Origin of the sequence: Rothia mucilaginosa (assembly GCF_019334805.1) — a bacterium.
In the GTDB taxonomy this organism is placed as follows: domain Bacteria; phylum Actinomycetota; class Actinomycetes; order Actinomycetales; family Micrococcaceae; genus Rothia; species Rothia mucilaginosa_C.
Genome location: NZ_CP079822.1, coordinates 346,028 through 461,370, shown reverse-complemented (window position 1 = coordinate 461,370; position 115,343 = coordinate 346,028). Strand labels below are relative to the sequence as shown.

Sequence of the window (115,343 nt, the reverse complement as noted above, 5' to 3'; positions counted from 1 at the left end):
GACCTCGCTCATGCCGCCGCGGCCAATGAGCGAACCCACCTGGTAGTGACCCTCAATAATGGCGCCACTGAGCCACTGCGAAGAACCGATAGCGGTATCAGAGGCAGCGGGACGAGTGGCGGGAGGAACAGAAGTATTAGAAGAAGAACGAGGGTTCACGGGAGAAATCCGGCGTGGGCTGGGAGTATTCATACGTCTCAACATTTTAGCCCGCCCACCTGGGGAGAAACGATGCCAAAGGGGGCCGAACAGGTGAACACTCAGCGAATTCTTAAGAAGCGCCGAACGCTCCGAACCCAATTCACGAACCGCGGGCAACGCTCAAAAACAAAAGGTGCGTAGGAGAGCCCCCATGCCAGATGCGGGTCAAAAGTGGTAAATACGTGCCAGCTCTGGCACTCTTAAAAGGTGACTAACGAAAATATTGCTCAGACCTTCGCCCTCGTCGGCGATTGGGTAACTATCCCCGAAATTGCGCAGGCCCTCGACCTGAAGGTGACCCGCGTACACAACCTGATTTCTGATGGTACGCTCATCGCACTGCGCGACCCGGAAACCAACGTGCGCAAGGTACCCGCACTGTTCCTGAACGGTTCGCGAGTTCTCGAATCCCTCAAGGGCACCCTCGTTGTCCTGAAGGACTCCGGCTTTAGCGATGAAGAAGCCATCGTGTGGCTGTACACCAACGACGACTCCCTGCCCGGCCGTCCCATCGACGCACTGATCGACGGTCGTAAGACTGAGATTCGTCGCCGTGCGCAGGCACTGGCTTGGTAACACCGCTTGGTAGCACCTGCTAGGTGGCACCGGTTCGGCACGATAGCTCAATACGTTGAGGCGGCATACTCCGGTATGCCGCCTCAACGTGTTTAACGTTCTAACTGTGCTGAACCTCTATGCCTTGCGGCACAGCGCATCTATACCTTGCAGCGCAGTGCATCTATGCCTTGCGGCGTAGTGCACGGCCCACAATATCGGTCAGCGCCGCGTGCACCAGCTCGTCCAGGTTCATCGCCTCCAGCGCCTCAAACACAGCCTGAGACTTCTGCTCAATCAGTTGCTCATGCTTGGCGAAAGCGCCCGAAGAAACCATCAGCTCACGGATGCGCTCCACCTGCTCATCGCTCAGCTCGGGGTTGCCCAAGCTATTGTGCAGAAGCGCCGCGTCGCCCTCAGAAATAGCGGCGGAGGTGAGCGCTACCAGCACGGTACGCTTACCCTCACGCAGGTCATCGCCAGCGGGCTTGCCGGTCACCTCGGGCTGGCCGAAGACACCCAGCTCGTCATCACGCAGCTGGAAACCCTCACCCAGCGGCAGGCCGAACGCACGGTAACCGGCAAGTACCGGGTGCTGCTCGCTCACGGCACCGGCGCCGTTCTCCAGCGCGGTAGCCTGCAGAGCCAGAGCGCCACCAATCGTGAAGGGGTGCTCGCACGAGTACTTGGCGGACTTGAAACGAATCACGTTCAGGGCACGCTGCAGAGCCGCCTGAGCATCCTCGGTTTCGAGAACCTCGGAGTAGACGTCCAGGTACTGACCCGCCAGAACCTCGGTGCGCATCCGGTCAAAAATAGTGCGTGCGGGGGCACCGTAGATTGCCCCCTCACCCAGGGACGCGAAAACCTCGGCAGACCACGCCAGGGTCAGATCACCGGCAAGAATACCGCCGGTCAGACCGTAGTTGAAGGCATCACCGCGCCAGCTATTCTGCTCGTGTGCCGTCTCGAAGCGCTTGTGCACGGAGGGTGCGCCGCGGCGGGTATCGGAGCGGTCGATAATGTCGTCGTGAATCAGCGCGGAGGTCTGGAATAGCTCCACCGCCATGCCCGCCTTCACAATGGACCAGGACGCGCGGTTCTCGGTGACGGGTGCGCCGCCGGCACCTCGCCAACCCCAGTAGCTCAGCAGGGCGCGCAGGCGCTTGCCGCCGGTGGAGAGGGACTCAATGGCCTCCAGCAGGGGTAGAGTTTCGGCAGAAATGCCCTCGAGTAGCTCGCGCTGGCGGGTAAAAAACTCAGCCATGAGAGTGTCAAAAGCGTGCAGGTAGGCTCGTTGCTCTTCAGCAATACGCTCAGCAAGGTGCGCAGAAGCCGCCGGGATATTCGGTGCCGCTACGGTGAGGCTCTCGGTCGCCTGGGGAGTGGGTGCTCCGGAAGGAGAAGGGGGAGTCATACTATCCTCGCTGAAGGTCGCTGTGTACGGTCCTGATGGGGTGCGGTGTGCACTTCTTCTAGCTTAGTGGAGAAAAGCCCAAGAGAACGCATTTACGAACATGTTTACGATATATTGTCTCTATTTTTCGTAGAAATGTGCTATATTTTCGGTAGGTGGGCGTAGAAGCTATGAGAGGAGGCGACATGGGGCAGGCACGAACCGGCAAGAGCAGCGGTGCAAAGAACGGCGGCGCAAGGAACGGCCGCGTCATTATGCACCTGGACATGGACGCCTTCTTCGTCAACGTCGAACTCCTCGAAAACCCCGCTCTGCGTGGCGAGCCCATTATCGTGGCGCCCCTGGGTCCCCGCTCGGTCGTATGCTCCGCCTCCTACGAGGCGCGCGCTCACGGAGTGCGCTCCGGCATGCCGCTCAGCCGCGCCCGGAACCTCAGTCCCAATGCCACCGTCCTGCCGCTGCGCGGCGACTACCGGCACTACTCCCGTGCCGTCATGGCAATCCTGAACGATCTGAGCCCCTACGTTGAGCAGGTCAGCGTGGATGAAGCCTTTGTGGACCTAACCGGTGCCTACTTGCACGGCCAAGACCCCGTCGCCCTGGCGCAGTGCGCTCGTGACCGCATCGCGCAGGAACTCTCCCTGCCCTCCTCCGCGGGGGTTGCGCCCAATAAACTACTTGCCAAAATGGCGTCCACCGGTAGTAAACCGAACGGGCTGTGGGTCATCCCGCCCGAGCGCGTTCAAGAATTCCTTGACCCGAGAAAAGTCTCCGACCTGTGGGGAGTGGGCGCGAAAAGTACCGAGCAGCTCTCCCGATACGGTATTCACACCATCGCCCAGATGAGGTCCATGAGCCTGGACTGGCTCAAAGAACGCTTCGGCACCGCCCAGGGCGAGCACCTCTGGGCCATGGCGCGCGGCATTGACGAGCGCCCCGTGATCACCGAACGCGAAGAGAAAAGCATGGGTGGCGAGCACACCTTCGAGACGGATACGACCGATGCTCGGGAGGTTAGCGCTGCTATTCGGGAGCTGAGCCTCAAGCTGGGAAAACGCCTGCGCACCGCCGGTAAACTCGCCGGAGGGCTCAGTCTCAAAATCCGCTACAGCACCTTCGAAACGCACACCCGCGCTATTGCCCTGAACGTGCCCGTAGACTCCGGCATGCAGATTGCTTCCTTAGCGTTGGAAGCCCTGCGCGCAGACGGAATCTTGGTAGGGCAGGATGCACCCCGCGCCCTGCGACTCATCGGAGTGCGCGCCGAAAAGCTCGCCCGCGCAGAAGACGGGGTGCAACAAACCCTCTTCGACTCCATCGAGAGCGGGGCAAACTCACGCTCCACACAAACCAGCTCCGCAAAAATCACCTCCGCACAAACCGTCTCCGCACAACGACGCGGCGGGGGAGCGGGTAATAGTCCGCAGAACGGTACTCGCACAGGGTTTGGTATTCGCCCGGGCTCTGGTACTCAATTAGGGTCTGGCGCTCGCCTCGTGAAAAGCGGCAGATGGTCCGAGGTGGAGCACGTCATGGACGCCATTCACCGCAAGTACTCGCAGGAAAGCCTCAAACCAGCCTCCGGAGTTACCGCGCCCGAGAAGAATATCGAAGAAAAGAGCCACAATAAGGAATAGCTGAGGGGCAACAACTGGGGAGTCGATACAGCCTGGGCCATAGCATGGTCAGCGGCTATATCGCAGCCGGTTACTCGTAAAGTGCGGGCGAAGAACACCTCCGCAGAAGGCGGGAGAAAGACATAAAGAGCTTCTGACCGAAAAAGAATGCGCCAACCCCACCCGGCGCGGTACGATGGGAAATATACGGCCGGTAAGAAGCGCTCACCGCACCAGCTGATACAGTAGCTAACCCGGTCCTAACCCGGTTGATACCGACGTCATCTTGAGCAAAGACACCTCAAAGGAGAAAACGATGGCACTGTCCGAGCGTGAACAGAAGGTTCTGGACCAGCTCGAAGAACTCATGAGCAATGAGGATCCGCACTTTGCATCCTCCATGTCTTCAACCGGCAATACTGCGCCAGTCTTTAGCGCTCGCCACTTGGCTCTCGGTATTCTCTTCGTTCTTATTGGCCTGGGCATCATTATTGGTGCGGTCGCATCTAACATGATTTGGCTGGGTGTATTCGGCTTCCTCTTTGCGGCCGGTGGCGTGTACTTCGCAACCACCAGCAAGAAGACCCCGGTAGATTCCTTCCTCGGCGGTAAGGCAGAAGGCGCAGCCCGTGTGCGTCAGCGCGAGCAGAAGGAACGCTCTTCCTTCATGAACCGCCTGGAGGACCGCTGGGACGAGCGTAATAACGGTCAGCTCTAAAGCTCAGGTCTAAAGCGTTCAGTTCTAAAGTATTCAGGGTGCAGAAGCTTCGCGGCTCAGCTCATAGGGCTGACCCCCGATGCGAGAATCTCAAAACTCAAGACTGATCAAGCGGAGGTAAGAATTCTCTTACCTCCGCTTTTTCTATGCCCAAAGAACTAGTGACTATGCCCGAACTGGTGAGAGATGGAAGTATGAGGGGCAGGCGGGCGGAGCACGCCAAACCCCGAAACTAACCCCCCTGAAACTAGCCCCGTCATTGAGTCGGGGCATGGCAAGCCTGATGAGGGTGGAGCGCTGAGTACGCACGCCCGAAGCTGTGTAGAAGCTGTGCGTCAGCGTTAAAAATGCAGGAGAGAGCATAAAAACACTAAAAGATGCTCTGCCGGGTGGGGTGGGTGGTGGAAAGTGGGGTAAAGTGGAGGGGAAAGCTGAAAGTCAGTCCTATCGTCGTGCCCTCAAACACGCGGCGGAGGCACCGGTCCGGCACACCCCGCCACCGGCACCTACAGGATTCGTGGAGCAACCACGCTCCCGCAGGCTTCAGCACATCGGCACACATCAGGGGCACACATCGGGGAGGTGAAGTGAATGTTCTTAGGTACCTACTCACCACGAATGGACGCCAAAGGACGCATCATCCTTCCCGCCAAATTCCGTGAGGAACTCTCTGCAGGCCTCGTTCTGACCCGCGGTCAAGAACGATGCCTGTACGTTTTCCCCGCCGCAGAATTTGAACGCATCCACGAACGGATGCGCACCGCGCCCCTGCCCGGACGAGCCGCCCGAGACTTCCTGCGAGTTTTCCTCTCCGGAGCCTCAGACGAACTGCCCGACAAGCAGGGACGCATCACCATCCCGCCGATACTGCGCCAATACGCAGGACTGACCGACAACCTCGTCGTCATCGGATCCGGTACCCGCGCAGAAATCTGGGATGCCGCCGCCTGGGAGGAATACCTCGCCCGCACCGAAGCTGAATTCGCCTCCCTCGACGAGGACCCGTTCAGCCCGCTGCTCTAGTCGGCATCCCGCCGACGCGACGGCTACCGCCCCGGCATCTCTAGCACCCGCACCACTCTTCCGTAAGCCTTCCCGCAGGACGAACTCTCACAGGAGCACCCATGAGCGTAGAACACGCCCCCGAAACCGGTACGACCGACTCCGGTACTGCCGCCAAGGCCCCCGGCGCATCCATTGAGAACCTCTCCCAGCGTGAAGCCAGCGAACGCCACGTGCCCGTCATGCTGGACCGCTGCATTAACCTGCTGGCACCCGGCATTGAACGCGCCGTCGAGGAGCGCGGCACCGCCTACGTTATTGACGGCACCCTCGGTATGGGTGGCCACTCCGAGGCGCTGCTTGAACGCTTCGAAAACCTTGTGCTGATCGGCATTGACCGCGACCTGCAGGCACACGCCATCGCCGGTGAGCGTCTGGCACGCTTCGGTGACCGCTTCGTACCCGTCCACGCCGTCTACGATGAGATTGACCGCGCCATGGAAGCTGCCGGCGTGCAGGGCATCGACGGCATCCTGATGGACCTGGGTGTCTCCTCCATGCAGCTGGACGAACGCACCCGCGGCTTCGCCTACTCCTACGACGCTCCCCTGGACATGCGCATGAACTCCGAAGACGAGCTCACCGCCCGCATCGTCGTCAACGAATACAGCGAAGACCAGCTGCGCCGCATTATCCGCAACTGGGGCGAAGAGAAGTTCGCATCGCGTATCGCCCGCGCCATCTGCACCGCCCGCGCCAACGCGCCCCTGGAAACCACCGGTGAGCTCGTGCGCATTATCCAGAAGGCGGTGCCCGTCGCCGCGCAGCGCACCGGCGGTCACCCCGCCAAGCGCACCTTCCAGGCGTTGCGTATCGAAGTGAACCACGAACTGGAAGCCCTCGAACGCGCCGTACCGGCAGCCCTGGAGGCGCTCAACCTCGGCGGCCGATTTGTCGCCATGAGCTACCACAGTCTCGAAGACAAAATCGTCAAGAGGGCACTGACCGCAGAGGCAACCTCCAAGGCGCCCAAGGGCTTCCCGGTAGAGCTTGAAGAGCACAAGCCCACCATCAAAATCATTACCCGCGGCGCCGAACCGCCTACCGACGAGGAAATCGAACAGAACTCCCGCGCCGCCAGCGCCAAGCTGCGCGCCGCCGAGAAGATCCGCATCCCCGCCAAGTAGAAGACAGAAAGCGAAGAAGAGTGAGCACCCAGCACGCATCCCAGCGCCCCACCCGCACCCAGGGCGCCCCGCGGAGTCGACGCGCCGGTTCCTCGCGCCCTGCCGCCGGCACCCCCGGCGCCGTTGGCTCTACCCGCGCATCCTCTACTGGCGGCTCTACCGGGGCGAGCCGCGCCTCCACCCGAGCTCACTCCGGTCGTACCCGCACCGCGCGTCTGGAGCCGGTCACCGCATCCCAGCCGGCGGTCCGCCCCGTCAGCACCGCAGCATCGCACGGCGGTAAGCGCACCTCGACGAATGCGAGCCGTGTTCCCTCGAGCGTTCGTGCGGCAGCCCGCACCGAAGAGACCCGAGAAGAGAAGCCTAAGCAGCGTAACCCGCTCTCGACGGTGCGCCGCCGAGCCCGTAAGCTCAGCCCGCCCACCATGCTCGCTGTTTTTGCGGCGATCCCGCTGACCCTGATTTTTATTCTGCTGCTCAACGTACTGATCGTGACCCGCCAGTACGACATGGTGGATTTGCGTGCGCAGGAGCAGCGCCTCGTGCAAGAAAATCAGGCTCTGCAACAGGAGATTGGCTTCAAAGAAGCCCCGCAGGATTTGGCGATTCGAGCAAGCACCCTGGGCATGTTTGTGAGTTCTTCTCAGGCGACCCTGAACCTGCAGTCCTCCACGATTGAGGGCACCCCCACCCCGGCTGCAAGCCCCACCGGTGTTGAAGGATCCAAGCAGGAGAACCTGATTGCGCCTCCGGCGGCCGGTTCGAACGAAAGCTACGCCAAGGGCATTGTGGAGGCTGACAAGTCTGTTCAGCAACGACACAGCCAGGCGAGCGCTTCGGCTAAGGCATCTGCAAGCGCCTCGGCAAGCCCCGCTCAGCAGGCTAACCCCGCTCAGCAGGCTAACCCTGCACCGAGCGCACCTGCTAGCCCCGCCGCGTCTGCCGCACCGAGCGCCGCTCAGCAACCCAGCCCTGCCGCCAGCCCCGCGGCAAGCCAGGCTGCACGATAAACACCATTGACCACAGGATGCACAGCATCACCGATAGACTAGACCAGCGAAAGGACCACCGCATGAGCTCCGACGCGCGTAAGAACGCGAACGAACCGGCATCCGGTCAGCCGGATCTGACCCGCCGTGGCTTTGTCGCAGGCGCCGCTGCCACCTGCGCTCTGGGCGTTATCGGTGCGAACCTGTTTATCCGTCAGGGCTTTGATCCCGGTGCGGTGGCGAATGCGTCCCGTCAGAAGCGTCTGCGTTCGCAGGTGCTTCCGGCTGTGCGCGGTCAGATTCTCGATATCAACGGCAACGTTATGGCGCGTACCGTGCAGCGTTATAACCTGACCGCTGACCAGAGCGCAGTGGCGACCTTCAAGCGTTACAACGAGGACCGCACCCAGAAGATTGAGGTCACCCCCAACCAGCTGGTGTACGAGATGGTCGATATTCTCAAGACTGTTGACCCGGGCATTACCGACGAGTTCATCAAGTCCAAGCTGGACGGCACCTCCAAGTATTCGGTGATTAAGGCAAATATCACCCCGGAAATTTTCAATAAGATTGATGCACTGGGTGCGCCCTTCATCTACGGTGAGGCGTTCTCCCAGCGCCTGTACCCCAACGGTAGTGTGGGTGGCTCCGTGGTCGGCAAGTACAACATTGTTGAAGAGGCTGACGGCAACGGTAAGGGCGGCACGGTGTCCCGTAACTTCTCGGTGGGCATTGAGCGTGTCTTTGAGAAGGAGCTTGCCGGTACCCCCGGTGAGCGCACCTACGAGATTAGTGCTGATGGTGTGCGTATCCCCGTGGCGAAGGAAGAGCAGCGCCTGGCGGTGGACGGTAAGAATATTCGTCTGACCATTAACCGTGATGTGCAGTATTTTGCGCAGCAGGTGGTGCGTGCCCGCGCCGAGGAGCTGAAAGCTGAATGGTGTACCGCCATTGTTATGGATGTGCGTGACGGCTCCATTTTGGCTCTTGCTGATTCCTCCACGATGGACCCGGGCGCGGCAACCATTGAGGACGCGGCGGACATGACCCCGCGCGCTATTTCGCAGAGCGTGGAGCCCGGTTCGACCGAGAAGATGCTGACTTCTTCTGCGTTGATTGAGCAGGGCCTGACGACTCCGACTAGTGTGTATGATGTGCCCGCGACCCTCACGATTGACGGCCAGACTTTCAAGGATGCGTTTGAGCACGGGGCGCAGCGGCGTACTTTCTCGGGCATTATTCATGACTCGATGAACACCGGTACGGTGCTGGTCGGTCAGAAGCTCAGCAAGGAAGAGCGCTACAACTGGTTGAAGAAGTACGGCGTCGGCGAGTTTACCGGCATTGAGCTGACCGGTGAGGAGCAGGGTATAATCGCTGATTGGCGTGATTGGGATGGCCGTCAGCAGTACACTGTGCTGTTCGGTCAGGGTGTTGCGCAGACTCCGCTGCAGACCGCCATGATTTTCCAGGCGCTGGGCAATAAGGGCGTTCGTCTGAAGCCGCGCATTGTGGACGCGATCATTGACGCCGACGGTACCGAACATAAGCGTGCCGTAGAGCCTGGCGAACGCATGGTCAGCGAGGAGACTGCCGCTTCCTGCCTGACTCTCATGGAGAATGTGGTGGAGCAAGGCCACGCCCGTCCGGCGAAGGTGACCGGCTACCGCGTGGGCGGTAAGACCGGTACTGCGGAAACTCCGAGTGAGAAGGGCGGCTACGACGGCAACACGACGTCCTTTATTGGTGTGGCGCCGATTGAGAACCCGCAGTTCTTGGTGGCGGTGACCATGCAGCGTCCTGAGGGTAGCGTGGGTGCGAACGGTACGACGGCTGAGTTCTCCAAGATTATGGAGAAGACCCTGCACACCTATAATGTGCCGCGTTCTACCGGTGAACCGGAGTTGATTCCGCTTTTTGCTGAGGATAGCCCCAATAAGACGAGCTAAAGGCGAGCGGGGGAGAGGTTCCCGGTAGCTGATTCGTGATGAAGAAGCCCCGGGACTGAACACCTGTCGAAGCCTAAAGCCCGTAGAATATTGAATGACCCTGTGTGCCTTGAGCGCATTGACCATACAGAGCTCACCGCTTCGGACAGCGGAGAGGAAAGAAGGACGATGGATACCGCATCTCACGCACCCGGCCAGAACCTGCTGGGCGGCGACGCTCAGACTCTGCGCCCGAATTCTGTGCGCCCGGTGAGTTTGGCGCACCTTCGCGAATATCTGCAGGGATTGGGTGCTCAGGTGAGTTCCCAGCTGGCTAGTGGCGTTCAGGGTTCTGAATCCGGTGATTCCGTTGAGGTTACCGGTATTAGCATGGACTCCCGAGGTGTTCGCCCGCAGGACCTGTACGTGGCTCTGCCCGGTGCGAAGGTGCACGGTGCGCAGTTTGCTGAGGCCGCGTTGAATCTGGGTGCTTCCGCTATTTTGACGGATGCTGCCGGTGCGCAGCTGCTGGGTGAGGCGCCGGTGCCTGTCCTGGTGACTGAGAACCTGCGCGAGTACGTTGGTCCGTTGGCTGCGCTGATTTATGGTTCGGCTTCGTTCCCCGCTACTCACCGTTACGCGGTGACCGGTACGAACGGTAAGACCACCTCCACCTACATGTTGGAGTCGGTGTTCCGCACCGGCCTGGGTGTGAAGACGGGTCTGATTGGCACTATTCAGATTCTGATTGATGGTGTGTCGGTTCCTTCGAAGATGACCACCCCGGAGTCTCCTCACGTGCATTCTCTGCTGACGATTATGGGTCAGCATCAGGTGCGTTGCGCGGCGATGGAGGTGTCCTCGCACGCGATTGATTACCACCGTGTGGACGGCGTGAAGTATGCGGTTGCTGGCTTTACGAACCTGACTCAGGATCACCTGGATCTGCACGGCACCATGGAGCATTATTTCGACTCGAAGGCTCAGCTGTTCACTCCCGAGCGCGCCGAGCTGGCGGTGATTACTGCTGATGACGAGTGGGGCGAGAAGATGTTCTCCACCGCTTGCGAGCAGATGGGTGCGCAGCAGGTTCACCGTCTGGTAACTGCTCGAGGTACCGGCCTGGCTGAGGTGCCTGCAGAGTTTGGTGCCCGCGATTGGGCTGTGGTGAAGGTTCAGCGTGAGGGCCTGGGCCACCGCTTCCACGTGGCTAATGGTGCCGGTGAGAGCATTGAATGTTACACCGGTCTGCCCGCTGATTTTAACGTTTCGAATGCCGCGCTGGCGGCGCTCATGGCGTACCTGGACACTGACTCTGCTGAGCGTGAGCGCCTGCTGCCCGAGCTGGCGTCCGGTTCGGCTCTGACTCCGGTGGTGCCGGGCCGTATGCAGCTGATTTCTTTGGCTCCGCACGCGATTGTGGACTTTGCCCACAACCCTGACGGCCTGACCCGTGCCCTGGAGGCGATGGACCGCCCCGGCGACGGCAAGGTCATGATTGTTTTCGGCGCGACCGGTGAGCGTGACCAGCTCAAGCGCCCGATTATGGGTGCGATTGCGGCACAGTACGCAGATATTGTGGTTGTGACTGATGACGATCCGCACGGTGAGGCGCCCGAGCCGATTCGTGCCGCCGTTGAGGAGGGCGCGCAGAAGGCTGAGAACCGCCGAGCCACCCAGATCCTGAATATTTCTCCGCGTGCCGCCGCTATTGATGCGGCAATTGCCCTGGCGGGCGAGCATGACGCCATCCTGATTGCTGGCCGCGGCCACGAAACCGAACAGGATGTTGACGGCGTGGATATCGCCCTGGATGACCGCGTTGAAACCGCCCGTGCCCTGCGTGCGCACGGTTTCGAGATTCTGCCTGATTACCAGCGCATGCTCGACGAAAGTGACTCTAAGACCGCTGAAGGTATGGTGAAGAATGATTAAGCTCAGCGCCGCTCAGATTATTGAGGCAACCGGCGGCACCGCTATCGGCTTGGACGGTCGTGAGGAGCAGGTGTTCGCAGACTTCGCCACCACCGACTCCCGCGAGGTGCAGACCGGTACCCTGTTCGTGGCGAAGCCCGGCATGGTCACTGACGGCCACAGGTTCATCCCCATGGCGTTTGAGAAGGGCGCGACCCTGGCACTGGTCGAGCGTGAAGTACTCGACGAGCAGGGCGTGCCGTACCCGAGCATCCAGGTGCCCGATGTGGTACTGGCGATGGGCGATTTGGCGCGCTACTCCATTGAGCAGATGCGCGCTCAGGGTGAGCTGACCGTTATCGGTATTACCGGTTCTGCCGGTAAGACCACCACCAAGGACCTTCTTGCCGCCATTTTCACCCCGGAGGGCCCGACCGTTGCCCCGGTTGGCTCCTACAACAGTGAGGTGGGCGTGCCCCTGACCGTTTTCCGCGCGGATGAGTCCACCCGCTACCTGGTGATTGAGATGGGTGCGGACCACGTGGGTAACATCGAGTACCTGGCGAATATTGCGCACCCCGATCACGGTGCCATCCTGAAGGTTGGTACCGCGCACGCTGGCGAATTCGGCGGTGTGGACAATATTGAGCGCACTAAGGGTGAGCTGGCTGAGGGCGTTCAGCCGACCGGTTCCCTGGCTCTGAACGCTGACGATGAGCGCGTATTGCGCATGGCGTCGCGTTCGGTCGCGCCCATTACCTACTTTGGCGTGGGCGAGAAGACCGACGCGAACGGTCAGCCCTACGAACGCTACGTTGCGGCGCTGAACCTGCGCACCACCGACGCCGGCTGCCCCGAATTCACTCTGCGCCTGCCTGACGGTAGCGAGTACGAGATTTCCTCGCAGCTGATCGGTGAGCACCATGTGTACAACCTGCTGGCTGCGGCGACGATCGCCTACAACAGCGGTATTTCGGGTGAGAAGATTGCTCGCGCGCTCAACAAGGCGGCGGCAGCTTCGAAGTGGCGTATGGCCCGCACCGACCGCGCCGACGGCGTGACTGTCATTAACGACGCCTACAACGCGAACCCCGAGTCGATGGCGGCTGCACTGCGCACTCTGGCGCAGCTGGGCCGCACCGTTGACCCGGCGACCGGTCAGCCGCACCGCACCTGGGCTGTTCTGGGCGCCATGCTGGAGCTCGGTGATGCCTCCGTGGAGGAGCACGACCGCATCGGCCGCCTCGTGGTGCGCATGAACATTTCCAAGCTGATTGCTGTGGGTGACGAGACGAAGCCCATCTACAATGCGGCTCACCTGGAAGGCTCCTGGGGTAATGAGGCGACCTGGGTGAAGACCCCGGAAGAGGCAGAGCAGATTCTGCGCGCCGAGGTTCGCCCCGGCGACATTGTGCTCTTCAAGTCCTCGAACGGCGCGAAGCTGGGCATTCTGGGCGACCAGGTTGCTTTCGCCGAGTACACCTTTGGCGCTGAGGAAGAGCAGGCACCGACCTGGCTTTCTGCCGGTGATTTTGTTGAAACCACCGATTTGAGTGACCACCTTGCCGCTTACCTGGACGGTGCCGCTAACGGCGACCGTACCTCGACCGAACAGACCACGAACGAAGGGTAGCGCTTTATGATTACCGTGCTGATTGCTGGAATCTTCGGATTCCTCATCTCCCTCACCGCGCTGCCGGTGTTCATCAAGAAGATGAAGTCCCTGAAGCTTGGCCAGCTCATCCGTGAGGAAGGCCCGGCAGCCCACCAGCACAAGGCGGGCACCCCCACCATGGCGGGTCTGATTTTCATCCCCGCGGCGATTCTCGCCTACTTCTTGACGCTGGCGGTGAGCGCGCTGTTCTTCGGTACCGCACCGATGCCGACCGCCACCGCGTGGCTGACCATCGCCTTCACCCTGGGTATGCTCGGCGTGGGTGCGGCGGACGACATCATGAAGTTCCGCAATAAGGGCAACGAGGGTCTGACCGAGAAGCAGAAGACCATCGGCCTGCTGGGTGTGACCCTGCCCTTTGCCTACCTGGCGTTCCAGTTCCCGAATGAGTCGGGTGCTCGTCCGGCGTCGACCGCTATCTCGTTCGTGCGTGACCTGCCCATCGACCTGTTCGCGGCGGGCGCGGTCTTCGGCTCCATCCTGCTGGTTGGTTGGATTACCCTCATCTCCCTGTCCGGCACGAACGCCGTGAACTTCACCGATGGTCTGGACGGCCTGGCTGGCGGCATCATGATGACCATCTTCTCCGGCTACCTGACCATCAGCATCTGGCAGTACGTGCACGCCTGCTCCGCTGGTGCCGGCACCGCCTGCTACGATGTGCGCGACCCCGGTTCGCTGGCGCTGATTGCCGCCTCCCTGGTGGGTTCGCTGGCTGGCTTCCTCTGGTGGAACGTGTCGAAGGCGCAGATTTTTATGGGCGACTCCGGCTCCCTGGCACTTGGTGGCGCAATGGTTGCTTTCGCACTGTTCACCCGCACCGAGCTGCTCCTGCTGGTCATCGCCCTGATTCCCGTGCTGGAAGTGTTCTCTGTGATCGTGCAGAAGTTCGTGTTCAAGACCAGCCGTAAGCGTTCGGTCGCAGCGGGGGAGAAGCCCCTGCACGCGCACCGTTACTTCCGTATGACCCCCTTCCACCACCACATGGAGAAGGTCGGCGTCAACGGCAAATACTCAATTGATAAGCGAGGCATTGCCCCCGGTACCGTCAGCAGCGGCGAAGTGAACTCCGTGTTCCGCCTCTGGGTTGTTAACGCCCTCTGCGTGCTCGTTGCCCTGGCGCTGTTCTTCGGTGACTGGTTCTCGCAGACTTCTGGAGTGATTCACTAATGTCAACTAATGAACAGCCGGATGCCGCTCGCATTGAAGCGAACGCCGCCGCTATTGCGGTGAACCCGGTGTATGAGAACGAGCGCCTCGCGGAGCTGACTCACTGGGGTGCCCCCTGGGCTAACCTGCGAGTGGCCGTGGTGGGCATGGGTACCAGCGGCGACGCCGTGACCGATGTGCTCGCCCAGCTGGGTGCACATATCGTTGTCATCGACGGGGCTGATACCCCGGAGAAGCGTGAGCGCATCGAGATTTACAAGAACGCCTACGGTAATGTTGAGGGCCTGTTCGGTCCCGAGCACATGCGCGCACTGCCCCCGGTGGATGGTCAGGAACCCGAGCTTGTGGTAACCTCCCCGGGCCTGCGTCCCGACCACCCGGTCATGCTGGACGCGTATGAGCGTCGCATCCAGATTTGGGGCGATGTGGAGCTGGCGTGGCGCCTGAATGAGCGCAGCGACCGCCCGACTCCCAAGTGGCTGTGCCTGACCGGTACGAACGGTAAGACCACCACCGTGGGCATGGTGGATTCTATTCTGAAGGCTGCCGGTAAGAAGTCTATTCAGGTGGGTAACGTGGGTATGCCCATCGTGTACGCCATTGCCGACGATGAGCCCTATGAGTTCTTCGCGGTGGAGCTGTCCAGCTTCCAGCTGCACTGGACCTACTCGATGTCCCCGTACGCTTCGGTGGTTCTGAACATCGCTGAGGATCACGTGGACTGGCACGGCTCCTTCGACGGCTACAAGGCTGATAAGGCTCGCGTGTACGAGCACACTCAGGTTGCTTGCATCTTCAACACCGACCACGTAGACACCCTGCGCATGGTCGAGAACGCGGACGTCATTGAGGGCGCTCGCGCGATTGGTTTTAGCTCCACTGAGATGCCCGCCGTGTCTATGCTCGGCCTGGCTGAGGACATCATGGTGGACCGCGCCTTCTTGAAGAACCGTTACAACGAGGCGTACGAGCTGGCGGTTCTGGAGGATTTGGCTCCGGCACCCGGTAAGATGCCCGCGAAGCACACCGTGGAGAACGCTCTGGCGGCTGCAGCGCTGTGCCGTGCGGCTGATATTGACCCGAAGGCTGTGGGCGCTGGTCTGCGTTCCTTCAAGACCGGTGCGCACCGTAACCAGCTGGTGGGCTACGCGAACGACATCATGTGGGTGAACGATTCGAAGGCTACGAATCCTCACGCCGCGAATGCATCAATGAGCGGTTACCCCTCGCTGGTGTGGATTGCCGGTGGTCTGTCGAAGGGCGTTGAGTACGATGAGCTGATTGCTGCTCATGCTCAGCGCCTGAAGGCTGTGCTGATTATCGGTACTGATACTGCGGCGTTGAAGTCGGCGTTGGCTAACCACGCTCCGCAGGTTCCGACCTACAATATGACCGCCGCTGTGGCTGATTCTTCGGACGGCATTGCCGTGATGAACGCGGCCGTTGCGAAGGCTGCTGAGCTGGCGCATCCGGGTGATACTGTGCTGATGGCTCCCGCGTCTGCGTCAATGGACCAGTTCAAGAATTATGCGGTGCGCGGTGATGCGTTTGCGAATGCTGTTGCCGCCCAGCTGGCAGACTCTTAGGACGTTGCCTGCAGGGGGCGTCTCGGGTGACCGGGGTGCTTTCTGCGGGTTCTTCTCGGGGGTGGGATGGTGTAATGGTGTCCCACCCCTGAACCTTTTTCGTGTAGTCGCCACGACGAATCCGTGGCAGTTGAGGCCTATAGGAGGGCATGTGAGTACCAGCGCATCTTCGGAGCGTTCGGCTTCTTCGGCGCGTTCGACCGCGAGTGGTCGTTGGGCGTCTTTGCGAGCCGGTTGGGAGGATTTCTCTGCGCCGTTCCGTACTCGTGCCGATAGGCTGTACCGTCGTGGTTTGAAGGCCGACCTGTGGGATGTGCCGGTGATGCTACTGGTCACCACCTTGGGTCTGGCTATTTTTGGCTGCATTATGGTGCTGTCGGCCTCGAGTGTCACCATGATTTCTCAGGGCCAGTCGCCGTTCTCGCAGGTTTCGTCGCAGGTCATGTTCTTGGTGCTTGGCGTGATTGCGATGGCGGGTATTACGCGTATCCCGGTGGGGGTTTACCACAAGAAGTTTGTGGTGAACGCGATGCTGATTGCCGCGTTGGTCATGCAGCTTGCCGTGGTGGTCGTTGGCGTTGAGGTGAACGGTAACCGTAACTGGCTGAAATTCCCCGGCGGCGTGCAGATTCAGCCGTCGGAGTTTTCGAAGCTGGCGATTATTATGTGGCTGGCGTGGGTGTACAGTCGCCACGGCGATATTTCTCGCAATATTTGGCGTACTCTGTTCCCCTCGATTTATGGTGTGGGTGCCCTGGTGCTGCTGATTATGCTCGGCGGCGATATGGGTACCGCCATGGTGTACGGCTTCATCTTTGTGGGCATGATGTGGCTGGCGGGTGCTTCTCGTAGCTCGCTGCTGAAGATTGGCGGCGCGTTTGCGGCGCTGGCGCTGGTGGGCGTTCTCAGTAGCGCGAACCGTGTGGCTCGTATTTTCGGTGTTTGGGGTTCGTGCACGAACGCTAACTGTGACCAGGCGAATTCTGGTGAGGTGGCGCTGGCGACCGGCGGCTTCTTGGGTGTTGGCCTGGGCCAGTCGCGTCAGAAGTACAACTACTTGGCTGAGGCGCATAACGACTATATTTTCGCCATTATTGGTGAGGAGCTGGGCCTGCTGGGTACGCTGGCGGTTCTGCTGCTGTATGCGGGCCTGGTGTATTGTGCGGTGCGTATTATGCTGCGCACTACTGACCCGCTGGTGCGTTTGGCTACGGGCGGCATCATGATTTGGTTGAGCTCTCAGGCGATTATCAATATGGGCATGGTGTCCCGTATTTTGCCGGTGATTGGTGTGCCTCTGCCGTTCGTCTCCTATGGTGGTTCGTCGCTGTTGTCATCGTTGTTTGCGGCGGGTTTGTTGTTGGCGTTTGCGCGGCAGACTCCGTTGCGTGGCGCGACGGCACCGTCGAATATTGAGACTCAGAGCGTGCGTGAGGTTCGTCGTGCGAATGCTGATTGGCAGCGTCGTACGCCGTTGCAGATTGTGCTGAATCAGGAGGAGGCAGCTCGTGCGGCTGCCGGTGGCCACCTGATGAAGGAACATAACCCGTTTGCGCTGATGTTTGGTCCGGAGAGCACGTTGCGCCGCTGGTTGGGTTTTGCGCCGGATCAGCAGCGCGAGTTGGCTCGTATGACTCGTGAGCAGGAGAAGGAGCGTATCCGTCAGGAGAAAGCTCGTATTCGCGAGGAGGAGGCGCAGGTTCGTGAGGAAGCTGCCCGTGTGAAGGCGGAGCAGAAGGCCGCGCAGAAGCAGAAAACGGAAGCACAGAAGCAGAAAACCGAAGCTCAGAAGCAGAAGGCCTCGCAGAAGCCTGCACCGACGAAGGCAGCTCCGAAGAAGGCTTCCGCTCAGCCTCGTACCGGTCAGCAGGCTCGTGTTGCGAGTGGGCAGCCCGCGCAGGGTCGCCCCGCCCAGAAGACGACTGCTCAGAAGCAGACTGCTGCGAAGCCTGCAGGTCAGAAGCCCGCGGCTCCGAAGCATGCTGTACAGCAGCACGCTGCTCAGCCCCGTACCGCTCAGAAACCTGCTGCTCAGAAGCGAGTGCAACAGCCTCGTGCTGCTCAGCCCCGTAGCGCGCAGCATCGTCCGTCGGGTTCGCTACCTGCGGGTCTGCAGCCGCTGCATCCTGAGGACCGTCAGCGTCGAGCCCAGCGACAGGGTAACCCTCGACAGGGTGCTCAGCGTCAGGTGACGCCGCGACAGGGCACTCAGGCAAAGAGTACCCAGGCAAAGGGCGCTCAGAAGAACAGCGCCCAGCAGGCGCAGCGTCCGGCTCAGGGCGCGGCTCGGAACTCGGCTCAGCGCAGCACCCGCAAGCAGGGCTAAACCCCGCGGAGCCCGCTCCGTGAAGCCTGCATATCGGGGGCTGACATTCGGGGGAGTGAGCTACGGTTCGTGCCTCTACCCGAAATGAATATGTGCTGAATATAAGATAAAGCCCTCGCTATTGAGTTGTAGCTCAATGGCGGGGGCGCTCTTTTGAACAGGTGCGATAGCGTAAAATGATGCTGTACCGATGTGTTGGGAGAAAGACCTATGACGAAGAAGGCGCCCTCTATAGTCTTCGCCGGTGGTGGCACCGCCGGTCATATTAATCCGATGCTCGCGATTGCGCGTGCGATTCGTGACCTTGAGCCGAACGCTAAGATCCTGATGCTGGGCACCGCCGACAAGATGGAAGCCGAGCTGGTTCCGGCAGCTGGTTTCGATATTGAGTTCATCCCTCGTGCGGCGTTCCCCCGTAGCATTAACCGTGCCGCTTTCGCTTTCCCCGCTAAGTTCTTTGGTGGCCTGTCGAAGACCCGCCGCATCCTCAAGGATGTAGATGCGGATGTGGTCGTTGGCGTGGGTGGCTATGTGTGCCCGCCGGCGTATTTGTCTGCGTTGAGCGCTAAGATTCCCGTGGTGATTCATGAGGCGAATGCGAAGCCCGGTTTGGCGAACCGCCTGGGTGGTACGTTCGCGAAGTTCACCGGCGTGGCGTTCCCCAATACTCCGTTCCCGCGCGCAACCCTGGTGGGTATGCCGATGAAGGATGAGATTGCCTACCTGAACCGCGAGGCGCACCGTTCGAAGGCTCGCCGTAACCTGGGCCTGGACCCGCAGAAGCCGACCGTGATTGTGACCGGTGGTTCGTTGGGCGCGCAGAGCCTGAACAATGCGGTGGCGGCGTGCCGTGACCACTTTGCGGAGTGGGACTTCCAGATCCTGCATATTACCGGTAAGGGTAAGACTGTTCTGGACGAGAACGGCGAGCCGCTGAGCGCGCCGAATTACCGTCAGATTGAGTTCAGCAACGGCATGCAGGATGTGTACGCTGCCGCTGATCTTCTGCTGGTGCGTTCGGGTGCGGCGACCGTCAGTGAGGTTGCTGCGGTGGGTGTTCCCGCGATTTTTGTGCCGCTTCCCATTGGTAATGGCGAGCAGGCTCTGAATGCTCGTTCTCTGGTGGAGGCGTCTGCGGCTCTGCTGGTGAAGGATGCAGAGGTCACCGGTGAGTGGTTTGCCCGTGAGATTCCGGCTCTTATGGCGAACCCGGAGGAGCTGGAGCGTATGGGCGCTGCGGCGTATGAACTTGGTATCCGTGACGCGGCGCGCGTTATGGCTGAAGCAGTATTGAAGGCAGCTGAGAAGTAATGACTGAATTGATGAATCTTGAGATGGTGTTGCCGGCACCGCTGAACCCGCCGTTCCCTGAGCGTGCGAAGATGAGCGAGTTGGGCCGTGTGCACTTCATCGGTATTGGTGGCGCGGGTATGAGCGCTATTGCCGCTCTGATGCTGCAGGCTGGTGTGACGGTGAGCGGTTCTGACCGTGCCGAGTCGGCTGCTGTTGAGTCTTTGCGTGCTGCGGGTGCTCGTGTGGGTGTTCCTCAGCAGGCTGAGAACATTGTGGACGTTGATACCGTGGTGATTTCTACCGCGATTCGTGAGGATAACCCGGAGCTTGCTGCCGCTCGCGCGCAGGGTCTGCGTGTACTGCATCGTTCTGAGGCGCTTGCCGCTGTGATGGGTGAGTCTCAGGTGGTTGCTGTTGCCGGTACTCACGGTAAGAGCACGACCAGCTCCATGATTTCTGTGATGTTTGATCAGCTGGGTGCGGAGCCTTCCTTTGCGGTGGGTACTGTGATCGCTGGTCGCGGCACGAACGCTCACTTGGGCGCTCAGGGTCCGGAGTCGATTTTTGTGGCTGAGGCTGATGAATCGGACGGCTCGTTTGTGCGTTACCGCCCGGCTATTGCTGTGGTGACGAATGTTGAGCCGGACCACCTGGACTTCTACGAGACGGACGAGCGTGTCTTTGAGGCGTTCAACCGTTTTGTGGGCTCGCTGGCACCTAACGGTGTTGTGGTGACCTGCGCTGATGATGAGGGCGCGGCGACTTTGGCGGCTCGTTCTCGTGCGGCGGGTGTGCCCGTGGTGACCTACGGTGAGTCTGAGGATGCTGACCTGCGCATTAGCGAGATTACCAGCGCTGGTTCTTCCTCATCGTCGCACCTGTCCTGGTCTTTTGAATGCCGCGGCGTGCGTTATGAGGGTGAGCAGGATCTTGCTCTGAAGGTGCCCGGTATCCACAACCAGCTGAATGCTTCGGCTGCTTTTGCGTCGGCTCTGATTTCTGGTTACGAGGCTGCTGATATTGCTCGCGCGCTGGCTGATTTCGTGGGTGCTGACCGCCGCTTCACCCTGCGCGGTGAGGTTGCCGGCGTGAAGGTCTTTGACGATTACGCGCATCACCCGACCGAGGTGTTCCGCGCCCTGGAGACCGGTCGTACCGTGGCTGACGGCCACAACCTGTACGTGATTTTCCAGCCTCACCTGTTCTCGCGTACTCGCGAGTTCGCGAAGGAGTTCGCGCAGGCTCTATCGATGGCTGACCGCGCTCATGTGCTGGATATTTACCCGGCTCGTGAGTTGCCGATTGAGGGCGTGACCAGTGAGCTGATTACCGGTGCTGGTTTCTCTGAGGTTCGTTACGCTACGGCTGAGAGCGCGATTGAGGATATTGTGGCCTGCGCTCAGACCGGCGATATCGTGATGACCGTTGGCGCCGGTGACGTGACCGCTTTGGGTGCGCGTCTGCTGGAGTCCCTGCAGGTCCGTCACGGTGGCGAGTCGAAGAAGTCGGAGGCTTAGGCTGTGCCGATGAGTTCTGGTCTCTCTTCGGAGGGGCATTCCTCCTCGCGCGCGCCGAAGGCCCCGCGTTCGCGTGCTCGTCTGCGTGCCCAGCAGGCACCTGAGAATGTGCAGACTGAGGTGGCACCGGCTGAGGCGGTACAGGCTAAGTCCGTGCAGGCTCAGGTAGCTCAGCCTCAGGCGGCAAAGACCGTAGAGGCTGCCGAATCTGTAAAACCTGCAGCATCCGCTCAGCCTGCCTCTTCTGGGGTATCTGCCGGCTCTGCCGCTACTCAGCCTTCGAGCTCTGTGCGGCACATGCCCCGTAAGCCTGTGGTGCATAAGGCTTCCGCTCAGCACGGTACTGATTCTTCAGCTTCGAAGAGCGCTGCGGTGGTTCATTCTTCGGCGCAGTCGTTGAAGGATTCGGTGCGTTCGGCGCTGATGACCGGTCGTACCGTGTCTGAGGTTGAGCACGCTCCCGAGCTGTTTGATGTTGAGGCGTTTGAGGATTCTTCGTCTAAGAGTGCATCTTCTAAGACTGCATCTGCTCAGGCCGCGTCCTCGCAGTCGGAGAAGAGCGTAGGTAAGGATAGCGATAAGGGTTCTGACAAGAAGTCGGTGCCCACCGCTGGCAAGGCGTCTGCTGGCTCTCGCGAAGAGTCTGCCGCTCCGAAGGCTGAAGAAAGCGCCGATAAGAGCACCGATAAGGCAGGGGAGAAGGCTGCTGAAGAGCCTCGCCCCGCGAGCCGTTTCGGTCGTTGGCGTGCTGAGCGTGAGCAGCAGCGTGCCGCGGAGATTGAGAAGGAACGCGAGCGGGCGAGCCGTCAGGCTCAGCGTGAGCGTCTGCGTCAGGATCCGGGCCTGGACGGTCTGCGTGCTGAGGAGCGTCCCCGTAAGGAGCGTGCGCCTCTGACTCGTGCCCGTAAGCTGCTGTACACTGCCTCGGCGCTGGCTATTATTGCGGTGCTGTACGTGGTGCTGGTCTTCTTCTCGCCCCTGCTGGCGACTCAGAAGATTACGGTGCGCGGCGCATCCCTGCTGGAAACCAGTCAGGTGGAGCAGAAGCTGGAGCCTCTGCGCGGTGTTCCGCTCACTCGCATTGATGAGAAGAAGGTGCGTGAGCTGATCGGGCAGGATAATGTGATTCGTAGCGTGCAGGTGGAGAGCCGTCCGCCGCATGAGCTGGTGGTGACCCTGAAGGAGCGTACTGCGGTTGCGGTTGTGAAGCAGGGCGATACGTACCATACTGTTGATAGTGATGGTGTGAGCCTGCTGGAGTCGGCTACTCAGCCCGATACGTCGGTGCCGCTGGTTCGTTTCAGCGGTGATGACCCGCAGACTTCGGCTGAGTTCCACACTATTTCTACCGCGCTTTCGGCGATGCCCTCTGAGCTTCTAGCTCAGGTTAAGGAAGCCGGCGCTACGTCAACCTCAAGTATCACTCTAACCTTGAGGGATAATACTACGGTGCAGTGGGGAACCGCTGAAGAGAGCGAGTTGAAGGCTAAGGTCCTGCTCTCCCTGCGCCAGGCTATTGCCAAACGTGCTCAGGAGGAGAAATCTTCCGAGGCACAGACGCAGAAGGTGACCGTCTATGACGTGTCTGCCCCGCGCGTACCGGTGACCCGATAGGGGAACCATTCAGGCGCTTTATCCTCCCTTTTTGTGTGAAATCCGCAAAAAGAGGGGGTAATTGCGCTGTGTGACTAGGAACCGACAAAAACAGTTTGGTATCCTAGCAGATAAAGTCATTCTTTAGAGGAAACCTTCAGGCTTAGATTAAGCTGCGGGTCTTCCGAAGCTGGAACACGGAACAATCGAGGAATACATGGACGCTGGAACTCCCCAGAACTACTTGGCAGTCATCAAGGTCGTTGGTATCGGCGGCGGTGGCGTCAACGCAGTCAACCGCATGATTGAGGTTGGTCTGCGCGGCGTTGAGTTCATTGCTATCAACACTGACGCTCAGGCTCTGCTGATGTCCGATGCAGACGTTAAGCTGGACGTTGGTCGTGAGCTGACCCGCGGTCTTGGCGCGGGCGCAAACCCCGAGGTTGGCCGTCAGGCAGCCGAGGATCACGCGCAGGAAATTGAGGAAGTCCTCAAGGGCGCAGACATGGTTTTTGTGACCGCAGGTGAGGGCGGTGGCACCGGTACCGGTGGCGCACCCGTCGTGGCACGTATTGCCCGCTCCCTCGGCGCTCTGACCATTGGTGTGGTGACCCGCCCCTTCACCTTCGAAGGCCGCCGCCGCTCCAACCAGGCTGAGACCGGTATCGCCGCTCTGCGCGATGAGGTTGATACCCTGATCGTTATTCCGAACGACCGACTGCTGTCGATTTCGGATCGCAACGTCTCCATGCTGGACGCATTCAAGTCCGCTGACCAGGTTCTGCTCTCCGGTGTGCAGGGCATTACCGACCTGATCACCACCCCCGGCCTGATCAACCTTGACTTCGCTGACGTTAAGTCCGTCATGCAGGGTGCAGGTTCGGCTCTGATGGGTATCGGCTCGGCATCCGGTGAGGACCGTGCCGTGAAGGCAGCTGAGCTGGCTATTGCATCGCCGCTGCTGGAAGCATCCATCGACGGTGCACACGGCGTTCTGCTGTCCATTCAGGGTGGCTCTGACCTGGGTCTGTTCGAGATCAACGAGGCTGCACGCCTGGTTCAGGAAGTTGCTCACCCCGACGCAAACATCATCTTCGGTGCGGTTATTGACGACGCACTGGGCGATGAGGCTCGCGTGACCGTGATTGCTGCTGGCTTCGACGCAGTGAACCCGGAGACCAACTCCAACGCTTCCACCGCTGCGGCTACCCAGGCTCAGCGCACCCAGGCATCCTTCGGCGGTTCCACCGCTGCTCCGGCTGCTAACGGCTACGGCTACAACGCACCCGCTGCTGCTCCGGCTTCCACCGGTGCTGCTGGCTTCGACGTTGACCTTCCCCCGGTTGTGGAGGAAGCTCCGGCTCGCCGCGACACCCTGGATGTCCCTGACTTCCTGAAGTAGTCTGCCCGGCTGTGAACGCCTAAGCGTTGCACGGCTGAGAGTCTTATGAAGCTATAGGGGAGCTGAGAAACACGCACATTGTGCTGTTCTCGGCTCCCCTTTGCTATACCCGCCGTTCTACCCCGCTGACATCTGATGAAGGAATAGAAGATGAGCGATAATCCCACAACTTCGCTACTTGCCGCTGCCGATACCCTCACTCTGGGCCACTGGCGTGTGCGGGTGGGCTTCACCTCCCGCGCGGCGGGCAACCTGGGCCTGCACGTGGACGATGAGCTCGGCGGCGGTATGGACGCCTCCCTGGTGCGTACTCTCAACCACCGTGCCGCCCTGGAGGAGGCGCTGGGTACCGACCCGTTCTTCTACCTGAACCAGGTGCACGGTGTGCAGATTGCCTACCCGGAAGATTACGCGGTGGAATCCTACGCGCCCGGTGCTCCGCAGGAGCGTACGGTTGAGCGTGCCCGCGCGGTGCTGGAGAACTCGCCGGTCGCCGATGCCGCTATCAGTACTGAGGGTGTGCCCCTGGCGATTATGGTGGCGGACTGCATTCCCGTGGTGCTGGTGGGTGAGCGGGTCGCGAACTGGCAACCAATCCTGGCGGTGGCTCACGCTGGCCGCCGCGGCCTGCTCGACGGCGTGCTCCAGCAGACCGTGCAGCGGATGCGTCAGCTCGGCGCGGAGAAAATCACCGCGTGGCTGGGCCCGAGCATCTGCGGTAGCTGCTACGAGGTGCCCGAGGCGATGCGCACCGAGTCCACCGAGCTGATTCCGCAGGTACATTCGGTGACCAGCCAGCAGACCCCCGGCCTGGATCTGCCCGCCGGTGCCCGCGCCGTGCTGGAGGAGGCAGGCGTGCAGGTGAACATGGACTGTGCGCAGTGCACGTTTGAGGAGCCGACGGTGTATTCGCATCGCGGGTTCACGAACCGCGGTGAGAAGCCGGGCCGTATCGCGGGTCTGGTGTGGGTTGAGAAGCTGGAAGATCCTGCCGCGTAGAGGCGCTGAAGGAGAGAAAAGATGTCTGAAATGAATGTAGAAGAACAGAACCTGCACTACGCTCCCGAACGCGCCGAGCAACTGCTGCAGAACTACCGTCGTGTGCTTGAACGTATCCGCGCCGCGGAGCAGGATCGTAGCGCCGTGCGTACCGAGGCGAGCGCCCCGGTGCAGCTGGTGACGGTCACGAAGTTCTTCCCCGCCTCCGACGCGGCGGCGCTACTGGACGGGGGAGTGACCCTCTTCGGCGAGAACCGCGACCAGGAGGCGAGCGCGAAGGCTCGTGAGCTTGCCGCCTACTGCGCACAGCGTGAGGTGCAGCCCCCGCACTGGGCGTTTATCGGCCAGCTGCAGACGAATAAGGCGAAGTCTGTGGTCAAGTACGCCTCCAGCGTGCATTCGGTGGATCGCCCCTCCCTGGCGGACGCGCTGGCGAAGGCGTACGCGAACCAGCTGGCACGCTTCGAGGCGGGGGAGGCGCCCGCACCCGCGGCGGCGCAGCAGGGCGCGCTGACCTGCCTGGTGCAGGTGTCCCTGGCGGAGGTTGCGACGGCTGGGCACGCTGCTGAGGGTGCGCGTGGCGGTACGAGCGCCTCCGAGCTGCTGGAGCTGGTGGAGCGCATCGAAAACCACGAGCACCTGCGCTGTGGTGGCGTGATGGCGGTGGCGCCGCTGGGCATGAACCCGGATGAGGCGTTTGAGAAGCTCTACGGACTGGCGTCGCTGGTGCGTGAGCAGGTGCCGCATGCGACCGAGATTTCCGCCGGCATGAGCGGTGACTTGGAGGCGGCGGTGCGTTGGGGATCGACCTGCGTGCGCGTGGGTAGCGACATCATGGGTAAGCGCCCGGTGCTCTAGCCTCGCCTAAGCTACGTGCCGTGCGTTGCCCCCCTGAGCTCTGGGTTGCTTTCGGGCTCTGGGTTGCTTTGGGCGCGCAAACTGGCGGCATAATCATCGGTGCCCTTGACCGCCTGCGCGGGGTGGGCGCTGGTAATATATACATGCCGGTGCATGGCGTACCGTCACGCACACACCTTCTGACGAAGCACCACGGCAGACCCTGTACACCACAAGCAAAGAACAGCGAGAGAATCATGGCGAAGCAAAGCCGTCTGGCGGGTTTCCTCGGCCTGGAACGATACCAGGGCGCTGAGACGACGCCGGAAGAATCCCCGCAGGCTGTGCAGGCTGACTCCCGCCGGGAGGCAAACGCCTCCGCAGGGCAGGCTGCTACAGCGCAGAAGACCGACAGCGCCAACAGGCTCTCAGCACTGCCCGGCTCGGAACAGTACAGCGTTGCCGAGTCGCAGAGCGAAACCTACCACCTGCAGGACGAACCCGCCTATACTGAACAGGAAGAGTACCAGCAGGCTGATAGCTACGATGACGGTACAGAAACCGAGTATCTGGACGCAGAAGAATCTGCCGACGGACGAGCAACCGTAGATGCAGCGGCGTACGCCACCGCTCATACACCTGAAACCACAGCTGATCTGGCGGACACCGAGCAGATTTGGGACGATGCCAGCGCAGACAATTGGGAGGACACCCCGGTGCCGAATACCGAATACACCGAGCAGTACGCCGAGACGTACTCCAACGACGGCTACTACGACCAGGGCTACGAGCCCGAAGAAACCAACGGATACACCTACGGTTACGAGGAAGAAGAGGACGAATTGCGTCGCATCACCACTATCCACCCCCGCTCCTACAATGACGCAAAGATCATTGGTGAGGCATTCCGCGAGAACATCCCCGTGATTATGAACGTGGAAGAAATGCCTGACGCAGACGCAAAGCGCCTGGTGGACTTCGCATCCGGTCTGGCATTCGCACTGGAGGGCCGCATTGAGCGTGTCACCGCTAAGGTGTTCCTGCTGACCCCCTCCAACCTGGAGGTTCTGGGTGTGGCTAACTCTGAGGTTCCCGCCGGCTTTGAGACCGACGGCGAATTCCCCTTCGACCAGGGCTAAGGACTGATAGATGGGTTATATTTTCGCCCTCATAACGATCGTTATCTACGTTCTCTACATTGCGATGCTGCTGCGCATGCTCTTTGACTGGGTGCGCATGTTCGCACCGGAGTGGCGACCCAAGGGCATTGTGTTGCTCTTCGCCAGCGGCGTGTACTCGGTGACTGACTGGCCGATGAACCAGTTGCGCCGCCTGATCCCGCCGGTTCGTGTGGGTAACGTTGCGTTGGACACCGGCTTCCTGATTCTGATTGTTCTGTTGTCTTTGCTGCTGAGCATCATGATGCGGATGACCGCGGCCTTCTCGTAAGCGCCTGCCCGCTAAGAGACGATAGCTGACGAGCACAAACGATAGACCCCCGCCTGCCTGACCCGTTCACGGGTTGAGTGCAGAGCAGGGGTTTTCTGTGCTTAGGTTCTATACCTGTGTTCTGTGCCTGGGTTCTGCGCTTAGGATCAATCTGGGTTCTGCGCTTAGGCTCTGCCTGGGCTCTGTGCTTGGGTTCTGCCAGGGGAGCGTCACAATGCCTTCTCGAAAACCTTCTCAAAATGCACCGCAGGGCAAAAAACGTAAGGGCGATAGCGGGGACTAGGGAGGATATTAGACGTGGTGAATCCCACCCTTGCGCAGAGCGAATATTTTACGGTTCAACCGACGTATAACCGGGCACAGAAACCAAAGAATAGTAGAATTGGTGCCAACGACTGCATAGCGGAATAGCCATGCCCTGAACCATCGGGACCCTGAAATATTGGGGCCACGACCTATCTGGCTGGTGAATCCGCAGCACTCATCTTCACCACCAAACACCGTAGGGATACCCAGAGGAGAAGCCCATGGCAATCACCCCCGAAGACCTGATCACTAAGAGCTTCAAGATCGTAACCGAAGAGTCCGGTTACGACCGCAACGAGGTCGACGACTTCTTGGACGAGCTTGTTGTCGAACTGCGCGCACTCTACTCCGATCGTGACGCCCTGGAGCGTCAGGTTGAGCAGCTCTCTGCAAATGCACCCGATTCCCCCGCAGCGGCTGTAGCACCCGCACAGTCCTCGCCGGCATCGGCTGCACCTCAGGACGCGGCGGCACTGCTCGCCATGGCACAGAAGGTTCACGACGACTACGTGGCACAGGGCGAGAAGGCTAAGGCTGAACTGCTCGAAGAGGCAGAGAGGAAGGCAGACGCTATGGTGAGCGAAGCTCAGCAGCAGCGCGAAGAGGTTCTCTCTCGCCTCACCGACGAGAAGGAAGAGCTGGAGATCGCTGTTGAGGCTCTGCGCGGCTTCGAGAGCCGCTACCGCTCCAAGCTGCTGCAGCACCTGGACGCACAGGTTCAGGAGCTGAAGAACCTCAAGTCCATTGAGGCTTCCGCATAAATCAGCGTGCCTAAATAAGCTAACGACGCTGTTAAGCTAACGACGCTGTTAAGCTAACGACGCTTTGAGGCGTATGCCGCCCGGATTCTTTCTCTTCCACCGCTATTCACCGGGGAAGATCGAGAGAACCGGGCGGTATTCTCATACCTGTCCGGCACGAGCCAAGAAAACCCCCAAGAACCCCTGCGAACCCAGCGTGAGAAGCGGGGGAGAGCACCCGCCACATCACCACCGAATACTCGATGCACTACCCCGATTTGCTAAGCTAGAGGGGCACTATCGAACGCGAGCGCGACCCGCCTCCGCACCATAGGGCCTCCGCGCCGTAGGCGCAACAACCGGCACAGACCGCAGCAACCGGCACAGACTAGAGGAGAGCTATGACCAACACCCCCAAGACTGCTGAATCCTCAGTCGCACAGGCTAGCGATAACGCTGCCGAAAACACCACCGAAGAAGCTACTGGACACCGCGTGCGCATCCTTTCGGCTCGCTCCGCCGGCATCCTCGCGCTCGTGCTCGCCGCCGTCGTATTCGCTATCGACCAGGGCACCAAATACCTGGTCGTCACCCAGATGCAGTTGGGGGAGCGCATCACCGTCATTGACGGACTGCTGTGGTGGTACTCGATCCGTAACTCCGGCGCCGCATTCAGCATGGGTGAGAACGTCACCTGGGTCTTCACCCTCGTCATGGCCGCCGCCGCCGCCGTGGTGCTCTACCTGCTGCGCCGCACCCGCGCCCTGTCCTGGACCCTCGCGCTGGGCGGTCTGCTTGGCGGTATCTGCGGCAACCTTTTCGACCGTCTCTTCCGTGAGCCCGGCTTCGGCTCCGGTCACGTGGTTGATTTTATTTCCGTGCCGAACTTCGCGATTTTCAATATTGCAGACTCCGCAATCTGCGTGTGCATGGCGTTCATCGTGCTGCTGAACTTCAAGGGCCTGAACCTCAACGGAACCCGTGTGCAGGCTGACGACAAGAATGCGGCAGGGAAGAGCACCAAGTAGCTCCCCGTTCCGGCATACGCGCCGACGGTTACGTTGCCGACACACGTGCCTACTAAGACGTTCTCACACAGACGACCCCTCACACAGACAACCAAAGCAAACACCATCCGAAGGAGAGCCGCATGAGCGAAACCACCAACGCCGCCGAAGATACGGCACGCATCCGCGCCGAATTCACCGTTGAAGGCGCGCTCGCCGGTATGCGCCTGGACGCCGCGCTCGCCGGTGCCCTCGACGCGCCGCGCACCCGCACCTCCGGGTGGATTCGTGACGGCCACGTGACCGTGACCAACAACGGCAAGACCGTAAAAATTGGCAAGTCCTACAAGCTGTCCGCAGGGGACGAGGTCGTCGTGGACGCACCCGCACCGCGCGATCTGGCGGACATCCGCCCCGAAAAGGTGGACGGCTTCCGCATCGTGCACCTGGACGAGGACATCGTTGTGGTGGACAAGCCCGCAGGCGTGGCGGCACACCCCTCACCCGGCTGGCACGGCCCCACCGTCATCTCCGCGCTCATGGGCGAGGGCATTTCGGTTGCTACCTCCGGCGCGGCAGAACGCCAGGGCATTGTGCACCGCCTGGACGTGGGCACCAGCGGCCTGATGGTCGTAGCCCGTAGCGAACGCGCCTACACCGAACTCAAGCGAGCCTTCAAGGAACGCACCGTGGACAAGGTCTACCACACCCTCGTGCAGGGCCTGCCCGACCCGCTGCGCGGCACCATTGACGCACCCATCGGCCGCCACCCCGGCGACGAATGGAAGTTCGCCGTGGTTGAAGACGGACGCAACTCCATCACCCACTACGACGTGCTCGAAGCCTTCGGTCCCGCATCCCTGGTAGAGGTGCACCTAGAAACCGGGCGCACCCACCAGATTCGTGTGCACTTCTCCGCGCTGCGCCACCCCTGCTGCGGCGACCTGACCTACGGCGCCGACCCGCGCTTTAGCGCCGAACTGGGTCTGACCCGACAGTGGCTGCACGCGCACCGCCTGGGCTTCGACCACCCCGGCACCGGTGAGCGCGTGACCTTCACCAGCGAATACCCGCTCGACCTGTCCTACGCGCTGACTGCTCTGCGCGAGGGTAAGGTTCAGCTCGGCTAGACAGCTCGGATAGACAGCCCAGCTAGGTAGAGCCGCCCGCGGGCCGTCGCACACAGCTTCACATTCACCGCCCATCCTCCAGGAGATTCCCGTGGCAACCAAAGAATTTACGCACCTGCACGTGCACACCGAGTACTCCATGCTCGACGGTGCCGCGCGCCTGGGAGACCTGTTCACCCACGCTAAAGAACTCGGCATGAAGTCCATGGCGACCAGTGACCACGGCTTCCTCTTTGGTGCCTTCGACTTCTGGCGCCAGGCTAAAGCGCACGACATCAAGCCCATCATTGGTGTGGAGGCGTACCTGACCCCCGGCACGCACCGCACCGACCGTTCGCGTGTGCGCTGGGGCGATGGCTCCCGCGATGACGTTTCCGGTGGTGGCGCGTACACCCACATGACCATGTGGGCTGAAACCACCGAGGGCATGCACAACCTGTTCCGCGCCTCCTCGATTGCGTCGCTGGAAGGTCAGCTGTACAAGCCCCGTATGGACCGTGAGGTGCTGCAGACCTACTCGAAGGGTCTAATTGCCACCACCGGCTGCCCCTCCGGTGAGGTTCAGACGCGCCTGCGCCTGGGCCAGTTCGACGAGGCAGTCCAGGCGGCGAGCGAATTCCGCGATATTTTCGGCAAGGACAACTTCTACTGCGAGGTCATGGACCACGGCCTGGACATTGAACGCAACGTCCAGGAGGATCTGCACCGCCTCGCCAAGAAGCTGAACCTGCCCTTCGTCGCCACCAACGACCTGCACTACACCCGCCAGGAAGACCACACCGCCCACGCGGCGCTGCTGTGCGTGCAGTCCGGCTCGACCCTCACTGACCCCAAGCGCTTCAAATTCGACGCGGATAACTTCTACCTGCGCTCGGCAGAAGAAATGTACGCCCTGTTCGGCGACATTCCCGGCGCGTGCGAGAACACCCTCGAAATCGCTGAACGCTGCAACGTGGAGTTCAATACCAAGGCGAACTACATGCCGAACTTCCCCGTGCCCGAGGGTGAAAACGAGGAATCCTGGTTCGTGAAGGAGGTCGAGAAGGGCCTGCACTACCGCTTCCCGGACGGCGTGCCTGACAAGGTGCGCAAGCAGGCTGAGTACGAGGTGGGGGTTATTACCTCCATGGGCTTCCCCGGCTACTTCCTCGTGGTCGCCGACTTTATCAACTGGGCTAAGCGCAACGGTATTCGCGTGGGTCCCGGCCGTGGTTCCGGTGCGGGCTCCATGGTGGCGTACGCGATGCGTATTACCGACCTGAACCCGCTCGACCACGACCTGATCTTCGAGCGATTCCTCAATCCCGACCGCGTCTCCATGCCCGACTTCGATGTGGACTTTGACGATCGTCGCCGCGGCGAAGTCATCGACTACGTGACCGAAAAGTACGGTGAAGAGAAGGTCGCGCAGATCGTCACCTTCGGCACCATTAAGGCGAAGCAGGCGCTCAAGGACGCCTCCCGCGTGATGGATCAGCCGTACTCGGTCGGCGAGCGCCTCACCAAGGCGATGCCGCCGGACGTCATGGGTAAGAACATCGCCCTGGCGAACGTGTACAACGAAGAGGATAAGCGTTACGCCGAGGCGGCAGATTTGCGAGCCCTCATTGAGGACCCGGTCGATAAGATTTACGGCCAGGTGTTCGAAACCGCGAAGGGCCTGGAGGGTCTGAAGCGTCAGTGGGGCGTGCACGCTGCGGGCGTGATTATGTCCAGCAAGGACCTCGTGGACGTGATCCCCGTGATGCGCCGCGAGGCCGATGGCCAGGTCATCACCCAGTTCGATTACCCCACCTGTGAGGGCCTGGGCCTGATCAAGATGGACTTCTTGGGTCTGCGTAACCTCACCATCATCTCTGATGCGGTGGAGAACATTAAGGCTAACCGAGGCATTGACCTGGACCTTGAATCTCTCTCGCTGGATGACCCGGAATCGTACCGTCTGCTGGCGCGCGGCGATACCCTCGGCGTGTTCCAGCTCGATGGCGGCCCGATGCGCTCGCTGCTCAAGCTCATGGAACCCGAGGAGTTCGAGCACATTTCGGCAGTGTTGGCGCTGTACCGTCCGGGCCCGATGGGTGCGAACTCACACACCAACTACGCTCTGCGTAAGAACGGTAAGCAGGAGATCGAGCCGATTCACCCCGAGTTGGAAGAGCCGCTGAAGGACATCCTGGACACCACCTACGGCCTGATTGTGTATCAGGAGCAGGTGATGGCGATTGCTCAGAAGGTCGCGAACTACACTCTGGGTGAGGCAGACTTGCTGCGCCGTGCGATGGGTAAGAAGAAGAAGGCGGAGCTGGATAAGCAGTACGCTACCTTCCACGACGGTATGATTTCTAACGGCTACTCTGAGGGCGCTATTAAGGCGCTCTGGGATATTCTGCTGCCGTTCTCTGACTACGCGTTCAACAAGGCGCACACGGCCGCGTACGGTCTGGTGTCCTACTGGACTGCGTACCTGAAGGCGCATTACCCGCAGGAGTACATGGCCGCGCTGCTGACCAGCGTGGGCGATAACAAGGACAAGCTCGCGCTGTACCTGAACGAGTGCCGCGCCATGGGCATTACCGTGCTCGCACCGGATGTGAACGAATCCACCCTGACCTTCGCCCCTGTCGGTGACGATATCCGCTTCGGTATGGGCGCGATCCGTAACGTGGGCGCGAACGTGGTCGAAGGCATGATTGCCGCCCGCGAGGAGAAGGGCCGCTACGAGTCCTTCAACGACTTCCTGAAGAAGGTGCCGCTGCAGGTGTGCAATAAGCGCACCATCGAGTCGCTCATTAAGGCGGGCGCTTTCGACGACCTGGGCCACACGCGCCGTTCCCTGTCCCTCATTCACGAGGCGGCAGTGGACGCAGCCGTGGCAGTCAAGCGTAAGGAAGCGGCGGGTCAGTTCGACCTCTTCGGCTCCCTCGGCATGGATGACGCCCTGGGTGATGAGCTGACCGTGACCATCCCCGACGTGCCCGAGTGGGACCGCCGTGAAAAGCTGAACTTTGAGCGTGACATGCTCGGCCTGTACGTTTCGGACCACCCGCTGCGCGGCCTGGAGCGTGCCCTCTCGGACGCTGCAAGCCATTCGGTGCACGACATCATCGGTGAAGACTCGCACGTGCGCGACGGCGAAACCGTCACCCTTGCGGGCATGCTCACCGGCGTTTCGCGCCGTATCGCCAAGTCCAGCGGTAACCAGTACGCCTCCGTGGAGCTGGAAGACCCCTCGGGCGCAACCATTACGGTCATGTTCTTCTCCCGCGCCTACGAGACGATGGGCGCCGCCCTGGCGGACGACCTCATCTGCTCGATTCGTGGCCGCGTGCAGCGCCGCGACGACGGCAGTGTGAACATGAGCGCGCAGGAACTGCAGATCCTGGAAATCAGCGATGACGGCCGCGCCGCACCCATCACCATCGTGGTACCCGAATACCTGGTGACCGAGGCGAACCTGAAGGAGCTGAAGGAGACCCTGCGCGACCACAAGGGAACCGCGGATGTGCGCATGCTCGTGCGTACCCGCGATAAGGAGCAGCTGGTGCTGCTGGACCCGAGTGTGCGCGTGGAACCGAACCCGAGCCTCTTCGGTGAAATCAAGACGATTTTCGGTCCGAGCTGCATTCGACGCTAACAACGCACGCTAATAACGTGCGCTAATAACGCCCCCGTGAGGGGAATGACAGGGTGGATTCTGCATAGCAGAGTCCACCCTGAGCGTATATTCACTCACAACATACGGCGTCTGCGCTGTATATCACGGTAGAATAGGTATAAATATTCTTGAGCGCTGTATACGCGGGCGCTAGCGCCCAGCCAAGGAGAAACGAATGTACTGCCCCTATTGCAAGCACACCGACTCGCGCGTGGTGGATTCCCGCACCACCGATGACGGCGCCGCCATTCGCCGCCGCCGCCAGTGCACCTCCTGCGCTCGCCGTTTCACGACCGTTGAAACCACCACCATTTCGGTGATTAAGCGTTCCGGTGTGACCGAGCCCTTCGACCGTTCGAAGATTGCCGCCGGCGTACGTAAGGCATGCCAGGGCCGCCCCGTGGGTGAGGACGATTTGGCGAAGCTCGCCCAGGAAGTTGAGGAGCTGATTCGTGCCCGCGGTCTGGCGGAGATTAACGCGCACGAGGTGGGTCTGACCATCCTGGAGCCGCTGTCGAAGCTGGACGCGGTCGCCTACCTGCGTTTTGCGAGCGTGTACCAGGCCTTTGAGAACCTTGAAGACTTTGAGGAGGCGATTGCGCGTCTGCGTGAGGACCGCATCGCCCAGTAGCTAACTAAACCGGTAGCCGCTATAGACGAGCGGCGGCATGCAGAAGGGACCGCCTTTCCGAATCATTCGGAAAGGCGGTCCCTTTCAGTTGCTTTTAGGCTTTACGCTTCGCCGCGGCGCTGACGCTCAGGCAGCATACCGCCAGCCCACAGTGCCGCACCCACAATACCGGCGTTATTGCGCAGGGCAGCCATGACCATGGGGGTACGAATCTGATCCTCAAAGTAGGGCATGAACTTCTCCGGGTTCTTGGAGATGCCGCCGCCAATGATGAACAGGTCGGGGGAGAAGAGCATCTGAACGTGCTCGAAGTAGCGGTACAGGCGCTTGCCGTACTTCTTCCAGGACAGCTCGTGCACCTCGCGGGCACGCGCGGAAGCCTGAGACTCGGCGTTGTGGCCGTCAATCTCCAGGTGACCCAGCTCGGTGTTCGGAATCAGCTTACCGTCGTTGATGAGAGCGGAGCCGATGCCGGTGCCCAGGGTGATGACAGCGATCAGGCCGTCACGGTTACGGCCCTGACCGTAGGTCGCCTCAGCCAGACCGGCTGCGTCAGCGTCGTTGAGGCCGTAGACGGTGCGGCCGCCCAGCGCCTCGCTCATGACCTGCTCCAGGTCGGTGTTAATCCAGGAGTCGTCCACGTTCGCTGCGGAGAAGACCATGCCGTTCTTCACCACGGCGGGGAAGTCGATGCCGACAGCGGACTCGGGATCCGGTGCCAGGTCGCGGCCCTGCAGCTCATCGACTACGCGGCGTACGACCTCAGCCACAGCCTCGGGGGTTGCGGGCTTGGGGGTGTCAATGCGGAAACGGTCCGAAACGAGGTTACCGGTGCGCAGGTCAACGATGCCGCCCTTAATGCCGGTGCCTCCAATGTCTACACCAATCTGCAGGTCCTTGGGGGTGGGTGCGGGCAGCTCAGTGATGACGCTGGGTTCTGCGTAATCGCTCATGGTTTTCTCTCTTTCGCCCCGCCTACTGCCGTGTAACTGGGGGAGCGGGCGGGTTTGTTAGTGGGTGAACTGATATAAAAGTGAGGTGCTGGGCTCGTACCTGCCGTATCTGTACAAGTCGTACCTGTACAAGCAGGAAACCCAGAAGTCTGCGCTTTAGGGCAGGGTGAGGATGTCCGCGCCGTCAGCGGTCACCACGAGGGTGTGCTCGAACTGCGCGGTGCGCTTGCGGTCGCGGGTGACCACGGTCCAGTCGTCATCCCACAGATCCCATTCGATGGTGCCGAGGGTCAGCATGGGCTCGATGGTGAAAATCATGCCCTCACGGATCTCGGTGTCGTAGGCGGGTGCCGCATCGTAGTGGGGGATGATGAGGCCCGAGTGGAACTCACGACCCACACCGTGACCGGTGTAGTCGCGAACCACGCCGTAACCGAAACGCGCCGCATACTTCTCAATGACGCGACCAATCACGTTAATCTGGCGACCCGGCTTCACAGCCTTAATCGCGCGGTTCAGGGACTCCTCGGTGCGCTCAACCAGCAGGCGGGACTCTTCGTCCACGTTGCCGATGAGCAGGGTCTTGTTGGTGTCGCCGTGCATGCCGTCCAGGTATGCGGTGACGTCCAGGTTGAGGATGTCGCCGTCCTCCAGCACAGTGGAGTCCGGGATGCCGTGGCAGATGACCTCGTTTAGGGAGGTGCACACGGACTTGGGGTAGCCGCGGTAATCCACGGTGGAGGGGTACGCGCCGTGGTCGCAAATGTACTCGTGGACCAGCACGTCAATCTCGTCGGTGGTGGTGCCGGGCACGCAAATCTTGGATGCTTCAACGATGGCGCCTGCCGCAATCTTGCCGGCTGCGCGAACCCGCTCAACTTCCTCGGGGGTGTACATGTTCGAGTCGTTACCCTCGTTGGCGGTGGGCTTACCCACGTACTCGGGGCGAACAATGTGCGAGGGGACCGGGCGCATGGGGGTGACGCGTCCGGGGGTCAGGCAACCGACAGGTGCGCGACCGGGCTCTGCGGGAAGATTATGCGAAGTGTTCGTTTTGGTTGAAGACATAGTTTCATCTTACCGGGCGTGGGCGGGTTGTGTCCCTTGCGGGGGCGCTAAAAAGCGGCGGATACATAAGCCGTACCTTTTTCCCAGATTGTGAATAAAATTTCATGCACCCTAGCGGCAAAACCGCGCGGCGGAAGACCGGGACAGAAGATCGTGGAGGGGGAGCGCCGTGAGAAGCTCCGCCCGCCTCATTGCCACGAACCTATGCGCGTGAGAAGCTAGAAACACCAACCCCTCACCGTCGAAGGAGAACCCGTGAGCGAGAAGAAAAACCGCCTGAGCGAAGCCATCGAATCGGCGGTCGAAAAGACCCTGAACTCCGCGACCGAAGCCACCAGCCCGCACCCCGAAGAGTACTGGTACAACCTCAAAACCGGTCAGGTGGAACGCGGCCAGCAGAGCGTCGTCACCTCCCTGTGGGGCCCCTTCAAAACCTACGAGGAGGCGGCACACGCCATGGAGCGCGCCCGCGAACGCAACGACGCCTGGGACAAGGACAGCGGCTGGCTCTAAAGATTCAACGCTCCCGGCGTTGTTTGAGGCTACCGACGCCACAAAAAGTTTGAGATACAGAAGACCCCCGCACCCGGAAGCATGAACTGCCTCCCGTTTCTTGGACAACAAAAATGAAGTCCAGGAAATGGGAGGCTTTTCATGTCTATAAATCTGGGAATGAGGCATGATCGTTTGCTCCGGGAGCAAGCAGCACTGATGTTTGAGAGAGGATTCGGCTATGGTCTAACCGCCAGGAAGCTTGGTGTGTCCGCCGCAACTGTGAGAGAGTGGCAGAAAACGTACCACGTCATCGGGAAGGACGGGCTTCTTACCATGGGAATAAAACACACCAAATACGACTACGAGACCAAAGTCGCCGCAGCCAAGGCCGTGGTTGACGGTGGAATGAGTAAGCCCGAGGCAATGGTGCGTTTCGGCATTGCAAGCGCGACACCGTTGAAGCAATGGTGCAGGCTGTACCGTGAAGGCGGCGCGCAGGCGCTTAAGCCTAAGCCCAAGGGCAGGCCAAAGGGATTAGGTGCGGGGGCGGTACCACCAACGCGTGAGGAGGAACTTGCCGAGCGTGTGCGCAAGCTTGAGGCGCAGGTGGCGTACCTAAAAAAATCGATTGCCCTGAAGGCGCACAGGCGCTCCCAAACCGGGACAAAGCCCTAGTGGTCGCTGAGCTTTCAGGGCGCGGACACGCGGTGCGTGATCTGCTCGAAGCTGCTGGTCTTGCCAGGTCGAGCTACTACTACGCGTTGGCTCATCCCCGGCAGCCAACCAGAGTGCAGCTACGTCCCAAGGTCACACAGATCTTTTCGCGAACCCCCAACGGGTGTGGTCACAGGCAGGTGGCTATGTGCCTGCGCGCTGAGGAAGGGGTGCGCATTGCCGATAAGACGGTTTTGAAGATGATGCGTCAGATGGGGTTGCGTTGCGGTATACGCCGCCAGAGGCCCTACCGCAGGTACAACTCCTATAAGGGGGACGTGGGGCAAAGTTTTGAGAACGTCATTGGTCGCAACTTCACGGCGACCGGTCCCTGGCAGAAGTTGGGTACCGATGTTACCGAGTTTAAGCTCTCCTTTGGTAAGGCGTATCTCGCTCCGGTTTACGACTTTGCTAGCAAAGAGATTGTTGCCCACTCGATCTCGATGTGCCCTAACCTCCTCCAGCAACAAGAGATGCTCCAGGTACTCATGGAGGCCAAACCCGCAGGGGTTGAACCGATTTTGCACTCGGATATGGGGTGGCAGTATCAGCACGAGTTCTATATCAGCACGCTTGCTGAGAATGGTTTTATCCAGAGTATGTCACGCAAGGGCAACTGTATTGATAATGGCGCCACTGAGCAGGTTTTTGGACATCTGAAGGACGAGTTCTTCCGCGGCCAAGACTGGCAGACCTTTGAGAGTTTCAAGGCCGACCTTGATGCCTATATCATGCACTGGAATACAGTAAGGCGCCAGGTGAAGCTTAGGGGCCTGACTCCGGTGGAGTACCGGGATCAGGCCCTGTTGGAAGCTGTGTAAGGGTTACTATTTAATGCGTCCAAGTTTCGGGGCGCAGTTCAGCACCGGGTACGGGGGTTTTTCTTCATCAAGCTTTTTTCTCAGGCTTTCTGCATAAGCCTTTTCTCAGCCTAAAGCCTACTCAAAGGTGTGCTCAGCCGCCGGGAACTCACCCGAACGAACCTGCTCACGGTACGCACGCGCAGCGTCCTCCATGACCTGGCCAACCTGCGCAAACTGCTTCACAAAACGCGGCACGCGACCGGAACGAACACCCATCATGTCCTGCCACACCAGCACCTGACCGGTCGTCACATTCGAGGCACCAATACCGATGGTCGGCACAGCGCCCACAGCCTCATCCACCAGCTGCGCGGTCTGGGCGGTCACCATCTCCATGAGCACGCAGAACGCGCCAGCCTCAGCCAACGCCACCGCATCCTCACGAACACGCTCAGACGCATCGCCGCGGCCCTGCACACGGAAACCACCCAGGGCATGCTCCGCCTGCGGGGTGAAACCAACATGCGCCACCACCGGAATACCGGTACGCACCAGGGCACGAACCCACTCGGTCATCGAAGCGTCCGCCTCAATCTTGACCGCGTGCGCGCCGCCCTCCTTCATCAGGCGAACAGCGCTCGCCACCGCCTGCTGCGGGGACTGCTCATACGAACCAAACGGCAGGTCGGCAACCACCATGGCGCGGGAAGCACCGCGAGAAACCGCCGCCACCAGCGGAATCATCTCATCCAGGGTAATGGTCAGGGTCGACTCGTAACCGAGCACCACATTCGCCGCAGAATCGCCAACCAGCAGCATATCGATGCCCGCGCGATCAAAAATCTGCGCGGTCAGGGCGTCGTAGCAGGTCAGCATGGAGAACTTCTGCCCGGTCGCCTTAGCCTGCGCCAAGTGAACGGTACGCACCTTCTTGACGGTGTCCAGGTCAAAAGCCTTCGATGCGTTAGCAGAAGCGGGAGCAGCCGCGGAGGTAGCGGCAGGCTGCGCAGCGTAGGGCGAAGAGATCTCGGAAGAACGCTCAGTAGTCATGCTGACTATTCTAACCCTGTACGGCTCCAACCTGGCGTACCGCTCACCACGAGGGAACAACTATGCCTAGTTCCAGATGAGGTTAATGTAGTAGGTCGGGAACGACGCAGCGGCGTTCTTATTCATCAGCTCCGGAACGGCGGACGAAGCATCCTCAAACTCACGCGGCAAATCGCGCTGAATGAGCGCCTGCTGCACCAGCGCATCCCAATAGAGCTGGGTGATCGAGTAGGTGCAGACTTCCTTCACGACGTCCTCCGCGTAGGACTCCCACGCCGTCTTCGCCGCATCATCAGAGCCGAAGAAACCCTCATAACCCTGAGACAGGCCCGTATCGCAGGCGCTCACCGCGTTCTTCGCGTACTGCAGCCAATAGCTACGGCTCAGCTCATCGGTGGTGTTGAACGTAAACGCCTCATAGTCTGCCTTCAGCAGGGCGTACGACGCCTGAATAGAACCGGCAAGCGGGGCGTGCGAAGAGAAGACAATAACGTCCAGAAGAGCAGCGATGTACTCCATCTGCACCTTCTCGTACGCGATACCGGAGGGCTGAGCCGGGCCGGAATGCATCTGCACCAGGGCCTCCACCGCGTTCATAAAACGCTCAACGTCGGCGGTCGCCTTCACCATCAGATTCAGCAGACGCTGAACACACTGATAATCCTCAGCGATCTGCGAGAACAAACCATAGGGCAGGATGCCGCGCTCAGAAGCCGCCGCCGCCAGAATCTGGCTCGTCAACCGCTGGCTCTGCGCCTCAGCCTTCGCCACAGTCGCCTGCAGGGCACCGCAATACGCCAGGGCGCGACCATCCACCAGCTGAGGCTGCTGCTGATGCAAGGGCAGAAGACGCTCATGAAGCTGACAGAAAATCGCGCTCTGCGCCAGAGCCTTCTTGCCCAGCTCCTCAGTCTTCAACAGCACGGTATCCGCCGAGAAATCACGTGGAACAAAACGGCGCGCATCCTTAGCAGTAAACGGCGAATAGGGGCGACCCATCACCGGCTGCAACAGTGACATTGTGGTAAACAGCGAAAAACGAGCCGCAACCGGGTACAGCGAATCCGGGTAGTTCGGCGCATCCGGTGCGTTGACACGCTCCGTGCACAGAGTCAACCAGGTCTGCTCCACCGCGCGATCAGACGTTATGCCAACACCCATACCCAGGATGCTCTCACCGAACGCCTCCGAAGGAAGCTTGCCGGGGTTCATTGCACGCGCCTGCATGAGCGCCACAGCCAGCTCCACCGTATAGTTCGTGCGGCGCTTCTTGCCCGCCTCGTCAAGGTTCTGGAATGGACGCACACCCGCAATCTTCTGACCGCGCGCCAGCGTATGCAGCTCCTTGCTCATCGCGAACTGCTGCGGGTTACGCTGCATCATCTTCGACACCTCGTAGGCGCTCTTACGGTTCAGCTTCTCACGGCGCTGAGCACCCTCAGCGGAGAGAGAATCATACTTGCCGCGCGTTGCGTGCACATACCAGGCACGAATCAGCTGCAGCGGCAGGAAGAAGAACGCGAACTTCCACGACCACGTGAAGAGCAGAATCGGAATGACCGCAATCGACCCCACACGACCCGTATAACCGAGCCAAAGAAGCTCCACAAACGCACCCACCACAGCAAAGAGCGCCACGGTGCGAGTCCTAAACGCCACGCGGGAGGGGCGGTCCAGCAGGTAGGTCGCGCCGCCCGACTTGTTGTTCCTCATGACCAGCGGACCAAACGCCGCAATCGCCATAATGCACGCCAGGTAGACAATACAGAAAACAACCGGCGCCGCAATAAGCAGCAGCCACTCTAAACCGGTAGGATCAGCGGCAACAATGCTGGTCGCCAACGGAAGCTGCGCCAGCGGAAACTGCACAGTCGAGAGAAGAATGGAATGTAGCATACCCCCATTATTGCAAGGCGACCCCGAACACGCCCCGCGAACCGTCATATGCCGGACTATCTGAGCACAAATAGATAGGCACAGATAGACAGACACAGATAGGGATGCGCAGGTAGGGAGTAACCACCCGACCGTAGCGAAAGCGGGGGAGCGGTCACCCTCCCTCCCCCCCCGGAGCCGCCCAGAATCTGAGCTACCGCGGCGCACAATCGAGAGCACACAAGCGAGAATTTACACAAACGAAACCTCCCACCCGCCCGCCACACAGCAGAACCCGATAGGCTAGATAACAACAGGACACACGCCGGGGCAAGGAGGCGCCAGCACCGCTGGCACGCCGCCCGCCGCAACCCCCCTGGAATCCCCTGGAATCTTCTAGAACCCATGGGACATGCAGGGTCTTCCGCAGCAGGGCCTTTCGCAACAGGGTCTTCCGCGCCTCGGCAGCAAATTTAGCGCGCCTCCGCCACCCACAGACGGGTACCACGCGGATGCGCGCCCGCACCGAGAGGGCAACTCATGGACCGCCAACAGGAATTCGTACTGCGCACCATCGAAGAGCGCGACATCCGCTTCATCCGCCTCTGGTTCACCGACGTGGTCGGCACCCTCAAATCCGTTGCGCTCGCACCGGCTGAAGTAGAAAGCGCCTTCGATGAGGGCTTGGGCTTTGACGGCTCCTCGATTGAGGGTTTCTCCCGCATCTACGAATCCGACATGCTGCTGCAGCCGGACCCCTCCACCTTCCAGATTCTGCCCTGGCGCGGCGAGGAAGACTACACCTCCCGCATGTTCTGTGACGTGCTCACCCCCGACGGCGAGATCAGCGCCTCCGACACCCGCGGTGTGCTCAAGCGCGTGCTCAACAAGGCTGCGGAGATGGGCTTCACCTGCTACACCTCGCCCGAAATTGAGTTCTACCTGCTCGAATCCTCCAAGCTCGGCGCTGACGGATTCCCCGTGCCCGTGGACCACGAATCCTACTTCGACCACACCCCCGGCGGCATCGTGCAGGACTTCCGCCGCAAGGCAGTGACCATGCTCGAAGAAGTCGGCATCTCCGTCGAATTCAGCCACCACGAAACCGGCCCCGGCCAGAACGAAATCGACCTGCGCCACGCCGACGCCCTGCAGACCGCCGACAACGTCATGACCTTCCGCACCGTCATCAAGGAAGTCGCCTACTCGCTGGGAATGTACGCAACCTTCATGCCCAAGCCCTTCACCAAGTACGCCGGCAGCGGCATGCACACCCACTTCTCCCTCTTTGAAGGCGACACCAACGCATTCTTCGAAGCCGGTGCCGAATACCAGCTGTCCAAGACCGCACGCCACTTCATCGCCGGTGTGCTCAAGCACGCCCCCGAATTCACCGCGGTCACCAACCAGTTCATCAACTCTTACAAGCGCCTCTGGGGCGGCGGCGAGGCGCCCTCCTACGTCTCCTGGGGCCACAACAACCGCTCCGCCCTCGTGCGCGTGCCCCTGTACAAGCCGAACAAGATGCAGTCCGCCCGCATCGAGTACCGCGGCCTGGACTCAGCATCGAACCCGTACCTCGCCTACGCGGTGATTCTCGCCGCCGGTCTGAAGGGTATCGAAAACGAGTACCCGCTCATGCCCGCCGTGACCGAAGACCTCGCCGCCATGACCAACGCCGAACGCCGCGCCATGGGCTACAACCCGCTGCCCGCGTCCCTGCGTGAAGCCATCAATATCACCGAAGAATCCGAGTTCATGGCGGAGGTTCTGGGCGAGCAGGTCTTCGAGCAGTTCCTGCGCAATAAGCGCGCCGACTGGGACCAGTACCAGGCTCAGGTGACCCCCTACGAGCTCAAGCACAACCTCGGAATCCTCTAACGGCTGGATCCTCTCACCTCCTCACAGGATGAGTGAGCGCTGACAGCCTCAGGGCGGTACCCGCTACCGGTAACACGCCGGCGGGTACCGCCCACAGGTGTATCAGCATCGCTTTTTATCCCGCCGAAATTTATACTCTCTACCCACAGTTCTCACGCTATGACTGACAGCTCTCACTACCCGGTCACCGGGCTCATCCGCATTGTTGACCCCGCCAAAGAACCCAAGCCGCTGACCGACATCGCCCCCGATGCGCTCGACGACGAACAGCGCGCCGAAGCCGAACGCAAAGCACAGCTGCGCCTGCACACCCGCATGATTGCCACCGGCTTCCACGACCCGTCCAAGGCAGAACGCTGGCTCAACGCACCCGAACTGAAGCACGTCTCGCAGGATGCGCTCTTTGCCGGGCTGCGCCTCGCACCCTCACCGGATATTGCCCTGCCCGCCCTCGTGCGTCTCATCGAGAAGCACCCGGCGGTCGCCGAACGCGCCAACCGCGGCGACAAAGAATTCGGCATGTACCGACTGCTCGGCGCATCCCAGGCGATTGGCGATTTTCTCTACCGCCGCCCCGAGCTCATCGATCCGCTCTTCGACACGCAGGTGTACCCGGCTGAGAGCGCGCTGATTCGCTCCCAGCACCCGGCGTCAATCCTGCCGGAAACCGACGGGGAATTCCTGACCCCCATCGCACCGCTGGATACCCCCTACCGCCGCGATATCCTCACCGCCCTCGGCGCCGACCCCCACGCGGAGCGTCCGCGCGCTGCCGCCGAACAGACCGGCAAAGACGGCTACGTGACCCTGCGCGTTGCCTACCGCGCCGCCCTGGCGCGCATCGCCCTGCTCGACGTGTGCTGTGAAGACCCGGTCGAAATGATGCCCACCATCGGTCGTCACCTCGCCGATTTGGCAGCCGCCGCGCTGGAGGGCGCGCTCGCTATTGCGCGCACCGAAGTAGCGGAGGGACTGGGGCCCGGTCTGGCGGCTCCTCGCCGAGGCGAAGCCGTAGACGCCCTGGACTTGGCGATTATCGGTATGGGTAAGTGCGGTGCCCGCGAGCTGAACTACATCTCTGACGTTGACGTGGTGTATGTGGTTGCGCCCGTGGAACCCGCCGCCGCTGGCGCCGCGCCTCATGCCGGGGCAGAGGGGGAGAGCGCCCCGCTCAAGCTCACCGAGAACGAATGTTCCACCATCGGCACGGAACTCGTGCACGCCCTCACCCGCGCCATCATGGGCCCCGCACCCGAACCCGCCCTCTGGGAGGTCGACGCGAACCTGCGACCCGAGGGCAAGGACGGCCCGCTCGTGCGTACCGTTGAATCCTACGTGCAGTACTACAAACGCTGGGCCGAAAACTGGGAGTTCCAGGCACTTCTCAAGGCGCGTCCCATCGCCGGTTCGGCGCAGCTGGGTGCCCGCTACGCCCGCGCAATTGACCCCTTCGTGTGGGAGTCCGCCGGCCGTGAATCCTTCGTGGAATCCGTGCAGGCGATGCGCGCCCGCGTGACCGACAACATTCCCTCACACCAGGTAGACCGCCAGATTAAGCTGGGTCCGGGCGGCCTGCGCGATATTGAGTTCACCGTGCAGCTGCTGCAGCTCGTGCACGGTCGAACTGACCCCGCCGTGCGCACCAAGTCCACCGTGGATTCTCTCGCGGCGCTGACCGCCGTCAGCTACATTAGCCGCACCGACGCCGAGGCGTTCAGCCGCGACTACAAGAAGCTGCGCGTACTGGAGCACCGCATCCAGTTGCAGCAGCTGCGCCGCACCCACCTGATGCCCGAGAAGGAAGCCGAACAGCGCGCTCTTGCCCGCTCGATTCTCTCCCCGGAACGCAACGGCACGCTCTCCGCCGAGCAGATGCTGAAGGCGTGGCAGAAAATTAAACGGAATGTCCGTTCTCTGCACGAGCGAATCTTCTTCCGCCCGCTACTCGCCGCCGTCTCCACGCTCAGCCGCGACGAAGTGGTGCTCAGCGAACAGGCGGCACAGGACCGTCTTGCCGCCCTCGGCTACCGCGACCCGCGCGGCGCCATGCGCCACATCAAGGCACTCACCACGGGACTTTCCCGTAGCGCAGACATTCAGCGGCACCTCATGCCCGTGCTACTGGGCTGGTTCGCCCGCGGCGTGGACGCGGACGCCGGTCTGCTCGGATTCCGCATCGTCTCCGAATCGCTCGGCAGCACCAGCTGGTACCTGCGCATGCTCCGCGACTCGCCCGCAGCCGCCGAACGCCTCAGCCAGCTGCTCTCCAGCTCGCGCCTCATGACCGACCTGCTCGAGGATGCCTCCGCCTCCATCGCCTGGCTGGACAAGGTCGCCGACCTCAAACCGCTGGGGGAGGAAGCGCTCGCCTCCGAGATTTCCTCCCTGCTGGCACGCCATGCGGACGCCGCCGAGGCGATGCGCGCCGTGCGCTACCTGCGCCGCCGCGAAACCCTGCGCACCGCCATGGGCTGGACCCTGGGCATCGTCGACATTGAGGACACCTGCGCCGGTCTTGCCGCTATTGACGAGTGCACGATCGGCGCGGCGCTGCAGATTGCCCTGCGCGAACTCCAGGCGGCACCGGAAGGTGCTGAACCTGCCGAAGCAACCGAAGCAGCCGAAGCTGAGGAAACAGCGGGGGAGAAGCTGCTCACCCGCATCGCCGTCATCGGCATGGGCCGCCTCGGCGGCGCCGAGAACGGCTTCGGCTCCGACGCGGATGTTATGTTCGTCCACGAACCCCTCGACGGGGCCGACGAAGACGCCGCACAGGAACAGGCGGCACGCATCGTCAACCGCACCCTGGCGCTCCTCAAACAGCCCGTCAAGCCCGCCATTCGCGCCGAACGCCCCCTCGAAGTGGACGCCGACCTGCGCCCCGAAGGCAAGCAAGGTGCTATCGTGCGCTCGCTCGACTCCTACCGCTCCTACTACGAGCGCTGGGCGGAAACCTGGGAATTCCAGGCGCTCACCCGCGCCCGCCCCATCGCCGGCGACGAAGAGCTCGGCGATGCTTTCGTGGAGCTCATCGACCCGTATCGTTACCCGGCAGCTTTCACGCCCGAGCAGGTGCAGCAGATTCGCCGCATGAAGGCGCGCGTGGAAAACGAACGCATGCCGCACGGTGCCGACCGCACCCGCCAGCTCAAGCTCGGCCGCGGTGGACTCTCCGACGTGGAATGGCTGGTCCAGCTCGTACAGCTACGCCACGCGCACGCCGTGCCGGGGTTGCGCACCACCTCCACGCTGAAGGCGCTAAACGCCGCGGTTGAGGCGGGGCTGGTCGAGGCCGCGGACGCTGAAATCCTCAGTGGCGCCTGGCTGCTCGCCACGAAGATCCGCGGCGGCAACGTACTGCGCGGCGTGCGCCAATCCGACACCCTACCCTCGGGACGCGCCGACCTGGAAGCAATCGCCCGCTGGTGCGGATACCCGGCCGGCAGTGCCCGCGCCCTCGAAGAAGACTACCTGCGCCAAACTCGCAACGCCCGCAAGGTCTACGAACGCCTCTTCTTCGAAGAGCTCTAGAGACTCCAGAAAAACATGAGCCTGGCATTTTTGTCGGTGCGGATTTCTGATGCGGATTTCATAGGGGAGGGGCGGGGACATGGTTCTCCGCCCCTCCTTTTCGTTCGCTTTAGATTCTCTTGTGAAAAATTTTGTGGACGCCTCAGCAGACATCGTGCGCCCGCCGCTACCCTCGCGGGACCAGTAACCACCCCAAAACCCCGAAAATGTGACCGGCACCATGAAAATAAATTTTGCTCGCACTCCTCAAAAACGAAGCAAAACACCCCGTTCTGCCCCGGAAACACACGGAACACAGGGTAGCCAGCTGAGGATTTGGCAAACGCTCAAAAACCCCGTATAGTATTTACCTGTCAGCACGACGGAGCGAAAAACTCCTCGGAATGATTCAAATTGAATACGCTGATATGCGGTTGTAGCTCAGTTGGTAGAGCACCACCTTGCCAAGGTGGATGTCGCGAGTTCAAGTCTCGTCAACCGCTCGTAAGGACTCCAAGAGTTCGAACGCGTTCCCTCGTGGAGCGTATGCGGTGAGGTGGTCGAGTGGTTAGGCAGCGGCCTGCAAAGCCGTGTACGCGGGTTCGAATCCCGTCCTCACCTCGCAACAAAACAACTGTTTTGTGAGCGCGATTGGCGCAGCGGTAGCGCGCTTCCCTGACACGGAAGAGGTCACTGGTTCGATCCCAGTATCGCGCACAGATAAAGCCCTTAGCTTTCGAGCTAAGGGCTTTTGTGTTTAACTTTTTGGTTTTTTGGGTTTGCGGAGGGATAGAGCCCTCCTTGTTCCTGTGCATGTTCTGGAGGCGGTGCTGCGTATATTTCCTCCGCGCCGTCGCAGGGGACCCGCCCTCGCTTCGCTTCGGGCACCCTGAGGGCACTTCCGGAAAACACGCTCGCACCGCTCCATGTCTCCGATGCCACGACGGAGGACACCACCCCTCCGCCTCGTATGTAAAACGCTTAGCCTCGGTTCAGTAAGTGCAGGGCTTGTGTGCGCGATACCGGCATAACGAACTGGAAGGGGGAGGGGGCTGTCGCCTTCTCGGCCTTCTGCTGGCTCCGCCAAGCCTGTTTGGTGACGCTTGCACCGCTCCGCGTCTCCGATGTCACGGCGGAGGACACCAACCCTCCGCCCCGTAGGTAAAACATTTAGCCCCGGTTCAGTAAGCGCGGGGCTTGTGTGCGCGATACCGGTATAACGAACTGGAGGGGGAGGGGGCTGTCGCCTTCTCAGCCTTTTGCTGGCTCCGCCGGGTCTACCTTTGTAGGGCGTGCATCTTACACACTTCCTCCGCGCCGTCGCAGGGGACCCGCCCTCGCTTCGCTTCGGGCACCCTGAGGGCGCTTCCGGAAGGTGTAAGTCTGCCGCCGAATCATTCAGTAACTCACTGATGTGACCAAATGCTTTGCGCGTAGTACCCACCTCCGATACCCTAATGGAGGAAATCTACACTCACAGATACACCGCCGTATCGCAAAGGAACACCCGTGAAATCCTTCCTCAAAGGGCTCGGCATCTTCTTCGCCGTATGCCTCGCCTTCTCCCTCTGGTACGTCGTCCTTGGCGTCATCATCATCGTGCTCATTCTGGGCGTCATCCTGACCATCCGCAAAAACCGGTACTTCGCATCCCCCGAATTTCAGACGCACCGCCAGCGCACCGCCACACTCGCCAGCGAATACAACGAAGTCGCCAGCTACGTACACGACATCTACACCCACGGAATCTACGAACTCGGCACCTCCACCAACGGCATGTACAGCCACCTCGCCACCGTCGAAGTTCAACAACCCAAAACCTGGCAGACGCTACTGCAGAAGAAACCCGAAGGACGCCACCCGCACGTCTACAACTCCTCCCAGCAGGTCGTTCTCGAAGCCGAGCGGGACCCTATCGGCAGCCTCACCAAATACTTTCCACATCGAAGCCGACCTACAAACCCTCAAAGACGTACAGCGCCTCTCCGACGATATTGCGCGCCTCGAAACCGCGATCGACAACGTACGACGCCGCGAAGAGGACATGATCGCACACATCAACCCGCCCCAGTTCATCACCAAGCAATACGCCAAGGAGCTCTGGGACAAACTCAACGTCTGCCACGTGGGGCTGACCGTGCCATACCCCGTCTACCGCTTCGAATACGCCTCACCCAGCGGCAAAGAAAACCGCGCGGTCACCGTCACCCTCGACACCCCAACCCTCGACGCGCTCTCCGAAACCCTAGAACGCAAAATACGCTGGGCATGGCCCGAAGGCGGCGAACGCACCCTCATGACCGCCCAACTACGCCAACGCATCAAAGAACGCGACAACTACACCTGCCAAAACCCCGGATGCGGCAACTCCATCATGCGTGAACGAATCCTCATCCTAGAGGTCGTCCACAAGGTTCCGCTCTCCGAAGGCGGCAACAACGAGCCCGAGAACTTGCAGACCCTCTGTTGGCGTTGCAACCAATCCAAAGGCTCAAAAATGATTACCCAATAAATACGCAAACCCTGCTGGAAAATCCGCATTAGGTTTTTCCTAATAACTCCTAATGAGCCCTACCCGTGCAAATCTCGGGTGGGGCTCATTGCTCTATCTGTTGCGGAATCTGACATGCGATACAAGACGCGCAGGAAGGGCGCGGCGCGAGGCGTCCAGAGGCACCCGTGCAGCGCCCTACCTGGGATTTATGTTAAAGCTGAGGTTCAAGGTATGCTTTTCCTCAGCGTCCGGGCGCAGACCTACAGGGTCCCGCATCCGCGACACACATCACCCCAACCGAATTCAAGGGCATACCATGTCTACTTCCCTGACCCGCCGCAAGCTCGTCGCCGGTGCAGCCTGGGCGGCACCCGTCGTCGCAGCCTCCGCAACCATCCCCTCCTACGCAGCGTCCGTCGCCGCAGACTGCACCTTTGCCGCACACCCTGCCTACAGCATCTCCGGCACCGACGAAGGAACCAAGACCGTGCAGAGCTTCGCCGTGCCCAACAACGTCCACAAGCTCCGCTTCGAGCTGGTCGGCGGCGCAGGCGGCACCAACAACCGCATGACCCCCGCCGGTTCCGGCGCGAAGGTCAGCGGCATCATCCCCGTCACCCCCGGCTCCACCGTGCAGATCATCGCCGCAGCAGGCGGTATCGGTGACGGCTCCCTCACCCCCACTGCAGGCGGTGAAGGCTACGGCAACGGCGGATCCGTACCCGCCTATACCATCCCCGGCAACATCACCGCGCAGGTCGACACCAAGTACGCGGACCCGGCTAACTCCAAGACTCAGGTGTACGCTGCATCCGGCGGCGGCTCCTCCGCACTGCTCATCGACGGCGTCGTCGTAGCTGTAGCAGGTGGCGGTGGCGGCGCGGGCATGACCACCTCCGGCGTGTCCTACGCAGACCCCTGGTACTCCAACCTGAACGGCCAGATCGACGCCGGTGTGGCGCCCCTCGGCTCGGACGCATCCCCGCAGTTCGATGCGGCGGGTAGCGCCTCCGCAGCGGCGGGCTCCAACGGCACCCCCGGCTACGAAGTCTACAATGCGGAACGTTCCAAGGTCCTGACCTACAACTCCGGCTTCGGCGGCGCAGCGGGTATAGGCGGTGCAGGCGGCGCGGCAGGCACTCTGCCGGCTAGCGGCCCCATCATCGGCTTTGAAACCACCAACAACCAGGTGCTATTCAGCCAGTTTGTTGCCGGTAACGCGGGCACGAGCGGCTTCGCGGGCAACGGCGGCGATGGTGCGGGCGCATACTCCTACCAGCTGGATGAGAACCCCGCCAGCGTGCACGAGAAGGGCACCTACGAGGACCGCAGCTGGGACCTGGACATCTACAACGATGAGGGTGCGTACGCGCAGAACTTCAACGGCTACCAGTCCGTGGTGTCCGGCGGTGGCGGCGCAGGTTACGGAGGCGGCGGTTCCGGCGCGGCACAGTCCGTTTCCTCGATTGTGCTGACCCAGAAGTGGCTGAACAGCCCGACCGGTGTGCGCCAGGGCCTGGGCTACACGATGCAGGGCGGCGCCGGTGGCGCGGGCGGCTCGTACATCGCCCCGTCCGTGAGTGAGGGTGCGATTGTTTCGGCTGAGAACGCGCCGCAGTGGATGCGCGAGCGCGGTAACGGTTCGGTGACGGTAACTTTCTGCGAGGCTACAGCCTAACAACCCCGACCTAGAGGTGTTTGAAGGGCGGTGCGCCGCATGTTTCCTCAAGCGGCTTGGGATGCTTGAGGGGCGGTGATCCTCCTCGTTCCTACAGGGAACCCGCCCTCGCTTCGCTTCGGGCACCCTGATGTCACTACGGAGGACACCGGCCCCTCTGCACGTTCTTGCTACTTCGCGCGTGGAGACGGCTATGCCTTCCGGAAGCGACATCAGGGTGCCGCCCCGGGCGCTCTCCGCAGCGAAGCAAGGAAGAGCGGAGCGTCCGGGGCGGCGGGTGCCCCTGCAGGAGCGGAGGAAGTGCATAGCCTGCCGACCCACAGGGCACTGAAACCCATAGATACGAAAGAGTCCCCCACACGAGGTGATCGTGCGGGGGACTCTTTGTATTACCTAGCGCTTGATGGCGTCCAGCGCCTCACGCTGAGCCTTCGCAATGCGCTTCTCAGACACCGTGTAGGCGGTACCAAGCTCCTGAGCGAAGAAGCTGACGCGCAGCTCCTCAATCATCCAGTTCACGCGGCGGAGCGCATCCGGCACGAGGGTGCCGGCCGGCAGCGACTTGACCGCGTTATCGTAGGAATCCTCAAGGTCCTGCACGGTGAGCATGAGCTGGTTGTCGCGGTGCAGGTTCGGGCCGAGCTTCGTCAGGCGCACCTGGGCGGCCTTGAGGTAGCGCGGGATGTGAACCAGCTGGTCGTAGCCGGTTTTCGCCACGAATCCGGGGTAGACGAGGTTCTCCATCTGTGCCTTCACGTCGGAGACGGCGTGCATGGTCGTCAGCGAGGTTGCCTTCTTGATGGCCTTCTTCAGCGCGGTGGCTTCGGAGAGGATTTCGGCGACGAGCTTGGTGACGTCGAAGACCGTCTCGATGAGTTCGGCACGTACGTGCTCGTAGAGTTCGCTGTATTCGGCGTACGTGAAGATGGGGGTGTGCGGCACGAGGTGGTCGAGCGCCGCGACGGTGCAGTCGCGGATGAGTTCGTCGATGGAGCCGTGCGGGTTCTGCGTGAAGACGATTTTCTCCTTGTGGGAGAGGTGTTCGCTCACGTAGCGTACGGGCGAGGGCACCTGCAGTTGGAGCAGGCGGATGATGCCGCGGCGCTGGGAGTGGAGCTGTTCGGCTTCGGTGGGGAAGATGCGCAGGCCTACGCTGGTTTCTTCGTCTACGAGGGCGGGGTAGCCGTTGACCGCTTGGGTGGCGATGATGCGCTGTACCTTGCGGGGGATTTCTCCGTTGGGGAAGAGGTCGGCGGGGAATTCGGTGAGGCCGCTGATTTCGCGCACCTGCGAACCGTGCGCATCGGCTACCTGGGCGGTGCCGCTCTGAGCGTTCTTCACGCCCTTCTTGGCGGAAGCCGCGGAGCTGCCCGAGTTACCCGAGTTACCCGAGCCGCCCTGGGCGAGCGCCACCATTTTTGCCATGGTGTCGTCGGATGCGCCGAGCGAGTCGGCGAGGGCGCTGCGGATTTCCTTGTGGAGCTGCTGTTGCAGGGCGCGCAGGTCCTTGCCTTCGCCGAGGATTTTGTTGCGTGCGTTGCGCACCTGGAATCCCATTTTCAGGTGTTCGGGCACGGCGTCCCAGTTGAAGGCCTCGGTCTCGACGACCACGCCGCGCAGGCGACGCAGCACGAGCGCGAGGGAGGGGAGCAACTCGTCGGTTGCGGGGGAGTAGTCTTCCTCGAGGGCGGCGCAGGCGGCGCGTGCCACGTCGGGTGCGGGCACGAAGTTGCGTCGAATCGCCTTGGGGAGCGATTTGATGAGTGCGGTGACGAGTTCGTGGCGCAGGCCGGGGATTTGCCAGCGGAACGGTTCGGGGCTCAGCTGGTTGAGGAAGAGGATGGGTACCTGGACTGCTACGCCGTCGCGCTTGGCGGCGTCGGTGCGGGCGCCTCCGATGCCGGCGGTGGGGGCGTATTCGTAGCGCAGGTCGAGGGTCAGTTCGCCGCTGTCGGTGCGCTGCACCCACTGGCGGGGGAACTGGGAGTCGTCGTAGTCGGCGGCTTCCTCGTTGATGAGCTTTTCGGGGTTGAAGTCCAGGTAGTTGTCGTCTTCGAGACGTGCCTGCTTCCACCACTTGTCGAAGGCGCGCACATCGGTCACGTGGGCGGGGATGCGTGCGTCGTAGAAGGCGAAGAGTACGGAGTCGTCTACGCGCAGGTCGCGGCGGCGCAGGCGTGCTTCGAGTTCTTCAACTTCGGCGAGGGCGCGCTGGTTGCGCAGGTAGAACTTGTGCTGGGTGTGCCATTGGCCTTCGACGAGGGCGGACTGGATGAACAGTTCGCGGGCTGCGGCGGCGTCTACGCGGGCGTACTGCACGGGGCGGTCGGCGTAGATGGTCAGGCCGAAGAGGGTGCCCTTGGCGTATGCGACTGCCGCGCCGGAGCTGAGCGACCAGTGCGGTTCGGAGTATTGCACGCTGATGAGGTGCTTGCCGATTTCTTCAATCCACTGCGGGTCGATGGAGGCGTTGGTGCGCGCCCACAGGCGGGAGGTCTCGACGAGTTCGGCGGAGAGCACCCAGTCGGGGCTCTTTTTGAACAGGCCGGAGCCGGGGAAGATCGCGAATTTGGTGCCGCGTGCGCCGAGGTATTCGCGGGGGCCGCGGTTGCGTCCCTTGGAGTCCTTTTCGCGTTCTTCCTTGACGCCCACGTGGGAGAGCAGGCCGGAGAGCAGGCTCTTGTGGATGTCGATTTCGTGGGCGGAGGCGTTGATGTCCCTGCCGCCGCTGGCGTGGATGTTGGCGGTGCGTCCCATTTCGCGTAGTTGGGCGAAGAGGTCCTGCCATTCGCGGATGCGCAGGTAGTTGATGTATTCGCGGTGGCACATTTTGCGCAGCTGCGAGGAGGACAGTGCCGCCTGCTGTTCGTTGATGTAGTCCCAGAGCAGCAGGAAGGAGGAGAAGTCGGAGGTGTCGTCGATGAAGCGGGCGTGCATGGCGTCTGCTTCGGCGCGTACGTCGGCGGGGCGTTCGCGCGGGTCCTGGATGGTCAGGGCTGCGGCGAGCACCATCATTTCCTTGGCGCAGTTGCGGCGGCCGCCTTCGATGATCATGCGGGCGAGGCGCGGGTCCACGGGGAATGCCGCCATGGCTCGGCCGATGGCGGTGAGGGTTGCGCTGTTGCCGCGGCCCTTGCGGGGGCCGCGGGGGCGTTCGGTGAGCGCGCCGAGTTCGCGGAGCAGGTTCACGCCGTCGTTGATGGCGCGGGATGCGGGCGGCTGCACGAACGGGAAGCGGGAGATGTCGCCGGGTTCGCGGACCACGCCGATTGCGATCATCTGCAGGATGACGGCTGCGAGGTTGGTGCGCAGAATTTCGGGGTCGGTGAACTCGGGGCGCGAGTTGAAGTCTTCTTCGGAGTAGAGGCGGATTGCGATGCCGTCGCTGACGCGGCCGCATCGGCCGGAACGCTGGTTGGCGCTTGCCTGCGAGATGCGTTCGATGGGTAGGCGCTGCACCTTGGTGCGTGCCGAGTAGCGGGAGATGCGTGCGGTGCCGGTGTCGATGACGTACTTGATGCCGGGCACGGTCAGCGAGGTTTCGGCAACGTTCGTGGCGAGCACGATGCGCGGGCGCGATCCGGGGGAGAACACTCGGTGCTGTTCGGCGAGCGAGAGGCGCGCGTACAGGGGCAGCACTTCGTAGTTCAGGCGCGGCGACTTGGCGACCATTGCCTCGATAGCGTCTTTGGCGTCGCGGATTTCGCGTTCACCGGAGAAGAAGATGAGGATGTCGCCGGGGGCTTCCTTGGAGAGTTCCTTGATGGCGTCGAGGATGCCGTCGGTGGGGTCGTGGTCGTCTTCGATTTCGTCGTCGCTGAGGTAGTCTTCCTCGTCGAGCGGGCGGTAGCGGATTTCCACGGGGTAGGTTCGGCCGGACACCTCAATGATGGGCGGCGCGTCGTCGGGCAGGATTGCTTCGGCGATTTCGCGTTCTTCGGCGCTGAGGTTTTCGTCAACGATGCCCTTGCCCGGCACGTAGCTGGGGGAGAAGTGGCGTGCGAAACGCTCGGGGTCGATGGTCGCGGAGGTGATGATGACCTTCAGGTCCGGGCGCTGCGGCAGGATGCGCTTGAGGTAGCCGAGGATGAAGTCAATGTTCAGGCTGCGTTCGTGCGCCTCGTCAATGATGAGGGTGGAGTAGCGGCGCAGCAGCTTGTCGTTCTGAATTTCGGCGAGCAGAATGCCGTCGGTCATGAGTTTGATGGCGCTGTGTTCGCCAACTTCGGAGGTGAATCGCACCTGGTAGCCGACGGTTTCGCCGATTTTCTGTCCGAGTTCTTCGGCGATGCGTTCGGCGACGGAGCGTGCGGCGAGTCGGCGCGGCTGGGTGTGGCCGATGAGACCCTTTGCGCCCAGGCCCAGGTCGAGGCACATTTTGGGGATCTGGGTGGTTTTACCGGAGCCGGTTTCACCCGCGATGATGACGACCTGGTTGTCGCGGATCGCGTTCATGATGTCTTCGCGGCGTTCGCTGACGGGCAGCTCTTCGGGGTAGGTGATGACCTCGGGGATGAGCGGCTCGTAGCGGCGCGGTGCCGGGCGGTTCTGCTGATTGCCGCCCTGCTGGTTGCCCTGGTTGCTTTGGTTGCCGCCCTGCTGGTTGCCCTGCTTGCGGGCGCGGTTGGGACCGCCTCCGCGTCGGGTAGAGCGGGAGGCGTTGGAGCTGCGTTCGGAGGCACCGCGGGAGGAGTTCTTGCGGTCTGCGCTGTTCTTCTGCGCACCCTTCTTCGGGGCGCCGTTATTTACCGCGTTGTTCTCAGCGGTTTTATCTGCGGTCTTTTCGCCGGTTTTTGCACCGGTCTTTTCGGAGGATCGTACCTTTGCCGCATGGATTGCGGCGGCCATGCTCGCCATGGTGGGGGCGGTGCGGGGGCCTTAGAAGTATCTGCGTGTTTCTTCGTGGATTTCTGCTCAGACATATCCTATCCAGTGTACTCGCCTTGCCCGCGGTGAGCTTGGGGCGTGCTTTGTTTGTCATATTTGGGTTTGTCCGCGGGAACCCCGGGGTGGGTGGTGGTGGAATACTGACACCAGGAGAGCATTTAATGTACAATAAATGACATCAAATGCTATTAAGAGAGTTAATAATTATTCATCTGAATTTTATGCACCGTAGATGCGAATTAACTGCGCTTCTTAACTTTCTTTCGATAGTTTCGTTCAACTGCTACAGTGGTGAATAACACAGTAACGAAGGAGTGACTATGCCATCACCAAAGACGTACCCGGCAACACGTGTTGCAGTGTTGGATTGCTGCGAAGACGGACAGCACGAAGAAATTCACCACCGCTGCGAAGAACTCTTCCAAGCCCTCGTTCACGCGAGTCTGCGCACCCACTTCGACCGCCTCAGCGCCGAAGAAACCCTCTACCTGGTGACCGGCGACGGCGAGCGCGTACAGATTTCTCCCGAAATGTACGGACCCCTCACCTCCGTAGCGCGCGCATTCGCCGACCGCAAGGATGTCTGCGTGGTACGCCAGGACCGCCTGATGACCACGCAGGAGGCAGCAGACTACCTGGGCGTATCCCGCCCGACCGTTGTTCGCCTGCTGGAGCGCGGAGATATTCCGTTCGAGCGCATTAACACGCACCGTCGCGTTGCTTTTGATGACCTCGAACGTTACCGCCTTGAGCACGAATACGTGAACCGCCGCGTTCGCTAAACCCGCATCTGGCCGATTACTTTCTGATCAATCACTCTGATCAGACAGTACGGTTCAGAAATTGCAGCATCTGCTGAACAATCTCGGGGCTAAAACAGCGCGAATCCCCGTGTTCGGCATCCGGAACCAGCACCAAATCGGTAGGCACCTGCCGCGTGCGCAGCGCCTGATACACCCGCACCGATTGCTGGTACGGCACACACGAATCACTAATACCGTGCACAAGCATCAGGGCAGTGGCGCCGCCGCTCGCACCCTGTGCAGAGGCACTTTCGATCTTATTCACTCGTTTCTGGGGGCGTACCGCATCAATAGGATGCGCACGCTCCCAGTTCTTTTGGGCACGCTCGATGCAGACACCCGGAACCGCCCGCTCGCCCTTGGAAGCGTCGATAGCAGACACGTCAGCGGGGACAGGGTGGGTGCTTCCCAGCAGCCGCCATTCGGCGCCGTCATCCTCGGGGTGGTCGAGAGCGTAGCCAGCCAGGGGCCGATCGGTGAAGATGGTCCTCAAATCGCTGACCCCGTAAAACGAAGCCGCCGCCGCCACCTGCGAACTATGGGACGGGTAGGCGCTCGCCGCCCTGCCCTCATAGTATTCGTCGTGCTCGGGTGCGCTCGCGGAATCCCCAAATGCAGAATCCCCAGATGCAGAGTCACCGGCGGCGGAATCTCCCGTATGTGCAGCCATCATGCTCAGGTGCCCGCCGGCGCTTCCGCCCGCTACCGCAATGCGCTGCGGGTCAATACCGAACTCGTGCGCGTTGGCGCGGAAGAAACGCACCGCCTCCTTCACATCGTGCAGGGCGCCCGGGAAGAGCGCCTGATGCGAATACCGGTAGTTGATGGACGCGACCGCCCAGCCTGCCTGCTGAAAAGCGGCGCGCATGAGCGCCTGGGTATTGGGTTGCTCCCCGTCAGGGGTGCGCAGGATGGTGTCGCGTAGGGCCTGGTTGGTGCCGAAGCGCCAGGCACCACCGTGAACCCACACCAGCAGAGGCGCGGGGGAAGAGATATCCCCGATCGCGGGGAAGAAGTCGTAGGCGAACGCCTCGCGAGTTACCGGCGACTGCGCACCGTAATCGGGTAGCGAGTGGGCGTCATAAAAGCCCGCCTCGCGGTAAAAACCGGAGCGGTACTCGGTACTCTCAATGGTCGGCACGCCCTCAGCGTGCGGTGCGCCCTCAATCTTCGATGCGCCCTCAGTGTTCATTGTGCTCTCAATCTCCGGCGCGCTCTCAGAAGTCTGCATGGATCAGCACCTCGTTAGGGAACCAGTACGATCTTGCCGCGGGTGCGTCCCGTCGCCACCAGGGCGTGAGCCTGCGCAGCCTGCGAAAAATCAAGCACCTGATCCACGTGCACCTTCAACAGACCCAAGGACATGAGGCGGGCAATCTCCTGCATCTGCACATGGTCCGGGTGAACCGTCAGCCACTGCGCCTCGAAGCCGCGCTCACGCGCAACATCCAGCGGGTCGGGGCTGGTCAGGGTAACAATACGGCCGCCGGGAACCAGTACCTCCAGCGAATCGAGGAAGGTCTGCTGACCGGTGGAATTGAGCACCACATCCATGGTCTGACCCAGTACGGCACGGAAATCCTCGGTGCGGTAATCAATGGGCTGGGCACCCAGCGAGCGCACAAACTCGTGGTTCGCCGCGGAGGCGGTCGCAAAAACCTGAGCGCCAGCCTGCGCCGCCAGCTGAACGGCGAGGTGACCGACCCCTCCGGCACCGGCGTGAATGAGCACGCGCTCGCCTTCCTTCAGCCGCGCCACTTCGAAGAGCGCCTGGTACGCGGTCAGCGCCGCCAGGGGAGCACCACCCAATTGTGCGCAGGGAACATCGGCGGGCACCTTCACCAGCTGATGCGCCGGGGCGAGAACATACTCGGCGTACGCACCGGCGGGGGAAGGGAAAGAAACAAGACCAAATACGCCGTCGCCCACCTTAAAACCCGTGTAGTCACCGGCGGTAGCAACCACGGTGCCCGCAACATCCCAGCCGGGTACGAAGGGCTTGTACGACGGATCTGCCAGCTGAGCGGCGGGACCCAGACCCTTGCGAGTGGTCACATCAATCGGGTTCACACCGGCGGCAACCGTCTTGATGAGCACGTGACCGCGCACCGGCGAGGGGATGGACACGTTTGCTTCGTGCAGAACGCTTTCATCGCCCCATTCGGTGAGCTGAATCTGGCGCATGGTGGTCATCGGGTTACCTCCGCTGTCGTGACTTGGGCCGTGCTGATGTGAACGGTGTGCGCGTTTCCCCATTCTCTCAAGGTAGTTAGCGCTGCCACAACAGGGGAGCGGGTAGTGTCCACCCTCTGAGGTTGAAGTCTGAGGTTGAAGAGGGAGCTGGCGGGAACGGCCGCCCGGCGCAGGCTTTATGCATAACAAGGTGAGCGGATAAATAAAAAGGAGCCGATACCCGAACAATACGCCTCGGATATCGGCTCCCGTGTTCCCTCTCGAATAAGAACATCGTGCCCCTGAAAGGATTCGAACCTTCGACCCCCAGTACCGGAAACTGGTGCTCTAATCCGCTGAGCTACAGAGGCAACCCACCTATGGTATCAGATAAGCACTAGATAAAGGGTCAGGCACCTGCCAAGGCTTGCTAGAATAGTTTGTTATGACTCCTGAAGAACTCTCCGAAGCCATTGCGCTTGCCCTTGAAGAAACCATTTCCTCCGGCCAGCTGACCCTCGTGGAGGGCGCTGAACTGCCCGCCGTCCGAGTGGAGCGCCCCAAGTCCCGCGAACACGGCGACTGGGCAACCAACGTCGCTCTGCAGCTCGCCAAGAAGGTGGGCAAGAACCCGCGTGAGGCAGCAGCTCTTCTGGCAGAGAAGATTGGCGCCATCGCCGGTGTTGCATCCGTAGATATTGCTGGCCCCGGCTTCCTGAACATTACCCTGGACGCCGCAGCTGCTGGTGAGCTTGCCGCCACCATCGTTGAGGCTGGCGAAGCATACGGCCGTAGCGACAAGTTCGCCGGTAAGACCATTAACCTTGAGTTCGTCTCCGCGAACCCCACCGGCCCCATCCACCTGGGCGGTACTCGCTGGGCTGCCGTCGGTGATGCGCTCGCCCGCGTCCTTGAGGCTGAGGGCGCTAACGTCGTGCGCGAATACTACTTCAACGACCACGGCACCCAGATTGACCGTTTCGTGCGCTCCCTGATTGCCGCTGCCCGCGGTGAGGAGACCCCCGAGGACGGCTACGCTGGCGCGTACATTGTTGACATTAAGGACCAGATTCTGGCTCAGCGCCCCGACGCGCTTGAGGCTGAGAACCCCGAAGAGATTTTCCGCGAAATCGGTACTCACCTGATGTTCGATCAGATTAAGGAGTCCCTGGCGGCATTCGGCACCCACTTCGACGTGTTCTTCCACGAGAACTCCGTGTTCGAAGGCGGCAAGGTGGACGCCCTGCTTGAGACCATGCGCGAGAATGGTCAGCTCTTCGAGGCTGACGGCGCATGGTGGATGCGCACCACCGACTACGGCGATGATAAGGACCGTGTGGTCATTAAGTCTGACGGCAACCACGCCTACGTGGCGGGTGATATCGCCTACTATCAGGACAAGATGACCCGTGCAGTAAACCCCGCTGACGTGGCGATTTATATGCTCGGCGCTGACCACAGCGGCTACGTGGGCCGTCTGAAGGCTATCGCCCAGATTCTTGGTTACCGCGCCGACCAGATTGAGGTCATGATCGGTCAGCTGGTGAACCTGGTCAAGGACGGCAAGCCCGTCCGCATGTCCAAGCGTGCCGGCACCGTGGTCACCCTCGAGGACCTGGTCGAGGCTGTGGGTGTTGACGCGGCTCGCTACGAGCTGACTCGCTACTCGGTGGACACCCCCATCGATATTGACCTGGGCCTGCTGACTTCCAAGAGCAACGAGAACCCGGTCTACTACGTGCAGTACGCTCACGCACGTACCGCCGCTGTGGCACGTAATGCTGCGGAGGCTGGCGTGAAGGTTGAGGACGGCGTGGATACCTCCCTGCTCGACTCGGCTGCTGACGGTGAGCTGCTGGCTGTACTCGGCCAGTTCCCCGCTGCTGTGCGTGATGCCGCGAAGTTCTACGAGCCGCACCGTGTGAACCGCTACCTGGAACAGCTCGCTTCGGCGTACCACAGCTGGTACGGTGTCTCCCGCGTCACCCCCAAGGCGGATGAAGAGGTCACCGACCTGCACCGTACCCGCCTGCTGCTGAACAACGCGGCACAGCAGGTGCTGGCTAACGGCCTGAACCTGCTGGGTGTGAGCGCACCCGAGCGCATGTAATACTCTCGTTTCAACCCCCGACCCGGTGCTACCGGGGCGGGGGTTGAACGTATGCCGGCAAGATAGCTAAGAAAGAGACACGATGAGCGAAGCCCGCGCCCTCTACGCCCCCGAATGGCTCACCTACCCCGAGCACCCCGAAGCCCTGTCCCGCACCATCTGGGCTGATTCCTTCACCCGCAATGAGCAGGGCGAGCTCTGCATTGACGGCGTGACCGTCAGCGACCTGGTTGCTGAGCACGAAACCCCGCAGTACGTCTTCTCCGAGACCACTTTCCGCGCCCGCTCCCGCGCCTACCGCACCGCTTTTGAGCAGGCTTTCGCCGCGCACGGTGCGAAGGTGAGCGTTTACTACGCCGGCAAGTCCTTCCTCTCCACCGCGGTTGTTCGCTGGGTTCGTGAGGAGGGCTTGTGCCTGGACACCGCCTCCGGTGGTGAGCTGGCGCTGGCTCTGCGCGGTGGCATGCCCGGTGAGCGCATCGCCCTGCACGGCAACAACAAATCTGAGGCCGAGATTGCCCGTGCGATTCGTAGCGGCCTGGGTCGCGTGGTGGCCGATTCGGTGGACGAAATCAAGCTGATTGAGCGGGTGTACGCCGAGCTGGCCGCCGAGCGCGTGGCTGAGGGTGAGGAGCCCTACCCGCCCGTTCCGGTGCTGATTCGCATCACCCCGGGCGTGCACGCCTCCACCCACGAGTCCATTGCGACCGCTCACGAGGACCAGAAGTTCGGCATGTCCCTGCAACCCGGTACCGCTGCGCTTGCCGGCCTGGACGAAGCAGAGATGGAACACTGGGGTGTTGAAGCGACCGATTCTTACGCGGCGCTGGCTGCTGTGATTCTGAATGCGACCGATTCCCTGGATTTCCGCGGTATTCACTGCCATATTGGTTCGCAGATTTTTGAGGCGGAAGGCTTCGAGCAGGCGGCAACTACCGCCCTGGAGTTCATGAACCGCCTCAACCGTGACCTGGGCGTGACCCTGCCGGAGCTGGACCTGGGCGGCGGCTACGGCATCGCCTACACCGAGGCGGATCGCCCCCGCTCCATCGCCGAGGTGACCGAATCCATCGCCGCTTCGGTTGCGGCGACCTGCGAGCGCCTGGGCATGGCGATTCCGCACATGTCCTTCGAGCCTGGTCGCTCGATTTCGGGCCCCTCGGGCGCGACCCTGTACACGGTGGGCACCATCAAGAACGTGAGCATTGAGGACGAAAACGGCGAGATTCGCGTGCGCCGCTACGTTTCTGTGGACGGCGGTATGAGCGATAACGCCCGCCCGGTGCTGTACGAATCGGATTATTCGGTGACCCTGGCCAATCGCGCCCCGGCGGGGGAGCAGGTGCTCTCTCGCGTGGTGGGTAAGCACTGCGAGTCTGGCGATGTGGTGGTTCGCTACTGCTACCTGCCTGCTGACCTGCAGGCTGGCGATATTCTGGCGGTTCCGGCAACCGGCGCGTACTGCTATGTGCTGGGTTCGAACTATAACTTCTTGACTCGTCCGCCGGTGATTGCGACCGCGCAGGGTCAGCCTTCGCGCGTGATGATTCGCCGTCAGCGTGAGGATGATATGTTGGCTCTGGATATGGGGTCGGAAATCTAAGAACCCTGTCTGACATCATGAAAAGCCGTGAAGTTCCCGTTTCTACAATGCGTGCCGTGAGGTGGCGGTTGCGGGCGGGGCTTCACGGTTTTGCGCGTTCACAACATGACAGAAGATAAGGTTCACCTCATAACTGTGAGGGATACCTCATCTCAGAGAGTAAAAGTCGCAGCTTGAGGCTGCTGAGCCGTCCCCGCCTCTTGATAAAGTGGTTGTTGAGTGCGTGCTCTGCGCCGCATCCACACCGTAGCCCGAAGAGATACCGGGGCGAACCCGGAACAGACCGTAGAAAGAGACTATCGTGGCTGAAAAGATCAAAGTAGCACTGCTTGGTGCCGGTAATGTCGGTTCCCAGGCTGCTCGCATCCTGGTCGAGGATAACGCCGTCCTTGAAAAGCGCATTGGCGCCCCCGTGGAGTTGATCGGTATTGCTGTGCGCGATACTAATGCATCCCGCCACTGGAATGCGGACCCCTCGCTGTACACCACCGACGCTGAATCCCTGATTGATGCGGCGGATGTGGTCATCGAGCTGACCGGCGGTATTGAGCCGGCTCGCACCCGCATTCTGCGTGCCCTGAAGGCGGGCAAGTCCGTGGTCTCCGGCAACAAGGCGCTGCTGGCTAAGCACGGTGTGGAGCTGCAGGCTGCCGCTGATGAGTCCGGTGCTCAGCTCTCTTACGAGGCTGCTGTTGCGGGTGCTATCCCGATTCTGCGCCCCCTGCGTGACTCCCTGGCTGGTGACCGTGTGACCCGCGTTCTGGGCATCATGAACGGCACCACCAACTACATTCTTGACCAGATGGACACCACCGGCGCATCCTTCGCGGACGCACTGGCTGAGGCTCAGAAGCTCGGCTACGCGGAGGCTGACCCGACCGCTGACGTTGAGGGCCACGATGCCGCGTCGAAGGCTGCGATTGTTGCTTCGCTGGCGTTCCACTCGACTTTCACTATTGATGATGTGCACACCGAGGGCATTACTTCCATCACCGCTGATGATGTTGCTGCCGCGGATGCTGATGGCTACGTCATCAAGCTGCTGGCTATTTGCGAGCGCGAGGGTGAGAACGGCGCGAACATTCGCGTGAACCCGACCCTGATTCCTCGTCAGCACCCGCTGGCGGGCGTGCACGGTGCATTCAACGCTGTGTTCGTTGAGGCGGAGAACGCTGGCGAGCTGATGTTCTACGGTCCCGGCGCGGGTGGCGCTCCGACTGCTTCGGCTGTTCTGGGTGACTTCGTGTCCCTGGCTCGTCGTCTGGTGCTGGGTGGTCCCGGTGTCCCGGAGACTTCTCACGCGCAGCTGCACGCAACCAGCCTGGATAACGTGGTGTCTCGCTACTCGGTGGGTGTTGTGGCGGAGGATCGCCTGGGCGTTCTGGCGAACATTACCCGCATCCTGACTGAGCACGGTATTTCTATTGATTCTCTGCGTCAGTCCGCCCCGAAGGAGGGTGCGGCTCAGATTCGTATGGTGACCCACTCTGCGAAGGATTCCGATTTGCGCCGTGCGATTGCTGTGATTGACGCTCTGGACACTGTGCGTGAGGTGAACTCGGTCATCCGCGTGGAGTCTGAGAAGCACTAAGCGCTGAGAATTACTGGGCGCGAAAGCGTCGTGCGGCACGCGCCGCTTACTAAACGTGCGATGCTCGCGTGTAGAAGCATCGCTCACGAACGAACCCGCGTCCCCGCTACCGCGTCGAACCTATGGAAGGTCCGGCGGGCGGGGCGCCAAGATTGAAGGAGAAGCCAATGGCACACGTGTGGCAGGGCGTTATCAATGAGTACCGTGACCGTCTGCCCTTCGCAGACGATGTGAAGGCAGTGACCCTGGGCGAGGGTGGTACCCCGCTGATTCACGCGCCGGCACTGTCTGCTGAGACCGGTAACACCGTTTACCTGAAGTTTGAGGGTATGAACCCGACTGGTTCGTTCAAGGACCGCGGTATGACCAGCGCGATGACCGCCGCTAAGCGTGACGGTGCGAAGGCTGTTGTGTGTGCTTCGACCGGTAACACGTCCGCTTCGGCTGCTGCGTACGCTCTGCAGGCTGGTATGCGCTGTGCAGTGCTGGTTCCGGACGGCAAGATTTCCATGGGTAAGCTGTCTCAGGCTATTGCTCACGGCGCTGACATCATTCAGATTGACGGCAACTTCGATAACTGCCTGGAGATTGCTCGCAAGCTCAGCGAGAACTACCCGGTGTTCCTGGTGAACTCGGTCAACCCTTACCGTATTGAGGGTCAGAAGACCGGTTCGTTTGAGGTTGTTGACACCTTGGGTGACGCTCCCGACTACCACCTGCTGCCGGTTGGCAACGCGGGTAACATTACCGCGTACTGGAAGGGCTACAAGGAGTACTCGGAGCCTTACACCAACCGTGACGGTAAGGTTCTGGAGCCGGTTGCGACCAAGCGTCCGATCATGTGGGGTTTCCAGGCTGCTGGTGCTGCACCGATCGTTGCTGGTCACCCGATTGAGGCTCCTGAGACCATTGCGACCGCGATCCGTATCGGTAACCCCGCGTCGTGGGAGAAGGCTGAAGCTGCTCGTGACGAGTCTGGCGGCGTGATTGAGGCTGTCACCGATGAGGAGATTCTGGAGGCGCACCGCTGGCTGTCTGCCCGCGAGGGTGTCTTCGTGGAGCCGGCTTCGGCTGCTGGCGTTGCGGGTCTGCTGAAGAAGCACCGCGCGGGTGAAGCTCCCGAGGGTAAGACCATCGTGATTACCGTGACCGGTCACGGTCTGAAGGATCCGCAGTGGGCTCTTGAGGCTGTTAACGGTGTGAAGGTTGAGCCGACCAAGGCTCCCTTTGACGTGGTTGCTGTGGCAGATATTCTTGATTTGAACTAGTCTGTTCATACTACGATGTGCACTCCGTCCCGCATTTTGCGGGGCGGGGTGCACCTGCATGACAGCCCCTTTTTGTATCTTTCACCTATTCACTCATTACGTCACCGATCGCGAGGTTCTTCTCATGTCTTCCCTGCATATTTCTGATATTCCGGTGGGCGCGTCCGTTAAGGTTCGCGTTCCCGCTACGAGCGCTAACTTGGGCCCCGGCTATGACAGCATGGGTTTGGGTCTTGGCTTCTATGATGAGCTGGTTGTTGAGCGTATTGAGTCCGGCCTGGAGTTTGAGCTCAGCGGTGAGGGTAGCGCGGATGTTCCTCGCGATGAGAGCCACCTGGTTTTGCAGGCGATGAAGGCTGGTTTTGCGGCGGCTGGTTTGGATGAGCTGCCGCCGGTGAAGCTGATTGCTGATAATAAGATTCCGCATTCTCGAGGTATGGGTTCTTCGGCGTCGGCTATTGTGGCGGGTGTGGCTGCGGCGAGCGGTCTGCTACCGGAGGAGCACCGTCTGAGCCGTGAGCAGATGCTGCAGGTCGCCTCCGATATGGAGGGCCACCCGGATAACGTGGCGCCGGCGATTTACGGCAACCTGTCGGTGTCCTGGGGTGAGATGGGCAATTGGAAGTCCCTGATTATTCCGGTGCATCCTGATGTTCACCCCGTGGTGGCTGTGCCCAATTATGAGGTGTCGACGAAGCTTGCTCGTTCGCTGATTCCTACGCAGATGCCCCACGTTGAGGCGGTGGCGAACTCGGCTCGTGCGGCGCTGCTGGTGCGCACTCTCTCTGATGCTCCCGAGTACCTGATGGATGCGACCGTGGATTACCTGCATCAGGGTTACCGCGTGACCGCGATGGAGCCGTCGGCTGCGCTGGTGGCGTACCTGCGCGGTCAGGGTTTTGCGGCGGTGATTTCTGGTGCTGGCCCGACCGTTTTGACCTTTGCGCACGGCGATGAGCAGGTGCGACAGGTTCAGGAAGCTATTGCCGAGTTTGAGGCGACCCACCCGTGTAGCGCTATTGTGGATCGCCGCCTGAACTGGCGGGTTCTTCCCCTTGAAATTGATACTGAAGGTGTTATAGTTACTCAGTAGGACGTTATTAGTTCGTCCTACGTTGAGGTTCGCCCGTCGTTCAATGTAGACCGTCGATACTATCCTTCGTAACGTATTTCCGTTTCCCCTAATACCTCAGATGCTTTTGTATCTGGGTGGGAGTCGGCAAGGTTCGGGGGAGCGCCTTTGGGATTCATGTCTTTCTTTATTTCTGACGCATAGGGGAAGACTTTTTCTTAGAGATTCGGTTTCGCGGCGGGTGCCCTTTCAAAGTGACCAATCCATCCTCTTCATCTCGCGTAGATGGTTTGTATAGATGATGGTTTGGGCTTGCCCACATTTGTGATAGAGCGCCTTATCTTCCGTGTGTGCTCGCTGTGTCTGAATCAGCGGGTACGGTAAGAGACGCGAATCGCCTCCAGTGCGGTTCGAGGGAGTCGAAGGTGCAGACTGCTGTTTTCTTTCGGCAGTGTCTAAACCTTTGACCGCGCTATAGCGCCCGCCCGATCTTTATTCTGAAGATTTTCAGGGCTTATAACCAAAGGAATTGTAGTTGGCAAAGAATATTGTTGTCACCGATGAGTACGGTACGGCAGCTGCCGCACCGGAACTTGCAAACTTGAAGGTCGCGCAGCTGCGTGTCCTCGCCCAGCAGCTTGGTATCCGCGGCTATCTGAAGTTGAAGAAGGCTGAGCTGGTTCAGGCTCTTGAGGAGCATCAGCGTGGTGGCGCCGTAGCCGCTCCTGCTGCGCCCAAGTCTGAAAAGTCTAAGTCTGAAGCATCTAAGTCTGAGGCACCCGCTGAGGCTGCTGAAGCCTCCGCTGAGGGCGCTGAGAAGACTGAAGACTCTAAGCCGCGCCGTACTCGCCGCACTCACGCCCAGAAGGACGCTGAGGCAAAGGCAGAGAAGGTTGTTGCGAAGACTGAGAAGACCGAAGCTGAGGTTGCTGAAGCCCCCGCTGAGGGCGCTGAGAAGGCTGAGAAGCGTACCCGTTCTTCCCGTTACGAGACTCCCGCTCAGAAGCGTGCGCGCGCTCGCCGTGCCGCTGAGGGTGAGGACGCATCGGCTGAGATGAACGAGAAGCCGGAGAAGCGTACCCGCCGCACCCGTAAGGACGAGAATCCCGCTGAGCTTCCTCCGCTGGATGTGCGCGCTGAGCTGGCCGCTGAGCGTATTGGCGAGCGTTCGGAGCAGATTGACCTGCCCGGTAACTCTGCTGAGCTGAAGGCTGCTACCGCTGACGGCACCGCGAGCCTGGACAGCCTGAACGCTGCCCTAGACATGACTTTTGGCACCCCCGACGGTGAGAAGAGCTCGAAGCGTACCCGCACTCGTGAGCGTCGCCGCGACCAGGATGGTGAGCGTACCGAGCGCCGCACTAAGCGTGACCGTCAGGCTGAGCGTGCTGAGCGCAACACTGAGCGTAGCGAACGTGCCGAGCGTAAGGCTGCTGAGCGTGCAGAACGCGCAGAGCGTGCCGAGCGCACCGAGCGTACTGAGCGCCGTTCCAAGCGTGACCGTCAGGCTGAGCGTGCTGAGAAGCAGGCTCGCCGCCGCGAGGAGAACGAGCCTCGCCTGAGCGAAGACGATGTGCTGGCACCGATTTCGGGTGTTCTGGACATTCTCGATAACTACGCTTTCGTGCGTACCACCGGCTACCTGCCCGGCACCAACGACGTGTACGTCTCCCTGGCTCAGGTGAAGAAGTACAACCTGCGTAAGGGTGACCACGTGCTCGGCGCGATTCGCGTGCCGCGTGAGGGTGAGTCGAACAGCCGCCAGCGTTTCAACGCGCTGGTTCAGGTTGAGGCGATTAACGGTCAGAGCGTTGAGGAAGCAGCGAACCGCCGCGTCTTCTCGAAGCTGACTCCGCTGTACCCCAAGGAGCGTCTGCGCCTGGAGACCACCCCGAAGAAGCTGGGCACCCGCGTGGTTGACCTGGTGTCCCCGATTGGTAAGGGTCAGCGTGGTCTGATTGTGTCTCCGCCGAAGGCGGGTAAGACCCTCATGCTGCAGTCCATTGCGAACGCGATTACCGTGAACAACCCGGACGTGTATCTGATGATGGTCCTGGTGGATGAGCGTCCTGAAGAAGTGACCGATATGCAGCGCACCGTCAAGGGTGAGGTTATTGCCTCGACCTTCGACCGCCCCGCTGAGGATCACACCACTGTGGCTGAGCTGGCTATTGAGCGTGCGAAGCGTATGGTGGAGCTCGGCTACGATGTGGTCGTGCTGCTGGACTCCATGACCCGCCTGGGCCGCGCATACAACCTGGCGGCTCCCGCATCCGGTCGTATCCTGTCCGGTGGTGTGGATTCTGCCGCACTGTACCCGCCGAAGAAGTTCTTCGGTGCAGCCCGCAACATTGAAGAGGGCGGCTCGCTGACCATCCTGGCTACCGCCCTGGTTGAGACCGGCTCGAAGATGGATGAAGTGATCTTCGAAGAGTTCAAGGGCACCGGTAACATGGAGCTGCGCCTGTCCCGTCAGCTGGCGGATAAGCGTATCTTCCCGGCGGTTGATATTAACGCTTCTGGTACTCGCCGCGAGGAGAACCTGCTCTCCCCGGATGAGATCAAGATTATGTGGGGTCTGCGCCGTGCCCTGGCGGGTATGGAGCCTGAGCAGGCTCTGGGTGTTCTGACCAACCAGCTGCGTAAGACTGAAAGCAACGTGGAGTTCCTTCTGACGGTTCAGAAGAACGGTCTGCGTCTGGTCGACTAAGGCTCGTATCTCACGCGCCCCACCTCCTCATTGTGGGTGGGGCGCGTGAGCCGTTCGTTTTGTGCATCCCTGCCAGGGGTGTGAGATGTCTAGTGCCTGCCCGTGCGGCGTAAAGTGCGGGAGATGGAAGAGAGAACAGAATGTTTGAATCTATTCAGGTTCTGCTGGATGAGCACGCTGACCTGCAGAATCAGCTGGCTGACCCCGCCGTGCAGGCGAATCAGGGTAAGGCACGCCGTGTGGGCCGCCGTTACGCGGAGCTGACCGGTATTGTGACTGCGTACAACAAGTACACTTCGCTGAAGGATGACCTTGAGGCTGCTCGCGAGATGGCTGATGAGGATCCGGATTTTGCGGCGGAGATTCCCGGCCTGGAGGAGGAGCTGGAGGTTGCTCAGGAGAAGCTGCGCCGCCTGCTGATTCCGCGTGACCCGGATGATGGCCGTAACGTCATTCTTGAGGTGAAGGCTGGTGCTGGTGGCGACGAGGCGGCTCTGTTCGCTGGTGACCTGCTGCGCATGTACATGCGTTATGCCGAGAACAAGGGCTGGAAGACTGAGATTATTTCTTCGACCAGCACCGATGTTGGCGGTTACAAGGACGCACAGATCGCTATTAAGGGTTCCTCGAATGAGCCTGCTGAGGGCGTGTGGGCGCACCTGAAGTACGAGGGCGGCGTGCACCGCGTGCAGCGCGTTCCGGCGACCGAGTCTCAGGGCCGTATCCACACCTCCGCTGCTGGTGTTCTGGTGTTCCCTGAGGTGGATGAGCCCGAGGAAATCGAGATTAACCAGAACGACCTGAAGATTGACGTGTACCGTTCTTCGGGCCCCGGTGGTCAGTCGGTGAACACCACCGACTCGGCGGTGCGTATTACCCACCTGCCGACCGGTATTGTCGTGGCGATGCAGAATGAGAAGTCTCAGCTGCAGAACCGTGAAGCTGCAATGCGCGTGCTGCGTGCGCGACTGCTGGCTCACCAGCAGGAGCAGATTGACGCTGAGAACGCGGCGCACCGTGCTTCGCAGGTGCGTACTATGGACCGTTCGGAGCGTATCCGTACCTACAATTTCCCAGAGAACCGCATTGCGGATCACCGTACCGGCTACAAGGCGTACAACCTGGATGCTGTACTGAATGGTGACCTGGAGCCTGTGGTTCAGTCCGCTATTGAGATGGATGAGGCGCACCGCCTCGCTCAGGTGGGCCAGGAACAGAAGTAGTTCTGTATAACTTTCACTTGTTAGTGGCTTTGGGTTTGCGATAGCAGACCGGTATAGGCGCGTGAGTTTAGCTTGATTGCTGAACTCGCGCGCCTTTTTTGCGCCTATCACCGGGCGTCGAGCGGTGAATGACCAAACGCCGCGCGTGTTTGAAAGCTTCACCCTAGACTAGAGGTGTAGCTAGCGTTGCCGTGGGGTTTATCGCGGGTGAGAGCCTCCGGTAGCAGTGTTCTTTGAAAAACGAATAGAGAAAAGATGGAAGCCGATTTAGGGGTGCCGGGCAGCGTAGCCCGGCACCGGTAATTTTTGAGATTTAGATACTGATGATTTTTGGTTAGCTATTGAGCGAAAGGCAGAGAATATGGGCGTTATTGTTGACCTTCAACCGGGTGATGGAATCCTTGTCGAAATTAGTGATTTGGACGATGGTAAAGACGGACGCGAGCTGCTTGTTCTTGAAGTCGTGGGAGTGGAAGGCTCAAAGTTCTCGGCACGGTTGCTGAACCGTTCTCGCGTTGGTCAACCCTATGAGTATTGGGATGATCGGTACGTCTTTACCGGCGAGGTGAGGGAAGATGACCCACTTGATATTGTCTTGACCTGCTATGACTGGGAGGGCGAGAAGATTAGGTACCCCGTCATCTGCCGGCACGCTTTTTACCTGGGGGCAACTCTCGACCATACCTCCGTCACCATGATGACGAGAGACGGCAAAGGCCGAGAAATCGTATGCCGTATCGGTGACCATGTGCTGACCTCTGACGGCCCGCGTATTGTGAAGGTGGTCTACGAGAACGTGGTTGTGGTGAAGGACCACAACTATGTTTATCTCGGCAGGTATCTGCAGAAGAAGCTGATTTCCAACCACTGGCCGGATGCTAGGCATCAGCAGACGTGGAACTTTGGCGGGGCGGTGGCTTACATCTTACCGATTACTCCGGAGGTGGCGGACTCTCTGAACGCTCTCAAGTATTCAAAGGAATATGCGGAGCTTCAGGAGAGCCATCCGGAGTTCTTTGAAGGGGTGCATAGCGCTAGGAGCTACTGGTTCCGCTGGTATTTTCCGCCGCTGGCTGATGAGCCGTATCCTTCCGAATTGCTGAATGCTACGGCACCTCACATGGTGTTGGCGCTGGTGGATTCGGGGTACTTCTTCAGCAAATCCACCGACGTTTCCCCTCCGGACAGGATTAGCCCGTCCGATCCGTTCAAGGTTTACCCGTCCTGGTACGAGGAACGAGACGATCGGAGCTGGCTGATGCGCACCGCTACCCGTGCGGTTGTTGACCGGTTGGAGTCACTCGCGGGGCTTCTGCACCGGGAAACGAAAGAGACCACGCCGTTCGAGGTTCTTCTTTGGCATGAAGCATCCTATCTAAAGGGAACTTACGAGTACCTGTCTATCGGAATTCCCGGTGAAACATGCGGTGCAGCTTATTGCGATAGTGAGTGCACTTACTGCGGCGGAGGCGACCCAAACTATCGGGGTGAGGACCTCTGGTACTAGGGCGGAGCGTCTACGGGATATCCCCGTAGCGCATAGCGTGTAGGGGAGGGGTGGTCGTGACAGGCTGTTACGGCTGCCCCTCCATCCTCGGCAGATGCAAAGTTTGCTGGGTTCTATTGTCTTCTTTTGGATGACGGATAGTCCGGTCTGAGAAACTAGCTACCCGCATCGACTAATTAGGGAATCGGAGGAATGGTACTCTGTGAGGTGCTACTTAGCGAGGAAATATCGGTTGTGAAAGCAAACAATACGAGCTAGCGTAGCCGCTATTTAGACATGTCCAAGGGCAATTCCTAAAAGGGGATAATTTCTAAAGGTAGAAGAGAGCATAAGGAGAGCTCATGAAGGTGAATGTGCACGACCCGCGCGGAGAAGAACTCGCGCAGGTACTCACGCGCGCCACCGCGGCACTGGCGCAGGTGCCCAGCCCCCGCGTCGATGCTGAGCTACTCGCCGCACACCTGCTCTATGACGGCTCACGCTCGCGCCTCCAGCACGCCGCGCTGATGGGGGAACGGCTCACCCCCGGCCAGGTCGCAGAGTACGAGGCGCTGGTTGCCCGCCGCGGCTGCCGCGAACCGCTGCAACACATCACCGGCTCCGCTCCCTTCTACCGCCTAGAGCTGTCGGTTGGGCCGGGCGTGTTCGTACCCCGCCCCGAGACCGAGCTACTCGTCGAAGAAGCCCTCAAAGTGCTGAACGCACGCGCCAAATCGGCAACCGGTACCGCTTCGGCAACCGGTGCGCTGCGCATCGTCGACCTATGCACCGGCTCCGGGGCTATCGCCGCGGCAATCAAGAGCGAACTGCCGAACGCCCAGGTGTTCGCGGTGGAACTCTCCGAAGAGGCCATCCCCTACACCCGTAAAAACCTGGAGCCGCTCGGCGTGCACCTGGTACAGGGGGACGCCCTCACCGCCCTGCCCGAGCTTACCGGAACCTTCGACGCGGTACTCTCGAACCCTCCGTACATTCCACCGGCGAACGTACCCGCCGACCCGGAAGCCGCCCTGCACGACCCGGACATGGCGCTGTACGGCGGGGGAGAGGACGGCATGCAGATGCCCTCCGCAATTGCCGCCCGCGCCTTCGAGCTTCTTGCCCCCGGCGGTCTGTTCATCATGGAGCACGACGACACCCAGGAAGAAGCCGTCGCCAAGCTGTTGGCGCGTGTTGGCTTCGAGGGCTGCTACCCGGTGCGTGACCTGAATAATCGTCCGCGTCATAGCGTCGGTTATAAACCGCGCCCACTAGAGCCTTTAGACTAGTAAATGCACCACCTAGCCCGTGCCGGACTGCGTGAAGGCAACGCGTCCGCCCCAGTAACCAGCCCAGAGCCGGTGAAATATGGCGAACCCCCGGAAGAGCGTTTCCACATGGCGCGTTGTGGGTGCCGGTGTCTCGCCGCATCCAGAAAAACATGAGAGAATAAGACCCGTGACTGCAAAGCTGTACCCCGTAACGACTGAAACTGAGACCCGCGAGGCCATCGAAGCTGCCCGCGAGGCGCTGAAGGCGCACGACACGATTGTGATGCCCACCGATACCGTCTACGGTATTGCCGCCGATGCTTTCTCGCATCAGGGCGTTGCCAAGCTGCTGGCAGATAAGGGCCGCGACCGCACCATGCCGCCGCCCGTGCTGATCTTTGATCTTGCTGCGCTCGCTGGCGTGGTCGACGACGTTCCGGACGATATTTACGATCTGGGTGGTCGCTTCTGGCCCGGCGCGCTGACTATCATTCTTCACGCGTACCCGTCACTGAGCTGGGATTTGGGTGAGACCCGCGGTACTGTTGCCGTCCGTGTTCCCGATGATGAGTTCGCCCTGAAGCTGCTGACTGAGCACGGTCCGCTGGCGGTTTCGAGCGCGAACAAGACCGGTCAAGAAGCCGCACTGGACGCACAGACCGCCATGGATTCCCTGGGTGAGGACGTTGCCGTGGTGATTGACGGTGGCGCTCGTCCTAAGCCGCTTGAATCTGAGCCGAATGAGGACGGCGTGGTCGTGGTGACTGAGCGTGACCCGGCACCGTCGACGATTCTGGATTGCACTTCCTTCCCCTACGTGGTGGTTCGTGAGGGCGCAATTTCAGTGGAGGAGCTGCGTGAGGTCGTTCCGACCATTCTGACTCGTGCGGAGGCTGACGAGCAGGCAGCTCGTAAGGTTGAGGAAGCTGAGACTGCTTCTTCTGCGCCGTCTGAGTCGACTCCTTCTGAGCGTGCTCTGGATGAGCAGGCTGACCTGGATGAGGCGTACGAGCAGTGGGACAGCACCCACACTGTGAGCGGTGAGCCTGCTCGTCGCGCTTCGGCACCGGTTGCCGGTTCTGTCGCTGCGTCTCTGCTGGGCGCTACTTCGGCTCTGTCTTCTGCTTTCAGCACTGGCGTGGATCAGGAGCGTTCGCGCGGCTACCGTGACAACACTCCGAAGCCGGTTCGTGCGGATGAGCCGCAGACCCACCCGGTTCCTGCTGATACTGCTCGCGCGCTGGTCTTTGGCGAGTCGAAGATTGAGACTGCCGCTCAGAGTGCACCCGCTCAGAGCGAGGCTAAGCCGGCAGAAGCTAAGGCTGAAGACGCTAAGACTGAGGCTACCAAGACTGAAGCTGAGGCAAAGACCGAGCAGAAGGATGCCCCGGAGGACCAGCTCTAAAGCTTTTGTGAGCATTAAACGTATAAGGGAACGCCCGATATATCAGCTGATATATCGGGCGTTCCCTTTATGTCTTATAACGTTGACAAGCCCTGGAGCGTGAAGCTCGAATCAGGTGTCTGCTTAGTTCTTCTCGAAGCGGCGGTCCTTCTTCTTACCCAGCGCGGTGTGGGCGTTGCGCAGTACTTCACGCACGCGCGGGGTGGGCAGAAGGTTGTTGTCACGTGCCCAGGAGTCGTCGATGCCCTGGCCGAACCACATGACCTCGACCTTACGTACGGATCCTGCGAACTTGTCGTTCATTAGTTCGGAGACGGTGTAGCCCGCCTTGACGGCCGCGCGGCAGAGCCACTCGGGCAGGCGGCGCGGGTGGCGGCGACCAGCGTCCACGGATGCGGAGGCGACGGTTGCACCTTCCCAGGGCTGCAACACGATGGTGGGTAGCTCGCCGGGGAAAGTGCCGAGCATGACCACGAATTCTGCGAGGGCGTGCACGCTGGAGACCGGGGACTTACCGGTGCCCGCACCCGCAACGGATGCGAAGGGGGAGGAGGCCATCTTGGCGAAGAGTTCGGTGGTGCGTCGGCCGCGGCCCTGCACGCTGGTTGCGCGCAGGATGCACAGTTCGGGTGCGCAGTCGGGGTGCTCTTCGAGGAAGTAGTCCTGCAGGTCGAGCAGCGCTTCTTCACCGAGTGCCTTGGAGAAGGAGTAGGCGCTGAACGGGTTAGTCTCTTCGGAATCATCCAGCACGAGGCGCGGGCCCTGTACAGCTGCGGAGGAGAGATGGATGACGCGGCGCACGCCGGTGCGCTGCGCGGCGATGGCGATTACGGCGGGAAGCAGGGCGTTTGCGCCGACGAGCGGGGGCAGATCTTGCATATTGGGTGCTGCGAGGCCCGCCGCGTTGACGACGACCTGCGCGCCGGCGAAGGCTTCTGCGAGGGAGTCGATGATGCCTTCAAGCTGGTCTGCTTCGTCGATGATGCTGTCTACGTCGAGGGCGCGGGTTGCGAGTCGAGGTGCCTCGATGGGGTCGACGCTGATACCTTCTGCGTTCAGACGCGCGACGATGGAGGAACCAACGAAGCCGCTGGCGCCAATGACTTTCCACTTGGATTCGGACATCTCTTTTACCTCTCACGAGCCCGCGTACGTTGCGGGGAAAAATGGGGTCATTTCAACTTTCCCATATTTGAACAGTTTATGGGGAATTTGTGGGGTTTTATTCGGTCTCTGGTCGTTTTTTCGCACGGGGTGCACAGCGCAAACACAGGCTGTGAAGCTGGTAGCTTGATGGATACCCAAAACTGGGTGTGCCGGTACGTCCGCTATGCGGATAAATCAACTGAATTCGGTTGTTTATTTGTCATAAAGTGCGCCTTTTGGGGTGATGGTTCACTCTCTAGTGGAGACCGCAGGTAGAATATTTTCTTTGAGTGATATATCCACACGGTTGAATACCGCGGGCGCGAGAAACACCACAAGCGCCCAGTTCGGTATGGGTATATCGCGTATCGGCTGATTCAGGCGCATCGCGCCGTGGAGGGAGAACTTATGGCAGAAAAGTACAGCGACGTGACCGCTTTTGCCCAGCCTTCTTCCGATCAGTCTTCATCTTGCGATTCTTTGAACGAGTACCCCCGCACGGTTGCCGTGGTGGTGACCTATAACCGCGAGGACCTGCTACCGAAGACCCTGGCTGGTATCGCTTCGGGTGAGCGCGTGCCTACGGCGGTGGTGATTGTTGATAACGCCTCCACGGATGGCACCGCCGAGTATCTGCGCACCCTGGACTATGAGCTGCCGGTGGATTGCATCCGCCTGGAGAAGAACATGGGTGGTGCTGGCGGCTTTGCGGTGGGCATTGACCGTGCCCTGGAACGCCACAACCCGGACCTGGTGTGGGTTATGGATGATGACACCGAGCCAACCGAGAATACCCTGTCGGAGGCGGTTGCCGCCTGGCTGAACTATTCGCCGGTGCCTTCGCAGCGCCCCGCGGTGGTGGCATCTCGTGTGGTGTGGACGAACGGCGAGGACCACCCGATGAACACTCCGCGCACGATGTTTGCGGCGGGTCAGCAGCGTCATGCTCGTGCGCAGGCTGTGGGTGCCCGCCCGATTCGTAGCGCCTCGTTCGTGTCGATTCTGATGGATGCGCAGGCTATTCGCCGTAATGGTGGTTTGCCGATTGCTGAGTTCTTTATTTGGAATGATGACTTCGAGTTTTCGACTCGTCTGATTCATCACCGTGACGGTATTGCGGTGCCTTCTTCGGTGGCTAAGCACCACACGAAGACTTTTGGTACGACGAACGCTGACCCGGGCCCGCGTTTCTATAACGATGTGCGTAATAAGCTGTGGGTCTTTACCCGCTCGCGTACCCTGAACCCGCTGGAGAAGCTGCTGTATGGTGGCTCATCGGCGCGCCTATGGATTTCTACTGTCCTGCGTACCGATGACCGCCGCACTTACCTGGGGTATTTCCTCAATGGTGTGCGTGATGGTTTGCGTGCGCCTCGCCCGAATGCTCAGGTGCTTGAGGGTATTTACCCGCTGACTTTCCCCGGCCGCTACGGCGTGCCGGCTACTGCTAGTGCCGTTGAGGCTGAGAAGGCGCGCGGTTGCGTGAGCTCTGTACCCGATTTTTCGGTGCTAATGAGTGTGTACGCGAAGGAGAATCCCGCCTACTTGGATCAGGCGTTGGAGTCGAATCTTCTGAACCAGACGGTGCGTCCTTCTGAGCTGGTTTTGGTGAAGGACGGCCCGCTGACCCCCGAGCTGGATGCCGTGGTGGATCGTTGGGTTCAGCGCGCCGAGGATCTGGATTGCCCGCCGATTCGGGTGGTGGAGCTGGCTCAGAATGTTGGTTTGGCGGAGGCGCTGAATGCCGGTCTGCAGGCGTGCTCCTATGAGCTGGTGGCTCGTGCTGATTCTGATGACCTGTCTGAGCCGACTCGTTTTGCGCGTCTGATTCCTGCCCTGGTGCAGGGCGGCTACACGGTGCTGGGCTCTGCCATGCTTGAGGTGAATGAGAGCAATACTGCGGTGGAGTCGACCCGCGAGGCGATTGTTGATTCTGCGCGTCTGCTGCGCGCGATGGATTCGCGTAACCCGATTTATCACCCGTCTGTGGCGTTTGTGAAGAGCGCCGTGCAGCAGCTGGGCGGTTATGAGTTTGTGCCCGGCGCTGAGGATTGGTGGCTGTGGATGCGTCTGCGCGATGCCGGCTACCGTCTGGGTAATATCCCCGAGGCGCTGGTGCGTTACCGCGTGGGTGCGGGCGCGTACACGAAGCGCGGGGGAGTAGATGCCTGGTTGCAGGATCTGGCGATTCAGCGTCGCCTGTACACCGGTCACGGTATTTCTAAGCTTCAGTGGGCTCAGAACATGGCGGTGCGTAGCGTGTACCGTTTTGTGCCTGAGCAGGCGCGCCGTTCGGCGTTTCGTGCGTTGTCGTATTTGACGGCTCGTGCTTCTTCTCGTTCTTCTGGTACCGCATCTGAAGGAGGCATGTAGTGGCTCAGTTGAAACCTCACGCTCATGTGGTGATGCAGAAGGCTGCTCAGCGCGGCACGATGGTGACGGAGGGTGACTCCGGCACGATGCTGGTGAACCGCCTGTATGAGCGTAAGCCGTGGTGGCTGATTGCGCAGGCGCTGATTGATTCGAGCGCGTGGCTGCTGGCGGTTTTGTTCGCGTATATGCTCCGCTATAGTGTGCTGCTCAGCAACGGCTCGGTGTTCGATATTATTCACCCGGCGTCGTTGACGATGACCGCTACTTTGGCTGTGGTGTTGCATCTGGCTATTGGTCTGGCGGGCGTGAAGATTTATAACGGCGTGTATTCGTACGGTTCGTTTGACGAGTCATGGCGTGCCGGTGCGGCTGCTTTGAGTGCGGGCGCGGCGTTGACTGCTTTCTCCTTTGTGGATGAGCTGCTGGGTCTGCCGCATATTCCGCATAGTGTGCCTGCGATTGCGGCGGCATTTAGCCTGATTATGATGGCTGGTGCCCGTATGGCGAAGCGCGTGTACACTGAGCGCGGTGCGGTGCGTGAGCTGACCGGTGAGCCGGTGATTGTGTACGGTGCCGGTTTTATTGGCGGCATGGTCATGGATTCGATGCTGCATGACGAGGACGCGAAGCTTCGCCCGGTTGCGGTTTTCGATGATGACCAGCTGAAAGCTGGTACGAAGTTCCACGGCATTTCGGTGATTACGACGTACCGCGAGCTGGAGCAGGTAATTCGCGAGTCGGGTACCCGTAAGATTCTGGTGACGATTTCGGATATGCCGGAGGATTACTTCGAGTCCTTCTGTAACCGCATGCGTAAGCTTAAGGTTGAGGTTCAGCGTATTAGTAGTGCGAATGCTCGCCTGATGGGTGAGCGTCTGATTACTGCGAGCGATAACGACCTGATGCGCGTGATTCGTGGCGAGATTAACTACGATATTGACCGCGATATTCTGCGTTCGTACCTGCACGGTAAGCGTGTGCTGGTCACGGGTGCGGGCGGTTCGATTGGTTCTGAGCTGTGCCGTCAGATTAGCGAGTTTGAGCCTGAGACTCTCATGATGCTTGATCATGATGAGACTCTGCTGATGGAGACGAAGGTTTCGATTACTCACGAGTCGAGCCTGGATGATGACCGCATTATTCTGGCTGATATTCGTGAGGGCGATAACCTGCTGGAAATTTTCCGTGACCGTCGCCCTGAGGTTGTCTTCCACGCTGCGGCGTTGAAGCATGTGTCGGCGCTGGAGGCGTACCCCCAGGAGGCGTGGAAGACGAACGCCCTGGGCACTCTGAACGTGCTGCGTGCCGCGGAGGCTGTGGGCGTGAAGACCTTCGTGAACGTTTCGACCGATAAAGCTGCGGACCCGAAGACTGCACTGGGCCAGTCCAAGCGCGTGGCGGAGCGTCTGACCGCGTACTTTGGCGAGAAGACCGGCAACACTTACGTGTCGGTTCGTTTCGGTAACGTGTTTGGTTCGCGCGGTTCGATTAAGCCGCTCTTTACGAAGCAGATTCTTTCGGGTGGTCCGATTACCCTGACGGATAAGCGCGCGACCCGTTACTTCATGCTGATTACCGATGCCTGCCTGCTGGTGATGCTCGCCGGTGCAATTGGTCGCCCGGGCGAGGTCATGGTGCTGGACATGGGCCAGCCGGTCAAGATTCTGGACGTTGCGAAGGCGATGCGCCAGGCATATGAGCGGTATGACGTGGAGATCAAGGAGATTGGTCTTCGCAAGGGTGAGAAGCTGGATGAGACTCTCTTCGGCGGTACCGAGAAGCTGGTACCGAGTGAGGAGAACCGGTATATTTCCCGGTCGAGTGCCCCGGCACTTGACCCTGATGAGCTCGATTATGAGCGCTGGATTCAGAACTATCGGGAGCACAGCGGCTATGAGCGTCATGGCCTGGAGCGTGCCCCGGATCCGCGTACTCTGGCGGATGCACAGACGTTCTAATCTTTACGGAATGACACCGGATGCTGCACTTGCGTGGCAGGTGCGGCATCCGGTGTTTTTCTCTTGGCGCGGCGCTAGATTCTGTGTACGGCGCTAGATTCTGTGACGGTTAGCCCCGCATCGGTGAATAGTTTTATAGAATACGAAGTAAACACACACTACACACATATCGTCCCTTAGCCGCGATTCTGGAGTTTGGTTCCAGCTTCGACGGTGCCAATGCCTTGGAGCTGGTATGACCTCCTTTTCTGAGCTGTTGAGTATTTTTGCTCTTGCTTTTGTTTTGGGTGCCCTTTTGCCGTTTGCGGTGCGCCCGATTTTGCACCGCTACAACATGGTGGATGTTCCTAATGAGCGTTCTTCGCATACTGCTCCGACCTACCGCGGTATGGGTTTGGCGACTGCGGCTGCGACCTTTGTGGCGTTTGTGGCGGCTACCCTGTTCGGCTGGACGTACCGTTCTGCTGAGTCTTTGCAGCTGGCGGTGACGATTGCCGCGGCGATTCTGTGTGCTCTTGCCCTGGGCTGGCTTGAGGATATTCGCGGCGTGAGCATTGTGCGTCGTGCGGGCCTGCAGCTGGTGATTGGCGTACTGGTGAGCGTGAGCTTTGCGACGGTGCAGGGCACGAACATTCTGCTGCTGATTCTTGGCGCGATTTTTGTTGCCGGCTACATTAACGTGGCGAATTTTATGGACGGCATTAACGGTATTTCTGGTGCTCACGGTCTGGTGGCTGGTTTGGCGTATGCGCTGACCGGTTGGATGGTGAACCTTCCGTGGCTGGCTTTGGCTGGTGTGGCTGTTGCCGGTGCTTTTGCGGCGTTCCTGCCGTGGAATGTGCGCCCTGGTAAGAACGTGTTTTTGGGCGATGCGGGTTCTTATGTTTTGGGCGCGGCGCTGGGCACGTTGGCTGTGGGCGCGTGGTTTGCGGATGTTCCGTTCCTGTTGGCTTTTGCTCCGCTGATGACGTATCTGGCGGACGCGGGTACGACTCTGTTCCGTCGTTTTATGGCGGGGGAGCAGTGGTACAAGCCGCACCGTACTCACACTTATCAGCGTCTGACGGATGTTGGTTTCAGCCACCTTGGTTCGACCGCCGTGGTGACCGGTACGACCATTCTGGTGTGGGTGCTGCTGGCGTTTGCCTCTGATTTGTTTGCTTCGGGCGCCGTGCTGGCGGCTGTTGGTGTGGTTCTTGTGGCTCTTGCCGTGCTGGTGGTGTACCTGCGTATGCCGCAGCTCTTTGGCGGTGAGGCACCTACTTCTGCGATTGACCTGTCGAAGCGCTTTGCGGCGGATTCGAAGGGTTCGGCGCCGAAGGCGAAGTCGGCAACTGCAGAGCCTGCTACCGGCTCTTTGACCTCGGCAACTGGTGTTCCTGCGACTCCTGAGAATGTGGAGCCGACCTCGCTGCATCCGGAGCCGATCATGCCGGATTCGGTGAAGGATCGTGCGGGTCAGCCTTCTTCTGCTTCCTCTTCTTCGACGCAGTCTAATCAGAATCGTGGGGAGAAACACTAATGACTTCTGAACACTCTAAACCTTCAGCTGAGGTTCCTGCTGAGCCTCTCTGGAGGCGCGTGGTGGACGTTCTGTGGTATCCGCCGGCGGAGCGTAGGCGGCAGCAGAAACGCCGCCGAGAGCGTGCTCAAGCAGGTTTGAAGGCCTCTTCTTTCGAGAGCGAGGAGCTTTCCTGGAAATTTTTGTTCTACAGGGTATCGGCTTACTCTCTGCTGGCTTGGTTGGGCGGTATGATGAGTGCGTACCTGTTTGCGGGCCCCGTGGGCGCGCTAGGAATAACATTGGGCTTTCTGATAATCTATATATGCTTCACTCTGGGCGTATTAGTTATGTTGGTTGCTCCCATTTTCGACTGGGGTGTACCCAAATCGCTGGTGGTGAGCTACCTCGTGAAGATTGCTCTGCTCGGTCTGGTATTGATGTTTGTGCCGTTCCCCGAGAACTTGAGGCACGGTTGGACTCTCGCAGGCGCATGTACCGGCGTGATTCTGTGGATTGTTATTGAAACAGTCAGCATCGCACGACTGAGAATTCTATACTTCGACACCGATCTGGAAGACCATGGTCGGTAACGCGATTGGTGTTTGAAAGGAAATACGTTTGGCCGAAGAGAAGAAGTGGTGGGACGGAGATAAAAAGCTCCGCACTACCGGAGAATTGGTGTCTGACGGAGGGCTCTCCGGTGCAGTCATGTCGATTCTCTATCTGATCATCGGTATAGCAGTGTGGGGCGGCATCGGTTACCTCGGTGACCTGGTCTTCTCCACCACCTGGCTGGTGTGGGTTGGTGTCTTGATTGGCGCTATCGGAGGTTTGACCCTCGTCTTTACCCATATGACCAGGCAGAATAAAGACCGCTAGGTCATTGAACGCGGACCGCTAGGTCACACATTCATCCATGTAGTTAGCATGTCAGTCGTTTATAGGCAGACATGGGCTCTTGAAGCCACTAGTAGCAAGAAAGGACTTGCTTTGATCGAGAACGGGTTGATCCTCGCGGAAGCCTATGTGCCGCCGACCCCCGAAGACATGCATCTGCCCCCCTTCTTCACCATTGGTGATTTCGCTTTCGGTAAGCAGAACGTACTGATTCTGCTGTCCGTGGTGATTATCGCGGTCTTCTTCCTCACCGCAGCACGTAAGCGCGCCATGGTTCCCGGCAAGACTCAGTTCATCGCTGAGTCCGGCTACATGTTTGCTCGTAACTCCCTCGGTAAGGAAACCCTGGGCGTACAGCACTACAAGCCGTTCGTGCCGATTCTGTTCGCCTCCTTCTTCTTCGTTCTGGTGAACAACCTCTACGGTTCGATTCCGTTTGTTCAGTTGCCCACCTTCTCGCACTCCGGTAGCGCCTACGCGCTGGCTGGCGTAGCGTACCTGACCTGGGTTGGTGTTGGTATCAAGCGCAAGGGCTTGGGCGGCTTCTTCAAGGACATCACCATGCCTTCGGGTCTGCCGGTGTGGATCTACCCCATCCTGATCCCGATCGAGTTCTTCTCGAACCTGCTGATTCGTCCCGCAACTCACGCACTGCGTCTCTTCGCGACCATGTTCGGTGGTCACCTGGCGCTGATGGTTGCATCCAGCATGGTGACCTACATGGTTGAGACTCTGGGTGGCATCGGCTACCTGGCTGCTATTGCTCCCGGTGCTCTGGGCATATTCCTGTACTTCCTGGAATTCATGATTCAGTGCATCCAGGCTTATGTGTTCGCTCTGCTGCTGGCTGTGTACCTGCAGGGCTCGGTTTCCGAGGGACACTAAACTCTCTAGTTTTTTAGGTTTTCGCGTTCGTCATTGGGCGTGAATAAAGCAACCCACACGTTCACTGTGCGGGCTATTAACTCAAATCAAACTCTGTTCGGTCCGGGTATGTTCCCGGTCGAACACTGTTGAAAGGAAAAATAATGGTTGGTTCCATCACTGCGGTTGGCTACGGTCTGGCAGCTATTGGCGGCGGCATCGGCGTGGGTCTGATCTTCGCGGCATACATGACCAGCGTTGCTCGTCAGCCCGAGTCCCAGAAGACCCTGCAGCCCATGCTGTTCATGGGCTTCGCACTGGTCGAGGCACTGGCAATTCTGGGCCTGGTTCTCGTCTTCATCAAGTAACCGGCTCTGCCACATCCTAAACGACCCATCCCATAGAACAGGATTCCCTCCATGATTTATCTGGCAAGCGAAGGGGGAGCGGAGGCAACTTCGAACCCCCTGATTCCCGACGTCGGGGAAATTGTCATTACCCTCATCGGATTCCTGATCCTCTACTACATCGTTGCTAAGTACGTTGTCCCGGCGTTCGAGAAGATCTACCAGGACCGTAAGGAAGCAATCGAAGGTGGCCTTGCCAAGGCCGAGAAGGCACAGGCAGAGGCTGCAGCGGCTCGCGATGAGTACACCCAGCAGCTCGAAAGCGCTCGACTGGAGGCTCAGAAGATTCGTGAAGAGGCACGCGCAGAGGGCGAGGCAATCATTGCCGATGCTCGCGAGCGTGCAACCGCTGAGGCTCAGCGCATTAGCGATAATGCGGCAAAGGCTATCGAGGCAGAGCGTGCGGCAGCAGCAGTGTCCCTCCGTTCCGAGGTTGGCACTCTTGCTACCACCCTTGCCGGCAAGATTGTGGGCGAAGCCCTCAACGATGATGAGCGATCGGCCCGTGTGGTAGATCGTTTTCTTGCTGACCTTGAAACCGAGAAGCAGAACGCAGGTGCGGCTCGGTAATGGCAGGAGTATCTACTGAATCACTGAGCAAGGTGGAAGAGGTGCTGGAAGCTCACGCTTCCCTGCAGCCCCTGAACCTGGCGAGCGAGCTTTTCGCTGTGGTTGATGTTCTCGACCACAACGGCACCCTGCGCCGTGCTGTCACCGATTCTTCGCGTGATGCAGCAGCACGTCAGGGTATCGCTAACACCGTCTTCGGCGGCAAGATCTCTTCTCAGGCTATGGCTGTGTTCACCAATGCGGTGGCTCAGCGCTGGTCTGATGATGCTGATCTGGCGAATGCCCTGGAGCGTGCAGCAGTGCTCGCCGTGACCGCATCGGCTCAGTCTCGCGGTGGCGTGGACGCCCTGGACGAGGTACTCAACGAACTACTCACCTTTGTGCGTACCGTTGATTCCAACGCTCAGGCGCAGGAAGCGCTGTCCGACCATCAGGCAAGCAAAGAAGCAAAGAAGAAGCTCGCCGTGGCGCTCGGTGGCCCCGCCACCACCGCCGAAGGTGTGCTTCTGCTCGAACGAGTTGGCTCCAACCCCCGCGGCCGTCACGCTGCACGGGTAGCCGATGAGTTCGCAGAAATCATCGTCACGCGACAGAACCGTTACATTGCGCGAGTAACTAGCGCGATTGCGCTGTCGCAGGCACAGCTTGAACGTCTCGGTCGCGCGCTCAACGCCGTGTACGGCCGTGAGCTGAAGCTCGACGTTTCGGTGGACCCCGCCGTTCTGGGCGGTCTGCGTGTTCAGGTGGGCGACGAGGTGATCGACGGTACCGTCGAGACCCGCATGTCCGACCTGGCTCGTTCCATCGGCTAGCGGCTCAAGCTAGCGACGCTGAACCGTTCGTCGCAACGGTGATTTAGAAGATACCTCGGGTAGCGGGTGCGTGGCAGATGCCTCCTTCGCAGAAGCAGTGGCATTGCCCGCCCGTTCAACCCGAATTGCAAGTTTCGGTTGGTTCCGTTGACGGAACGCAACCACAATGAGAGAGCAGGGACACAAGATGGCCGAACTGACCATCAATGCCGAAGATGTCCGTAATGCGCTGAACGAGTTTGCAGCGTCTTACGAACCCGGCAATGCAGAACGTGTTGAGGTGGGTCGAGTTGTATCGGCCTCCGACGGTATCGCTCGTGTCGAGGGCCTTCCCTCGGTTATGGCGAATGAGCTGCTTCGTTTCGAAGACGGCACCCTCGGCCTCGCACAGAACCTGGATACCCGCAATATTGGTGTGATCGTCCTGGGCGACTTCACCGGTATTGAAGAGGGCCAGGTCGTACACCGCACCGGTGAGGTCCTCTCGGTGCCCGTTGGCGACGCGTACCTCGGTCGCGTTGTTGACCCCCTCGGTAACCCGATCGATGACCTGGGCCCCATTGAGGCTGAAGGTCGCCGCGCACTGGAGCTGCAGGCTCCCGGCGTGACCCAGCGTAAGTCGGTTCACGAGCCGCTGCAGACCGGTCTGAAGGCAATCGACTCGATGATTCCGATTGGTCGCGGTCAGCGTCAGCTGATTATTGGTGACCGCCAGACCGGTAAGACCGCTATTGCGATCGACACCATTCTGAACCAGAAGGACAACTGGGCTTCGGGCGACCCCGAGAAGCAGGTTCGATGCATCTACGTGGCTGTTGGCCAGAAGGCATCCACCATTGCAGCTGTCCGCCACACCCTTGAGACTCGCGGCGCGCTGGAGTACACCACCATCGTGGCATCTCCCGCATCCGACGCAGCAGGCTTCAAGTACCTGGCACCCTACACCGGTTCGGCTATCGGCCAGCACTGGATGTACGGTGGCAAGCACGTCCTCATCATCTTCGACGACCTGTCGAAGCAGGCAGAAGCATACCGCGCTGTGTCCCTGCTGCTGCGCCGCCCGCCGGGACGTGAAGCATACCCCGGTGACGTCTTCTACCTGCACTCCCGCCTGCTGGAGCGTTGCGCTAAGCTCTCCGACGACCTGGGCGCAGGCTCGATGACCGGCTTCCCGATCATTGAGACCAAGGCAAACGACGTTTCCGCCTTCATTCCGACCAACGTCATCTCCATTACTGACGGCCAGATCTTCCTGCAGTCCGACCTGTTCAACGCTAACCAGCGTCCGGCAGTCGACGTCGGTATCTCCGTCTCCCGTGTTGGTGGTGCCGCACAGACCAAGGCTATGAAGAAGGTCTCCGGTACCCTGAAGCTGGAGCTGGCACAGTACCGTGCTATGGAAGCGTTCGCAATGTTCGCATCCGACCTGGACGACGCAACCAAGGCACAGCTGACCCGCGGTTCTCGCCTGACCGAGCTGCTGCGTCAGCCGCAGTACACCCCGTACGCAGTTGAAGAGCAGGTTGTCTCCATTTGGGCTGGTACCTCCGGTCACCTCGACGACATTGAGGTTTCCGACGTGCTGCGCTTCGAGGAAGGCTTCATCGAGTACCTGCGTCACAAGACCTCGGTACTGACCGATATCGCTTCCTCCGGCAAGCTTGAGGATGACACCGTTGCCGCGCTGAAGACCGCAGTTGCTGACTTCAAGCAGGGTTTCAAGTCTGAGGGCAGCAGCCACCTCGTCGACGCAGGTCACGAGGAGCACAAGGCAGCTCGCGATAGCGACATCACTCAGGAAACCATCGGTTAGCGATTAGTCCTCGCCTTCTCCCCGCCTCAGCTATGAGGCTGGGGCGGGGCAGAAAGCAAGGAGAAAGGAAGCTCTATGGGAGCCCAGATTAGGGTTTACCGACAGAAGATTGCTTCGACGTCGTCTATGAAGAAGATCTTCAAGGCGATGGAGATGATCGCGACCTCCCGCATTAACAAGGCTCGTAACGCTGCTCAGGCAGCCGGCCCCTACGCGAACGCTCTGACCCGCATGGTGACTGCGGTTGCGACTCAGCATGGCATCAAGCACCCGCTGATTCACAAGCCGCACGAGTTCGGAACCTACGAACACCGCCGCTCCGCAATCCTGGTTGTCACCAGCGACCGCGGCCTGGCAGGTTCGTACTCCTCCGCTATCCTGCGTCGTACCGAATCTCTGATTGAGAGGCTGCGCTCTAACGGCCAGGAGGTACAGCTGTACCTGGTTGGCCGTAAGGCAAAGGCTTACTTCGAGTTCCGTGAGCGCCCCTACGCCCGTGCGTGGGAAGGCCACACCGATGCACCTCGCGTCGAAACTGCCGTCGAGATTCGTGACGCGCTGCTCGAAGCCTACGAACTGCCCTTCGAAGAGGGCGGCGTGGACGAACTGCACATCGTGTACACCGAGTTCAAGTCGATGGTTGTTCAGGAACCCAAGATCCTGCGTCTGCTGCCCATTCATGTGGGCGATGCAAAGGAAATGGGCGAGGAAATCGTTCCCGATCAGGAACTGACCAAGGCTGAGTACGAGCAGGCGGCATCCTTCGAGTTCGAGCCCTCCGCCGAGGAAGTGCTCAACGCGCTGTTGCCGCGCTACATTGCATCGCGTATCTTCTCCTGCCTCCTGCAGGCAGCAGCAAGTGAGCTGGCATCCCGCCAGCGCGCAATGAAGACCGCAGGTGACAACGCTGAGACGCTGATTACCAAGTACACCCGTTTGATGAACAACGCACGTCAGGCGGAAATTACTCAGGAGCTCTCCGAAATCGTGGGCGGCGCAGACGCCCTCGGCTCCTAGTACTTGTACGCCAACGAAGCCATCAACTGTCCAAACTTTCTAAGTAAGTGAGAAATATGACTGCCACCTACAACGAATCGGTCTCCGCACCGACTCAGGGCGCAACGGGTCGTATTGCCCGCGTCATCGGCCCCGTGGTCGACGTCGAGTTCCCCGCCGGTCAGGTCCCCGAGATTTACAACGCTCTGACCACCGAGCTGACCCTCGACGGTCGCACCCGCACCATCACCTTCGAGACCGCACAGCACCTGGGCGACTCGATCGTTCGCGCTATCTCCCTGCAGCAGACTGACGGCCTGGTCCGCGGTCAGGCTGTAGTCGACACCGGCGCACCGATCTCCGTCCCCGTTGGTGACGGCGTGAAGGGCCACATTTTCAACGTTCTCGGTGACGCACTCGACGTGCCGAACTCCGAGATCAAGGCTGACACCTACTGGCCGATCCACCGTGCCGCTCCCGGCTTCGCAGAGCTGGAAGGCTCCACCGAAATGCTGGAGACCGGTATTAAGTCCATCGACCTTCTGACCCCCTACATCAAGGGCGGTAAGATTGGTCTGTTCGGTGGTGCAGGCGTGGGTAAGACCGTGCTGATCCAGGAAATGATTACCCGTGTGGCTCGTAACTTCGGTGGTACCTCCGTGTTCACCGGTGTTGGCGAGCGTACCCGTGAGGGTAACGACCTGTGGGTCGAAATGGAAGAAGCAGGCGTTCTGAAGGACACCGCTCTTGTGTTCGGCCAGATGGATGAGCCCCCGGGAACCCGTCTGCGCGTGGCACTGACCGGTCTGACCATGGCGGAGTACTTCCGCGATGTTCAGAACCAGGACGTGCTGCTGTTCATCGACAACATCTTCCGTTTCACTCAGGCAGGTTCTGAGGTTTCCACCCTGCTGGGCCGCATGCCCTCCGCAGTGGGTTACCAGCCGAACCTGGCGGACGAAATGGGTCTGCTGCAGGAGCGTATTACCTCCACCCGCGGTCACTCCATCACCTCCATGCAGGCAATTTACGTGCCTGCGGATGACTACACCGACCCGGCGCCGGCAACCACCTTCGCGCACCTGGATGCGACCACCGAGCTCTCTCGTGAAATCGCATCGCGCGGTCTGTACCCGGCAATTGACCCGCTGTCCTCCACCTCCCGAATTCTGGACGCACAGTACATCGGTCAGGAGCACTACGACACCGCAATTCGCGTGAAGGCTATTCTGCAGGAAAACAAGGAACTGCAGGACATCATCGCGATTCTGGGTGTGGACGAGCTCTCCGAGGAGCAGAAGATCGTCGTGGCACGTGCACGTCGTATCGAGCAGTTCCTCTCCCAGAACACCTACACTGCAAAGCAGTTCACCGGTGTCGAGGGTTCGACCGTTCCGCTGAAGGACACCATCGAGTCCTTCCAGATGATCTGCAACGGTGATGTGGACCACATCCCCGAGCAGGCGTTCTACAACATTGGTGGTATGGACGACGTTATGCGCCGCTACGAGGAAATCAAGGCACAGACTGGAGCTAAGTAATCATGGCTCTGAAAGTTGAAGTTGTTTCCCGCGAACGCGTCGTGTGGACTGGCGAAGCGAACTACGTTCGTGCACGCTCCGTCAGCGGTGACCTCGGCATCCTGCCGGGTATGATCCCCACCTGCACGCTGCTGGCACAGGACGGCGAGCTGCTCATTGAACCTGTTGAGGGTGAGACCATTAAGACCATCCTCAACGCAGGTTTCTTGACTGTCTCGAACGATCACGTGACCATCGCTGCAAAGCACGCACAGATCTAAAGTCGGTTCTCCGTAAGGGGAATTGACCGCTGTGTACACCTCGCCGGTGTTCCACCCTGAAAGGGGAGAGGCACCGGCGTTTGGTGTATCTGGGGTAGAGCGTGTGCCCAGAAAGAGCGCGCGTGCAGAACGACAGCGTGCATAGAAAGATGATGCGCAGAAAGATCGGTATACGCAGAAAAGGGGCGCCTCCCATGTATCGGGAGGCGCCCCTCAAGCTATGTGTAGCCGCTTAGCTAGAGCCGTTTAGAACAGGCCGGTCAGCTAGAACAGGCGGTCAGCCGAATCGTCCACGCCGCGCATCGCGTCGTAGTCCAGGCTCACGCAGCGGATACCGCGGTCCTCAGCCAGGGTACGAGCCTGCGGCTTAATCGTCTGTGCCGCAAACACGCCGCGCACCGGTGCCAGCAGCGGGTCACGGTTGAGCAGCTCCAGGTAACGGGTCAGCTGCTCCACACCGTCAATATCGCCCACACGCTTGAGCTCGACCGCCACGGAGACGCCGTGCGCATCCTTCGCCATGATGTCTACCGGACCGATAGCGGTCGGGTACTCGCGGCGCACCAGCGAATAGCCCTCACCGAGAGTGTGGATCTGTTCGGCAAGCAGACGCTGCAGATCAGCCTCCACACCGTCCTTAATGAGGCCGGGGTCAACACCCAGGTCGGTGGTGTACTCGTGCTCAATCTTGTAGATACGAATCATGAGGCGGTCATCGCTCTTAGCCGCCTGAACGGTCCACAGCTGCTGAACATCAGACTCCAGGTCCTCACGGATGCTCTGCGGAACGTCCTCACGCTCAGCCACCAGCAGGGAGCAGGGAGGGCTCATCCAGTTCAGAGGCTTGTAAGAACCGCCGTCGGAGTGAATGAGGACGGAGCCGTCATTCTTGACCATCAGCAGGCGGGTAGCGCGGGGCAGGTGGGCGCGGAGGCGGCCCTCATAATCTACGGAGCATTCAGCAATGACAATACGCATCCGTCTACTCTAGCAGGTACGAGTGTTTGGCTCTAGCAGGTGAGGGTATGAGCTAGGGAACCCGTGCTTGGTACAGGTTGGGTTACAGAGCGGGGGAGTACCGCCTCAGAATGAGGAAGAGCGCAGAGCGAACAGCGGCAGAGCCGGTAGGTAGAGATAGCTGAGTGGCGCGGTAGAATAGGGCTCATGGCACGTAAGAATCATCCCGGCAGGCGAGCATCCGGCACCACCAGCGATAAGTGGCACCGTCAAGCACCCGCAGGGCGTGATATCAGCAGGATTCTCGACCCAGCGCCCCGACTGGAACGTGACCGATACGGTGACTGGCTGGTGCAATACATTGCAGCCGTCAACGCCCAAAAAACCTACACCTGCCCCGAATGCTACCGCCCGATTCCGCCCAGAACAGCGCATCTGGTGGTGTGGCAAGAAAGCCACACGATGGGCCGTAGCCGCGCCATTGATGAGCGCAGGCACTGGCATCAGCATTGCTGGCGCACCCGCCGTAAATAGGCTGAACACTGCACTTAAAGTGCAGCCCAAGACCCAAGACCCTAGACCCTAGTCCACATTCTCGAATCCAATTCTTGAAGGAACGCAATGAGCAACACCGCCGATATCACCCGCGAGCAGGAATTCGATCCCGCCCGCTACGTCTTCAGCACCGCCGCTGAACCCACCCCCATTAAGGCACGTACCGTCCTGCCTGCACGCCGCGAGAACTTCACCGTCACCACCGCGGACGGCAAGCGCCTCGTCGGTGAACTTGCCCTGCCCGAAGGTGAAGTCAAGGCAACCTTGGTGACCTTCCACCCGCTGCCCACCCACGGCGGCTACATGGACTCGCACGTGTACAAGAAGGCGTCCTTCCGCCTGCCGGCGCTGTCGAACATTGCGGTGTTGCGTTTCAACACTCGCGGTACCTCCTCGATTCGCGGCACCAGCGAAGGCGTCTTTGACGGCGGCTTTGCCGAGAAGAAGGACTTCGACGCAATCCTGAAGTTCGTGCGCGAGCGCGCCCTGCCGAACCCCTGGCTGGTCGGCTGGTCCTTCGGCACCGAGCTGGTGCTCAAGTACGCGCCCGAATACGCGAATGAGTTCACCGGCGCTATTCTGCTCTCCCCGCCGTTGCACCGCGTGCACCCGGCTGAGCTGGACGAGTGGAACAAGATCTCGAACCCGCTGTACGCGCTGGTGCCTGAGCACGACGACTACCTGCAGCCTCCGGCGGCGCGTGAGCGTTTCGCGGCTGTACCGCGCACTCAGGTGATTCCCTTTGAGGGATGCAAGCACCTGTGGGTGGGTGAGAAGTCCGTACAGCAGGTTTTGAACACTGTGGTCAGCATCGTGACCGGTGTACCCACCGAGCTACCCACCGAGTACAGCGGCCCGGTGGCAGAAGAAATCACTGAGCTCTAAAGGTTCGGCATAAAAATACTGCGTAAAAATATTAAGGCGGCGGCTTTGGATAGAACATCCAAAGCCGCCGCCTTTTGTCTTAAATGCCTGCTCGGTGGAAGAAACAGGGAACGCGTAGAGAACCTAGAAATGACTGCAGTTGGGAGGTGACTACAGCTGGGAGGTGACTACAGCTGGGAGGTGACTACAGCTGATCTTGGCGAGGAATGAACACCTCACGCACCAGAATCAGCATGGAAGCTGCCACCGGAATAGCAATCAGCGCACCCAGCACGCCCCAGAGCGCGCCACCGGCAGCCACCGAAATAATCGCAACACCGGCAGGAACCGAGACAGCGCGAGCCATAATACGTGGAGAAATCAGGTACGCCTCCACCTGCAAGTACAGGAAGTACGCCACCGCAAACCACAGCGCCAGACTCCAGTCCTGAGTCAGCAGAATCAGCGAGGTCAAAATCAGCGCAATCACGCCACCAACCAGCGGAATGAACGCCAGAATCATAACGACCAAAGCCATCAACTGCGGGAAGCTAAAGCCCAAGAACAACATTATGAAGAATGCGAAGAGGGCGTTCAGAATGGCTACCATCGCCTGACCCATCACGTAGTTACCCACCGACTCAGTAATCTTGTCGGTAATGTACTTGACGCGCACACGCTTAGACGCCGGCGCCAGACGCACACCCCACGCCTTAATCGTGTCCATCGATGTGAGGAAGTACAGGGACAGGAACAGCACAATAATCACGCCGGTCACGCTCTGCGCCAGGGTAGAACCCGCAGAAACCAGGCTCGACATGAAGCTATTGACCTGCGACGAAGAGAACGTCGACTCCAAGAACTTCGGGACGTTCTCATTCACCCAGGTGCTGATGTCAAAACGCTGATCAAGCTCGTGGTACCAATCAGAATCAATCGTGTTCTGATAAATACCCGGCGCGTACTGAACAAACTTAGACGCCTGCTCGCTAATGACCGGGCCAATCGTCATGACCAGGCCGGTCACAGCGCCAGCAAAACCAGCAAGCACAGCAATCACGCCGATACCGCGCTTAATGCCCCAAGACTCCAGGCGGCGCACAATCGGGTCCAGACCCAGAGCAATGAAAATAGCGCCGGTCACCCAACCCACCAGGGCACCTACATTATTGAAAATGTAGTAGGCGAAGAGCGCCAGACCCACGCCCACGGTCATGAGGAAACCAAAAGCGACCGGGTTATGCATCATCGAGGTCTTGCCGTTGCCGACCACCTTCGGTGCGGGAGGCGCATCCTCAGAAGCGGAGGGGACCACCGGAATGGTATCTGTAGGAGGCATGGACGCGCGGCGGCGCTTGGAACGCACCTGGCTAATGCTCTCGGTTATCTCGCTGAAGGTCTCCGTTAGCTGATCGGTGAGGGATTCCTTCTTGCGTGTCTCGGAGGACGATGTCGTCTCTTCGGGAGCTGCTGAGGGTTTCTTCTCGCTCATGCTCTTCCTTTCCGGAACATTTCCGGGTATTTTTTCTCTACTGTGCCATTCTACCGGCTGGTTTACTTTGTTACGGCGTCAGCAGTGAAGCCCAAGGGCGAATCCCAGGGCAGGGGAGCGCAAGTGGGAGAGGTATCTGCGCGCTGTTCAAGGATTAGCCTAAGCGCTAGTCCCGGCATGAGCTCAGAGCGTAGGCGGCAGGGAACGCGCGCTCGCAACGGCGCGTTGTGGGGATAATAGAGGAAGGAACGCGTGAAGGATCTAGCCCGCACGCAAGAATAGGTACAGAACGTAAAGGAGCCCAGGATGAGCATTATTTTTGATCCGGCAGACCGCGGCGCATCCCAGAACGCGGCACAGGGTAACGTTGCCCAGGGTGGTGCAGCACAGAACGGGGCAACGCAGGAGATTCCCGCCTCCGTACGCAACGCCATGGAACTGAACCCCAACGCGGCACAGAACGCAGCGACACAGTCTGCTGGCGCACAGGGCGGCGTGCAGACCCCCTCTGCTCCCACCTGGCGCTACGAGGTCAACACCCCCGAAGAGTTTCAGAAGTTCGTGCAGCTCTCTAGCCAGGGTGCCGTGATTTTTGCGCTCTACGCACCGCACTCGCCTTCCTCCCTGCAGATGCTCGAAGGCGTGCAGAAGCTCGTCGACTCCGCAGCAGGCACCATGATTTGCGCCGCCGTGGATGTCACCAAGCTCCCCGAAGCAGCCCAGGCATTCGGCGTGAGCGGCGTGCCCGCGGGCGTTGCCGTTCTGGCGGGTCGCCCGGCACCGATTTACACCGGCCCGGTCAGCGCAGAAGACCTCGGCGATGTGCTCTCCCAGGTTCTGCAGCTCGCGGCACAGTACCAGCTGCCCGGCGGCTTCGACCCGGTCGTTCCCGAAAATGAAAAGCCCCTGCCGCCCCTGCACGCAGAAGCTGTCGCCGCCCTCGACCGCGGCGACCTGGAGGGTGCCCGCGCCGCATACCGCAAGGCAATTGCCGAGAACCCCGGCGATAAGGAAGCGAAGCTCGGCCTGGAACAGGTCGAACTGCTCGCCCGCGTGAAGGACCTGGACATGGCAACCGAACGCGCGGCGGCCGCGGCAGACCCCATGAACATTGATGCCGCATTCAACGTAGCCGACCTGGACCTGGTCGGTGGCCACGTGGAGGATGCATACAACCGTCTGCTGCGCCTGTTCAGCGCGGTAGGTCCCGACGATAAGGCGCGCGTGCGCGAGCGCCTCGTGCAGCTCTTCGACGTGGTGGGTGCATCTGACCCGCGCACCGTCAAGGCGCGTGCGGCACTGACCATGGCGCTGTTCTAAAAATAGCTGTCACCCGGGAAACATCATGAGCCGGTCTAGCTAGCTCTGGCTAATCTAGGCGGCTGAAACGTTGAATACGGACGGGCTATCGTCTACCCACGCACTCGTGCTGTGGGGTAGGCGGTAGCCCGTTCTGTGTTTGTGGTTTTGAGGTGGGGGAGAGCAGAAACCCTAACCTGTCTGATAGCGCGCCAGGACGCTACGCATAGCACCCGGGAATGTCCATATTATGCGTTGTGAGTACTTAATAATGCAGGTTTCATCACCAAACCTGCTAGACCTCATGGGGGGGGTGGTAGGGTGAAAATATGAACACTAGTCACTTTCCCCAGGACCCGAACCCGCAAGAACCAGGTTCACCGCAGAACCCGGTACAAGAGACCGCAATAGAGGCAGTACCCGCCGCGGCAACACCCCAGGCTGTAACCCCAGAAGCCGCAAACCGCGAGCCTGCAGCTCCGGAAGCTGTCGTTCCCGCGTCGGTAGCACCGCAGCTACCCGTCACCCCGCAGGCCGCACCGACTGCTGGCGCCCGCCCCGCTATCGAAATCCGCGGCCTCACCAAGGCATTCGGTCAGAAGGTCGCCGTCGACCGCATTAACCTGGATATCCCCTCCGGATCCTTCTACGGGTTGGTCGGCCGCAACGGCGCCGGTAAAACCACCACCATCTCCATGGTCACCGGCATGCTCAAGCCCAATGAAGGCACCGCCTACGTGCGCGGCATCGACATGTGGGCCGACCCGCTCAAAGCCAAAGCGCACCTGGGTGTGCTGCCCGACGGCGTGCACCTCTTCGACAAGCTCACCGGTGAACAGCTCATCACCTACTCCGGCTACCTGCACGGGATCGATAAGGAAACCGTTGCCTCCCGCGTCAAGGACCTGCTCGCGGCCATGGACCTGACCGACGCTGCGGGTCGTGCCGTCGCCGACTACTCAGCCGGTATGACCAAGAAGATTGCGCTCGCCGCCGCTCTCGTTCACGCGCCCTCCGTGCTGATTCTGGACGAGCCCTTCGAGGCGGTCGACCCGGTTTCTGCCGCTAATATTCAGGACATTCTGCGTGGCTTCGTTGCCTCCGGCGGTACCGTCATTATCTCCTCGCACGTGATGGACCTTGTCCAGCGCCTGTGTGACCACGTAGCCGTCATGGACTCTGGCCGTATTCTCGCCGCCGGAACCGTCGACGAAGTACGCGCCGGCGTGAGCCTTGAAGAACGATTTGTGCAGCTGGTCGGTGGCCGCACCTCCTCGGAAGGATTGTCATGGTTGGGCACCTCGTCTCACTAAAGTGGCAGTATGTGCTCGCTTCCTTCCGCCGAAGCATCTGGGCGCTCATTGGCCTAATTTTTGCGGCGCTTTATGCGGGTGGTATGCTCTTCGGCCTCGGCTCCGCATACGTTATCGCTAACTCGGAGGTACCCGAATACGGTCAGCTCGGCGCCCTCCTTGTAGGCACCGTTGTGGCGCTCGCCTGGGCTATTGTCCCCATTTTCTTTAGCGGACTGGACGGCACCCTGGACGAGAGCCGATTCGTGCTCTTCCCCATCAAGCCCTCCACCCTGCAGAAGGGCCAGTTCCTCGGCGGGTTCGTGGGTATCCCCGGCATTGCCAGCATCATTGCCGTGCTGCTGGGTGCGATCGCGTTTATATCGCAACCGCTCGCGCTGGTCGTGTACCTCATCTGCTGCGTGCTCGGCCTTGCGAACCTCATGGTGTGGGCTCGTCTCGCCAACCGCCTGGGCATGGCGCTGAATGATAACCCGCGCATCGCCAACACCCTGATGATCGTTGCCATGCTACTGATGATGAGCGCCGGCTTTATCTTCGGTGGAACGATAACCTACCTGACCAAGCACTGGGAAGAGGTGCTGCCCTACCTGCCGTGGCTGGGCGTGACGCCCTTCGGTTCCGCGTTTGCTGTGCCCTACTTTATGGCGACCGGCAATATGGGTGTTGCCCTTGGCTGCCTGGCTCTGACCCTCGTCTACCTGGCTGGCGGATGGTGGCTGTGGGGTAAGAACCTGGCACGCTCCATGGCGAATGTGGGCGGTAGCGCCCACCACGCGAGCGCAGCTGAAGTCGCCGCGGGTGATTTGGGTCTGTTGGCACGGTTCCCCGCAACCCCGCGTGGTGCCGTGGCGGCACGAACCCTGCACTCATTTCTGAAAGACAACCGTCTGCAGCTGCTGACCGCAAGCACCGCCATGCTTTACCTGATACTGACGGTGGCTATGCCCCTGTTCCTGAGCTCTGTAGGCTCCTTCGAAAGTCGGGCCAGTTTTAACGGCGTCAACGCGGCTGAAGCTAACCAGATCATCAATAGCGGCGTGATGCAGCTCTTCGGATTCTGGATGTACTTCTGCACCGTCTTCACCGGCTACTACATGTGCTACCTCGTCTCCTACGACAACACCGCATTCAGCCTGCACGTGCTCTCCCCGCTACGCGGTATTGACGATCGTCTCGGCCGTCTTTGGGGTTACAGCATCCTGATGGTTCCGATCGTGGTGGTGATGGTGTTCGTCGCCTCAGCGGCAAATGGACACCTGGAGCTTTTCCCCATCGTGCTGATGCACCAGCTGGGCGTGCTCGCCGCAGCGGCTGGTATGGGCAGCGTGATGGACACCTTCATTAGCCCGCCCGTGGCGCCTCCGGGTGCTAACCCGTTCAAGAACCCGAAGAACAATGAGGGCTTCGCTAATCAGTTGCTGCTCATGCTCACCGTAATTCTGGTGATGCTCAGCGCGCTACCCGGCGGTATCTCGGTTGTTGTGTACATTTTCGTGACCCAAGATCTACTAACCCTCGTCTTCGGTGGCTTGATTCAGCTCCTGATTGGTGCCGCACTGCTCGTGGGTGGCGTGGCGTGGGGCGGTCACCGCTACGACAAGGTCAGCTCCAAGATGCTGGAACGCGTGGCACGTTTCCAGGCGAACTAACAAGAGTCGAAGCTCCAGCACATCAGGAATAAAAGAGAAGGGTTCCGTGTTAGGTACTAAGCCTGGCGCGGAACCCCTTTTCTATGCTTCTATGCCGCCCGAAATTCTAGCCCCGAACTTCTAGCGGAAAGAAGCTCACCGCAATACCTAAGAGTCTATGGTTGAGCTGTGGCCTGCCTCCATATTGACCGCCCGGGGGCTCGGCACCTCCCAACTGCTACTAAAATAGAGAAGGCGCCAATCACCCAACCGTGCAGCGGCACCCCTCACCCTATGTATCCCACCTCATCATCAAGGAGAAACATGAGCTCGATCGAAGGCATCGAAGACCCCTTTGGCCCCGGAACCGCAGGCGGCACCGCCCTGCTCGAACGCGAAGAAACCCAGCTTTCTGAACCCGGCGACCACGAGCGCTTCTCCCACTATGTACGCAAGGAAAAGATCCTCGAATCGGCGCTGACCGGTGAACCTGTACGTGCCCTCTGCGGCAAAATGTGGGTACCCGGCCGCGACCCGCAGAAGTTCCCCGTCTGCCCCCAGTGCAAGGAAATCTACGAAGGCCTGGCACCGGGCAACGACGGTGACAACGGCTCCGGCGAGTAATACGCGCCAGGCGACACGCCTGAGACAAATACGCATCAGGCAACACACCTCAGACAATACGCCTGAATAAATACGAATAAATAACACGCAACAGTAGCAAGACTCAACGGCCCCAACACTGCTCATGAGACTTTGCTGACGAGCACCAAATTCTTGCACCACAGCCCGGCAATAACCCGCGGATGTGGTGCTAGAATTTAACCTCGCTGTGCCCGGCGGGCATCAGCCGTCCAGAGCCTAACCCGCCGCAACAGCAGATGCAGACGAGGAAGAAGGAGAGAATGAGCGCACCCGCAGAGGAACCCACCCTATTCGACAGTATGGTGAAGCCGAAGCTCTCCCCGGCATACCCCGACCGCGCCCCCTGGGGTACTTCCGTCAGCCTGCGCGCCTGGCAGGCCGAGGCCATGCAGAAGTACTTCGAAAAGAACCCCCGCGACTTCATGGCCGTGGCAACCCCCGGCGCGGGTAAAACCACGTTTGCGCTGACCCTCGCCAAGGAACTATTCAACCGCGGCACGGTCCGCCAGCTCATCGTTGTGGCGCCCACCGACCACCTAAAAAAGCAGTGGGCAGACGCCGCAGCGAAGGTCGGTATTCCCATTGACCCGAACTTCAAGAACGCGGATGTGACCATCAGCCGCCACTACAAGGGTGTGGCGCTGACCTACGCGCAGGTGGCGAATAAGCCGCAGCTGCACGCCCGCAACACCGAGGCGACGAAGACCCTCGTGATTTTTGACGAGATTCACCACGCCGGCGACTCCCTCTCCTGGGGTGACGGCCTGCGCGAGGCATTCGACGATGCGACCCGCCGCGTGGCGCTGACCGGTACCCCGTTCCGTTCGGACACCTCCCCGATTCCGTTCGTCACCTACGAGGTCGACAATGACGGTATCCGCCGCTCCAAGGCAGATTACTCCTACGGTTACGGCCCCGCGCTGAAGGACCACGTGGTGCGTCCGGTCATCTTCATGGCCTACTCGGGCCAGATGCGTTGGCGCACCTCCGCCGGTGAGGAAATGGCGGCAAACCTCGGCGAAGGCTTCACCAAGGACATCACCTCCCAGGCGTGGCGAACCGCCCTCGACCCCAACGGCGAATGGATTCCGACCGTGCTCGCGGCAGCCGACAAGCGCCTGACCGAGGTGCGCCGCACCGTGCCCGACGCCGGTGCGCTCGTCATCGCAACCGACCACGCGGACGCCAAAGCCTACGCCGAACAGATCCAGAAAATCACCGGCGAATACCCCGCCGTGATCCTCTCTGACGACCGTGAAGCCTCCGCGAAAATCGACGAATTCCGTGAAGGCATGCAACGCTGGATGGTTGCCGTGCGCATGGTGTCCGAAGGTGTGGACGTGCCCCGCCTCGCCGTGGGCGTGTACGCCACCAGCACCAGCACCCCGCTGTTCTTCGCGCAGGCTATCGGACGTTTCGTGCGTGCCCGCAAGCGCGGCGAAACCGCATCCGTGTTCCTGCCCTCGGTGCCGCAGCTGATGATGCTCGCCAACGACATGGAGGTCGAGCGCGACCACGCCCTCGACCGCGGCGCGCCCCAGGAAATCGACCCCATGGTTGAGGGCCTGGACGATCACCTGCTCGAGGAAGCAAACCGGGAGGAGCGCGCCTCCGAGCAGCTGGCACGCGGTAAGTTTGAGGCGCTCGGCTCCGAGGCGTCCTTCCACGGTGTGCTGTTCGACGGTGCCGAGTTCGCCTCCGGCAACCTTGCCGTGGGTAGTGAGGAGGAACAGGACTTCCTGGGTATTCCGGGTCTGCTGGACGCCGAGCAGGTGGGTACGCTGCTGCGTGCGCATCAGCGTGAACACGCGGCACGCCGCCCGGCGACTGCGGCACCTTCGGTGGTGGATCACCGCCAGCTGAAGGCGCTGCGCAATAAGCTAGCGAAGAACGTGGCGGCGTGGTCGATTCGTTCGGGTCAGCCGCACGGCGTGATTCACAACGAGCTGCGTAAGATTTGCGGCGGCCCGGCGGTCGCGCAGGCTTCTGCGGAGCAGATTCAGGCGCGTATCGATAAGCTATCGGACTGGTTCGTGGGCCGACGCTAGAACGTGGATAGAACATAGGGGAAAGCCCCGCGGGTGTGCGCTCGCGGGGCTTCTCGTGTGCATAAAATGCAGAATGTTGGGTATGAGGCGCCATAATCATGGCAGCGCAGAGACGGAACGTGTAGCCTAGTGTGGGAAAGGTCTTTAGAACACACGGCATGGTCGCCGAGTTCAGGGGACTTTCCAATGATGCGCAGCATATAGGTCTATGCTGAGCCATCAAAACTTTAAGAAACACCATGCAACCAACCTCGCAATAGCGCGCACCCCGATAGCGTGCCAGGGGAGTGATTGCACCAACCATCGAAGGACAGTGATGTCTCATATTTCTCGCCGTAAGGTCGTGAAGGGTGCCGCCTGGGCTACGCCCGTTATTGCGGCTTCTTCGGTCGTTCCGACCTTCGCCTCTTCTGTGGACTGTACGTTTGCTGAGAACGCATTTGTCTCTGCTCGGGGTATGAGCAATTATGAACGCGTTGAAGAAGAATTTACAATCCCAGCGGGCACCCATAAGCTACGTTTTGAGCTGACCGGCGGCGCCGGCGGAAGATACGAGAGGGGCCTGGACGGAGGATCCGGTGCCAAGGTCAGCGGAATCGTTGAAGTGAAACCCTACCAGACCGTCAAAATTATTGCTGGGGGTGGCGGCAGTTTTGCTCCTGAGTTCTACCCCAGCGGTGAAGGATACCGAACCGCTCCGGTGAAGGGTGGATACGGGTTCGGCGACGGAGGCTCGACCCCTAAGGTAAGAATCCCTAACGATGTTATGGATAAAGTATATGAGCGCTGGGTCTGGGCTCACCAATGGTCTTACGGACCCATTCCTTTGCCTATGGAAGAAGTCTACGGATGCTCGGGTGGTGGCTCATCGGCACTACTGATTGATGGTGAAGTCATTGCCGTTGCCGGTGGTGGCGGTGGCGTATCAATTGGCGGAAAACCATACACCGCAGAACCTAATCATCGCCATTTCCCCGGCATTGTGGACGTTCGCATGACTGGGCCCGAGCACCCGACCCACGCGCCCGTATACAGTGCAGCTGGCGTTGCTGGCGGGGCTCGTGGCGGTGACGCCACCGAAGGCCACGAATACTATGTTCAGGATTTGAACCTTGAACTGACTGTTGAAGGCGGTAAAGGTGGCGGCGGAGGCATTGGTGGTGCCGGCGGCGCTAAGCCGACCGTGATGACCGGTACCCCCAATGATATCTTTAGCTTTGATAGTCAGAATAAGCAGGTGCTTTATAGCTCCTCGACGGCAGGCAACCCCGGCACTAATGGCTTGAACGGTAAGGGCGGCGACGGCGTGATGTCGGTGAGCTACCAGCTGGATGATAACGAGGCGTGGTGGCGTCAGGAAGACGTAGAGGTCCTTGAATTCCCTGATGGAACTCGAGAAGAAATCCACTACTACGGTGTAGCGCCCTACTTTAATGGTGCGCAGATTATCGTCTCCGGCGGTGGCGGCGGCGGCTACGGCGGCGGTGGGTCCGGCGCGGCGCTCTCGCAGTCATCTATCACGATTGCTCAGAAGTGGAATAACAATCCGAAGGGTATTCGTCAGAGCATTAGCTATGTGCAGCTGGCTGGCTCTGGTGGTGCGGGTGGTTCCTACCTGGCGCCGCGGGTGATGGAGGGGGAGATGTCTAACTCCAATAACGCCACTTCCGATGAGGTGTTCAGCTCAGCAACGTACTCTCATGATGGCGTAGTGAGGGTATTCCTCTGCCAGGTTGGCAAGTAAATAACCAATATTTGAAGGGTGCCGGAGATGAATTGATTCGGTTGCCAGTAAAGCCCCGCGGGTGTGTGTGAACTGCCTCCCGTTTCTTGGACACCAAAAATAAAGTCCAAGAAACGGGAGGCTTTTCATGCCTATAAATCTAGGAATGAGACACGATCGTTTGCTCCGGGAGCAAGCAGCACTGATGTTTGAGAGAGGATTCGGCTATGGTCTAACCGCCAGGAAGCTTGGTGTGTCCGCCGCAACTGTGAGAGAGTGGCAGAAAACGTACCACGTCATCGGGAAGGACGGGCTTCTTACCATGGGAATAAAACACACCAAATACGACTACGAGACCAAAGTCGCCGCAGCCAAGGCCGTGGTTGACGGTGGAATGAGTAAGCCCGAGGCAATGGTGCGTTTCGGCATTGCAAGCGCGACACCGTTGAAGCAATGGTGCAGGCTGTACCGTGAAGGCGGCGCGCAGGCGCTTAAGCCTAAGCCCAAGGGCAGGCCAAAGGGATTAGGTGCGGGGGCGGTACCACCAACGCGTGAGGAGGAACTTGCCGAGCGTGTGCGCAAGCTTGAGGCGCAGGTGGCGTACCTAAAAAAATCGATTGCCCTGAAGGCGCACAGGCGCTCCCAAACCGGGACAAAGCCCTAGTGGTCGCTGAGCTTTCAGGGCGCGGACACGCGGTGCGTGATCTGCTCGAAGCTGCTGGTCTTGCCAGGTCGAGCTACTACTACGCGTTGGCTCATCCCCGGCAGCCAACCAGAGTGCAGCTACGTCCCAAGGTCACACAGATCTTTTCGCGAACCCCCAACGGGTGTGGTCACAGGCAGGTGGCTATGTGCCTGCGCGCTGAGGAAGGGGTGCGCATTGCCGATAAGACGGTTTTGAAGATGATGCGTCAGATGGGGTTGCGTTGCGGTATACGCCGCCAGAGGCCCTACCGTAGGTACAACTCCTATAAGGGGGACGTGGGGCAAAGTTTTGAGAACGTCATTGGTCGCAACTTCACGGCGACCGGTCCCTGGCAGAAGTTGGGTACCGATGTTACCGAGTTTAAGCTCTCCTTTGGTAAGGCGTATCTCGCTCCGGTTTACGACTTTGCTAGCAAAGAGATTGTTGCCCACTCGATCTCGATGTGCCCTAACCTCCTCCAGCAACAAGAGATGCTCCAGGTACTCATGGAGGCCAAACCCGCAGGGGTTGAACCGATTTTGCACTCGGATATGGGGTGGCAGTATCAGCACGAGTTCTATATCAGCACGCTTGCTGAGAATGGTTTTATCCAGAGTATGTCACGCAAGGGCAACTGTATTGATAATGGCGCCACTGAGCAGGTTTTTGGACATCTGAAGGACGAGTTCTTCCGCGGCCAAGACTGGCAGACCTTTGAGAGTTTCAAGGCCGACCTTGATGCCTATATCATGCACTGGAATACAGTAAGGCGTCAGGTAAAGCTTAAGGGCCTGACTCCGGTAGAGTACCGGGATCAGGCCCTGCTGGAAGCCGCATAAGGGTTACTATTTAAAGCGTCCAAGTTTCGGGGCGCAGTTCAGTGCGCTCGCGGGGTTTTTGCGTGCCCTGAACTTATGAAATAGATTGCCGGACAGCTACAAGACGGGTATAAAATTGGTTCGACGTGCTGTTTTATGACCTTTTGGGGTGTCCATAAAACCTGATTCATGTACTCTATTGGTGGAAGATCCCTCTCGAACCTGGCGGGGTTGCCATTACGGGAGGGTCTCCATCAGAAACACCATGTAGCCGTTATTCTGCCGAGCCGAGTGCGAGAAATGGGTTAGAAGAACGGTTGCACCAACCATTGAAGGACAGTGATGTCTCATATTTCTCGCCGTAAGGTCGTGAAGGGTGCCGCCTGGGCAACGCCCGTGATTGCGGCTTCAGCAGTAGTGCCAGCTTACGCTGCATCAAAACCGGATTGCACCGTGTCAGAAGAACCTTACATGTATGCCCACGCTGACATGTATAACCGCAGGGAAGAAACGGAATATCTTCATAGCCGCCTTACCTTCTATAAGATCCGTTTTGAACTGACCGGTGGTGCAGGTGGCGGAGGCTTTGACGACAGCTCTCTCGGCGGCTCAGGAGCGAAAGTAACCGGAGTTATCGGGGTGCAGGGTCCGGCAAATATCGAGCTCATTGCAGGTGGCGGCGGTATGCTCGAAGTCCGAGGGTACGGAGCTGACAATTTAGATGAGTACCGGACTGAAGGCTCCCAAGGTGGCCAAGGTTTCGGTAACGGTGGTGGGGTTCCTCGCACCAGGATTCCCGATGACGTGATGAAGAAGCTAACCAAGCGCTGGGTGTGGGCTACTGATTGGGATCACGGTCCGCATCCTAAACAACCTATGGAAGAGATATATGGATGCTCGGGCGGCGGTTCCTCGGCTCTGCTCATCAACGGTGAGGTCATCGCTGTTGCTGGCGGCGGTGGCGGTGGAGTCACCCGGGCAACAATGTTCACGACGGAACCTGACCCGGACCATTTCCCTGGAATTGTCGACGCTCGTATGATTGGGCCGGAAAACCAGACCCACCCGCCCGTACGCAGTGTTGGAGGGTCGGGGGAACGAGCACGCGGTGGTGACGCCACAATTGGACGTGAATATTATGCTCAGGACCCGAACATTCAGCTAACTGTTGAAGGTGGCAAGGGCGGCGGTAATGGTATCGGTGGTGCCGGTGGTGCTAAGCCGACAGTGTTGACCGGTACTCCCAACAGTATTTTTAGCTTTGATAGTCAGAATAAGCAGGTGCTTTATAGCTCCTCGACCGCAGGTAATCCCGGTACTAATGGTCTGCAAGGAAATGGTGGCGACGGCGTGATGTCTGTAAGCTACCAGTTGGATAACCACGATGGGTTCAATGCGGAAAGCTATGAAACTCTCCAACGCCCCGATGGAACCCATAAATATCTGTCCTACTATCATCTCGCCCCTTACTTCAACGGCGCGCAGGTCATTGTGTCCGGTGGCGGCGGCGGCGGTTACGGCGGTGGCGGTTCGGGCGCGGCACTCTCGCAGTCAGCGATTACAATCGCTCAGAAATGGAATAATAACCCGACGGGTGTTCGCCAGAGTATCAGCTCCGCGCAGCTTGCCGGTGCAGGTGGTGCGGGTGGGTCTTACCTGGCGCCGAGCGTTCTTGAAGGTGAAATTTCTCGGGCAAATAATGCACACAAAGGCTCGCAGTATGGTGAAGGTGGCACCGCGACGGTGTATCTTTGTGCGGTATAACCAACCTTTCCTGACCAAGATAAGCACGTAAATACCTTTGGATAAGGGAGAAAGCCCCGCGGGCGTGTATGCGCTCGCGGGCTTTTTTGCGCCCGAAAATGCTGGGTTGAGCGAGGTCATGGCGTGGTGAGTTGAGAATGTTTTTCGGTGTCTATACTCTAGAAAATGAATATTGCACACAGTGCATAAATGTGTAAATTGTTCATCCATCTCAACCCTCATGAAAGAAAACCTCATGCCACACAATGCACACCCCACCCGCCGCACCATCCTCACCGGAGGCGCCGGCTGGCCCGAACGTGCGCGTGAACGGCATGGCAGAGGTGTGCTTCAAGTAAGCGGCTCGGCTGACTAAGTGGCCTCGGCTATTCGGGGGTATTACACGATGAGTCGTAGGCACGCTAAGTCATCGGCGCAGTAAGTTATCGGTGCGCTAAGTTATCGGTACAGCAAGAGGCGAGGAGTCCGGGATAGTACATCCGATAGTACATCCCAGGCTCCCCGCCTCTGTCTATTCAAGGTCGAGGTTAGAGAACCTCAACCACCTCGACGCCCTCATCTTCAAGCTCGGCAACCACGTCGTCGAGCTTGTCCTCGTGCACGGGCGCGGTCAGGTCAAGCAGCACGCGAGTCTCGTAGCCTGCATCGACCGCATCGCGAGCGGTTGCCGACACGCAATAATCGGTGGCGATACCGACAACATCGACGAACTCGATACCGCGCTCATCCAGCCACTCCGACAGGGGAGTCTGCGGACCGTCCTCGGACGCATCCGCACCAGGCTCGTGCTCGCCGGTTGCGACCTCATCCTCAGGGGCGAGAAGACCCTCAAAACCCGAGTAGGCTGCCTCGAAGCGGCCCTTGCGGAAGTACGCCTCAATGTAGTCGGTGTCCAGGTTCTCGTGAATCTGCGAGCCTTCGCTCTTGGCGACGCAGTGCACCGGCCAGGAGTCAACGTAGTCGGGGGTGTCAGAGAAGTGCGAGCCCGGATCGATATGCCAGTCCTGGGTGGCAATAATCGCGTCGTAGCGGTGGTGGTTGTTCTCCACGTATTCGCTAATCAGTGCGGCAACGTCCGCACCGCGCTCGGTGGCGAGGGTGCCGCCGGCGCAGAAATCGTTCTGCACGTCAACAATAATCAGTGCCTTAGACATGTCTGTCCTTTACAAGTAGGAATGAGTTTTCACTCTGATTCGCCAGGTGAAAAACAGTATCTCAGAAGGGTGGTTTAGATGAACTCGGTCGGAATGATCGGCTCACCCTCCGAGAGGCGGCGGGCAGCTTCGGGAAGCTCAGCCAGGGATGCTACGTGGCGGGCGGTTGCGCGGCGCACGCCTTCCTCACCGGTGAAGCCGGGCAGCAGCTCGCCGTTGCGGACGAAGTCCACCATGAGCGGGCGGGTGCCCTCGAGCAGGTTCGGGTCCTCGTGGGTGCCCAGAACCTCGGCGGTCGCAATGCCCATGCTGTTGAGGCGGCGGGCCGCACGCTTGGCGCCACCGATGGACGCCTTGCCAGCCGACGCCTTAGCGACCGGCTGCATTTCACCGGCGGAGTTCTCACGCTCAACGACCTTGTACACCATGGAGGAGGTCGGCGCGCCGGAACCGGTGACCAGCTTGGTGCCCACGCCGTAGGAGTCCACGGGTGCTGCCGCCAGGGATGCGATGGCGTACTCGTCCAGGTCGCTGGTGACGGTGATCTTGGTGTGGGTGTTGCCAAGCGAGTCGAGCAGTTCACGCACACGTGCCGCGGTGGCGACCAGGTCGCCGGAGTCCAGGCGCACGCCGCCAAGCTCTTCGCCCGCGAGTTCCACGCCGAGGCGGACCGCCTCGTCCACGTTGTAGGTGTCGACGAGCAGGGTGGTGCGGGCGCCGAGGGAACGCAACTGCGCCTCGAACGCTTCACGTTCGCTGTCGTGCAGCAGGGTGAACGCGTGGGCGCTGGTGCCGATGGTGTGCAGGCCGTAGCGCAGGCCAGCCTCCAGGTTGGAGGTGCCCGCGAAGCCGGCAATCACGGCGGCGCGTGCGGCGGAGACGGCGGCGCGTTCGTGGGCGCGGCGCGAACCCATTTCGAGGCAGGGGCGGTTGCCAGCGGCTGCGCTCATGCGGGAGGCGGCGCTCGCCACGGCGGAGTCAAAGTTCAGGATGGACAGCAGGTAGGTTTCGAGGACGCACGCTTCGGCGAAGGTGCCTTCGACCTGCAGGACGGGGGAGTGGGGGAAGAACGCTTCGCCTTCTGCGTAGCCGCGGATGTTGCCGCTGAAGGTGAAGGATTCGAGGTAGGAGAGGGTCTCTTTGTTGACGATATTGCGGGAGGAGAGGAAGGAGAGTTCTTCGTCGTTGAAGCGGAAGTTAGCGAGGCCTTCGAGGAATCGGCCGGTGCCTGCGAGGACGCCGTAGCGGCGGCCCGCGGGCAGGCGGCGGGTGAAGACTTCGAAGGTGCACTTACGGTTGGCTGCGCCGGAGGCGAGTGCCGCCTGGAGCATGGTCAGTTCGTAGTGGTCGGTGAGAAGGGAAGTAGTAGCCATGTGTTTATTGTAGTGGGGGATTAGGGTATTTTTCCTCTTGAGTCGGCGTGTCAATCACTACATAAAGTATTCTTGACTCTAAGTACTGTAGTATGACAAATTACCAGCACTCTGTGCGGGAGCAGTACAGGACGAACACCGCAGTAGCGCAGGACGAACACAGGGGCCACACAGGGGCAACACATACCCGCCCGTATAATCAAAGGGAACCGGCCGCAAAGGAAACCAATGAACACTACCGCCGTGACCCTCTCCACCGGAACCCTCGAGGACACCGACCTCGACACCGCCCTGGAGAACATCCTCGCCGCAGACATCCCCTGGAACGTCATCGTCTGGAACGACCCCGTCAACCTCATGACCTACGTGTCCTACGTTTTCCGTAGCCACTTTGGCTACTCCCGTGCCCGCGCCGAAGAACTCATGCTGCAGGTGCACAACAACGGCAAGGCAATCGTCTTCACCGGCTCCCGCGAAGACGCCGAAAAACACACCCAGGCAATGCACGCCTGGGGCCTGCTGGCAACCTTCGAGAAAGTAGAAAACTAATGGCGCGACCCTTCCGCCGCACCCCCGGAGGCTACACCGCCTCCTTCGAACCCGCCGAACGTGACCTGATTCGCGAACTCGCCGAAGACGTGCGCGCGCTACTGCGCCCGGCAGATACCACCGCCGACGGCGGCACCGTCGACCCGTTGGAGGCGCTGGTCGGCATCACCGAAAACCCCACTATCCCCGCCGACAGTGCCGTAGCACGCCTGCTACCCGCCGCAAGCAGTGACGACGAGGCCGCCACCGAATACCGCCGCTATACCGAACGCGACCTGCGCGAAACTAAACGCGCGAACCTCGCAATGCTCGCCTTCGACATTGAGTCCAGCGACCTGCGCCTGAACGAAGAACACGCCCGCGCTTGGGCTGCTGCGCTCGGCGATATCCGCTTGGTGCTCGCCGACCGCCTCTACATCGTGGACGAAGACACCGCAGAAGATATTGCGGCGTTCACCGACCCTTCCGAGATCGAGACCCAAGAAGAGTACATGGCCGTGGTGTACAACTTCGTCTCCTGGGTTCAGGACTCGCTCATGCTCGCCATGCTCGACGGGCTGGACGATGAAGAAGAGGAAAAGTCCGGCGGAGTATTTGGCGGGGCAAATGGCGGGGCAAACGAGCAAGAATAGAACGAATTTTTCAAATTCCCCTTCAAACTATCGTCATATACAACCACATAATGGTGGTTCTCGACTCATCTAACCGCTCAACGGACTAAAAGGGTAACCTTAGCGAGTTAGCATAGAACGTGGTACCCGACCGATAACGAAGTGTAGGTGACACATGAGTGACAGCATTGATGCAACCAATCCCTACCGTGCCCGCACCCCCTGGGGAAGCCCCGCGCCCGTAGGCCCCACCGCCGCGGCACCCATCGGCGTCTTCGACTCCGGCGTTGGCGGACTCACCGTGGCACGCGCCATCATGGACCAGCTGCCTCACGAACGCATCATTTACGTCGGCGACACCGCCCACGGCCCCTACGGCCCCCTCAAAATCGCAGAAGTACGCGCCAATGCCCTGCGCATCATGGACGAACTCGTCGACTCCGGCGTGAAAATGCTCGTCATCGCCTGCAACACCGCCTCCGCAGCGGTGCTCCGCGACGCCCGCGAACGCTACACCCGCCAGTACGGCATCCCCGTCATTGAGGTGATTCAGCCCGCCGCCCGCCGTGCGCTCGCCGCAACCCGCAACCGCAAGATCGGCGTGATTGCAACCGAGGCGACCGTCACCTCCCGCGCCTACGAGGACACTTTCGCGATCACCCCGAACCTTGAGGTGCACTCGGTGGCGTGCCCGCGCTTCGTGGAGTTCGTGGAGAAGGGCATTACCTCCGGCCCCGAGCTGCTGGAGACCGCCCGCGAGTACCTGCAGCCGCTCAAGGATGCCGGCGTGGACACCCTCGTGCTCGGCTGTACCCACTACCCGCTGCTGGCCGGCGTGATTTCCTACATTATGGGTGAGGATGTCACCCTGGTTTCCTCCGCGGATGAGACCGCGAAGGACGTGTACCGCGAACTGCTCAACCACGCCATTGAAAGCCCGGTCCCCGAGGAAAACCCGCACCACGAATTCCTCGCCACCGGCGAATCTGAGACGTTCTCGCAGCTGGCGCGCCGCTTCCTCGGCCCCGAGGTCACCAACGTTCGCCACACCAGCTCCGTGGCTGAACGCTACCCGACCGGCTCGCTTGCGGCACTCACCCCCGAAATGCTTGCGGCACACCGCAGCATCACCCTCGACGAATCGGCAGATCCTGCAGAGGCAGCACACACTGTCGCGGGCACCGAATTTTCCGGCACCACCCCTAAGGACGACACCTCATGCGTCTAACCGTTATCGGTTGCACGGGCTCCTTTCCCGGCCCCGTCTCACCGGCTAGTTGCTACATGCTCACCGCCACGGACTTCGCGGGTCGAACCTGGCGCATCATCATGGACATGGGCAACGGCTCCCTCGGCATGCTCCAGCGCCATATCGACCTGAGCGATATCGACGCGATTCTGATTTCGCACCTGCACCCGGACCACTGCATCGACCTGTCCGGTCTGCACGTGGCGGTCAAGTGGGATCCGCGCGGCTGGCCCAAGGGCCGCATTCCGCTATACGGCCCCGCCGCGATTAACGAGTACCTTTCGGCGACTCACGGCCTGGACCCGGAGCCGGGCATGAGCACCGAGTTCGAGTACCACACCTGGACTGAGGGTGAGCCCGTACAGATTGGTCCCTTCCGCGTGGAGCCGTTCCGTGTGGTTCACCCCTCGAAGGACCCGTACGCGCTGCGCATCACCTGCAACGACCGCGAGGGTCACACCGTGTTCTCGTACTCGGGCGATACCGACCTGTGCGAGGGCCTGGTCAAGGCTGCGCGCGGTGCTGACCTGTTCCTCTGCGAGGCGGCCTACCAGGAGGGCCGTGACGACGCTCTGCGCGGTATTCACCTGACCGGCAAGCGCGCCGGCGAGGCCGCCACGGAGGCGGGCGTGCGTAACCTGCTGCTGACCCACCTGCCCGTGTGGAACGACCCGGACATCGCCTACGCGGAGGCGCGTAGTGCCTTCTCCGGTCCGGTCGGCATTGCCGAAATGGCGGCAAGCTACCGCATCTACCCGCGCCCGACGGAGGCTAACCCGGTCACGTCCACCCTGAATGTGGTGGAGGTGCTCGACCCGCCGCTGAACACCGCGATTGCGCTCCCTAAGCCCGAGCTAGATTAGGCGAAGCCTGAGCTGGACTAGGCTAAATCTGAGCTGGGCTAGGTATAACAACCCCGGTACACGCCTTTCGCGCCAGCTAACACAGATTCAACAGACAGACACAGACCCCGCAGACAGACCCAAGGAGAACCCATGACTGCAACCCGCGAAGACGGCCGCGCCCTCAACGAACTGCGCCCCATCACCATTACCCGCGGCTGGTCCCGCAACGCTGAGGGTTCCGCCCTCATCGAGTTCGGCAACACCCGCGTGCTGTGCACCGCATCCTTCACCGAGGGCGTGCCGCGCTGGCTCAAGGGCGAGGGTAAGGGCTGGGTGACCGCCGAGTACGCGATGCTGCCGCGCGCCACCAACACCCGTTCTTCTCGCGAGTCGCTGAAGGGCCGCGTGGGTGGCCGCACCCACGAGATTTCTCGCCTGATTGGTCGCTCCCTGCGTGCGGTCATCAACATGGATGAGCTGGGCGAGAACACCATCGTGCTCGACTGTGACGTTCTGCAGGCTGACGGCGGCACCCGCACCGCCTCCATCACCGGCGCGTACGTGGCGCTGGCTGATGCTATTTCTTGGGCGAAGGAGCAGAAGATTCTGCCCGCTAAGGCGAACCCGCTGATCGATTCGGTGTCCGCAATTTCGGTGGGCATTATTGACGGCACCCCCATGCTGGACCTGCCCTACACCGAAGACGTTCGCGCCGAGACCGACATGAACGTGGTCGTCACCGGCAGCGGCAAGTTCGTTGAGGTTCAGGGCACCGCCGAGGGCGCGCCTTTCGACCGCGACGAGCTCAACAGCCTGCTCGACCTGGCGCTGGAAGGCACCGCTGAACTGGCTCAGATTCAGCGTGAAGCACTGGCACACTAACCCGTCCCAGTAATTAGTTCCGTCGACAAGGAGAAACTATGGCAGACGCAAAGATTGTTCTGGCAAGCCACAATAAGGGCAAGCTCAAGGAACTGCGCGAAATTCTGCGCGGACGCATTGACGGCCTGGACGTTGACACCCAGGTGGTTGACGCCTCCAGCGTGAACGCCCCCGACGTTCCCGAAACCGGCGTGACCTTCGCTGAGAACTCCCTGCTGAAGGCGCGCGCTGTTGCCGAGGCAACCGGTCTGGTCGCTATTGCTGACGATTCCGGCCTGTCGGTGGATGTGCTCAATGGCGCTCCCGGTATTTTCTCGGCACGCTGGGCGGGTAGCCACGGTGATGACACCGCGAACCTGAACCTGCTGCTGGCTCAGCTGAGCGATATTTCTGCCGAGCACCGCGGCGCGAAGTTCTGCTGCGCGGCGTCGGTTGCCTCCCCGAACGGTTTTGAGGCGGTCGAGTACGGCGAGCTGCCCGGCGAGCTGCTGACCGCACCGGCGGGGGAGGGCGGCTTCGGCTACGACCCGATCCTGCGCCCCGTGGAGCTGAACGGTGAGAACGCCCTGTACGAGGGGCAGTACGCTGGCAAGTCTTGCGCTGAGATTCCCTCCGAAATTAAGAACTCGATTAGCCACCGTGCGCGTGCTTTTGAGGCGCTGATTCCTCAGATTGCTGCCGCGCTGGTCTCCTAAAACCGCTGTCTAAAACCGTCGCTGAGGCGCCAGAGCGTACTCGCTGTGCCGCTCTGACTGTGCCTCTCTGTTGGGTGAAAATGCGGGGTTGGGTGCGATTTTTTCACGCATCCCTCTAAAATCCCCCACAGGGATACCAATTAAAGGCACAATAGTGTGAGAAGCTTTACCTCAAGGTTAGTGACACCAAAGAAACTCGTCTGTTGAAGGTACCTTCGGCAGGCGAGTTTTGCTATTGAAGAGCCTTTCAACGCTGCATCTGCCCGATGCTTGCTGTCACCGACCGCGGTAGAAAAACCTGCAGCGAAAGAGACACACTGATGCTCATCCTTCTTCTGCTGATGGCACTCGCCCTTGCCGCCGGATGCTGGGCGTACTCCTACGTGTGGCGCGGACTGAACCGCCGCGTCATTGCCGCCGTGAAGGTGGTCGACCCGATGATTACGCTCGGCCCGTACGTCATGGCGGCGTGGGTGGCGTTCATGGCTCTAATCGCCACGAATATCTGGGCGACCGGAACCCTGCACACTGTGCTGACGATTATTTTCTGCGTGGTTGCCGCCGGTTGCCTCGGCTGGGCTGGATTCTGGTTGCTCATGCACTGCCTGGGCGGGCAGACCCCGGGCAAACGCCCGATATGGTGGCGTGAAGCAGTTGCCGCGAAGTTCGCCTGGCGTAACCTCTCGCGTATGCCCGCCTACCTGGGCGCTCGCACCTGCATCCTGCCGGTGGAGAACCCGCACCTGACCAAGCCGTATTCGGGGTCGTGGACTCGCCCGCTCGGTGCGACCATGCCCGGGTACAGCTCCAACGGTGAGTTTATTGACGGTTTTGACGAATTCGGGCGCAAGATGCCGCGCATCTACCCGGTGGGCCCCGAACCGACTGTTTTTGAGATGGCACGCTGGGGTAAGTCGGTGAGCTCTGACCAGCTGCTGACAACGTTCCTGCCGACGGCTCCGTTTGAGCGTCTGCGTCTGCCCGGCACCATGACGGGCCCCTTCACCTTTGCGGGGGAGGTGCCGCACGGTGCGGTGACGAAGTGGCCTCGCCGCAGCGGCGCAAACCGAGCCTTCGGCTCCTACGCTCGTCTGGGTGAAATCACCGAACGCAAGGTGGAGCTGCTGGTCGACCACCGCATCATTGCGGCGCTGCAGACCACCCGCGAAAGCTACGAACGCCGACACAGCTGGATGCTCGCCTTCACCGACATCGCAGACGGCGACTTCACGATGGACGCTGACGAGAACGGCAACCTGCGCATCACCTTCGGCACGATTGTCGAGGGCTACGAGACTCCGTGGGTCTTCACTAGCACCCTGAAAGACAGCCCGCGACTGCGCCGCAAGGTACACCACGCCATGAGGGAACGCCGCGTGCTCAAGCAGAGTAGCGGCGAGCTGATGGACTGGTACTTCGTGCCGAAGCTCAGCGAGTTCCCGCACGGTCCGGTCACGAATGAGCTTCCCGAAGAGTTCTACTTCAAGTCCAATATCATGGTCACGAACCGTCACGAGAGCTCCTCGCGTGCCACGGGTGAGGCACACTAGCGGGGTGAACGTGGGAACCAGGCACAGCACCATCGGTGACCGTCCTGACCACCCTTTTCCCCAAGCCACGCTAGAATAGAGTTCCGAACGTTGAACGCTCTGCGGGGCACGACACGCGTCGTGCCCCGCTGTCGTTCTGCCCCCGTAGCACTTGAGCCGGACTCGCACTCCGCCCGGTGGCACGCGTTCACCACCGCAGACATATTCACCCGAAAGGATTCCCGTGGCGTCTTCGAACTACACCGCCCGTCACCTCTCCGTGCTGGAAGGTCTGGAAGCTGTACGCAAACGCCCGGGCATGTACATTGGCTCCACCGACTCCCGCGGCCTGATGCACTGCCTCTGGGAGATTATCGACAACTCGGTGGATGAGGCGCTCGCCGGTTTCGGCCAGTCCATTCAGGTCATTCTGTACCGTGACGGTTCGGTTGAGGTACGCGATGATGGCCGCGGTATCCCCACCGACATTGAGCCGCGCACCGGCCTGTCCGGTGTCGAGGTCGTGTTCACCAAGCTGCACGCCGGCGGTAAGTTT

General features: G+C 60.4%; 89 protein-coding genes and 4 tRNA genes (2 of these 93 running past the window's edge). 78 read left to right on the top strand and 15 right to left on the bottom strand.

What is annotated here, in order from left to right; translation table 11 throughout:
* A protein-coding gene (locus LPB405_RS01760; RefSeq protein ID WP_257604949.1) for a serine/threonine protein kinase crosses the window boundary here: on the bottom strand, window positions 1–159 show its 5' end (the start). The gene continues 1,524 nt to the left of window position 1, outside the view; only the first 159 of its 1,683 coding nucleotides appear in the window; the start codon lies at window positions 157–159; its stop codon lies off the left edge, out of view.
* A gap of 249 nt (window positions 160–408) precedes the next feature.
* Here LPB405_RS01760 and LPB405_RS01755 point away from each other — a divergent pair, with 249 nt between their 5' ends.
* The gene (locus tag LPB405_RS01755; RefSeq protein WP_219101697.1) at window positions 409–777 is read left to right on the top strand and encodes an Rv2175c family DNA-binding protein; all 369 of its coding nucleotides are present in this window, start codon (window positions 409–411) and stop codon (window positions 775–777) included.
* A gap of 163 nt (window positions 778–940) precedes the next feature.
* Here LPB405_RS01755 and LPB405_RS01750 read toward each other — a convergent pair whose 3' ends face one another.
* Window positions 941–2,173, bottom strand: coding sequence for a polyprenyl synthetase family protein (locus tag LPB405_RS01750; protein ID WP_219101696.1), 1,233 nt, complete (start codon window positions 2,171–2,173; stop codon window positions 941–943).
* A gap of 185 nt (window positions 2,174–2,358) precedes the next feature.
* On the opposite strand from LPB405_RS01750, the gene dinB reads away from it, so the two are divergent.
* The 24 genes from dinB (at window position 2,359) to nrdR (ending at window position 34,843) form a co-directional block, all read left to right on the top strand.
* A complete protein-coding gene (gene dinB / locus LPB405_RS01745) occupies window positions 2,359–3,810 on the top strand; it encodes a DNA polymerase IV (RefSeq protein ID WP_219101695.1) in 1,452 nt (483 codons plus the stop codon).
* Window positions 3,811–4,105: 295 nt separating this feature from the next.
* Window positions 4,106–4,507: a DUF3040 domain-containing protein gene (locus LPB405_RS01740; RefSeq protein WP_049337555.1), complete on the top strand. Its 402-nt coding sequence runs from the start codon at window positions 4,106–4,108 to the stop codon at window positions 4,505–4,507.
* Window positions 4,508–5,098: 591 nt separating this feature from the next.
* Window positions 5,099–5,530, top strand: coding sequence for a division/cell wall cluster transcriptional repressor MraZ (mraZ, locus tag LPB405_RS01735; protein ID WP_005507741.1), 432 nt, complete (start codon window positions 5,099–5,101; stop codon window positions 5,528–5,530).
* 101 nt (window positions 5,531–5,631) lie between these two features.
* Window positions 5,632–6,696, top strand: a complete 1,065-nt coding sequence (rsmH, locus tag LPB405_RS01730) for a 16S rRNA (cytosine(1402)-N(4))-methyltransferase RsmH (RefSeq protein WP_049359889.1) — start codon at window positions 5,632–5,634, stop codon at window positions 6,694–6,696.
* Between the two features lie 20 nt (window positions 6,697–6,716).
* Complete coding sequence (locus tag LPB405_RS01725; RefSeq protein ID WP_219101694.1) at window positions 6,717–7,706, top strand: amino acid ABC transporter ATPase; 990 nt, start codon at window positions 6,717–6,719, stop codon at window positions 7,704–7,706.
* A 62-nt stretch (window positions 7,707–7,768) separates the two neighbouring features.
* The gene (locus LPB405_RS01720; protein ID WP_219101693.1) at window positions 7,769–9,634 is read left to right on the top strand and encodes a peptidoglycan D,D-transpeptidase FtsI family protein; all 1,866 of its coding nucleotides are present in this window, start codon (window positions 7,769–7,771) and stop codon (window positions 9,632–9,634) included.
* A gap of 168 nt (window positions 9,635–9,802) precedes the next feature.
* Window positions 9,803–11,548, top strand: a complete 1,746-nt coding sequence (locus LPB405_RS01715) for a Mur ligase family protein (RefSeq protein ID WP_219101692.1) — start codon at window positions 9,803–9,805, stop codon at window positions 11,546–11,548.
* The gene (locus tag LPB405_RS01710) at window positions 11,541–13,160 is read left to right on the top strand and encodes a UDP-N-acetylmuramoyl-tripeptide--D-alanyl-D-alanine ligase (protein ID WP_219101691.1); all 1,620 of its coding nucleotides are present in this window, start codon (window positions 11,541–11,543) and stop codon (window positions 13,158–13,160) included. The genes LPB405_RS01715 and LPB405_RS01710 overlap by 8 nt, the downstream gene beginning before the upstream one ends.
* Before the next feature lie 6 nt (window positions 13,161–13,166).
* A complete protein-coding gene (gene mraY, locus LPB405_RS01705) occupies window positions 13,167–14,372 on the top strand; it encodes a phospho-N-acetylmuramoyl-pentapeptide-transferase (RefSeq protein WP_049356172.1) in 1,206 nt (401 codons plus the stop codon).
* Complete coding sequence (gene murD / locus LPB405_RS01700) at window positions 14,372–15,958, top strand: UDP-N-acetylmuramoyl-L-alanine--D-glutamate ligase (RefSeq protein WP_219101690.1); 1,587 nt, start codon at window positions 14,372–14,374, stop codon at window positions 15,956–15,958. The genes mraY and murD overlap by 1 nt, the downstream gene beginning before the upstream one ends.
* A 151-nt stretch (window positions 15,959–16,109) precedes the next feature.
* Entirely contained in the window at window positions 16,110–18,284 is a 2,175-nt protein-coding gene (locus LPB405_RS01695) for an FtsW/RodA/SpoVE family cell cycle protein (RefSeq protein ID WP_219101689.1), read from the top strand.
* A 210-nt stretch (window positions 18,285–18,494) separates the two neighbouring features.
* A complete protein-coding gene (gene murG / locus LPB405_RS01690; RefSeq protein WP_070506731.1) occupies window positions 18,495–19,595 on the top strand; it encodes an undecaprenyldiphospho-muramoylpentapeptide beta-N-acetylglucosaminyltransferase in 1,101 nt (366 codons plus the stop codon).
* Window positions 19,595–21,094: a UDP-N-acetylmuramate--L-alanine ligase gene (murC, locus tag LPB405_RS01685; protein ID WP_219101688.1), complete on the top strand. Its 1,500-nt coding sequence runs from the start codon at window positions 19,595–19,597 to the stop codon at window positions 21,092–21,094. The genes murG and murC overlap by 1 nt, the downstream gene beginning before the upstream one ends.
* Before the next feature lie 9 nt (window positions 21,095–21,103).
* Complete coding sequence (locus LPB405_RS01680) at window positions 21,104–22,708, top strand: cell division protein FtsQ/DivIB (protein ID WP_257604948.1); 1,605 nt, start codon at window positions 21,104–21,106, stop codon at window positions 22,706–22,708.
* Between the two features lie 196 nt (window positions 22,709–22,904).
* Window positions 22,905–24,089, top strand: a complete 1,185-nt coding sequence (gene ftsZ / locus LPB405_RS01675) for a cell division protein FtsZ (protein WP_049354877.1) — start codon at window positions 22,905–22,907, stop codon at window positions 24,087–24,089.
* A gap of 150 nt (window positions 24,090–24,239) precedes the next feature.
* Window positions 24,240–25,088, top strand: a complete 849-nt coding sequence (locus tag LPB405_RS01670; protein WP_219101686.1) for a polyphenol oxidase family protein — start codon at window positions 24,240–24,242, stop codon at window positions 25,086–25,088.
* Between the two features lie 21 nt (window positions 25,089–25,109).
* The gene (locus tag LPB405_RS01665; protein WP_219101685.1) at window positions 25,110–25,946 is read left to right on the top strand and encodes a YggS family pyridoxal phosphate-dependent enzyme; all 837 of its coding nucleotides are present in this window, start codon (window positions 25,110–25,112) and stop codon (window positions 25,944–25,946) included.
* Window positions 25,947–26,182: 236 nt separating this feature from the next.
* Entirely contained in the window at window positions 26,183–27,064 is an 882-nt protein-coding gene (locus LPB405_RS09195) for a cell division protein SepF (RefSeq protein ID WP_219101684.1), read from the top strand.
* A 10-nt stretch (window positions 27,065–27,074) separates the two neighbouring features.
* Window positions 27,075–27,374, top strand: coding sequence for a YggT family protein (locus LPB405_RS01655; protein ID WP_219101683.1), 300 nt, complete (start codon window positions 27,075–27,077; stop codon window positions 27,372–27,374).
* Between the two features lie 527 nt (window positions 27,375–27,901).
* Window positions 27,902–28,441, top strand: coding sequence for a DivIVA domain-containing protein (locus LPB405_RS01650; RefSeq protein ID WP_219101682.1), 540 nt, complete (start codon window positions 27,902–27,904; stop codon window positions 28,439–28,441).
* A 380-nt stretch (window positions 28,442–28,821) separates the two neighbouring features.
* On the top strand, window positions 28,822–29,448 hold the full coding sequence (lspA, locus tag LPB405_RS01645; protein ID WP_219101681.1) for a signal peptidase II: 627 nt from the start codon (window positions 28,822–28,824) through the stop codon (window positions 29,446–29,448).
* Window positions 29,449–29,570: 122 nt separating this feature from the next.
* Window positions 29,571–30,557 (top strand): RluA family pseudouridine synthase, encoded by a 987-nt coding sequence (locus LPB405_RS01640; protein WP_219101680.1) that lies wholly within the window; start codon window positions 29,571–29,573, stop codon window positions 30,555–30,557.
* A 91-nt stretch (window positions 30,558–30,648) separates the two neighbouring features.
* Window positions 30,649–34,191 (top strand): DNA polymerase III subunit alpha, encoded by a 3,543-nt coding sequence (gene dnaE, locus LPB405_RS01635; protein WP_219101679.1) that lies wholly within the window; start codon window positions 30,649–30,651, stop codon window positions 34,189–34,191.
* Window positions 34,192–34,387: 196 nt separating this feature from the next.
* Window positions 34,388–34,843: a transcriptional regulator NrdR gene (gene nrdR, locus LPB405_RS01630; RefSeq protein ID WP_005506525.1), complete on the top strand. Its 456-nt coding sequence runs from the start codon at window positions 34,388–34,390 to the stop codon at window positions 34,841–34,843.
* Between the two features lie 101 nt (window positions 34,844–34,944).
* On the opposite strand, the gene ppgK is transcribed toward nrdR, so the two are convergent.
* Both ppgK and map read right to left on the bottom strand, forming a co-directional pair.
* Window positions 34,945–35,796, bottom strand: coding sequence for a polyphosphate--glucose phosphotransferase (ppgK, locus tag LPB405_RS01625; protein WP_257604947.1), 852 nt, complete (start codon window positions 35,794–35,796; stop codon window positions 34,945–34,947).
* A gap of 156 nt (window positions 35,797–35,952) precedes the next feature.
* Entirely contained in the window at window positions 35,953–36,864 is a 912-nt protein-coding gene (gene map / locus LPB405_RS01620) for a type I methionyl aminopeptidase (RefSeq protein ID WP_049350342.1), read from the bottom strand.
* A 255-nt stretch (window positions 36,865–37,119) separates the two neighbouring features.
* Here map and LPB405_RS01615 point away from each other — a divergent pair, with 255 nt between their 5' ends.
* The 3 genes from LPB405_RS01615 to LPB405_RS01605 all read left to right on the top strand — a co-directional run bounded on the left by LPB405_RS01615 (window position 37,120) and on the right by LPB405_RS01605 (window position 38,894).
* A complete protein-coding gene (locus tag LPB405_RS01615; protein WP_219101678.1) occupies window positions 37,120–37,377 on the top strand; it encodes a hypothetical protein in 258 nt (85 codons plus the stop codon).
* A 246-nt stretch (window positions 37,378–37,623) separates the two neighbouring features.
* Complete coding sequence (locus LPB405_RS01610; RefSeq protein ID WP_257604868.1) at window positions 37,624–38,034, top strand: helix-turn-helix domain-containing protein; 411 nt, start codon at window positions 37,624–37,626, stop codon at window positions 38,032–38,034.
* Entirely contained in the window at window positions 38,034–38,894 is an 861-nt protein-coding gene (locus LPB405_RS01605; RefSeq protein WP_219101676.1) for an IS3 family transposase, read from the top strand. Before LPB405_RS01610 ends, LPB405_RS01605 begins: the two co-directional genes overlap by 1 nt.
* Window positions 38,895–39,011: 117 nt before the next feature.
* Here LPB405_RS01605 and panB read toward each other — a convergent pair whose 3' ends face one another.
* Together panB and LPB405_RS01595 are read right to left on the bottom strand one after the other, a co-directional pair.
* Window positions 39,012–39,926, bottom strand: coding sequence for a 3-methyl-2-oxobutanoate hydroxymethyltransferase (panB, locus tag LPB405_RS01600; protein ID WP_219101675.1), 915 nt, complete (start codon window positions 39,924–39,926; stop codon window positions 39,012–39,014).
* Window positions 39,927–39,992: 66 nt separating this feature from the next.
* Window positions 39,993–41,822, bottom strand: coding sequence for a geranylgeranyl pyrophosphate synthase (locus LPB405_RS01595; protein WP_219101674.1), 1,830 nt, complete (start codon window positions 41,820–41,822; stop codon window positions 39,993–39,995).
* Between the two features lie 519 nt (window positions 41,823–42,341).
* Here LPB405_RS01595 and glnA point away from each other — a divergent pair.
* From glnA to LPB405_RS01560, 7 genes are all read left to right on the top strand, one after another.
* On the top strand, window positions 42,342–43,682 hold the full coding sequence (gene glnA, locus LPB405_RS01590) for a type I glutamate--ammonia ligase (protein WP_049362897.1): 1,341 nt from the start codon (window positions 42,342–42,344) through the stop codon (window positions 43,680–43,682).
* A gap of 159 nt (window positions 43,683–43,841) precedes the next feature.
* Window positions 43,842–47,213, top strand: a complete 3,372-nt coding sequence (locus LPB405_RS01585) for a bifunctional [glutamine synthetase] adenylyltransferase/[glutamine synthetase]-adenylyl-L-tyrosine phosphorylase (RefSeq protein WP_219101673.1) — start codon at window positions 43,842–43,844, stop codon at window positions 47,211–47,213.
* A 409-nt stretch (window positions 47,214–47,622) separates the two neighbouring features.
* Window positions 47,623–47,695, top strand: a tRNA-Gly gene (locus tag LPB405_RS01580).
* 47 nt (window positions 47,696–47,742) lie between these two features.
* A tRNA-Cys gene (locus tag LPB405_RS01575) sits at window positions 47,743–47,813 on the top strand.
* A gap of 24 nt (window positions 47,814–47,837) precedes the next feature.
* Window positions 47,838–47,909 (top strand) — tRNA-Val (locus LPB405_RS01570).
* 1,327 nt (window positions 47,910–49,236) lie between these two features.
* Entirely contained in the window at window positions 49,237–49,704 is a 468-nt protein-coding gene (locus tag LPB405_RS09030) for an HNH endonuclease (RefSeq protein ID WP_257604945.1), read from the top strand.
* 298 nt (window positions 49,705–50,002) lie between these two features.
* Window positions 50,003–51,364, top strand: coding sequence for a hypothetical protein (locus LPB405_RS01560; RefSeq protein ID WP_219101672.1), 1,362 nt, complete (start codon window positions 50,003–50,005; stop codon window positions 51,362–51,364).
* A gap of 393 nt (window positions 51,365–51,757) precedes the next feature.
* Here the strand turns inward: LPB405_RS01560 and hrpA are convergent, their stop codons facing one another.
* On the bottom strand, window positions 51,758–56,212 hold the full coding sequence (gene hrpA, locus LPB405_RS01555) for an ATP-dependent RNA helicase HrpA (RefSeq protein ID WP_257604944.1): 4,455 nt from the start codon (window positions 56,210–56,212) through the stop codon (window positions 51,758–51,760).
* A gap of 359 nt (window positions 56,213–56,571) precedes the next feature.
* On the opposite strand from hrpA, the gene LPB405_RS01550 reads away from it, so the two are divergent.
* Entirely contained in the window at window positions 56,572–57,033 is a 462-nt protein-coding gene (locus tag LPB405_RS01550; RefSeq protein ID WP_005506503.1) for a helix-turn-helix domain-containing protein, read from the top strand.
* A gap of 40 nt (window positions 57,034–57,073) precedes the next feature.
* Here LPB405_RS01550 and LPB405_RS01545 read toward each other — a convergent pair whose 3' ends face one another.
* The 3 genes from LPB405_RS01545 to LPB405_RS01535 form a co-directional block, all read right to left on the bottom strand.
* The gene (locus LPB405_RS01545) at window positions 57,074–58,285 is read right to left on the bottom strand and encodes an alpha/beta hydrolase family protein (protein WP_219101671.1); all 1,212 of its coding nucleotides are present in this window, start codon (window positions 58,283–58,285) and stop codon (window positions 57,074–57,076) included.
* 14 nt (window positions 58,286–58,299) lie between these two features.
* Window positions 58,300–59,247, bottom strand: coding sequence for an NADP-dependent oxidoreductase (locus tag LPB405_RS01540; protein ID WP_219101670.1), 948 nt, complete (start codon window positions 59,245–59,247; stop codon window positions 58,300–58,302).
* Window positions 59,248–59,523: 276 nt separating this feature from the next.
* Window positions 59,524–59,597, bottom strand: a tRNA-Arg gene (locus LPB405_RS01535).
* A 74-nt stretch (window positions 59,598–59,671) separates the two neighbouring features.
* Between LPB405_RS01535 and argS the strand changes: the two genes are divergently transcribed.
* The 10 genes from argS to LPB405_RS01485 all read left to right on the top strand — a co-directional run bounded on the left by argS (window position 59,672) and on the right by LPB405_RS01485 (window position 74,965).
* Entirely contained in the window at window positions 59,672–61,336 is a 1,665-nt protein-coding gene (argS, locus tag LPB405_RS01530; RefSeq protein WP_219101669.1) for an arginine--tRNA ligase, read from the top strand.
* Window positions 61,337–61,418: 82 nt separating this feature from the next.
* Window positions 61,419–62,939, top strand: a complete 1,521-nt coding sequence (gene lysA, locus LPB405_RS01525; RefSeq protein WP_219101668.1) for a diaminopimelate decarboxylase — start codon at window positions 61,419–61,421, stop codon at window positions 62,937–62,939.
* 301 nt (window positions 62,940–63,240) lie between these two features.
* The gene (locus LPB405_RS01520; RefSeq protein ID WP_219101667.1) at window positions 63,241–64,530 is read left to right on the top strand and encodes a homoserine dehydrogenase; all 1,290 of its coding nucleotides are present in this window, start codon (window positions 63,241–63,243) and stop codon (window positions 64,528–64,530) included.
* A 167-nt stretch (window positions 64,531–64,697) separates the two neighbouring features.
* The gene (gene thrC / locus LPB405_RS01515; protein WP_044150573.1) at window positions 64,698–65,798 is read left to right on the top strand and encodes a threonine synthase; all 1,101 of its coding nucleotides are present in this window, start codon (window positions 64,698–64,700) and stop codon (window positions 65,796–65,798) included.
* 124 nt (window positions 65,799–65,922) lie between these two features.
* Window positions 65,923–66,891 (top strand): homoserine kinase, encoded by a 969-nt coding sequence (thrB, locus tag LPB405_RS01510; protein ID WP_219101666.1) that lies wholly within the window; start codon window positions 65,923–65,925, stop codon window positions 66,889–66,891.
* A gap of 514 nt (window positions 66,892–67,405) precedes the next feature.
* The gene (gene rho / locus LPB405_RS01505; RefSeq protein ID WP_219101665.1) at window positions 67,406–69,580 is read left to right on the top strand and encodes a transcription termination factor Rho; all 2,175 of its coding nucleotides are present in this window, start codon (window positions 67,406–67,408) and stop codon (window positions 69,578–69,580) included.
* A gap of 140 nt (window positions 69,581–69,720) precedes the next feature.
* Complete coding sequence (gene prfA, locus LPB405_RS01500; RefSeq protein WP_049337341.1) at window positions 69,721–70,803, top strand: peptide chain release factor 1; 1,083 nt, start codon at window positions 69,721–69,723, stop codon at window positions 70,801–70,803.
* Between the two features lie 361 nt (window positions 70,804–71,164).
* Window positions 71,165–72,310, top strand: coding sequence for a hypothetical protein (locus tag LPB405_RS01495; protein WP_070593479.1), 1,146 nt, complete (start codon window positions 71,165–71,167; stop codon window positions 72,308–72,310).
* A gap of 341 nt (window positions 72,311–72,651) precedes the next feature.
* Window positions 72,652–73,578 carry a peptide chain release factor N(5)-glutamine methyltransferase gene (gene prmC, locus LPB405_RS01490; protein WP_219101664.1) on the top strand — a complete coding sequence of 309 codons (927 nt, stop codon included), beginning with the start codon at window positions 72,652–72,654 and terminating at the stop codon, window positions 73,576–73,578.
* Between the two features lie 169 nt (window positions 73,579–73,747).
* Window positions 73,748–74,965 (top strand): L-threonylcarbamoyladenylate synthase, encoded by a 1,218-nt coding sequence (locus tag LPB405_RS01485; protein ID WP_219101663.1) that lies wholly within the window; start codon window positions 73,748–73,750, stop codon window positions 74,963–74,965.
* A gap of 123 nt (window positions 74,966–75,088) precedes the next feature.
* Here LPB405_RS01485 and LPB405_RS01480 read toward each other — a convergent pair whose 3' ends face one another.
* The gene (locus LPB405_RS01480) at window positions 75,089–76,090 is read right to left on the bottom strand and encodes an NAD-dependent epimerase/dehydratase family protein (protein ID WP_219101662.1); all 1,002 of its coding nucleotides are present in this window, start codon (window positions 76,088–76,090) and stop codon (window positions 75,089–75,091) included.
* A 429-nt stretch (window positions 76,091–76,519) separates the two neighbouring features.
* Here LPB405_RS01480 and LPB405_RS01475 point away from each other — a divergent pair, with 429 nt between their 5' ends.
* The 13 genes from LPB405_RS01475 to LPB405_RS01415 all read left to right on the top strand — a co-directional run bounded on the left by LPB405_RS01475 (window position 76,520) and on the right by LPB405_RS01415 (window position 90,106).
* A complete protein-coding gene (locus LPB405_RS01475; protein ID WP_219101661.1) occupies window positions 76,520–78,484 on the top strand; it encodes a glycosyltransferase family 2 protein in 1,965 nt (654 codons plus the stop codon).
* Complete coding sequence (locus LPB405_RS01470) at window positions 78,484–80,442, top strand: polysaccharide biosynthesis protein (protein ID WP_219101660.1); 1,959 nt, start codon at window positions 78,484–78,486, stop codon at window positions 80,440–80,442. The genes LPB405_RS01475 and LPB405_RS01470 overlap by 1 nt, the downstream gene beginning before the upstream one ends.
* A gap of 235 nt (window positions 80,443–80,677) precedes the next feature.
* The gene (locus LPB405_RS01465; RefSeq protein WP_049350328.1) at window positions 80,678–81,964 is read left to right on the top strand and encodes an MraY family glycosyltransferase; all 1,287 of its coding nucleotides are present in this window, start codon (window positions 80,678–80,680) and stop codon (window positions 81,962–81,964) included.
* Entirely contained in the window at window positions 81,964–82,536 is a 573-nt protein-coding gene (locus LPB405_RS01460) for a hypothetical protein (protein ID WP_219101659.1), read from the top strand. Before LPB405_RS01465 ends, LPB405_RS01460 begins: the two co-directional genes overlap by 1 nt.
* 28 nt (window positions 82,537–82,564) lie before the next feature.
* The gene (locus LPB405_RS01455) at window positions 82,565–82,825 is read left to right on the top strand and encodes a hypothetical protein (protein ID WP_012903763.1); all 261 of its coding nucleotides are present in this window, start codon (window positions 82,565–82,567) and stop codon (window positions 82,823–82,825) included.
* Window positions 82,826–82,936: 111 nt separating this feature from the next.
* Window positions 82,937–83,728, top strand: a complete 792-nt coding sequence (atpB, locus tag LPB405_RS01450; protein WP_219101658.1) for a F0F1 ATP synthase subunit A — start codon at window positions 82,937–82,939, stop codon at window positions 83,726–83,728.
* 143 nt (window positions 83,729–83,871) lie between these two features.
* Window positions 83,872–84,075: an ATP synthase F0 subunit C gene (gene atpE / locus LPB405_RS01445; protein WP_049350326.1), complete on the top strand. Its 204-nt coding sequence runs from the start codon at window positions 83,872–83,874 to the stop codon at window positions 84,073–84,075.
* Between the two features lie 51 nt (window positions 84,076–84,126).
* Entirely contained in the window at window positions 84,127–84,684 is a 558-nt protein-coding gene (locus LPB405_RS01440; protein WP_049326923.1) for a F0F1 ATP synthase subunit B, read from the top strand.
* Window positions 84,684–85,496, top strand: coding sequence for a F0F1 ATP synthase subunit delta (locus tag LPB405_RS01435; RefSeq protein ID WP_049350325.1), 813 nt, complete (start codon window positions 84,684–84,686; stop codon window positions 85,494–85,496). Before LPB405_RS01440 ends, LPB405_RS01435 begins: the two co-directional genes overlap by 1 nt.
* A 187-nt stretch (window positions 85,497–85,683) precedes the next feature.
* The gene (atpA, locus tag LPB405_RS01430) at window positions 85,684–87,309 is read left to right on the top strand and encodes a F0F1 ATP synthase subunit alpha (RefSeq protein ID WP_219101657.1); all 1,626 of its coding nucleotides are present in this window, start codon (window positions 85,684–85,686) and stop codon (window positions 87,307–87,309) included.
* A 75-nt stretch (window positions 87,310–87,384) separates the two neighbouring features.
* Window positions 87,385–88,326: a F0F1 ATP synthase subunit gamma gene (locus tag LPB405_RS01425; protein ID WP_219101656.1), complete on the top strand. Its 942-nt coding sequence runs from the start codon at window positions 87,385–87,387 to the stop codon at window positions 88,324–88,326.
* Between the two features lie 56 nt (window positions 88,327–88,382).
* A complete protein-coding gene (gene atpD, locus LPB405_RS01420; RefSeq protein WP_005507810.1) occupies window positions 88,383–89,846 on the top strand; it encodes a F0F1 ATP synthase subunit beta in 1,464 nt (487 codons plus the stop codon).
* 2 nt (window positions 89,847–89,848) lie between these two features.
* A complete protein-coding gene (locus LPB405_RS01415) occupies window positions 89,849–90,106 on the top strand; it encodes an ATP synthase F0F1 subunit epsilon (protein WP_049354847.1) in 258 nt (85 codons plus the stop codon).
* 264 nt (window positions 90,107–90,370) lie between these two features.
* Here LPB405_RS01415 and nucS read toward each other — a convergent pair whose 3' ends face one another.
* Window positions 90,371–91,084, bottom strand: a complete 714-nt coding sequence (gene nucS / locus LPB405_RS01410; RefSeq protein ID WP_219101655.1) for an endonuclease NucS — start codon at window positions 91,082–91,084, stop codon at window positions 90,371–90,373.
* Between the two features lie 186 nt (window positions 91,085–91,270).
* Here nucS and LPB405_RS01405 point away from each other — a divergent pair, with 186 nt between their 5' ends.
* Complete coding sequence (locus tag LPB405_RS01405; protein WP_083297885.1) at window positions 91,271–91,597, top strand: ATP/GTP-binding protein; 327 nt, start codon at window positions 91,271–91,273, stop codon at window positions 91,595–91,597.
* A gap of 87 nt (window positions 91,598–91,684) precedes the next feature.
* Window positions 91,685–92,503 (top strand): alpha/beta hydrolase, encoded by an 819-nt coding sequence (locus tag LPB405_RS01400; protein ID WP_219101654.1) that lies wholly within the window; start codon window positions 91,685–91,687, stop codon window positions 92,501–92,503.
* A 184-nt stretch (window positions 92,504–92,687) separates the two neighbouring features.
* On the opposite strand, the gene LPB405_RS01395 is transcribed toward LPB405_RS01400, so the two are convergent.
* Window positions 92,688–93,974 (bottom strand): AI-2E family transporter, encoded by a 1,287-nt coding sequence (locus LPB405_RS01395; protein WP_219101653.1) that lies wholly within the window; start codon window positions 93,972–93,974, stop codon window positions 92,688–92,690.
* 306 nt (window positions 93,975–94,280) lie between these two features.
* Between LPB405_RS01395 and LPB405_RS01390 the strand changes: the two genes are divergently transcribed.
* From LPB405_RS01390 to LPB405_RS01350, 9 genes are all read left to right on the top strand, one after another.
* Window positions 94,281–95,294: a co-chaperone YbbN gene (locus tag LPB405_RS01390; protein ID WP_219101652.1), complete on the top strand. Its 1,014-nt coding sequence runs from the start codon at window positions 94,281–94,283 to the stop codon at window positions 95,292–95,294.
* Window positions 95,295–95,602: 308 nt separating this feature from the next.
* Window positions 95,603–96,586 (top strand): ABC transporter ATP-binding protein, encoded by a 984-nt coding sequence (locus LPB405_RS01385; protein WP_219101651.1) that lies wholly within the window; start codon window positions 95,603–95,605, stop codon window positions 96,584–96,586.
* A complete protein-coding gene (locus tag LPB405_RS01380) occupies window positions 96,562–98,238 on the top strand; it encodes a transporter (protein ID WP_219101650.1) in 1,677 nt (558 codons plus the stop codon). Before LPB405_RS01385 ends, LPB405_RS01380 begins: the two co-directional genes overlap by 25 nt.
* A gap of 303 nt (window positions 98,239–98,541) precedes the next feature.
* The gene (locus tag LPB405_RS01375) at window positions 98,542–98,841 is read left to right on the top strand and encodes a DUF3039 domain-containing protein (protein WP_005506434.1); all 300 of its coding nucleotides are present in this window, start codon (window positions 98,542–98,544) and stop codon (window positions 98,839–98,841) included.
* A gap of 281 nt (window positions 98,842–99,122) precedes the next feature.
* Entirely contained in the window at window positions 99,123–100,910 is a 1,788-nt protein-coding gene (locus LPB405_RS01370; protein WP_219101649.1) for a DEAD/DEAH box helicase, read from the top strand.
* A 316-nt stretch (window positions 100,911–101,226) separates the two neighbouring features.
* The gene (locus tag LPB405_RS01365) at window positions 101,227–102,654 is read left to right on the top strand and encodes a transcriptional initiation protein Tat (protein ID WP_219101648.1); all 1,428 of its coding nucleotides are present in this window, start codon (window positions 101,227–101,229) and stop codon (window positions 102,652–102,654) included.
* Between the two features lie 232 nt (window positions 102,655–102,886).
* Complete coding sequence (locus LPB405_RS01360; protein ID WP_257604868.1) at window positions 102,887–103,297, top strand: helix-turn-helix domain-containing protein; 411 nt, start codon at window positions 102,887–102,889, stop codon at window positions 103,295–103,297.
* Complete coding sequence (locus tag LPB405_RS01355; protein ID WP_219100633.1) at window positions 103,297–104,157, top strand: IS3 family transposase; 861 nt, start codon at window positions 103,297–103,299, stop codon at window positions 104,155–104,157. Before LPB405_RS01360 ends, LPB405_RS01355 begins: the two co-directional genes overlap by 1 nt.
* A 321-nt stretch (window positions 104,158–104,478) precedes the next feature.
* The gene (locus LPB405_RS01350) at window positions 104,479–105,900 is read left to right on the top strand and encodes a transcriptional initiation protein Tat (RefSeq protein ID WP_257604943.1); all 1,422 of its coding nucleotides are present in this window, start codon (window positions 104,479–104,481) and stop codon (window positions 105,898–105,900) included.
* 527 nt (window positions 105,901–106,427) lie between these two features.
* On the opposite strand, the gene LPB405_RS01345 is transcribed toward LPB405_RS01350, so the two are convergent.
* Together LPB405_RS01345 and LPB405_RS01340 are read right to left on the bottom strand one after the other, a co-directional pair.
* Window positions 106,428–107,054, bottom strand: coding sequence for an isochorismatase family protein (locus tag LPB405_RS01345; protein WP_219101646.1), 627 nt, complete (start codon window positions 107,052–107,054; stop codon window positions 106,428–106,430).
* A gap of 74 nt (window positions 107,055–107,128) precedes the next feature.
* Window positions 107,129–108,427 (bottom strand): nicotinate phosphoribosyltransferase, encoded by a 1,299-nt coding sequence (locus LPB405_RS01340; RefSeq protein WP_219101645.1) that lies wholly within the window; start codon window positions 108,425–108,427, stop codon window positions 107,129–107,131.
* Between the two features lie 228 nt (window positions 108,428–108,655).
* Here LPB405_RS01340 and clpS point away from each other — a divergent pair, with 228 nt between their 5' ends.
* From clpS to LPB405_RS01300, 8 genes are all read left to right on the top strand, one after another.
* Window positions 108,656–108,976 carry an ATP-dependent Clp protease adapter ClpS gene (gene clpS / locus LPB405_RS01335; protein ID WP_070593485.1) on the top strand — a complete coding sequence of 107 codons (321 nt, stop codon included), beginning with the start codon at window positions 108,656–108,658 and terminating at the stop codon, window positions 108,974–108,976.
* Complete coding sequence (locus LPB405_RS01330) at window positions 108,976–109,608, top strand: DUF2017 domain-containing protein (protein ID WP_070675104.1); 633 nt, start codon at window positions 108,976–108,978, stop codon at window positions 109,606–109,608. Before clpS ends, LPB405_RS01330 begins: the two co-directional genes overlap by 1 nt.
* A gap of 154 nt (window positions 109,609–109,762) precedes the next feature.
* Window positions 109,763–110,815, top strand: coding sequence for a glutamate racemase (murI, locus tag LPB405_RS01325; protein WP_219101644.1), 1,053 nt, complete (start codon window positions 109,763–109,765; stop codon window positions 110,813–110,815).
* Window positions 110,806–111,699: an MBL fold metallo-hydrolase gene (locus tag LPB405_RS01320; RefSeq protein WP_219101643.1), complete on the top strand. Its 894-nt coding sequence runs from the start codon at window positions 110,806–110,808 to the stop codon at window positions 111,697–111,699. The genes murI and LPB405_RS01320 overlap by 10 nt, the downstream gene beginning before the upstream one ends.
* Window positions 111,700–111,831: 132 nt before the next feature.
* Window positions 111,832–112,563 (top strand): ribonuclease PH, encoded by a 732-nt coding sequence (gene rph, locus LPB405_RS01315; RefSeq protein ID WP_005506419.1) that lies wholly within the window; start codon window positions 111,832–111,834, stop codon window positions 112,561–112,563.
* Between the two features lie 38 nt (window positions 112,564–112,601).
* Window positions 112,602–113,258, top strand: a complete 657-nt coding sequence (locus tag LPB405_RS01310) for a non-canonical purine NTP pyrophosphatase (RefSeq protein WP_219101642.1) — start codon at window positions 112,602–112,604, stop codon at window positions 113,256–113,258.
* A 320-nt stretch (window positions 113,259–113,578) separates the two neighbouring features.
* Window positions 113,579–114,808: a peptidase E gene (locus LPB405_RS01305; RefSeq protein ID WP_219101641.1), complete on the top strand. Its 1,230-nt coding sequence runs from the start codon at window positions 113,579–113,581 to the stop codon at window positions 114,806–114,808.
* Between the two features lie 223 nt (window positions 114,809–115,031).
* A protein-coding gene (locus tag LPB405_RS01300; RefSeq protein WP_070543255.1) for a DNA gyrase/topoisomerase IV subunit B crosses the window boundary here: on the top strand, window positions 115,032–115,343 show its 5' portion. It continues 1,791 nt past the right edge of the window; the window shows 312 of its 2,103 coding nt (coding positions 1–312); the start codon lies at window positions 115,032–115,034; its stop codon lies beyond the right edge, outside the window.

What these genes read in the sequence shown, in the direction of transcription:
- LPB405_RS01750 (WP_219101696.1), bottom strand. Translation starts at nt 2,173, where the DNA reads ATGACTCCCCCTTCTCCTTCCGGAGCACCCACTCCCCAGGCGACCGAG.
- dinB (WP_219101695.1), top strand. Translation starts at nt 2,359, where the DNA reads ATGGGGCAGGCACGAACCGGCAAGAGCAGCGGTGCAAAGAACGGCGGC.
- LPB405_RS01740 (WP_049337555.1), top strand. Translation starts at nt 4,106, where the DNA reads ATGGCACTGTCCGAGCGTGAACAGAAGGTTCTGGACCAGCTCGAAGAA.
- mraZ (WP_005507741.1), top strand. Translation starts at nt 5,099, where the DNA reads ATGTTCTTAGGTACCTACTCACCACGAATGGACGCCAAAGGACGCATC.
- rsmH (WP_049359889.1), top strand. Translation starts at nt 5,632, where the DNA reads ATGAGCGTAGAACACGCCCCCGAAACCGGTACGACCGACTCCGGTACT.
- LPB405_RS01720 (WP_219101693.1), top strand. Translation starts at nt 7,769, where the DNA reads ATGAGCTCCGACGCGCGTAAGAACGCGAACGAACCGGCATCCGGTCAG.
- LPB405_RS01715 (WP_219101692.1), top strand. Translation starts at nt 9,803, where the DNA reads ATGGATACCGCATCTCACGCACCCGGCCAGAACCTGCTGGGCGGCGAC.
- LPB405_RS01710 (WP_219101691.1), top strand. Translation starts at nt 11,541, where the DNA reads ATGATTAAGCTCAGCGCCGCTCAGATTATTGAGGCAACCGGCGGCACC.
- mraY (WP_049356172.1), top strand. Translation starts at nt 13,167, where the DNA reads ATGATTACCGTGCTGATTGCTGGAATCTTCGGATTCCTCATCTCCCTC.
- murD (WP_219101690.1), top strand. Translation starts at nt 14,372, where the DNA reads ATGTCAACTAATGAACAGCCGGATGCCGCTCGCATTGAAGCGAACGCC.
- murG (WP_070506731.1), top strand. Translation starts at nt 18,495, where the DNA reads ATGACGAAGAAGGCGCCCTCTATAGTCTTCGCCGGTGGTGGCACCGCC.
- murC (WP_219101688.1), top strand. Translation starts at nt 19,595, where the DNA reads ATGACTGAATTGATGAATCTTGAGATGGTGTTGCCGGCACCGCTGAAC.
- LPB405_RS01680 (WP_257604948.1), top strand. Translation starts at nt 21,104, where the DNA reads ATGAGTTCTGGTCTCTCTTCGGAGGGGCATTCCTCCTCGCGCGCGCCG.
- ftsZ (WP_049354877.1), top strand. Translation starts at nt 22,905, where the DNA reads ATGGACGCTGGAACTCCCCAGAACTACTTGGCAGTCATCAAGGTCGTT.
- LPB405_RS01670 (WP_219101686.1), top strand. Translation starts at nt 24,240, where the DNA reads ATGAGCGATAATCCCACAACTTCGCTACTTGCCGCTGCCGATACCCTC.
- LPB405_RS01665 (WP_219101685.1), top strand. Translation starts at nt 25,110, where the DNA reads ATGTCTGAAATGAATGTAGAAGAACAGAACCTGCACTACGCTCCCGAA.
- LPB405_RS09195 (WP_219101684.1), top strand. Translation starts at nt 26,183, where the DNA reads ATGGCGAAGCAAAGCCGTCTGGCGGGTTTCCTCGGCCTGGAACGATAC.
- LPB405_RS01655 (WP_219101683.1), top strand. Translation starts at nt 27,075, where the DNA reads ATGGGTTATATTTTCGCCCTCATAACGATCGTTATCTACGTTCTCTAC.
- LPB405_RS01650 (WP_219101682.1), top strand. Translation starts at nt 27,902, where the DNA reads ATGGCAATCACCCCCGAAGACCTGATCACTAAGAGCTTCAAGATCGTA.
- lspA (WP_219101681.1), top strand. Translation starts at nt 28,822, where the DNA reads ATGACCAACACCCCCAAGACTGCTGAATCCTCAGTCGCACAGGCTAGC.
- LPB405_RS01640 (WP_219101680.1), top strand. Translation starts at nt 29,571, where the DNA reads ATGAGCGAAACCACCAACGCCGCCGAAGATACGGCACGCATCCGCGCC.
- nrdR (WP_005506525.1), top strand. Translation starts at nt 34,388, where the DNA reads ATGTACTGCCCCTATTGCAAGCACACCGACTCGCGCGTGGTGGATTCC.
- ppgK (WP_257604947.1), bottom strand. Translation starts at nt 35,796, where the DNA reads ATGAGCGATTACGCAGAACCCAGCGTCATCACTGAGCTGCCCGCACCC.
- map (WP_049350342.1), bottom strand. Translation starts at nt 36,864, where the DNA reads ATGTCTTCAACCAAAACGAACACTTCGCATAATCTTCCCGCAGAGCCC.
- panB (WP_219101675.1), bottom strand. Translation starts at nt 39,926, where the DNA reads ATGACTACTGAGCGTTCTTCCGAGATCTCTTCGCCCTACGCTGCGCAG.
- LPB405_RS01595 (WP_219101674.1), bottom strand. Translation starts at nt 41,822, where the DNA reads ATGCTACATTCCATTCTTCTCTCGACTGTGCAGTTTCCGCTGGCGCAG.
- glnA (WP_049362897.1), top strand. Translation starts at nt 42,342, where the DNA reads ATGGACCGCCAACAGGAATTCGTACTGCGCACCATCGAAGAGCGCGAC.
- LPB405_RS01585 (WP_219101673.1), top strand. Translation starts at nt 43,842, where the DNA reads ATGACTGACAGCTCTCACTACCCGGTCACCGGGCTCATCCGCATTGTT.
- LPB405_RS09030 (WP_257604945.1), top strand. Translation starts at nt 49,237, where the DNA reads ATGATCGCACACATCAACCCGCCCCAGTTCATCACCAAGCAATACGCC.
- LPB405_RS01560 (WP_219101672.1), top strand. Translation starts at nt 50,003, where the DNA reads ATGTCTACTTCCCTGACCCGCCGCAAGCTCGTCGCCGGTGCAGCCTGG.
- hrpA (WP_257604944.1), bottom strand. Translation starts at nt 56,212, where the DNA reads ATGGCCGCCGCAATCCATGCGGCAAAGGTACGATCCTCCGAAAAGACC.
- LPB405_RS01550 (WP_005506503.1), top strand. Translation starts at nt 56,572, where the DNA reads ATGCCATCACCAAAGACGTACCCGGCAACACGTGTTGCAGTGTTGGAT.
- LPB405_RS01545 (WP_219101671.1), bottom strand. Translation starts at nt 58,285, where the DNA reads ATGCAGACTTCTGAGAGCGCGCCGGAGATTGAGAGCACAATGAACACT.
- LPB405_RS01540 (WP_219101670.1), bottom strand. Translation starts at nt 59,247, where the DNA reads ATGACCACCATGCGCCAGATTCAGCTCACCGAATGGGGCGATGAAAGC.
- argS (WP_219101669.1), top strand. Translation starts at nt 59,672, where the DNA reads ATGACTCCTGAAGAACTCTCCGAAGCCATTGCGCTTGCCCTTGAAGAA.
- lysA (WP_219101668.1), top strand. Translation starts at nt 61,419, where the DNA reads ATGAGCGAAGCCCGCGCCCTCTACGCCCCCGAATGGCTCACCTACCCC.
- thrC (WP_044150573.1), top strand. Translation starts at nt 64,698, where the DNA reads ATGGCACACGTGTGGCAGGGCGTTATCAATGAGTACCGTGACCGTCTG.
- thrB (WP_219101666.1), top strand. Translation starts at nt 65,923, where the DNA reads ATGTCTTCCCTGCATATTTCTGATATTCCGGTGGGCGCGTCCGTTAAG.
- prfA (WP_049337341.1), top strand. Translation starts at nt 69,721, where the DNA reads ATGTTTGAATCTATTCAGGTTCTGCTGGATGAGCACGCTGACCTGCAG.
- LPB405_RS01495 (WP_070593479.1), top strand. Translation starts at nt 71,165, where the DNA reads ATGGGCGTTATTGTTGACCTTCAACCGGGTGATGGAATCCTTGTCGAA.
- prmC (WP_219101664.1), top strand. Translation starts at nt 72,652, where the DNA reads ATGAAGGTGAATGTGCACGACCCGCGCGGAGAAGAACTCGCGCAGGTA.
- LPB405_RS01480 (WP_219101662.1), bottom strand. Translation starts at nt 76,090, where the DNA reads ATGTCCGAATCCAAGTGGAAAGTCATTGGCGCCAGCGGCTTCGTTGGT.
- LPB405_RS01475 (WP_219101661.1), top strand. Translation starts at nt 76,520, where the DNA reads ATGGCAGAAAAGTACAGCGACGTGACCGCTTTTGCCCAGCCTTCTTCC.
- LPB405_RS01465 (WP_049350328.1), top strand. Translation starts at nt 80,678, where the DNA reads ATGACCTCCTTTTCTGAGCTGTTGAGTATTTTTGCTCTTGCTTTTGTT.
- LPB405_RS01460 (WP_219101659.1), top strand. Translation starts at nt 81,964, where the DNA reads ATGACTTCTGAACACTCTAAACCTTCAGCTGAGGTTCCTGCTGAGCCT.
- atpE (WP_049350326.1), top strand. Translation starts at nt 83,872, where the DNA reads ATGGTTGGTTCCATCACTGCGGTTGGCTACGGTCTGGCAGCTATTGGC.
- LPB405_RS01440 (WP_049326923.1), top strand. Translation starts at nt 84,127, where the DNA reads ATGATTTATCTGGCAAGCGAAGGGGGAGCGGAGGCAACTTCGAACCCC.
- LPB405_RS01435 (WP_049350325.1), top strand. Translation starts at nt 84,684, where the DNA reads ATGGCAGGAGTATCTACTGAATCACTGAGCAAGGTGGAAGAGGTGCTG.
- atpA (WP_219101657.1), top strand. Translation starts at nt 85,684, where the DNA reads ATGGCCGAACTGACCATCAATGCCGAAGATGTCCGTAATGCGCTGAAC.
- LPB405_RS01425 (WP_219101656.1), top strand. Translation starts at nt 87,385, where the DNA reads ATGGGAGCCCAGATTAGGGTTTACCGACAGAAGATTGCTTCGACGTCG.
- atpD (WP_005507810.1), top strand. Translation starts at nt 88,383, where the DNA reads ATGACTGCCACCTACAACGAATCGGTCTCCGCACCGACTCAGGGCGCA.
- LPB405_RS01415 (WP_049354847.1), top strand. Translation starts at nt 89,849, where the DNA reads ATGGCTCTGAAAGTTGAAGTTGTTTCCCGCGAACGCGTCGTGTGGACT.
- nucS (WP_219101655.1), bottom strand. Translation starts at nt 91,084, where the DNA reads ATGCGTATTGTCATTGCTGAATGCTCCGTAGATTATGAGGGCCGCCTC.
- LPB405_RS01405 (WP_083297885.1), top strand. Translation starts at nt 91,271, where the DNA reads ATGGCACGTAAGAATCATCCCGGCAGGCGAGCATCCGGCACCACCAGC.
- LPB405_RS01400 (WP_219101654.1), top strand. Translation starts at nt 91,685, where the DNA reads ATGAGCAACACCGCCGATATCACCCGCGAGCAGGAATTCGATCCCGCC.
- LPB405_RS01395 (WP_219101653.1), bottom strand. Translation starts at nt 93,974, where the DNA reads ATGAGCGAGAAGAAACCCTCAGCAGCTCCCGAAGAGACGACATCGTCC.
- LPB405_RS01390 (WP_219101652.1), top strand. Translation starts at nt 94,281, where the DNA reads ATGAGCATTATTTTTGATCCGGCAGACCGCGGCGCATCCCAGAACGCG.
- LPB405_RS01385 (WP_219101651.1), top strand. Translation starts at nt 95,603, where the DNA reads ATGAACACTAGTCACTTTCCCCAGGACCCGAACCCGCAAGAACCAGGT.
- LPB405_RS01380 (WP_219101650.1), top strand. Translation starts at nt 96,562, where the DNA reads ATGGTTGGGCACCTCGTCTCACTAAAGTGGCAGTATGTGCTCGCTTCC.
- LPB405_RS01375 (WP_005506434.1), top strand. Translation starts at nt 98,542, where the DNA reads ATGAGCTCGATCGAAGGCATCGAAGACCCCTTTGGCCCCGGAACCGCA.
- LPB405_RS01370 (WP_219101649.1), top strand. Translation starts at nt 99,123, where the DNA reads ATGAGCGCACCCGCAGAGGAACCCACCCTATTCGACAGTATGGTGAAG.
- LPB405_RS01365 (WP_219101648.1), top strand. Translation starts at nt 101,227, where the DNA reads ATGTCTCATATTTCTCGCCGTAAGGTCGTGAAGGGTGCCGCCTGGGCT.
- LPB405_RS01350 (WP_257604943.1), top strand. Translation starts at nt 104,479, where the DNA reads ATGTCTCATATTTCTCGCCGTAAGGTCGTGAAGGGTGCCGCCTGGGCA.
- LPB405_RS01345 (WP_219101646.1), bottom strand. Translation starts at nt 107,054, where the DNA reads ATGTCTAAGGCACTGATTATTGTTGACGTGCAGAACGATTTCTGCGCC.
- LPB405_RS01340 (WP_219101645.1), bottom strand. Translation starts at nt 108,427, where the DNA reads ATGGCTACTACTTCCCTTCTCACCGACCACTACGAACTGACCATGCTC.
- clpS (WP_070593485.1), top strand. Translation starts at nt 108,656, where the DNA reads ATGAACACTACCGCCGTGACCCTCTCCACCGGAACCCTCGAGGACACC.
- LPB405_RS01330 (WP_070675104.1), top strand. Translation starts at nt 108,976, where the DNA reads ATGGCGCGACCCTTCCGCCGCACCCCCGGAGGCTACACCGCCTCCTTC.
- murI (WP_219101644.1), top strand. Translation starts at nt 109,763, where the DNA reads ATGAGTGACAGCATTGATGCAACCAATCCCTACCGTGCCCGCACCCCC.
- LPB405_RS01320 (WP_219101643.1), top strand. Translation starts at nt 110,806, where the DNA reads ATGCGTCTAACCGTTATCGGTTGCACGGGCTCCTTTCCCGGCCCCGTC.
- rph (WP_005506419.1), top strand. Translation starts at nt 111,832, where the DNA reads ATGACTGCAACCCGCGAAGACGGCCGCGCCCTCAACGAACTGCGCCCC.
- LPB405_RS01310 (WP_219101642.1), top strand. Translation starts at nt 112,602, where the DNA reads ATGGCAGACGCAAAGATTGTTCTGGCAAGCCACAATAAGGGCAAGCTC.
- LPB405_RS01305 (WP_219101641.1), top strand. Translation starts at nt 113,579, where the DNA reads ATGCTCATCCTTCTTCTGCTGATGGCACTCGCCCTTGCCGCCGGATGC.